At 67.9% G+C, this 87,894-nt stretch carries 78 protein-coding genes, 1 tRNA gene and 1 riboswitch (1 of these 80 only partly in view); of the genes, 44 read left to right on the forward strand and 35 right to left on the reverse strand.

All coding sequences use genetic code 11. The annotated features are described in order from the left end of the window. From groL to IEX71_RS19405, 3 genes are all read left to right on the forward strand, one after another. On the forward strand, positions 1-1,586 hold the 3' portion of the coding sequence (groL, locus tag IEX71_RS19395) for a chaperonin GroEL (RefSeq protein ID WP_188838719.1). Its footprint begins 46 nt before the window's first position; only the last 1,586 of its 1,632 coding nucleotides appear in the window; its start codon lies off the left edge, out of view; the stop codon is at positions 1,584-1,586. A 149-nt stretch (positions 1,587-1,735) separates the two neighbouring features. Beyond that, positions 1,736-3,634, forward strand: a complete 1,899-nt coding sequence (locus IEX71_RS19400) for a potassium transporter Kup (protein WP_188838720.1) — start codon at positions 1,736-1,738, stop codon at positions 3,632-3,634. Between the two features lie 111 nt (positions 3,635-3,745). Further along, positions 3,746-5,761 (forward strand): NADPH-dependent 2,4-dienoyl-CoA reductase, encoded by a 2,016-nt coding sequence (locus tag IEX71_RS19405; protein WP_188838721.1) that lies wholly within the window; start codon positions 3,746-3,748, stop codon positions 5,759-5,761. Positions 5,762-5,934: 173 nt separating this feature from the next. Here the strand turns inward: IEX71_RS19405 and IEX71_RS19410 are convergent, their stop codons facing one another. Next, positions 5,935-6,243, reverse strand: a complete 309-nt coding sequence (locus tag IEX71_RS19410) for a WXG100 family type VII secretion target (protein WP_188838722.1) — start codon at positions 6,241-6,243, stop codon at positions 5,935-5,937. A 106-nt stretch (positions 6,244-6,349) separates the two neighbouring features. Continuing rightward, positions 6,350-8,383 carry a HelD family protein gene (locus tag IEX71_RS19415; RefSeq protein ID WP_188838723.1) on the reverse strand — a complete coding sequence of 678 codons (2,034 nt, stop codon included), beginning with the start codon at positions 8,381-8,383 and terminating at the stop codon, positions 6,350-6,352. Between the two features lie 127 nt (positions 8,384-8,510). On the opposite strand from IEX71_RS19415, the gene IEX71_RS19420 reads away from it, so the two are divergent. Beyond that, the gene (locus IEX71_RS19420) at positions 8,511-8,792 is read left to right on the forward strand and encodes a DUF4242 domain-containing protein (RefSeq protein WP_188838724.1); all 282 of its coding nucleotides are present in this window, start codon (positions 8,511-8,513) and stop codon (positions 8,790-8,792) included. Here IEX71_RS19420 and IEX71_RS22760 read toward each other — a convergent pair. Then, positions 8,780-11,668 carry a helix-turn-helix transcriptional regulator gene (locus tag IEX71_RS22760; protein ID WP_188838725.1) on the reverse strand — a complete coding sequence of 963 codons (2,889 nt, stop codon included), beginning with the start codon at positions 11,666-11,668 and terminating at the stop codon, positions 8,780-8,782. The two genes, IEX71_RS19420 and IEX71_RS22760, sit on opposite strands and share 13 nt — an antisense overlap. Before the next feature lie 212 nt (positions 11,669-11,880). Here IEX71_RS22760 and IEX71_RS19430 point away from each other — a divergent pair, with 212 nt between their 5' ends. Next, positions 11,881-13,257, forward strand: a complete 1,377-nt coding sequence (locus IEX71_RS19430; protein WP_188838726.1) for an FAD-binding oxidoreductase — start codon at positions 11,881-11,883, stop codon at positions 13,255-13,257. A gap of 181 nt (positions 13,258-13,438) precedes the next feature. Here IEX71_RS19430 and IEX71_RS19435 read toward each other — a convergent pair whose 3' ends face one another. The 3 genes from IEX71_RS19435 to IEX71_RS19445 are packed head-to-tail and all read right to left on the reverse strand — an operon-like array spanning position 13,439 to position 17,313. Then, positions 13,439-14,980: a S1C family serine protease gene (locus IEX71_RS19435; RefSeq protein ID WP_229749881.1), complete on the reverse strand. Its 1,542-nt coding sequence runs from the start codon at positions 14,978-14,980 to the stop codon at positions 13,439-13,441. 51 nt (positions 14,981-15,031) lie between these two features. Further along, complete coding sequence (locus tag IEX71_RS19440) at positions 15,032-16,564, reverse strand: sensor histidine kinase (protein ID WP_188838727.1); 1,533 nt, start codon at positions 16,562-16,564, stop codon at positions 15,032-15,034. A 50-nt stretch (positions 16,565-16,614) separates the two neighbouring features. Further along, entirely contained in the window at positions 16,615-17,313 is a 699-nt protein-coding gene (locus tag IEX71_RS19445; protein WP_188838728.1) for a response regulator transcription factor, read from the reverse strand. Between the two features lie 141 nt (positions 17,314-17,454). On the opposite strand from IEX71_RS19445, the gene IEX71_RS19450 reads away from it, so the two are divergent. Beyond that, on the forward strand, positions 17,455-17,886 hold the full coding sequence (locus IEX71_RS19450) for a MarR family winged helix-turn-helix transcriptional regulator (protein WP_229749882.1): 432 nt from the start codon (positions 17,455-17,457) through the stop codon (positions 17,884-17,886). Further along, complete coding sequence (locus IEX71_RS19455) at positions 17,883-19,175, forward strand: MFS transporter (protein WP_188838729.1); 1,293 nt, start codon at positions 17,883-17,885, stop codon at positions 19,173-19,175. Before IEX71_RS19450 ends, IEX71_RS19455 begins: the two co-directional genes overlap by 4 nt. 89 nt (positions 19,176-19,264) lie before the next feature. Here IEX71_RS19455 and pepN read toward each other — a convergent pair whose 3' ends face one another. Next, positions 19,265-21,841: an aminopeptidase N gene (pepN, locus tag IEX71_RS19460; protein WP_229749883.1), complete on the reverse strand. Its 2,577-nt coding sequence runs from the start codon at positions 21,839-21,841 to the stop codon at positions 19,265-19,267. 159 nt (positions 21,842-22,000) lie between these two features. Continuing rightward, positions 22,001-23,113: a phosphoserine transaminase gene (serC, locus tag IEX71_RS19465; RefSeq protein ID WP_188838731.1), complete on the reverse strand. Its 1,113-nt coding sequence runs from the start codon at positions 23,111-23,113 to the stop codon at positions 22,001-22,003. A gap of 33 nt (positions 23,114-23,146) precedes the next feature. Between serC and pdxH the strand changes: the two genes are divergently transcribed. The 6 genes from pdxH (at position 23,147) to IEX71_RS19495 (ending at position 27,888) form a co-directional block, all read left to right on the forward strand. Next, positions 23,147-23,827 (forward strand): pyridoxamine 5'-phosphate oxidase, encoded by a 681-nt coding sequence (gene pdxH / locus IEX71_RS19470; protein ID WP_188838732.1) that lies wholly within the window; start codon positions 23,147-23,149, stop codon positions 23,825-23,827. A 652-nt stretch (positions 23,828-24,479) separates the two neighbouring features. Further along, positions 24,480-25,169 carry an iron-dependent transcriptional repressor DtxR gene (locus IEX71_RS19475; RefSeq protein WP_188838733.1) on the forward strand — a complete coding sequence of 230 codons (690 nt, stop codon included), beginning with the start codon at positions 24,480-24,482 and terminating at the stop codon, positions 25,167-25,169. A gap of 149 nt (positions 25,170-25,318) precedes the next feature. After that, a riboswitch (cyclic di-AMP (ydaO/yuaA leader) is annotated at positions 25,319-25,485 on the forward strand. Next, the gene (locus IEX71_RS19480; RefSeq protein ID WP_188838734.1) at positions 25,486-26,283 is read left to right on the forward strand and encodes a C40 family peptidase; all 798 of its coding nucleotides are present in this window, start codon (positions 25,486-25,488) and stop codon (positions 26,281-26,283) included. Positions 26,284-26,372: 89 nt separating this feature from the next. After that, entirely contained in the window at positions 26,373-26,810 is a 438-nt protein-coding gene (locus tag IEX71_RS19485) for a DUF6918 family protein (protein WP_188838735.1), read from the forward strand. Between the two features lie 63 nt (positions 26,811-26,873). Continuing rightward, on the forward strand, positions 26,874-27,617 hold the full coding sequence (locus tag IEX71_RS19490) for a dienelactone hydrolase family protein (RefSeq protein WP_188838736.1): 744 nt from the start codon (positions 26,874-26,876) through the stop codon (positions 27,615-27,617). A gap of 1 nt (position 27,618) precedes the next feature. Next, positions 27,619-27,888, forward strand: coding sequence for a DUF6295 family protein (locus tag IEX71_RS19495; protein ID WP_188838737.1), 270 nt, complete (start codon positions 27,619-27,621; stop codon positions 27,886-27,888). Between the two features lie 8 nt (positions 27,889-27,896). Here the strand turns inward: IEX71_RS19495 and IEX71_RS19500 are convergent, their stop codons facing one another. Then, on the reverse strand, positions 27,897-28,433 hold the full coding sequence (locus IEX71_RS19500; RefSeq protein ID WP_188838738.1) for a hypothetical protein: 537 nt from the start codon (positions 28,431-28,433) through the stop codon (positions 27,897-27,899). An 80-nt stretch (positions 28,434-28,513) separates the two neighbouring features. On the opposite strand from IEX71_RS19500, the gene IEX71_RS19505 reads away from it, so the two are divergent. From IEX71_RS19505 to IEX71_RS19515, 3 genes are all read left to right on the forward strand, one after another. Beyond that, positions 28,514-30,271: a DUF429 domain-containing protein gene (locus IEX71_RS19505; protein ID WP_188838739.1), complete on the forward strand. Its 1,758-nt coding sequence runs from the start codon at positions 28,514-28,516 to the stop codon at positions 30,269-30,271. A 179-nt stretch (positions 30,272-30,450) separates the two neighbouring features. Further along, on the forward strand, positions 30,451-32,520 hold the full coding sequence (locus IEX71_RS19510; protein WP_188838740.1) for an ATP-binding protein: 2,070 nt from the start codon (positions 30,451-30,453) through the stop codon (positions 32,518-32,520). Positions 32,521-32,660: 140 nt separating this feature from the next. Further along, positions 32,661-32,849, forward strand: coding sequence for a hypothetical protein (locus tag IEX71_RS19515; RefSeq protein ID WP_188838741.1), 189 nt, complete (start codon positions 32,661-32,663; stop codon positions 32,847-32,849). A gap of 32 nt (positions 32,850-32,881) precedes the next feature. Here IEX71_RS19515 and IEX71_RS19520 read toward each other — a convergent pair whose 3' ends face one another. The 4 genes from IEX71_RS19520 to IEX71_RS19535 form a co-directional block, all read right to left on the reverse strand. Then, complete coding sequence (locus IEX71_RS19520; RefSeq protein ID WP_188838742.1) at positions 32,882-33,337, reverse strand: SRPBCC family protein; 456 nt, start codon at positions 33,335-33,337, stop codon at positions 32,882-32,884. A 40-nt stretch (positions 33,338-33,377) separates the two neighbouring features. Beyond that, the gene (locus tag IEX71_RS19525) at positions 33,378-35,186 is read right to left on the reverse strand and encodes a sialidase family protein (RefSeq protein ID WP_188838743.1); all 1,809 of its coding nucleotides are present in this window, start codon (positions 35,184-35,186) and stop codon (positions 33,378-33,380) included. Between the two features lie 120 nt (positions 35,187-35,306). Further along, entirely contained in the window at positions 35,307-36,275 is a 969-nt protein-coding gene (locus tag IEX71_RS19530) for an acetylxylan esterase (RefSeq protein WP_188838744.1), read from the reverse strand. Further along, positions 36,268-37,020 carry a FadR/GntR family transcriptional regulator gene (locus IEX71_RS19535; protein ID WP_188838745.1) on the reverse strand — a complete coding sequence of 251 codons (753 nt, stop codon included), beginning with the start codon at positions 37,018-37,020 and terminating at the stop codon, positions 36,268-36,270. Before IEX71_RS19535 ends, IEX71_RS19530 begins: the two co-directional genes overlap by 8 nt. 107 nt (positions 37,021-37,127) lie before the next feature. Between IEX71_RS19535 and IEX71_RS19540 the strand changes: the two genes are divergently transcribed. The 9 genes from IEX71_RS19540 to IEX71_RS19580 all read left to right on the forward strand — a co-directional run bounded on the left by IEX71_RS19540 (position 37,128) and on the right by IEX71_RS19580 (position 47,001). Continuing rightward, positions 37,128-38,765, forward strand: coding sequence for an ABC transporter substrate-binding protein (locus IEX71_RS19540; protein WP_188838746.1), 1,638 nt, complete (start codon positions 37,128-37,130; stop codon positions 38,763-38,765). A 48-nt stretch (positions 38,766-38,813) separates the two neighbouring features. Next, positions 38,814-39,770: an ABC transporter permease gene (locus IEX71_RS19545; RefSeq protein WP_188838747.1), complete on the forward strand. Its 957-nt coding sequence runs from the start codon at positions 38,814-38,816 to the stop codon at positions 39,768-39,770. Beyond that, positions 39,770-41,779 carry a dipeptide/oligopeptide/nickel ABC transporter permease/ATP-binding protein gene (locus tag IEX71_RS19550; RefSeq protein ID WP_188838748.1) on the forward strand — a complete coding sequence of 670 codons (2,010 nt, stop codon included), beginning with the start codon at positions 39,770-39,772 and terminating at the stop codon, positions 41,777-41,779. The genes IEX71_RS19545 and IEX71_RS19550 overlap by 1 nt, the downstream gene beginning before the upstream one ends. Beyond that, positions 41,776-42,810 carry an ABC transporter ATP-binding protein gene (locus IEX71_RS19555; RefSeq protein WP_188838749.1) on the forward strand — a complete coding sequence of 345 codons (1,035 nt, stop codon included), beginning with the start codon at positions 41,776-41,778 and terminating at the stop codon, positions 42,808-42,810. The genes IEX71_RS19550 and IEX71_RS19555 overlap by 4 nt, the downstream gene beginning before the upstream one ends. A gap of 3 nt (positions 42,811-42,813) precedes the next feature. After that, complete coding sequence (locus tag IEX71_RS19560; protein WP_188838750.1) at positions 42,814-43,749, forward strand: dihydrodipicolinate synthase family protein; 936 nt, start codon at positions 42,814-42,816, stop codon at positions 43,747-43,749. A 64-nt stretch (positions 43,750-43,813) separates the two neighbouring features. Further along, positions 43,814-44,755 carry an ROK family protein gene (locus IEX71_RS19565; protein WP_188838751.1) on the forward strand — a complete coding sequence of 314 codons (942 nt, stop codon included), beginning with the start codon at positions 43,814-43,816 and terminating at the stop codon, positions 44,753-44,755. After that, entirely contained in the window at positions 44,752-45,441 is a 690-nt protein-coding gene (locus IEX71_RS19570) for an N-acetylmannosamine-6-phosphate 2-epimerase (RefSeq protein ID WP_229749884.1), read from the forward strand. The genes IEX71_RS19565 and IEX71_RS19570 overlap by 4 nt, the downstream gene beginning before the upstream one ends. Positions 45,442-45,669: 228 nt before the next feature. Beyond that, positions 45,670-46,404, forward strand: coding sequence for a hypothetical protein (locus tag IEX71_RS19575; RefSeq protein WP_188838753.1), 735 nt, complete (start codon positions 45,670-45,672; stop codon positions 46,402-46,404). Positions 46,405-46,482: 78 nt separating this feature from the next. After that, positions 46,483-47,001 (forward strand): signal peptidase I, encoded by a 519-nt coding sequence (locus IEX71_RS19580; protein ID WP_188838754.1) that lies wholly within the window; start codon positions 46,483-46,485, stop codon positions 46,999-47,001. Here IEX71_RS19580 and IEX71_RS19585 read toward each other — a convergent pair. The 7 genes from IEX71_RS19585 to mftA form a co-directional block, all read right to left on the reverse strand. After that, positions 46,988-47,060 (reverse strand) — tRNA-Arg (locus tag IEX71_RS19585). The genes IEX71_RS19580 and IEX71_RS19585 overlap by 14 nt on opposite strands. Before the next feature lie 181 nt (positions 47,061-47,241). Continuing rightward, positions 47,242-48,684, reverse strand: coding sequence for a mycofactocin biosynthesis glycosyltransferase MftF (gene mftF / locus IEX71_RS19590; RefSeq protein WP_188838755.1), 1,443 nt, complete (start codon positions 48,682-48,684; stop codon positions 47,242-47,244). Continuing rightward, positions 48,677-49,450: a mycofactocin-coupled SDR family oxidoreductase gene (locus tag IEX71_RS19595; protein WP_188838756.1), complete on the reverse strand. Its 774-nt coding sequence runs from the start codon at positions 49,448-49,450 to the stop codon at positions 48,677-48,679. The genes mftF and IEX71_RS19595 overlap by 8 nt, the downstream gene beginning before the upstream one ends. Further along, positions 49,447-50,172 (reverse strand): mycofactocin biosynthesis peptidyl-dipeptidase MftE, encoded by a 726-nt coding sequence (gene mftE / locus IEX71_RS19600; protein ID WP_188838757.1) that lies wholly within the window; start codon positions 50,170-50,172, stop codon positions 49,447-49,449. The genes IEX71_RS19595 and mftE overlap by 4 nt, the downstream gene beginning before the upstream one ends. Beyond that, complete coding sequence (gene mftC, locus IEX71_RS19605; RefSeq protein WP_188838758.1) at positions 50,169-51,371, reverse strand: mycofactocin radical SAM maturase; 1,203 nt, start codon at positions 51,369-51,371, stop codon at positions 50,169-50,171. Before mftC ends, mftE begins: the two co-directional genes overlap by 4 nt. Continuing rightward, on the reverse strand, positions 51,368-51,634 hold the full coding sequence (gene mftB, locus IEX71_RS19610; RefSeq protein WP_188838759.1) for a mycofactocin biosynthesis chaperone MftB: 267 nt from the start codon (positions 51,632-51,634) through the stop codon (positions 51,368-51,370). Before mftB ends, mftC begins: the two co-directional genes overlap by 4 nt. After that, positions 51,634-51,753 carry a mycofactocin precursor MftA gene (mftA, locus tag IEX71_RS19615; protein ID WP_229749885.1) on the reverse strand — a complete coding sequence of 40 codons (120 nt, stop codon included), beginning with the start codon at positions 51,751-51,753 and terminating at the stop codon, positions 51,634-51,636. Before mftA ends, mftB begins: the two co-directional genes overlap by 1 nt. Before the next feature lie 359 nt (positions 51,754-52,112). Between mftA and mdo the strand changes: the two genes are divergently transcribed. From mdo to mftM, 4 genes are all read left to right on the forward strand, one after another. Beyond that, entirely contained in the window at positions 52,113-53,405 is a 1,293-nt protein-coding gene (gene mdo, locus IEX71_RS19620; protein ID WP_188838760.1) for an NDMA-dependent methanol dehydrogenase, read from the forward strand. An 89-nt stretch (positions 53,406-53,494) separates the two neighbouring features. Next, positions 53,495-54,718 carry an AAA family ATPase gene (locus IEX71_RS19625; RefSeq protein WP_188838761.1) on the forward strand — a complete coding sequence of 408 codons (1,224 nt, stop codon included), beginning with the start codon at positions 53,495-53,497 and terminating at the stop codon, positions 54,716-54,718. 9 nt (positions 54,719-54,727) lie between these two features. Next, on the forward strand, positions 54,728-56,257 hold the full coding sequence (locus IEX71_RS19630; protein ID WP_188838762.1) for a VWA domain-containing protein: 1,530 nt from the start codon (positions 54,728-54,730) through the stop codon (positions 56,255-56,257). Positions 56,258-56,294: 37 nt separating this feature from the next. Beyond that, the gene (gene mftM, locus IEX71_RS19635; protein WP_188838763.1) at positions 56,295-57,197 is read left to right on the forward strand and encodes a mycofactocin oligosaccharide methyltransferase MftM; all 903 of its coding nucleotides are present in this window, start codon (positions 56,295-56,297) and stop codon (positions 57,195-57,197) included. 7 nt (positions 57,198-57,204) lie between these two features. Here mftM and IEX71_RS19640 read toward each other — a convergent pair whose 3' ends face one another. The 4 genes from IEX71_RS19640 to mftD form a co-directional block, all read right to left on the reverse strand. Next, on the reverse strand, positions 57,205-57,858 hold the full coding sequence (locus IEX71_RS19640; protein ID WP_188838764.1) for a MadR family response regulator transcription factor: 654 nt from the start codon (positions 57,856-57,858) through the stop codon (positions 57,205-57,207). Continuing rightward, entirely contained in the window at positions 57,855-59,201 is a 1,347-nt protein-coding gene (locus IEX71_RS19645; protein ID WP_188838765.1) for a MadS family sensor histidine kinase, read from the reverse strand. The genes IEX71_RS19640 and IEX71_RS19645 overlap by 4 nt, the downstream gene beginning before the upstream one ends. 55 nt (positions 59,202-59,256) lie before the next feature. After that, the gene (locus tag IEX71_RS19650; protein WP_229749886.1) at positions 59,257-60,453 is read right to left on the reverse strand and encodes an iron-containing alcohol dehydrogenase; all 1,197 of its coding nucleotides are present in this window, start codon (positions 60,451-60,453) and stop codon (positions 59,257-59,259) included. Between the two features lie 110 nt (positions 60,454-60,563). Next, positions 60,564-61,784 carry a pre-mycofactocin synthase MftD gene (gene mftD / locus IEX71_RS19655; RefSeq protein ID WP_188838767.1) on the reverse strand — a complete coding sequence of 407 codons (1,221 nt, stop codon included), beginning with the start codon at positions 61,782-61,784 and terminating at the stop codon, positions 60,564-60,566. A gap of 104 nt (positions 61,785-61,888) precedes the next feature. Between mftD and mftR the strand changes: the two genes are divergently transcribed. Together mftR and IEX71_RS19665 are read left to right on the forward strand one after the other, a co-directional pair. Continuing rightward, positions 61,889-62,482 carry a mycofactocin system transcriptional regulator MftR gene (gene mftR, locus IEX71_RS19660; protein WP_188838768.1) on the forward strand — a complete coding sequence of 198 codons (594 nt, stop codon included), beginning with the start codon at positions 61,889-61,891 and terminating at the stop codon, positions 62,480-62,482. 83 nt (positions 62,483-62,565) lie between these two features. Continuing rightward, positions 62,566-63,816, forward strand: a complete 1,251-nt coding sequence (locus IEX71_RS19665) for a GAF domain-containing protein (RefSeq protein ID WP_188838769.1) — start codon at positions 62,566-62,568, stop codon at positions 63,814-63,816. A gap of 15 nt (positions 63,817-63,831) precedes the next feature. Here IEX71_RS19665 and IEX71_RS19670 read toward each other — a convergent pair whose 3' ends face one another. Next, positions 63,832-64,473, reverse strand: coding sequence for a GPR1/FUN34/YaaH family transporter (locus tag IEX71_RS19670; protein WP_188838770.1), 642 nt, complete (start codon positions 64,471-64,473; stop codon positions 63,832-63,834). A 212-nt stretch (positions 64,474-64,685) separates the two neighbouring features. On the opposite strand from IEX71_RS19670, the gene acs reads away from it, so the two are divergent. The 4 genes from acs to IEX71_RS19690 all read left to right on the forward strand — a co-directional run bounded on the left by acs (position 64,686) and on the right by IEX71_RS19690 (position 69,894). Then, positions 64,686-66,638, forward strand: coding sequence for an acetate--CoA ligase (acs, locus tag IEX71_RS19675; RefSeq protein ID WP_188838771.1), 1,953 nt, complete (start codon positions 64,686-64,688; stop codon positions 66,636-66,638). A 4-nt stretch (positions 66,639-66,642) separates the two neighbouring features. Further along, positions 66,643-67,902, forward strand: a complete 1,260-nt coding sequence (locus IEX71_RS19680) for a sigma-54-dependent transcriptional regulator family protein (RefSeq protein WP_188838772.1) — start codon at positions 66,643-66,645, stop codon at positions 67,900-67,902. A gap of 92 nt (positions 67,903-67,994) precedes the next feature. Further along, the gene (gene adh, locus IEX71_RS19685; protein ID WP_188838773.1) at positions 67,995-69,518 is read left to right on the forward strand and encodes an aldehyde dehydrogenase; all 1,524 of its coding nucleotides are present in this window, start codon (positions 67,995-67,997) and stop codon (positions 69,516-69,518) included. A gap of 19 nt (positions 69,519-69,537) precedes the next feature. Then, positions 69,538-69,894 carry a DUF779 domain-containing protein gene (locus tag IEX71_RS19690; RefSeq protein ID WP_188838774.1) on the forward strand — a complete coding sequence of 119 codons (357 nt, stop codon included), beginning with the start codon at positions 69,538-69,540 and terminating at the stop codon, positions 69,892-69,894. Positions 69,895-69,929: 35 nt separating this feature from the next. Here the strand turns inward: IEX71_RS19690 and IEX71_RS19695 are convergent, their stop codons facing one another. After that, a complete protein-coding gene (locus IEX71_RS19695; protein ID WP_229749888.1) occupies positions 69,930-70,406 on the reverse strand; it encodes a nitroreductase/quinone reductase family protein in 477 nt (158 codons plus the stop codon). 178 nt (positions 70,407-70,584) lie between these two features. On the opposite strand from IEX71_RS19695, the gene IEX71_RS19700 reads away from it, so the two are divergent. Continuing rightward, entirely contained in the window at positions 70,585-71,064 is a 480-nt protein-coding gene (locus IEX71_RS19700; protein ID WP_188838775.1) for a YbaK/EbsC family protein, read from the forward strand. Positions 71,065-71,090: 26 nt separating this feature from the next. On the opposite strand, the gene IEX71_RS19705 is transcribed toward IEX71_RS19700, so the two are convergent. Continuing rightward, positions 71,091-71,582: a DUF2505 domain-containing protein gene (locus IEX71_RS19705; RefSeq protein WP_188838776.1), complete on the reverse strand. Its 492-nt coding sequence runs from the start codon at positions 71,580-71,582 to the stop codon at positions 71,091-71,093. A gap of 66 nt (positions 71,583-71,648) precedes the next feature. Continuing rightward, the gene (locus IEX71_RS19710) at positions 71,649-72,560 is read right to left on the reverse strand and encodes a siderophore-interacting protein (RefSeq protein WP_229749889.1); all 912 of its coding nucleotides are present in this window, start codon (positions 72,558-72,560) and stop codon (positions 71,649-71,651) included. 100 nt (positions 72,561-72,660) lie between these two features. Here IEX71_RS19710 and IEX71_RS19715 point away from each other — a divergent pair, with 100 nt between their 5' ends. Then, entirely contained in the window at positions 72,661-73,176 is a 516-nt protein-coding gene (locus tag IEX71_RS19715) for a DUF2461 domain-containing protein (protein WP_229749890.1), read from the forward strand. A gap of 124 nt (positions 73,177-73,300) precedes the next feature. On the opposite strand, the gene IEX71_RS19720 is transcribed toward IEX71_RS19715, so the two are convergent. After that, positions 73,301-74,605 (reverse strand): AI-2E family transporter, encoded by a 1,305-nt coding sequence (locus IEX71_RS19720; protein ID WP_188838777.1) that lies wholly within the window; start codon positions 74,603-74,605, stop codon positions 73,301-73,303. A gap of 226 nt (positions 74,606-74,831) precedes the next feature. On the opposite strand from IEX71_RS19720, the gene IEX71_RS19725 reads away from it, so the two are divergent. Further along, the gene (locus tag IEX71_RS19725) at positions 74,832-78,731 is read left to right on the forward strand and encodes a PDDEXK-like endonuclease domain-containing protein (protein WP_229749891.1); all 3,900 of its coding nucleotides are present in this window, start codon (positions 74,832-74,834) and stop codon (positions 78,729-78,731) included. After that, positions 78,724-79,020 carry a hypothetical protein gene (locus IEX71_RS19730; RefSeq protein ID WP_188838778.1) on the forward strand — a complete coding sequence of 99 codons (297 nt, stop codon included), beginning with the start codon at positions 78,724-78,726 and terminating at the stop codon, positions 79,018-79,020. Before IEX71_RS19725 ends, IEX71_RS19730 begins: the two co-directional genes overlap by 8 nt. Positions 79,021-79,100: 80 nt before the next feature. On the opposite strand, the gene IEX71_RS19735 is transcribed toward IEX71_RS19730, so the two are convergent. The 6 genes from IEX71_RS19735 to IEX71_RS19760 all read right to left on the reverse strand — a co-directional run bounded on the left by IEX71_RS19735 (position 79,101) and on the right by IEX71_RS19760 (position 83,884). Continuing rightward, entirely contained in the window at positions 79,101-79,469 is a 369-nt protein-coding gene (locus IEX71_RS19735) for an MscL family protein (RefSeq protein ID WP_188838779.1), read from the reverse strand. A 146-nt stretch (positions 79,470-79,615) separates the two neighbouring features. Continuing rightward, a complete protein-coding gene (locus IEX71_RS19740) occupies positions 79,616-80,299 on the reverse strand; it encodes an SAF domain-containing protein (protein WP_188838780.1) in 684 nt (227 codons plus the stop codon). Further along, positions 80,299-81,147 (reverse strand): S-methyl-5'-thioadenosine phosphorylase, encoded by an 849-nt coding sequence (locus IEX71_RS19745; protein ID WP_188838781.1) that lies wholly within the window; start codon positions 81,145-81,147, stop codon positions 80,299-80,301. Before IEX71_RS19745 ends, IEX71_RS19740 begins: the two co-directional genes overlap by 1 nt. Before the next feature lie 163 nt (positions 81,148-81,310). After that, positions 81,311-81,664, reverse strand: coding sequence for an FmdB family zinc ribbon protein (locus IEX71_RS19750; RefSeq protein ID WP_188838782.1), 354 nt, complete (start codon positions 81,662-81,664; stop codon positions 81,311-81,313). A gap of 65 nt (positions 81,665-81,729) precedes the next feature. Continuing rightward, complete coding sequence (locus IEX71_RS19755; protein WP_188838783.1) at positions 81,730-83,265, reverse strand: potassium/proton antiporter; 1,536 nt, start codon at positions 83,263-83,265, stop codon at positions 81,730-81,732. Positions 83,266-83,314: 49 nt separating this feature from the next. Beyond that, complete coding sequence (locus IEX71_RS19760) at positions 83,315-83,884, reverse strand: 5-formyltetrahydrofolate cyclo-ligase (RefSeq protein ID WP_188838784.1); 570 nt, start codon at positions 83,882-83,884, stop codon at positions 83,315-83,317. A 61-nt stretch (positions 83,885-83,945) separates the two neighbouring features. Here IEX71_RS19760 and galU point away from each other — a divergent pair, with 61 nt between their 5' ends. The 5 genes from galU to IEX71_RS19785 all read left to right on the forward strand — a co-directional run bounded on the left by galU (position 83,946) and on the right by IEX71_RS19785 (position 87,791). Further along, a complete protein-coding gene (gene galU / locus IEX71_RS19765; RefSeq protein WP_188838785.1) occupies positions 83,946-84,929 on the forward strand; it encodes a UTP--glucose-1-phosphate uridylyltransferase GalU in 984 nt (327 codons plus the stop codon). 88 nt (positions 84,930-85,017) lie between these two features. Next, positions 85,018-86,232, forward strand: a complete 1,215-nt coding sequence (locus tag IEX71_RS19770; protein ID WP_188838786.1) for a molybdopterin molybdotransferase MoeA — start codon at positions 85,018-85,020, stop codon at positions 86,230-86,232. Next, a complete protein-coding gene (gene moaC, locus IEX71_RS19775; protein ID WP_188838787.1) occupies positions 86,229-86,708 on the forward strand; it encodes a cyclic pyranopterin monophosphate synthase MoaC in 480 nt (159 codons plus the stop codon). Before IEX71_RS19770 ends, moaC begins: the two co-directional genes overlap by 4 nt. After that, a complete protein-coding gene (locus tag IEX71_RS19780) occupies positions 86,705-87,175 on the forward strand; it encodes a MogA/MoaB family molybdenum cofactor biosynthesis protein (RefSeq protein WP_188838788.1) in 471 nt (156 codons plus the stop codon). Before moaC ends, IEX71_RS19780 begins: the two co-directional genes overlap by 4 nt. Beyond that, positions 87,141-87,791 carry a GNAT family N-acetyltransferase gene (locus IEX71_RS19785; protein WP_188838789.1) on the forward strand — a complete coding sequence of 217 codons (651 nt, stop codon included), beginning with the start codon at positions 87,141-87,143 and terminating at the stop codon, positions 87,789-87,791. Before IEX71_RS19780 ends, IEX71_RS19785 begins: the two co-directional genes overlap by 35 nt. Positions 87,792-87,894: the final 103 nt, after the last annotated feature.

The raw sequence follows: 87,894 nt of genomic DNA on the forward strand, positions 1-87,894 counted from the left end.
AGCGGGGTATGAACACCCTTGCCGACGCCGTCAAGGTCACCCTCGGCCCCAAGGGCCGCAATGTCGTGCTGGAGAAGAAGTGGGGCGCCCCCACGATCACCAACGACGGTGTGAGCATCGCCAAGGAGATCGAGCTCGACGAGCCCTACGAGAAGATCGGCGCCGAGCTCGTCAAGGAAGTTGCCAAGAAGACCGACGACGTGGCCGGTGACGGCACCACCACGGCGACGGTGCTCGCTCAGGCGATGGTGAAGGAAGGCCTGCGCAACGTTGCCGCGGGCGCCAACCCGATGGCCCTCAAGCGCGGCATCGAGGCCGCCGTGGCCGCGGTGTCCGAGGAGCTGACCAAGGCGTCCAAGGAGATCGACACCAAGGAGCAGATCGCCGCGGTCGCCGGCATCTCCGCCGGTGGCGACGCATCGGTCGGCGAGCTCATCGCCGAGGCGATGGACAAGGTCGGCAAGGAAGGTGTCATCACCGTCGAGGAGAGCAACACCTTCGGCCTGGAGCTCGAGCTCACCGAGGGCATGCGCTTCGACAAGGGTTACATCTCCGGTTACTTCGTGACCGACACCGAGCGCATGGAGACCGTGCTCGAGGACCCCTACATCCTGATCGTCAACTCCAAGATCTCGTCGGTCAAGGACCTGCTCCCGCTGCTGGAGAAGGTCATGCAGTCGGGCAAGCCGCTGGTCATCATCGCCGAGGACGTCGAGGGCGAGGCCCTGTCGACCCTGGTGGTCAACAAGATCCGTGGCACCTTCAAGTCGGTCGCTCTCAAGGCTCCCGGCTTCGGTGACCGTCGCAAGGCCATGCTCGGCGACATCGCGATCCTGACCGGTGGTCAGGTCATCTCCGAAGAGGTCGGCCTCAAGCTCGACACCGCGGAGCTGGACCTGCTCGGAAAGGCGCGCAAGGTCGTCGTCACCAAGGACGAGACGACCATCGTCGAGGGCTCCGGCGACGCCGACCAGATCGCCGGTCGCGTCAACCAGATCCGCGCCGAGATCGAGAACTCCGACTCCGACTACGACCGCGAGAAGCTGCAGGAGCGCCTGGCCAAGCTGGCCGGCGGTGTTGCGGTCATCAAGGTCGGCGCGGCCACCGAGGTCGAGCTCAAGGAGCGCAAGCACCGCATCGAGGACGCCGTCCGTGCGGCCAAGGCATCGGTCGACGAGGGCATCGTCGCCGGCGGTGGCGTCGCGCTGCTGCAGGCGGCCAAGCTCGCCTTCGCCTCCCTCAAGCTCGAGGGTGACGAGGCCACCGGTGGCAACATCGTCAACGTCGCCTCCGCGGCTCCGCTGAAGCAGATTGCTGCCAACGCGGGCCTGGAGCCGGGCGTCGTCGCCGCCAAGGTGCGTTCGCTGCCCGTCGGTGAGGGCCTCAACGCCGCCACCGGTGAGTATGTCGACATGCTCGCCGCCGGCATCCCGGACCCGACCAAGGTGACCCGCTCGGCACTGCAGAACGCCGCCTCGATCGCCGCGTTGTTCCTGACGACCGAGGCTGTCATCGCCGACAAGCCGGAGAAGGCTTCCGCAGCGCCGGCGGACCCGACCGGTGGCATGGGCGACATGGGCTTTTAGCCCCACGAAGTTCTCCGCTCGTTCCTCGCTCCGATACTCCGCGGGGACCCCGAACGAGGAACACGAGTCCATGTAGGACAAGGAGAGACCGTCCACCCTGTGAATGGGGTGGGCGGTCTCTTCATGTTTCTGGTGCACAATCTCCCGTTGTGACAACGTCGGCGTCCGGGACGCATCGCGCGAGTGTGTTGAGTCTGACCTTCGGGGCGCTCGGCGTCGTCTTCGGCGACATCGGCACCAGCCCGCTCTACTCGCTGCAGACGATCTTCTCCCTGGACCACAACCGGGTCGCGACGACACACGAGGACGTGTATGGCGTGATCTCCCTGGTCTTCTGGGCGGTCACCATCGTCGTGAGCATCAAGTATGTCGTCTTCATCCTGCGTGCCGACAACGACGGCGAGGGTGGCGATCTCGCGCTCGCGGCGCTCGCCCGGCGCGCGGTGCGAGCGGGTGGCAAACGGTTCACCCTGGTGATGGTCCTGGGTGTTTTCTCGGCGTCGTTGTTCAGCGGCGACAGCGTGATCACGCCGGCCATCTCAGTGCTGTCGGCGGTCGAGGGCCTCGCGGTGCCCGCGCCAGGACTGCACGACCTCATCCTCCCGATCAGCATGACGATCATCGTCATCCTGTTCGTGGTGCAACGCTTCGGGACGTCCGTGGTCGGTAAGTTGTTCGGGCCCGTCATGGTCGTCTGGTTCGTGACGATCGGGGTGCTCGGACTGACCAAGATCATCCCGAACCCGGCGATCATCCGTGCGCTGTCACCGACCTACGCCCTCGAGTTCTGGTTCCAGCGCCCGTTCATCGCGTTCATCGCGATGGGTGCGGTCGTGCTGTCGATCACCGGTGCCGAGGCACTGTATGCCGACATGGGCCACTTCGGTCGCTCACCGATCCGGCGTGCGTGGTTCTTCCTGGTGTTCCCGTGCCTCACGCTCAACTATCTCGGCCAGGGAGCGTTGATCACCGAATCGCCTGGCGCCATACGCAATCCGTTCTTCCTCCTCGGCCCCTCGTGGGCGCAGTGGCCGATGGTGATCCTGGCGACCCTGGCCACCGTCATCGCCTCACAGGCAGTGATCTCCGGTGCCTTCTCGGTCGCACGGCAGGCCGAGCGGCTCGGCTACCTTCCGCGGCTGACCGTCCTGCACACCTCCGAGCACGAGAGCGGCCAGATCTACATCCCGTCGGTCAACTGGTCGTTGTTCGTCGGGGTGCTCGTCCTGATGGTGACGTTCCGAACGTCCCAACACCTCGCGACGGCATACGGCTTGGCGGTCACGGGCACGCTCGTGCTGAGCTCGACGCTCTTCCTGGTCTATGCGGAGTCCGCCTGGAAGTGGGCCAAGTGGCGGCTGGTCCTCGTCGGGGTGTTGTTCTATTCGATCGAGCTGACGTTCCTGGCCGCGAACCTGGCGAAGGTCATCCATGGCGGCTGGTTGCCGCTGTCGATCGCAGCAGTCGTCGCGACCACGATGTTCACCTGGCGTCGCGGTGCCTCGATCGTGTCCGGGATGCGCCGTGAGAAGGAAGGCCAGCTCACGGAATTCATCGAGTACCTGCGCGGCTGCGAGGTGACCCGGGTGCCCGGTGTCGCGGTCTTCCTGCACCCTGACAACCAGACGACGCCGCTGGCCTTCCGCGAGAACGTCGCCTTCAACCACGTCACGCACGAGAACGTCTACATCGTGTCGGCGGTGTCACGGAACGTGCCGCACGTCGCGCCGGACGAGCTGCTGAAGTTCAGCAGTCTCGGCGACCCGTATGACGGCGTGGCGCACATCCAGCTCAACTTCGGCTTCCAGGACGACCAGGACGTGCCGCAGGCACTGCGCGCGGCGCGCGAGCAGGGGATCAACCTGGATCCCGACGAGGCGTTCTACTTCCTCTCGCGCATCAGCGTCCAGCACGGGTCGTTGCCCGGGCTCAGCAAGTGGCGTAAGCGGCTCTTCCTCGGTATGGCGCACAACGCCGCCAACCCCGCGGTCTACTACCGCTTGCCCGAGGACCGGACCGTCGTCATGGGCGCTCAAGTGCATTTCTAGGCGCCGCCCCTTTCGAGACGTTCGCTCGCTCCTCACCAACTCCTCAAGGTTCGGCATCGGCTACTCGCTGGTAACATCGGCGGAACATCCGACGCGAAGGGCGGCACACCCGTGGCATTCGACCGACTGCTCGCACCCATCGAGATCGACGGGGTCCCACTGGCCAATCGGGTGGTGATGGGTTCCATGCACACCGGGTTCGAGGACCGCAGCAAGGACTTCGGTCGCTGGGCGGCATACCTCGCGGAGCGGGCCAAGGGTGGCACCGGGCTGATCGTGACCGGCGGTTTTGCGCCCAACGTCGAGGGTTGGCTGTTGCCGGCCGGATCGTTGATGGCGACCAAGCGCGCAGCGGGCAAGCACCGTGCGGTCACCGACGAGGTCCACGACGCGGGTGGCCGAATCCTGTTGCAGATCCTGCATTCCGGGCGTTACGGCTATCACCCGTTGATCAGGTCGGCGAGCAACAAGAAATCCCCGATCACCCCCTTCAAACCGCGCGCGCTGTCGACCAAGGGCGTGGAGCGCACGGTCGACTCCTTCGTGCGTGCTGCACGGCTGGCCAAGGTCGCCGGGTATGACGGCGTGGAGATCATGGGGTCCGAGGGCTACCTCATCAACCAGTTCCTCGCGGCGCCCACCAACGACCGCACCGATGCCTGGGGCGGCAGTGCCGAGAAGCGGATGCGGTTCCCCGTCGAGATCGTGCGCCGGGTGCGCGAAGCGGTCGGCGCGAATTTCATTGTCAATTACCGGATCTCGCTGGTCGACCTGGTCAAGGACGGTCAGACGTGGGACGAGGTGGTGACGCTCGCGGGCAAGCTGCAGGATGCCGGCGCCTCGATGTTCGGCACCGGGATCGGCTGGCACGAGGCTCGGGTGCCGACCATTGTCACGTCCGTGCCGCGTGCGGCGTTCGTCGACTGGACGGCGCGGCTGAAGCAGGAGGTCGGCGTCCCGGTCGTCGCGTCCAACCGGATCAACACACCCGAGGTCGCCGAGGAGATCCTCGCCGGCGGTCAGGCGGACCTCGTGTCGATGGCGCGGCCGCTGCTGGCCGACCCGGACTTCGTGCGCAAAGCCCGTGAGGACCGCGCCGACGAGATCAACACCTGCATCGCCTGCAACCAGGCGTGCCTGGACCACACCTTTGCCAACAAGAAGGCCACGTGCCTGGTCAACCCGCGCGCCGGACGCGAGACGTCGCTGGTGCTGCTGCCGGTGCCGACCAAGAGGCAGCGTCGCGTCGCGGTGGTCGGGGCAGGCCCGGCAGGCTTGGCCGCAGCGGTCTCGAGCGCCGAACGCGGGCACCACGTCACGCTTTTCGAGCGGGACCAGCAGTTGGGCGGGCAGTTCCGGCTGGCGATGCGGATCCCCGGCAAGGAGGAGTTCGCCGAGACGCTGCGCTACTACCGGCGCCGCCTCGAGGTGCTCGGAGTCGAGGTGCGTCTCGGCGTTTCGGCGACGGAGGACGAGCTGAGCGGCTTCGACGACGTCGTGGTCGCGACCGGGGTGCGACCGCGGGTGCCGCAGATCGAGGGCATCGATCACCCCACCGTCGTCATGTATGACGCACTGCTGCGCGGCGAGGTCGAAGCCGGCCGTCGCGTCGCGGTGATCGGCGCCGGCGGGATCGGGTATGACGTCAGCGAGTTCCTCCTGGAGGACCAGCACAAGAAGTTGCCGGACTGGCAGGCCCAGTGGGGCGTGACCGAGGACCCGAGCGCCCCGGGCGGACTCACCGAGAAGCGCCCCGCCGAGCCTCGCCGGGAGGTCTACCTGCTGCAGCGCAAGCCCGCGCCGCTCGGCAAGGGCCTGGGCAAGACCACCGGTTGGGTGCACCGCGCGGCCCTCAAGGACGCGCACGTGGAGTTGATCGGCGGTGCGACATACGACTGCATCGACGACGCCGGGCTGCACATCACCGTGCGGGGCAAGGATGACCAGCCGCGGCCCCGACTGCTCGAGGTCGACACGATCGTGATCTGTGCCGGTCAGGAGTCGGTGCGGGACCTGGTGCGTGACGGCGATGCTGCCCGACACGTCATCGGCGGCGCGGACGTGGCGGCCGAACTCGACGCCAAGCGTGCCATCGCGCAGGCGACGGAGCTCGCTGCGACGGTCTAGTGCGGGGCGTTCAGTAGGTGATCTTCCTCGGCCCCGCCCTCCGGGGTGGGACGAAGGCCGAGGAAGAAGCGTGCGCGGTCAGCAGGCCAGGGGAGCGTCAGGCGAACGCGTGGCCGGAGGCCGCGCAATTCAACACAGATCGCTCACCTGAGGATGAGGAACGAATCCTCAGGTCACGCATTGGTGCTGAACGCCTTGACGACGTCGGTCTCGACCTGGGCGTAGGCGGTGCCGGCGGTACCGACGGTGTTGCCGATGTCGGCGAGTGCGGTGCGGACCTTGCTCTGCGCCTTGGTCCACTCGTGGTGCAGGGCGGTGTATTGGTTGGCGCCCTGGCCCTTCCAGCTCGCCTGCAGGGCGCCGAGCTTGCCCTTCATCAGCTGCATCAGCGTGTCGATGTCCTGGCCGATCTGACCGATGTCCAGACTGTGCTGGTTGAGGTCGGCGGCGTTGACCGTGTAGCCGGCGTTCGGTGTGTGCATGTCTGCCTCCCAAGAAGTCGTCCACTCGGTGCGGACGTGATGGGACGACGTTAGGCAACCCGCCGGTCGGCCCGCAGAAGTTATCCACAGGGGCGAGCTGGGCACCTCAGGCGTGTTCGGCCAGCTCCGCAGGCAGCGGCCGGGAGTGTATGACGCGCAGCGACGACACCGCACGCGTCAGCACCACGTAGAGCCGGCGCAGACCGGTCCGCGTGTCCGGCTCGGCGTCGGCGATGTCGCTGGGCTCGAGCACGACGACGTGGTCGAACTCCAGGCCCTTGGCGACCGTCGCGGGCACCAGCTGGACTCGGTGGTCCGCCTCGTCCACGGACTCGACTCCGAGTTGACCGTGCTCTATCCCGTTCTCCCGCAATGCTTTTGCCGTTGCGGTCACATCGGCGTCCGGAACGATCAGGCCGACCGATCCCGGATCGGCCAGCGCGGAACGCACAGCTTCGATCAGTGCGGCGGAGCGCTCGTCCTCACCGACGGTGACCAGCCGCAGCTCACCGGTGTTGTCTCGCACGCTCACCGGAGCTCCCAGCCCGGGCGCCATCGACGGCAGCAGTCGTGCCGCGAAGTCGATCACCGCCGCGGGCACCCGAAAGCCGCGGTCGAGCACCTCCAGGTGATGCTCGGGCTTGCCGAGGTGCGTCATCGCGGTGCCCCAGCTGTCGGTCGCCCATGGAGTCGTGCCCTGTGCAATGTCCCCGAGCACCGTGATCGCCCCGGTCGAGCAACGCCGGCCGACCGCGCGCAGCTGCATGGGGGAGAGGTCCTGCGCTTCGTCCAGCACCACGTGTCCGAGGCTGGGCGTGCGGCTCAGCAAGTCGTGCAACTCGTCCAGCAGGGTGACGTCGGCGACCGACCACTTGGCGGTGCCCTTGCTGCGAGCCGGCTTGCCCCACAGCAGGATTCGCTGCTCGTCCGCGTCAAGGACCCCGTCGGCGGCCGCTGCGAGTCGCTCCGAGTCCGACCACAGGTCGAAGAGCACCTGTGCCGGATCGACCGCCGGCCAAACGGTCGCGGAGTACTTCTTCACCGGCCCGCTGCGAGCGACCGACTCCTGTACCCGATCGTCCGGTGAGTCGCCGGCGCGCTCCATCCGGAGCAGCACTGCGTGCGCGAGCCGGCGGGGGAGCATCTCGCGGGCGGCGTTGAAGCGGACCCCGCGCGTCATCAGTTCGTCGACGATCTCCTGCACCTCGTATGCCGGGATCCGCCACTTCCGCGCGCCGCGCGGTAGAACCAGGGGCTCGGTCGGCCTCCCGACCCGCGACCACAACGCTCGGCGGAGGACCTCCGCCATACGCGAATCGCCTTTCAGCACAGCTGCTTCCGTGCTGTCTACCGAGCGCACGCGCGCGTGCGCGACCAGGTCGGCAGCGGTCGAGTGCCCGACCCGGACCTCGCCGAGAGCCGGCAGCACCGCGCTGATGTGGTCGAGGAAGGCGCGGTTGGGGCCGACCACCAGCACGCCGGACCGGTCCAGCCGGTCGCGGTGGGTGTAGAGCAGCCAGGCGGCACGGTGCAGCCCGACGGCGGTCTTGCCGGTGCCTGGTGCGCCCTGCACGCAGACGGACACGTCCACATCGGATCGGACGATCAGGTCCTGCTCCGGCTGGATGGTGGCCACGATGTCGCGCATCGGTCCGGTGCGTGGCCGCTCGATCTCCTGTGCCAGGATGGCGCTGCTGGAATCGGATTCGTCTGCGGCGAGCAGGTTTTCGTCCTCGATCGCCGAAATCTGACCCTTGTCGATCCCGAACCGGCGACGGCGCACGACGCCCATCGGCTCGGTCCGCGACGCCCGGTAGAACGCCGTCGACACCGGCGCACGCCAGTCGAGCACGACCGGGTCGCCGGCGTCATTGCTCACATGCCGCCGACCGATATAGCGCGGCGGCGGATCGGCATGATCGATGCGCCCGAAGAAGAGCGTCGTGTGCGGGTTGTCCTGCAAGGACGCGACACGTCGCGCGAGGGTCACTGCGAGTTCGTATGCCGAGTCGCCGTCGCTGGCACGGTTCGGGTCGAGCGATTCGGCGCGTTCGCGCATCCGGGTCAGGTCGGCACGGGCAGCGGCGAGGTAAGCGCGTTCGGGTTCGAGGTCGGTGGTCACCGGACTGTGGTCGGGCATGACAAAGGGGGCGCCTCTTCCGGCGGGTCGATGGTGGGGGAAGAGCGAGTATATCCGCGGAAACTGCCGTGGTCACGGGGATTACGGGGGGTACTCTGGGAGGTCTCTTCGAGAGTGGTGGTCAACCATGCCGATCTTCATGGTGGAGCGACAGTTCGCCGAGGCGCTCGAGCTGGATCCCGATGGTGCGGAAGGGGTCAACCGAATCAACCTGGACGAAGACGTGCGCTGGTTGTATTCGTTCCTGTCCGCCGACAAGCGCAAGACGTATTGCCTCTACGAGGCCCCGTCACCCGACGCGATCCGGCGCGCGGCCACCCGTGCAGGGATCCCGGCGGACGTGATCGTCGAGATGGGACATCGACTCCTCCCGGACGCCAGTCTGGAGCCGGTCGGTCAGACGATGTGATGATCGGTGGCGTAGCGCGCTGCCTGGGTGCGGTTCGTGGTGCCCGTCTTCGTCAAGATGCTGCGCACGTGGTTCGCCGCCGTGTTGGCGCTGATGAACAGTTGTGAGCCGATCTCGCGGTTGCTGAGTCCCGCGGCCAGGAGACGGACCACGTCTAGCTCCCGCCGGGTCAGCCCGTCGTGGGTCACACGGGCCGGCATCGCTTCCAACCGGTGCAGCACCCGGAGCTGCTTGATCGGTCCGGCGAGAGTGCGGGCCTCCTCGGCCAGTTGCGCTGCCCCCGTCTGGTCGCCTCGGCGCTGGAGTGCCACGGCGTGCCGGGCGAGGGTCTCTGCGATGTGCACGTCCGATCCCATCCGCCGATCCATGCTCAGCGCCGAGGCGAACAGTCCGTCCGCGGCCACCTGATCCCCAGTGGCCTCGGCAATGCGTGCCAGATACCGGTCGGCGCTGCCGAAGGCTGCCACGAATTGACCGGCGACGATGTTCGACCCCGAGTACCGGGCCAGCAGGAGGCGCACGGTGTTCATGGCCTCGAAGTCGACGAGGTCGGCAGCGGCGTCGGCCATGAACGCCAGCTCGATCGGAAACCGTGCGTCGGCAACGGATGACTCGACATCGCGCTCGAGCAGGGTGTGCAGTGTGCGCCGCATGCCATCGGTCAGGTTGAACTCGGTGTAGAGAGCCAGCAGTCCTGGCAACCAACGCCCGGTGTGCGACTCGGAGCCGGTGACGAGGTGTCGCACCGCTTCCAGCCGGCCGGTCTCGCGGCGGATCATGAAGAGCTGGACACTGTGGGGCCCGTCCATGGCGTCGCTGTCGAATTCACCGATCCGCAGCGCGGTGTCGGCCAGACGCTGGGCTTCCTCGAAGTCTCCGCGTCGATAGGCGCGGTTCTGCAGCATGCAGGTTGCCGTGTAGTCCATGAACGGCTGTCGTCCCGATGCGGCGGCGGCCTGCGCCTGACGGGTGTATTTCTCCAGGTCTGCGGGACGGCCGGCAAGATAGCTGGCCAGCGCTCCGAAGTGAGCGGCTTCGCAGAGGGACTCCTGATCGCCCGCTTCTCTGCCGAGCGCGGACAACTCCTCGGCACGTTCCATCTGCCGTCCGGCGGCGTCGGGTCGCAGACCGTGCCAGAGCCCGGTTCGAAGGGTGTGCATGATCGTCGTCCGGTCGCCGGTGCGCCGTGCCAGACTCACGGCATGCTCACCGAGCGGCTCCGCCCGGTCGTGTTGCCCGGCGAAGGCCAGTGCGCGTGCCAGTGATCCGGTCGCCCGGACGAGACGGACATCGTCCTCGGGCAGGTCGCAGTCGGCGATTGCAGCGGACAGCAGCTCCGCGGCGCGGAAGTCGATGGACCCCGGTCGCCAGTTGGTCTCTTCGAATCCCATCGCGGCCTGCAGCCGAGTCAGCGGGTCGGGCATCCCGGTGAGCCGGTCGTAGATGTCCCTGGCGCGCGCGAATTCGCTTGCCCGCACATAGTTTTGCGCCGCGCCGAAGAGGGACTGCGCCACCTCGTCAGCACCGGTGGCAGGCAGTCCGGCGGCACGTTCGAACCAGCCGGCAGCGTCCTCGTAGGCCAGGCTGTGTGCGGCCTGGCGTGCCGCGAGACATGCATAGCGGTAGGCCTGTTCGCGGTAACCGAGCGGTTGCGCGCAGAGGTAGTGGTGGGCCAGCCTGGGGTAGAGATCCGGCGCAGTCGCGGGGCCCCGGTCGAAGGCCTGAGCGGCGTGCGCGTGCAGCACCTGCAGTTGCGCGGCGGGGAGTCGGTCGAGCATCACCTGGCGGGTCAGCGAGTGCACGAATCCGTAGCACGACGGTGGTTCGTCGCGGGCCTCGAGCAGGCCCGCCGAGACTGCGGAGTCAACAGCCTCCACACTGCGCACGTGGCCGATGACACCGGCACGAACGAGGGCTGTGACATCGAAAGATTCGCCGAGAACTGCTGCGAGCTGGACGGTTTCGAGCACTTCTGGTTGCAGGCCGGCCAACCGCACGGCGATGCTTTCGGAGATCGAGACCGGAACGCTCCGACTGTCACGCAATGCTGCGACCCCACCGCGGCGTTGCACGTCGGTCCACATCTCGCGGAGGAAGAACGGATTGCCGGCGGTACGGTCCCGCAGGATCGATGCCGGCAACCGCGCTGCCGCGGTGGAGATCCCGGCATGTTCGCTGACGAACTCGGCGATGGCCGTCGTGTCGAGGCCCTCGAGGTCGAGACGGTGCACCCCGTCGAGCCGGTGCAGGTCCGCGAGCTGCTCGCTGAGCGCAGCCGAGTGATCAGGAGCAGTGGTTCGGAAGGTGGCCACCAGCAGCAGCCGGGAATCCACGGACGCACCCGCCACATGTTTCAGCAGCGCGATCGTGGGCAAGGTGGCCCACTGCAGGTCATCGAGAACAACGGCCAAGGGTCGTTCTTCGGCAAGGCGGCGGAGCAGCATCGCCACCGCGTCGAACAGGTCTCGCCGAATGTCGCCGGACGTGTCTGTCACCGCTAGGGACCGGTGCCGGGCTGCCTGCCCGGAGATCTGACCGATGTCGTACGGCATCCCAGCGAGCAGCGGGCAGTCCTTCGTGTCGCGCTCGGGAGAGTGTTCGTCGCGGCAACACGGCGAGTGCTCGAAGAGATGGTCCAGAATCTCCACGACCGGCTGGTATGGCACGCCGGCGTCCTTGCCCGCGGCCGCGATCAGAACGGGGACGCCGTGGTCGTGCAAGGCGCCGGCGACCTCGACGGCGAGGCGGGTCTTGCCGGCTCCGGGTTCCCCGCCGACGAGCACGACCTGACCGTCGCCCTCCTCGACTCGGGACCAGATGTGTTCGAACTCCGTCAGCTCGTGACGCCGGCCGACCAGCCTGGAACGGCGCGCCACCTGGAAGCGGCGTGGTAGCGGAATCGAGGGCCACCACTCCATCCCTCATGGTATCGCCGCGGTCGCTCGGGGATGGTCAGATCTGACTATGCGCGGATCGACAGGGAGGGGCCAATTCAGGTCATGACGGCGGGTGTGCCGCAGCGCAAGGCTGGACATCGACACAGTGACACCCACGACACAGTGAAACCCACGACACAAGGAGCGCGCTCATGACCACGATCTCGGACCTCGCCACCGCCGGAGGAGTCGTGCGACGCGAAGACGTCGGCTATGACGAGGCACGACGCGTCTACAACGCCATGATTGACCGTCACCCCATGGCGATCGCCTCCTGCCGCACTGTCGGCGATGTGCGGGCGGTGCTGGCCGAGGCCCGACGGAGCGGACTGCCGGTCGCAGTGCGCGGTGGCGGCCACTCCGGACCTGGGTTCGGCGTCGTCGACGACGGGCTGGTGATCGACCTGTCGCCGATGGCGGCGGTCGAGGTCGACGCGGCCGGTCGCACCGCCCGGGTGCAGGGCGGTGCCACTGTTCGCGAGCTCGACGCGGCGACCGGTGCGCACGGGCTGGCGACACCCGCCGGCGTCGTCGGCTCAACCGGCATCGGCGGTCTGACGCTGGGCGGCGGCCACGGCTACCTCTCCCGCAAGTACGGGCTGACCATCGACAACCTGTTGTCCGCCGAGGTGGTGCTGGCCGACGGCCGGGTCGTCACGGCATCCGAGGACGAGCACCCCGACCTGTTCTGGGCGATCCGCGGTGGCGGCGGAAACTTCGGCATCGTCACGTCATTCACCTTGCGCTTGCACCCGGTCTCCGACGTCTTCTGCGGGCCGACCGCCTGGCCTGCTGCGGCCACCGCCGACGTGCTGCAGTGGTACCGGGACTTCCTGCCCGCACAGCATGAGGACCTCTACGGCTTCTTCGTGACCATGACGGTGCCGCCGGTGGCGCCGTTCCCCGAGCCGTTCCACCTGCACAAGGCGTGCGCGATCGTCTGGTGCTACACCGGCGACCCGGACGATGCCGCCGATGCGGTGGCACCGGTCCGCGAGCTGCAACCGGCCTGGGACGGGACCGGCGTCGCGCCATACCCCGCCTTGCAGGGGATGTTCGACGCACTTCTGCCCAGTGGGTTGCAGTGGTACTGGCGCGGCGACCTGTTCCGGGAGATCCCGGATGCGGCTGTCGAGGCGCACAGCCGGTTCGGCGACGAGGCGCCGACGCCGTTGTCGCAGATGCACATCTACCCGGTGGACGGGGCTGTGCATCGGGTGGGTTCGGACGAGACCGCGTGGGGGCACCGTGATGTGAACTTCTCGCAGGTGATCGTCGGGGTCGATCCCGACCCCTCCAACGCGCCCGTCATCACCAAGTGGGCCAAGGACTACCACGACGCCGTGCATCTCTACTCGGTCGGCGGCGCCTACGTGAACTTCATGATGGACGAGGGCCGGGACCGGGTCCAGGCGAGCTACGGCGCGAACTACGACCGGCTCGTCGAGATCAAGAACACCTACGACCCGGACAACACGTTCAGGATCAACCAGAACATCCGACCCACAGCCGCGAGTGGCCAGGTATGACGAAAGGGCGCCTCTTCCGGCAGTCGGTGTGGAGGAGAGCGAACACATCCGCTCATCTCCAGTCACGACCGCCTTCAGAGGCGCCCCTCGCGTGATCCGGCCCCGTCACAAGCCGGATCCACCCCGTCAGGACCACCGGGCAACGGAGGAAGGGAGAGCGCCCGGGGTCCTTCGTCGCGGTCTAGCCGGCCGAAGCTTCGCCCAGCGTGACCGTGACGTCTTGTTGCTTCTCGTCGCGTACGACGGTCAGCGTGACCTTGTCCCCCACTTTGTGTGCCCGGACGAACCCGATCAGCGCATCGGACGGGGGAGATCCGATCTGCTGGCCGTTGAACTTGGTGACCATGTCGCCCTTCTTCAGCCCGGCCTTGTCCGCCGGGGAGCCGGAGTTGACCTTGACGATCTTGGCGGCCTGCACCGTCGCGTTGCCGAGCTTGACCGTGCCGGGTTGCGTCGCGACCTGGACGCCGAGTTGCGGGTGCTTGACCTTGCCGGTGTCCATCAGCTGCGAGGTGATGTTCTTGACGACGGACACAGGGATAGCAAACCCGATCCCGATGTTCCCCGACTGGGAGGAACCTGAAGATTGCCCGAGAGTCGCGATCGAGGAGTTGATGCCGATCAGCTTCCCGGAGCCGCTCACCAGGGCGCCACCGGAGTTACCCGGGTTGATCGCGGCGCTGGTCTGGATCGCGTTGGTCGTCGAGCTGTTGTCCTGGGTCTGCTGTTGCTGCGAGCCGCCGAACGGGTTGTCATCGCCGCCGCCCTGGCTCTCCTGACGCGTGGTGATCGGTCGGTTCAGGGCGCTCACGATGCCGGTGGTCGCGGTGCCGGCCAGGCCGAGCGGGTTGCCGACCGCCATCACCGGCTGGCCGACGACGAGCTTCTTGTCGTCGCCCATGGTGACCGGCTTCAGGTCGTCGGGTGCATCCTCGAGCTTGACCACGGCCAGGTCGGTGCTGGCGTCGGTGCCGACCACCTCGGCGTCGTAGGTCTGGTTGTTGGCGAGGGTGACCGTGACCTTCGCGTTCTTGCCGGCACCGGTCACCACGTGATTGTTGGTGACGATGTTGCCGTCCTTGTCGAGGATGACGCCGGACCCTTGGTCGCCGGTGGTGCCCGAACGCACCGTGATCGCCACGACGCTGGGCGAGACCTTGCTCGCGGTGGCCGCCCAATTGACTGTCCCGGCATCGCCGAAGTCGGCGGGGTCGGCCTTCATCACGGTCGTGCTCCCGCCGCTGGCGGTCGAGGAGCCGTTGTCGTCCTTGGTCAGCGCCCAGGTGCCGCCGCTGGCCAGCGCGGCCGCGAGGATCGCCGCGATGGGCACCGCGAGCCAGCGCTTGCTGCGCTTGGGGGCGTTGTTGCCGCCGGGGTTGTACGGACCACCGGTGAACCCGCCGCCCTGCTGACCGCCGTTGTATGACGGCGCGGCGTAGGGGCCCTGCGCGGGGGCGCCGGCATACGACTGCTGTGGTGCCTGCTGCTGCGCAGGCTGTCCGGGGTTCATCGGCGCGCCATACGGCGCCTGCTGCCCGGCGTGTTGACCCTGCTGCTGCTGGGCGAACTGCGGCGGCTGCTGATTTCCGTATGCCGCCTCGGGGCGCGGGTGGGCCGGCAGGTGCGCGGTGTGATCGTCGGTCGCGTAGATGCGGCCGGTGGTGTCCGCATTCTGCGGATCGTTGCGCCGGTCGTCATCGGCAGGATGCTGCTCGAACGACATCTCTAAACCCCTCGTGGTCGGTGCGCCGCCGGTGATCGGCCTCACTGGTTCCTACTGAACGCCGTCGTTCTGTTCTGGCGCTTCGTCGAACCTGTGGACCTCCTGTGGCTGGCTCTCGGTCGGCGGTGCGGTGGTCTGGCTGGCGGTGTGCTCTGGACTCGAGGGTATTTTCGCGACGAAGGTGGCGCCACCACCGGGGGTGTCACGAACCTCGACCGTGCCCTTGTGGGCCTCGACCAGCGCGGTCACGATCGCCAGCCCGAGCCCGCTGCCGCCGTGCTCGCTGTTGCGCGACACGTCCGCGCGATAGAACCGCTCGAAGATGCGTTCGCGCTGGCTCGCCGGCACTCCTGACCCGTGGTCGATCACCTGCAGCTGTGCCACGCCGTTCGCCGCGCCGACGGCGACCTCGATGGGTGAGCCGGGCGGCGTGTAGCGGATCGCGTTGCCCATCAGGTTGGTCAGCACCTGCCGCAGTGCCGCGTCGTAGCCGAGCACCACAGTCGGCCGCACCGGTCCGTGCAGCCCGCGCAGCCGGACCTGGCGGTCGTGATCGATCGCGGTCGCGTCCTGGACCGTGTCCGCGGCCAGCACCGTCAGGTCGACCGGAGTCGGTGGGCGCTCGGTCTCCGTGTCGTCCTTGTGCCGCCGCTCGAGCCGGGTCAGGAGCAGCAGGTCGTCGACCATCACGGCCATCCGGGTCGCCTCGTCCTCGATCCGGCGCATCGCCGACTTCACGTCGTCGGGCTCGGAGACGGCGCCCTGGCGGTAGAGCTCGGCATACCCCCGCACCGTCGCGAGCGGAGTGCGCAGCTCATGCGAGGCGTCGGCGACGAACTGCCGCATGCGGTCCTCGGAGGCACGGCGTACGGCGAAGGAGTCCTCGATGCGGGCGAGCATCACGTTGAGCGACTTGCTCAGGCTGCCGACCTCGTCCTGGGCGCCCGGCGCTGGGACTCGTTGCGTCAGGTCGCCGCGGGCGATGCTGCGCGCCGTGTCCTCGATCTCGCGCAGCGGGCGCAGCGCCCGGCGTACGGCGAACCAGCCGAGTGCGGCGCACGCCAGCAGGGCCAGCAGCGCGACCGACACGATCACCAGCTCGAGGTGCACGATGACCTCGTCGGTGTGATCCATGGAGACCGCGACGGCGTAGACGTAGGTCTTGTTGTCGCTGCGCACCGTGCCGGCCACGACGTGCCAGGTGGTGTCGGCGTTCTTGGACCCGACGCTGAAGACGTGCCCGCTGCGCACCCGTGGGTCCTTGCTCGTCAGCTTCGGGATCGCCGGCAGCGGACCGTGCGCCGAGGTGTTACCCGGGTCGGTCGTCAGGCTGGTCAGCCTGCCGTCGGTGGTCCGCAGCTCGATCGCGTAGGTGTTGGTCGGGACATACGCGAAGGCGCGTTTCTCGCTGGTGTGGTTCTTGATCGTGCCGTCGACGAGATGCGCACTGGCAGCTCGCAATTCGGCGTCCTGGCGGCCGGTCATGAAGCTGCGGACCTGGGTCGTGACGGTGAGCCCGGTCGCCAGCAGCGCGACCGCGAGCAGGCCCAGCAGCAGGACCGTGAGGCGCAGACGCAGCGGCATCGCTGACAACTCGTGCCGGACACGACCCTGTAACGAGTTCCGGGAAGCGGTCACTCGCGCGGGGGGCGCAGCACGTAACCGACGCCGCGTTTGGTGTGGATCAGCGCGGGAGCGTCACCGACGTCGATCTTGCGGCGCAGGTAGGAGATGTAGCTCTCCACGATGCCCGCCTCGCCGCGGAAGTCGTAGTCCCACACGTGGTCCAGGATCTGAGCCTTCGACAACACCCGACCCTGGTTGAGCATCAGATAGCGCAACAGCTTGAACTCGGTGGGGGACACCTCGATCACCTGGCCGTTGCGGCGGACCTCGTGGGAGTCCTCGTCCAGCTCGAGGTCACCGACCTGGACAAGCGAGCGAGCATCGCTCTCGACCTGGGTCCGGCGCAGCACCGCGCGGATGCGGGCGACGACCTCCTCCAGGCTGAACGGCTTGGTGACGTAGTCGTCGCCACCGACGGTCAGACCCTTGACCTTGTCCTCGACCGCGTCGCGGGCGGTCAGGAAGACGATCGGCAACTCGATGCCGTTGGCCCGCAGCTTGCGGGTGACGGTGAATCCGTCCATGTCCGGCAGCATCACGTCGAGCACCGCGAGGTCCAGCGTGTGTTGTCCAGCAAGGGTGATCGCTTCGTTGCCGTTGGCCGCGGTGTGGACCTCGAAACCGGCGAACTTCAGGCTCGTTGCGAGCAATTCGCGAATGTTGGTTTCGTCCTCGACCACCAGCAGGCGGGCTTCCGGTGAGCTCATAGCCGACACTCTGACTCCCTCCGCTGGGAATTTCCTGAGAGTCTGATGATACGCCGCGGCGGCCCGGCTGGGCGAGCATCGGACGACCGTAGCGCCGCGTCCCATTTCGTTAGCTCGTCTAATGAGCTAAACTAACTAAACGTGACTCCCTCCGAACGCAGACGACTCGCCGTCGACCTCCGGTCGGTCTGCATGCGGATCAGCCGTCGGGTCCGTTTCTCCGGCGCCGGACGGGACACCCTGCCGCCGCACCAGGTTTCGGTGCTCGGCAAGCTCGAGAAGCACATTCGCACCCCGCGCGAACTCGCCGAGATCGAATGCGTGAGCGCACCGTCGATGACGCGCACGGTCAACGCTTTGGTCGAGCAAGGTTTCGTACGCCGCGACGCCGACCCCGACGACGGCCGGCAGGTCCATCTGCAGCTGACACCGGAAGGTCGCAAGACCCTCAGCGCCATACGCCGTTCCCGTGACGAATGGGTGCGTTCCCGCATGGACGATCTGACCGAGGAGGAGTGCGCGGTCGTGCGCGAGGCCGTCGACATCCTGGAGCGGGTGGTGTCCAACACATGAGCCGGAGCCGGACATTTGCGTCCCTGTCCGTCTACAACTACCGCGTCTACTTCGCGGGCGCGCTCGTCTCCAACGTCGGCACCTGGATGGGTCGCACCGCCCAGGACTGGCTGGTCCTGACGCAGCTGACCGACAACAGCTCGACGGCTCTCGGGATCGTCACCGCACTGCAGTTCGCCCCGGTGGTGCTCCTCGCGCCGTTCGCCGGCGCCATCACCGATCGCTTCCCCAAGCGGCGGATCCTCTTCGGCACGCAGACCGCACTCGCGGTCACCGCGGCGTTGCTGGCCGCACTCGTCCTCACCGATGTCGTCACGCTGTGGCAGGTCTACGCACTCGCGCTGCTGCAAGGCGTCGCGACGGCGTTGGACAACCCCAGTCGGCAGGCGTTCGTCTCCGAGATGGTCGAGTCGGACATGTTGAGCAACGCCGTCGGTCTCAACGCCACGTCGTTCAACGCCGCCCGGCTGATCGGCCCGGGCATCGCCGGCCTGTGCATTGGGCTGCTCGGCACCGGACAGACGCTGGTCTTCAACACGTTCTCGTTCATCGCGGTCCTGATCGCGCTGAAGGCGATGCGGCCCGCCGAACTGATGCCCTCCCCGCAGGTCCGTGGCAAGGGCAAGGTTCGCGAGGGGCTCGCCTACGTGAGGCGCCGGCCGGACCTGATGCTGATCATGTTCATGGTCTTCATGCTCGGCACCTTCGGGATGAACTTCCAGATCACCATCGCGCTGATGGCCACCGCCGTCTTCCACCAGGGCGCCGCCGAATACGGCCTGCTGGGTTCGATCATGGCGATCGGGTCGCTCGCGGGTGCGCTCATGGCGGCGCGTCGGCAGCGTCCGCGGCTGCGCATCGTGCTGGGGTCGCTGATCGGCTTCACGATCTGCTCGGCGCTCGCGGCACTGGCGCCGTCATACATCCTGTTCGCGCTGTTCCTGGTGCCGACCGGGCTGTGCGCGATCACCACGCTCAACACCGCCAACGCCACCGTGCAACTGAGCGTCACCCCGGTGATGCGCGGTCGGGTGATGGCGCTCTACATGGCGATCTTCCTCGGCGGCACCCCGGTCGGTGCACCGGTGATCGGCTGGATCGGCTCGGCGTGGGGCCCGCGATGGACCATTCTCGTGGGCAGCATCGCCACGGCGATTACGGTGGGTGCCGTCATGATCTATCTGATGCGCGGCAAAGACCTGCAACTCCGACTGGAGGGCCGTCCGATCCCACACCTCGAGGTGCGGCATCGCGACGGCGCCGACCTCGCGGGCGAGCGCGTCGCATGATGTCTCCCCGGTCCCAGCGCATCGTGGTGATCGTCGCGCTGGTCGCATTGGTCGGTGTCGCCGTGCTCGGCGCGATCCTCTGACCCGACTCAGCCCCGTTGTGCGCGTAGGCGGCGAAGCGTGTGGTCCAACTGCTCGATCACGATGCGGCGCAACGCCTGCGGTGCATCACCGCGATCGGCGAGCCACTGCTCCGTCGCGCGGACGACCGGATTGTCCGGTGGGTATTCGTCGTCGCCGACCGTGATGTTGGTGCGGGGAAAGAGCCCGGTGGCCAGCCGGCCGGCCATGACCATCGTCTGCTGCTGCCACCACTGCTCGACCTGCTCGAAGTATGGCGCCACGAAGTCCGCGGCATCGCTGTCCGGGCCGACGTCGAAACCGGCCAGCAGCGCACGCTGCTTGTCGTTGGTCAGCGCGGTGTCCGTGGTCAGCTCGCGCCATACGCGCTGCTTGGTGGCCACGCCCGGGAGCGAGGCGAGCGCGCGGTCGCGGGCGGTCGCACCGCTCATCGTCGGGTCGCTCGCGTATTCGTCGTGCAGTCGTGCCTCGTCGATCGCGCCGAGTTCGGCGAGGGCGGCCAGCAGGTCCCAGCGCAGCGACGGGGTGAGCTCCAGGCCGTCGACGCCGCCATCGAGCGTATGGCGCACCGGCTCCTCGCCGGCCGGGGTGAGCCCGGCGCTTCCGGCGAGGGCGTGCGCCCACGCGCGCTGCAGGTCCGAACCGGGCGTTGCCGAGCGCAGGCCCTCGTCGATCGCGGCGACGAGTTGGCCTGCCTCGGAAGGACGTTCGTCGGGGTGGAGGTAGCCGGTGATGGCGGTGGCTGCTTGGCGCAGGACCATGGCCAGCAACCCGGCATCGGTCTCGGTCACGGCATTGCGTCCGACCGCCACCAGGTAGTGGTCCGCGTGCAGGTGTCCGTCACGCACGGCGTTCCAGAGGGCGGACCAGATGACCGCCCGGGTCAGTGTCGGCTGCACCGAGGACAGCTCGCCCGTGAGGTTCGTCATCGACATGTCATCGAGTCGCAGCAGGGCGTAGGTCAGGTCGTCGTCGTTGGCCACGGCCACATCAACCTGGGTCCCGGCGGGTAGCTCGACCTCGACCTTCGGCGCGTCGAGCGTGACCTCCACGCGGGCGGTGCGCTCGAACGCCGTGCCGGCCAGCGCGAAGGTCGACACGACGACGCGGTGCTTGCGGTCGATCTGCTCGCCGGTGAGTTTGTCGGTGGAATCCACTGTGACGTAAAGCTTCTCGCCCTCACGAAGGACAGCGATCGTGGATGGTCCCGTGGTCTCCAGCCACGACGGCACCCAGTCCGAGAGATCGGCCTCGGAGGTCTCCTGCAGACAGGTGATGAGGTCCTCGAGGTTGGTGGAGCCGAAGGCGTGGCGCTGGAAGTACAGCTGCGCCGCGCGGAAGAACGCATCGCGACCGGCATACGCCATCAGCTGCTTCAGGACCGACGCGCCCTTGGCATAGGTGATGCCGTCGAAGTTGAGCCGCGCGGCCTCGAGGTCGGGGATGTCCGCGACTATCGGGTGCGTCGTCGGCAGCTGGTCCTGGGTGTAGGCCCACTGCTTGCGGTTGACCGCGAAGGTGACCCACGAGCCCTTGAAACCGGCCGCCTCGGTCGCGGCCAGGTAGCCCATCAGGTCGGCGAACGACTCCTTGAGCCAGGTGTCGTCCCACCAGCGCGGCGTCGCGAGGTCGCCGAACCACATGTGCGCCATCTCGTGCATGATCACCTCGGCGCGCGACTCGCGCTGCGTCTCGCTCGGTGTGCCGCGGAAGATGTAGCTGTTTTCGCTGAAGGTCACCAGACCCGGGTGTTCCATCGCGCCGATGTTGTATTCCGGCAGGAAGATCTCGTCGTATTTGCCCCAGGGGTAAGGGAATTGGAAAACCTCGTCGAAGAAGGTCAACCCCTGTTTGGTGATCGTGAAGATCTCCTCCGCGTCCAGGTGCTCGGCCATCGACTTGCGGCAGATGACACCGAGCGGGACCTCCAGAGTGCTGCCGTCGGGGCGGTCGGCTCGCCATACGTCCGACACGGAGTGGAACGGGCCGACCGCGAGCGCGGTCAGGTATGACGACAGGGGGAGCGTCGGCGCGAAGGTGACCGTGTGCCGGTCACCGTCCGCCTCGTCGCTGGCGGGCGACTGATTGGCGAAGACCGACGATCCGGCGGGCGCAGTGACTGCGAGCGTGAAGCGGGTCTTCAGGTCGGGCTGCTCGAAGCACGCGAACGCCCGCCTGGCGTCGGTGGGCTCGAAATGCGTGTAGACGTAGGTGTTTCCGTCAGCCGGGTCGGTGAAGCGGTGCAGGCCCTCGCCGGTGCGACTGTAGCGGCAGCGCGCCTCGACGGTGACCTCGTTGGCGTCGTCGGTGCGCAACTGCCCGAGCTGGACCCGCGCGCCGTCATACGAGTCGAACGGCTGGGGCGCACCGTTGACGGTGAGCGACGTGATCTCGTCGGCGACCAGGTCGAGCCACGTCGAGGTGCCCGTGCTGGTGAAGCGGACGGTCGCGCGCGAGGCGAACGTCACCGCCTCGGCATCCTCGAGATTGCTCAGGTCCAGGTCCACCCGATGGGTGTCGACAGCGAGCTGACGGCCGCGCGCAGCGCAGTCGTCACGGGTGAGATTGAGATCAGCAACAGTCACATCCGACATCGTCGCTGATGCTGAATGCCGCGCCGCGACCCGGGGGCCAACCACCGTGCCGAGAGGACAGGCGATGACCGAGAGGACAGGGAAAACAGCCCGAATCGGGCCTGTTTTCCCTGTCCTCTCGACAAATGCCTGTCCTCTCGGCGAAGTGGGTCAGAGGTGTTCGGCGACGTAGTCGATGCAGGCAGTGAGCGCGGCGACGTCCTCGGGCTCCACGGCGGGGTACATGCCGATGCGCAGCTGATTGCGACCCAGCTTGCGGTAGGGCTCGGTGTCGACGATTCCGTTGGCGCGCAACGTCTTTGCGACCGCGGCGGCGTCGACGCCCTCGAAGTCGATGGTGCCGACGACGGGTGAGCGGTTGGCCGGGTCCTCGACGAACGGCGAGGTGTATGACGTGCGCTCCGCCCACTCGTAGAGCGTCGTGCTGGAGGCGGCGCTGCGGCCGGCGGCCCAGGACAGCCCGCCGTTGTCGAGCATCCACTCGACCTGTGCCGCGGCAAGGGCCAGCGTGGTCACCGCGGGAGTGTTGTAGGTCTGATCGAGCCGCGAATTATCCACGCACACCTGCAGATCCAGCGTCGCAGGGATCCAACGTTGCGCGCTGAGCGTCTCGATCCGCTCCAGTGCCGCGGGGGACATCGCGGCGAACCACAAGCCGCCGTCGGAGGCGAAGACCTTCTGCGGCGCGAAGTAGTAGGCATCCGCCTCAGCGAGGTCGATCTGGACGGCGCCCGCTGCGGAGGTCGCGTCGACGAGCATCAGCTCTTCCCCGGACCCGGCCACCCGACGAACGGGCGTCACCACTCCGGTGGAGGTTTCGTTCTGGGTCCAGCAGTAGGCGTCGACGCCGTGGCTGGTCTGCAGTTGCACCGACGTGCCCGGCTCGACCTCGGCGACGATCGGGTCCGCGAGGAACGGAGCGTTCCGGGCGACGGTTGCGAACTTCGCACCGAACTCGCCGCACACGGCGAAAGCACCGCGATCGCGCAGCAACGCGAACGACGCTGCGTCCCAGAACGCGTTGGTGCCGCCCATGCCGACGACGATCTCGTAGCCGTCCGGCGCGCCCAGCAGCTCTGCCAAGCCCGAGCGGAGCGCCGCGACGAGGCGCTTGACCGGCGGCTGCCGGTGGGATGTGCCGAGCACGGTGCGGCCCTGCGCAAGCAGGGCCTCGAGTTGCTCGGGGCGCACTTTGCTCGGTCCGGAGCCGAAGCGGCCGTCGGACGGTTTCAACGAATCTGGGATGACGAGCTGGTCGGTCACGACACCGATTCTGCCAGCGGTAGCGTCGGAGCCATGCAGCCGATCAAGCGTTGGGACTACGCGGGCGAGGGTCTGGTCGAGCACGAGTTGCCGCCGGCGCCCTGGGAACTGGTCGATCACTGGGTGCAGGACGCCCGGGCACGACAGGACGACAAGGGCGATGTTCCGGAGCCCGACGCGATCTCGGTCGCGACGGTCGGCGGTGACGGTCAGCCGCACGTGCGGACCGTGCTGATGCGCTACCTGGCACAGGACGGTCCCGGTTTCTACACCAACTTCGGCAGCCGCAAGGGGCTGGACCTGGAGCAGAACCCACGCATCGCCGCCGCGCTGACCTGGCCGCCGATGTACCGCGCGATCCGCTTCACGGGCGTCGCGCAGCGGCTGTCGACACAGATCGTGACGGACTACTTCCGCAGCCGCCCCTACGGGTCGCGGATCGGTGCGTGGGCGTCCCACCAGTCGCAACCGGTGACGACGCGCGCGCAGCTCGAGGCGGCCGTTGCGTCATACGAGGAGAAGTGGCCGGACACCGGCAGTGTCGAAGACGTGCCGCTGCCCGACTTCTGGGGCGGGTATGTCGTCCGCTGCGACGAGGTGGAGTTCTGGGCGGGCCGCAGCAGCCGCTTGCACGACCGGCTGGTCTACGTCCGCACCGGCGACGGTGACCTGGCCGAGCCGGGTAGCTGGAGGGTGGAGCGTCGCCAGCCCTGACCGGGCAGTGGTGACAGGCGGCGTGCGAGGAGTCGAGCGAGAAGAGACATGGGACAGCCCGTGGGCTCCGGCTCGATGCCGGCAAGTGCGATGGACGAGATCGCACACCCACGGGCCGCGGTGGCTGCGTTGGAGTAGCTACCGAACGTCCGTTTCGTCGGTCCACCGGAGGTGGCCGGCGACGAATACGTCAGGCGACCTGAGGCCGCCGGCGACGAATCGACAGTTGCGCTAGCGCGCAACCACCTCACGCGTCCTTTGAGAATTCACTCTTGGACCACCTCCTTTCTCGTGTGCCTCCACGCTAGGCCGACGCGCTCGTCGATGGCAATCGTTTTATCCGGTGTGGTGCACGAGGCGGTGCGTATGTCGTGCGAGAACGGTCGCGCGGCGCGCGAAAAAGGTGCCGAACGCAAGAACGGCTGGCGCCCAGGGGAGGTGCGCCAGCCGTCCGAGCAGCACCTTGCGATGCGCTCACCCCGCTCGCCGAAGCCAGCGGTTCGGGAGGCAGTGGGTCAGGGGGGAGGAGCCCCACAGCCTCCAGTGAGAAGAACGTAGCGCGAACGGGAAGGATTCCCGAAGTTATTGACCGAAATTCTTGGCGGCCATGGGCAGCGTGGCACCTGTCACTGCTTAGTGGCAGGCTTGCCCTGTGAGCGAGCTGATCGACACCACCGAGATGTATCTCCGCACGATCTTCGACCTGGAGGAAGAAGGCATCGTGCCATTGCGCGCGCGCATTGCCGAGCGGCTGGGGCACTCGGGGCCGACCGTGTCCCAAACCGTTGCCCGGATGGAGCGCGACGGCCTGCTGACCCTGGCCGGCGACCGGCATCTGGAGTTCACCGATCACGGTCGGACGCTCGCCACGCGGGTCATGCGCAAGCACCGGTTGGCCGAGCGGCTGCTGGTCGACGTCATCGGTGTCGAGCTCGAATACGCCCATGACGAGGCGTGCCGCTGGGAGCACGTCATGAGCGAGCGGGTCGAGCGCAAGATCCTCGGCATGCTCCGCGAGCGCCACATCTCGCCATACGGCAACCCCATCCCGGGCCTGGACGAGCTCGGTGAAGAGATGACCCGGCTGCAGTTCCGCGACGGCGTGCGTCCGATGACCGAAGTGGTCACCGACGAGCCGACCAGTGTCGTGGTGCGTCGTGTCGGCGAGCCGGCACAGGCGGACCAGGAGGCACTGAGCGTGCTGACGTCCGGCGGGATCACACCCGACGCCAAGGTGGAGATCCACCTGGAGGGCGATCGGGTGCTGGCACGTGCCGAGGGCAGCGACGCAGTGTCGTTGCCCCGTGATGTCGCGATGCACGTCTTCGTCGACTCCGACTGACGACCGCACAACCGCGTGATCCCGGTCTTCTCAGAAATTTTTTTGACGAGTTCGTGACCTCGCTGTGACATACGGCCGGAGGTTGTGTACCGTTTTCCCCGGCCCGCCAATCGGCGGGTTTCCGTGAGGCAACGCCGAGTCCTGCCAGCCGATCGGATGCAACGAATCCGCCTGGCAGGAGCGGGGGACCCACTTCGGGTGGCGCAAGCCGCCCTAGGGGCGAAGTCCCGGCGCAGCACCTCGCGGTGTCGCACCGGACCGGGTATCTCCAACCCGAGCCCGACAGCTCACCTCGTAGGCGACGGAGAGGTGCTTCGTGTCCATTCTTGGTCCGCGCGGTCGACACCGCGCCCCGAGCAAGCTTTCGTCGACGTTCAACTCGACCGCACGTGTGTCGGCCACAGTGGCCGTCGCAGGTGGTCTGGTCGCCTCGATCGCCGCACCGCAGGCCGCGCAGGCCACCACGGGTGTTGCATCGATCACCGGCGCTAGTTCTGTTGATTTCGCCGCCCAGGCCGCCCGCGCGCAGGCCGTGGCGCACCCGCTGACCTCCACGAAGGCCGAGCAGCAGCTCGGTGCCGTCGAGGCACAGGGTCAGCTGGCCGCACCGGTCGCCGCAAAGCGCTACGAGGCCCCGAAGAAGCAGGTGCGTCCGCGCACCTCTTCGGTCTCGCGCAGTGCGACGCGCACCACGACGCCGGTGCGTCAGGCTCCGCAACCGCAGCCGAAGCCAGCTCCTGAGCCGGCTCCGGTCACGCAGCCGAGCCCGCCCGCCGCGACCGGTGGCATCGTCAGCATCGCCAAGCGCTACATCGGCACGCCGTACGTCTACGGTGGCTCGAGCCCGGCAGGCTTCGACTGCTCCGGTTTCACGTCCTACGTCTACGCGCAGGTCGGCAAGTCCATCCCGCACACCGCGACGGGGCAGCTCCAGGCCGCGACGCCGGTGAGCAACCCGCAGCCGGGAGACCTGATCTTCTTCGGCAACGGCAGCTCGGCCTACCACGTGGCCATCTACCTCGGCAACGGCATGATGATCGACTCCAACCACCCCGGTGGTTCGGTCGGCATCCGCGCGATCTACAGCGGAGTGTCCGGCTACGGCCGCTTCTGAGTCACACTCACTCGTCCGAACCCGTCGCGCTCACTGGGCGCGGCGGGTTCGTGCGTCCACCTCCCTTCCGGACTGAAAGCAGGACTTGTATGTCGTCGTTGTCAGAAACGCTGCTCGCCGCCGACCGTCGCCCGAACGTCGTGGCAGATCTCGCCGCGGTGATCGATGCCGAGGTCAAGGACAAGAAGGGTTTGAGCGGGGGCGCCATCAAGGCCGGGTACGCCGCCGTGCGCAAGTTCAACCCGACGGTCGCATCCGACGCGACGAATCGGATGCTGCCCGAGGTCGCGACCGCACTGCAGCCCTTCTGGGACGACTTCGACGGCGCCGGAGACTTCGGTGCCTACCTCGCCGGCCGGGGCGACGAGGCGGCGGACGCACTGCTCGCCGTGACCGACGCGCGCGCCGCGAAGACCGATCGGGAGCCGTTGAAGCGCGCCTACAAAGGACTGCGCGGCAAGGCCAAGGACAACGTCAAGCAGGCGCTGCCACGGCTGGGCAAGGTCATTCAGCAGCACGCGTCCTGATGGTGGCGCGTGGCCGCGCGTTCTGAGCAGGTGGCCTTCATAGCAGTCTGATAGACCATGAATATGTCTGATTCCCTGCATGCCACGACCGTGCATCTGACCGGTACGGACGGCGCCGACATCGAGGCCTACCTCGCGACACCCGACGGCGAGGAACGCCGCGGTGGCGTCGTCGTGATCCACCACCTGCCCGGCTATGACCGGGCGACCAAGGAGATGGTGCGTCGCTTCGCGGAGCTGGGGTATGACGCCCTCTGTCCCAACCTCTACTCCCGCCAGGCACCCGGTGCCGACCCGTCCGACGCGGCAGCAGCGGTGCGTGCGGCGGGCGGCATACCGGACGAGCAGTTGGTGGCCGATGTCGAGACCGCCGCGGCACACCTGCGCGGGCTGCCGCGGTCGAACGGCAAGGTCGGCGTGATCGGCCATTGCTCGGGCGGCCGCCACGCTGTGCTGGCCGCCTGCCACGCCGACCTGGACGCGGTCGTCGACTGTTACGGCGCGTTCGTCACCGGAACGCCCGCTGCGGACTACCCGCTCAACGTGACCAATCTGGTGCCGTTGCTCCCGCAGTTGCGCGCACCACTGCTCGGTCTTTTCGGCAAGAACGACAAGTTCCCGAGCCAGGACCACGTCGCCGAGCTGGACGAGATCCTCACTGCGGGCGGCAAGCCGCACACCTTCTTCTCGTATGACGACGCAGGACACGCCTTCTTCTCGGTCGACCGGCCGTCATACAGCGTGAAAGCCGCGAACGACGGCTGGGAACGCATCGAGACCTTCTTCGCCGACCACCTGGGAGCCTGACATGTGCACATACATCACGGTTACGACCGACGTCGAGGGCAGCGCAAAAGGCCCGGGCGGCAAGTGGTTCCGGGTGACCGACGCGGCGGCCTACTACGACCACCCGGTCCACGCGATGGCAGAGCACACGCTCAACGTCGACCTCACCGATCCGAGCGCCGGACCCGGCCAACGGATCGCGTTGGAGCTGACCGCATCCTCGGCGCAGCGACTCATCGACACCATCCAGCAGGCGCTGGACGCCGCGCCGGACGAGCTCAAAGTCGGCTGATCTGCCGGTCACCCATGTCCGACGCTCCGCTGTGGCGGCTTCGGCGGACCGATAGTCGCGGTCGTGGTGACGGTGGTCGTCTCCGTCTTCGGCGGTGGGGCGGACGCGGTCGTGGTGCTGGTCTCGGTCTTCGTTGCAGTCTTGGTCGCGGTCGTGGTTCGGGTCACCGTCCTGCCCTGACCGGCCTGCACGATCCGTTGCGTGACCGTCTTGCGGGGCAGCGTCATGGTCGAGGTGCGGGTTGCCGTGGCGCTCGCCGGGTCGGAGCGGGCGCCGGTGACGGTCTGCGTCTGCCCTTCCTGGGTGTAGGTGATGGTCTGCGGGCTGGGCGCCGCGTCGCTGCCGCCACCACCGGACAGGAGGTAGATCCCGACCGCGCAGAGTGAGGCGAGGCCGGCGCCGATGAGAGCACCCGGCAGTAGTCCCGGCGGTGTTCGCGGCGGCGGGTCGTCGTCGTAGTCGTCCGGATCGGCAAATTGGTCCATGAACTCGTCGTTCGCGGATCGTTCTTCGCCGTCACCGTTTGCCTGGGCGCTGTTCGGCATGTAACCCATGCTACGAGCACGGTGGCTGCTGATCGGTGCTTCGCACACGGCCCCGCGCGTCGATGCGGCATGCTGCACACATGCATTTCGTCGGTGTCGACCTCGCCTGGGGTACCAGGAATCCCTCCGGAGTCGCCGTGCTCGACGACGCGGGAGCGCTGTGTCACGCGAGCGCCGTACGCACCGATGACGAGATCTTCGCGGCGGTTCGCGCCGCGGCGCCGGCCGACTGTGTGGTCGGCATCGATGCCCCGCTGATCGTCAGGAACGCCAAGGGGAGCCGTCCGGCGGAACGGGCGCTGGGCCGCGACTTCGCGGCATACGAGGCGGGCGCCCATCCGACCAACACGGGCAACGCCGCGTTCACCGACGGCACGCGTGGCGGCCGGATCGCCGAGCGGTTGGACCTCGACATGGATCCCGAATCGCGTCGTCGCCGGCGAGCGGTGGAGGTCTACCCGCACCCGGCCACCGTTGCGCTGTTCCGCCTTGGGCAGAGTCTGAAATACAAGAACAAGCCGGGCCGGTCGGTCGATCAGCTGCAGGGCGAGTTGCTCACATTGATCCGGCTGCTGGAGTCGTTGGAGACCGCGAAGCCGGTCCTGCGGCTGAAGCAGAGCGAGCACTGGCAGCGGCTGGTCGAGATCGTGGCGCAGGCGACCCGCAAGGCGCAGCTGCGGCAGGCGGAGGACCCGATCGACGCGGTCATCTGTGCGTATGTCGCCCTCCTGGCGCACCGTGACCCCGACCGCCTGACCACATATGGCGATTTCGCGACGGGTTACATCGTCACGCCCACGCTCCCGGCGGATCTGCGACCGTCCCGGCAGTCGCCGAAGCAGCAGAGCCGGGCCGCGGTGGTCAGTGCCGCGCGGCGGGAGTATGCCGTGCAGTTCCCGCGGATCGAGCGAGCCGCGGATGACGCGGTCGAGCTGATCGCGGGGGTCCTCGATGACGCCGGACTCAACTACCTGACGGTGGACGGCCGGGCCAAGACGGTGGCGTCCTTCGCGGAGAAAGCGGCCCGCGAGGTCGACGGCGAGCCGCTGTACGTCGACCCGATGCGCGAGATCGGCGACACCATCGGGGTCCGCGTGATCACCTACGTGCGGCGTGACGTCGACGCGGTCGTGCAGTTGCTAGGGGCCGAGACCGAGGTGCTCGACGACCGGGACCTCGGAGTCGAGACGGCCAGCGAGGGCCGCTTCGGCTATGCGAGCAGGCACCTGCAGGTGCGGATCCACGACGAGGACCGGGCCGAGCATCCGGAGTTGGCCGACCGGCTGATCCAGGTCCAGATCCGGACGGTGCTGCAACACGCCTGGGCGGAGTTCGAGCACGACATCCGCTACAAGGGCAGCATCCCGGCGCAGCAGCGCCCCGACTTCGACCGGCGCTTCACGCTCGCGGCCGGACTGCTGGAGCTCGCCGACGATGAGTTCTCCACCATTCGCGACAAGCTGCGTTCCGGCGTCGCAGGAGCGGTGCCGAGCGGCCTGGGCGCGGACCGGATCTCGTCACGGGAGCTGGCCGCCTACCTAGCGGGGCAGTATGCCGATGCGGCCTGGTCCCGAGCGGACCACTATGCGTGGATGGCCGGACTGGTGCACGAGCTCGGCATCGAGTCACTGGCGCAGCTGGCCGAGATGTTGCGCACCGTCGACTCCGACGAGATCGACGAGCGGATGGCCTACCGCACGCCGCCGGGCGCGGTGCGCCGACTCGACGACGCGCTCCTCTACCGCTTCGGTGCGGAATATGTCGCCCTCGAAGGCAACGCGCACCGCGTCGAGCGGCTGGAGTCGCGGCTGGCGAAACTGCGCGGCGAGTCCGTCTGACTCGCAGCGCGAGAGGGCGGATTCGCCTGCCGCAGTGAGTCTTTCGAGGAATGTCGACGGTTCGTCCGGCTTCGTCGACTCGCGGGCCGGAAGCTCACGGTGAGCGTCACCGGCTGACGGACCGAGCGCCGTTCTCCGGACCGCATCCGTCGCGAGTCGACGGGTGCCATCATCGGTCAATGGCGAGCAAGATCGCAGCGATGTTCGCTGCGTCCCGGCACGCAGCCCTGGTCGGCAGGGCGCGTGAACGTGACGAGCTGCGTCGTTTCCTGCAGGACCCCGAGCAGGTGCTGCTGTATCTGCACGGCCCGGGTGGGGTCGGCAAGACGACGCTCCTGCAGTTCACCGCGGACACCGCGGCACAGAGCGGCCGCTCGACGGTGTGGGTCGACTGCGCGGTGACCGGGCCCAACGCGGAGCGATTCACCGATGCGGTTCGAGCCCGTGTCGACGAGTCGGACAGCGGTCCCGATCTCGCCGACCCCGTGCTGCTCGTGATCGACAGGTTCGAGGTGGCCGGACCGCTGGTCGGTTGGTTGTGGCGTTCCTTCATCCCGACGTTGCCGGATGGGTCGCAAGTAGTGGTCGCCGGCCGGGACCGGACTCCACACGACTGGGCGGCTGATCCGGCGTTTCGCCGACACGCACACGTGCTGCCGGTGCGGAATCTGGCACCCGATGATGCGGCGTCGCTGGCTCGGGCGTGCGGCATCGACACATCCGGCGACGTCGCCGATGTGGTGACCGCCACTTACGGACACCCGCTGGCGATCGTCATCGCCAGTGAGTTCGCCACTGGTGCGACCGGCGCTTCGAGCGACTCCGGTCGTGGCGTCCTGTGGAATCACCCGGACGTCGCAGCCCGCTTCCTCGGCCGGTTCCTCGACGATGACGCGACGGCGTTGCAACGAGCGGCGTTGCACGTGTGTGGTCATGCCCGGCGTGTCGACCGCGCGATGTTGCGGGAGGTGCTGCACGTCGACAACGTGGCGGCTGACGAGTTGCTCGCGTGGCTGCGCGCGCGTCCCTACACCGAGTCATGGCCGGACGGGCTGAGAGTGCATGACGTCGTACGCGACGCGCTGGACCGCGATCTCAGGTGGCGCGACCGCGCGGAGTTCGAGCGGCTGCACGCTGACATCCGGGCGACGGTGGTCGCCCGGATGCGGTCGGCCACCTCGGACCTCGAGCGGGACCACGCAACGATGGACCTGCTCTATCTCAGTCGTGGTGACCCGGCAGCGCGACAGGTCTACAGCCTCGACCAGGCCGGAGCGGCGTCCCGGACGATGCGGGTGGACGACGTCGACGATCGCGAGTGGGTGGTGCGAGCCTTCGAAGGCGACGCGGCCGCGGACCGAGTTCGATACTGGGTCGACCAGCAGCCGGAGGCGGTCACCGTGTTCGAGGACGCGCTCGGACGTCGTACCGGGGCGATGATCGTCGCACGAGTGGATCGGGCCGGACGCGACGTCGGCAGCCACGACCCGGTCACCGGCTGGGCGTTGGCGCAACTCGCCCAGCGCCGGCCACCGGAGCCCGGCGAGGTCGTGCTGCACAACATGGCGATCGACGCCGAGGTCCCGGGCCGACTCGGGCGGGTGGCGGATCAGACCTCGGAGGTGACGACGCGTTCCTGGCGGGTGCCCCGCTTGGGCTGGAATCTGTTCTCGACGAGCCTCGAGGACTCGTGGGCGCCGAAGTGGACGTTCATGGGCTTCGAACAGCTGGGTCACGTCGAGAGCAACGGTGTGCCGGTGGCCGTGTGGGCTCGTGACTTCGGCCGGAGCGGGTATGACGAGTGGTTCGACTGGATCGGGACGCGGGAACTCACCGGGGGAGCGGCGTCACCGCCGAGTGTGACCACATCGGTTGCGTTGTCGAGAGCCGACTTCGAGGATGCCGTGCGGCAACTCTTCAAGGACCTGGGTGATCCGGTGCGGGTGCGCAGCAACCCGTTGACTGAGTCCCATCTGGTTCCCGTCGGCGACGACGCCGTCGAGGTCCTCTCCGGCCGAGTCCGGCAGGCTCTGGATCGCCTCGCGGGTATGCCGCGGATGGATATCGCCACCCGGGCGATCGAACGCACCTACCTTCGGCCGGCCGCCTCCCACGAGAAGGCGGCGGAAGTCGTCGGCGTGCCCTTCAGCACCTACCGGCGGCACCTGGCCAAGGGTCTCGATCAGGTGGTGGAGCTGCTGTGGGACTGGGAGTTGCACGGTCCGCCGGTGTCGCCCGATCCCACGTGAACCGAGCGGGTCTCGGACGCTGTGCAGCAGCGCCGTCCGTGCAGAAGTGAGCAGGTATTGGGCCGGAAGTGACCTGGTGAGTGAGCAGCCTTCGGGATGACAGTGGGCCTATCGGAAAACGAGTCGTCAAGGAGCCCGCCATGGAAAACATCTCGACCTTCGTCTGGTCCTACTTCGCGATCGCGGGTCTCGGCATCGTCGCCCTCGCCGCAGTCCTGGTGACGTGGTCGGTGCAATACGTGATGGCCACGCGCTCCGAGGCGACGCGCACCACGATGCGCCGGCGGCCGGTGGTCGTCCACCACCGTCATTTCGCCCTGCATCACTGACGGGGCGAATCCGCCTGACGGGGATACCCCCGTCAGACGGATTCTACTGTGGCAGCGAGCTTTTCGAGGGATGCCGACAGTTTGTCCGGCGTCGTCGAACGGGCCCGCTCCACGCGCTTGGCGTCGTGCAGCTGCGACCAGTCGTAGGTGTGGGTGACGAGGGTGCGGCTCTCGTCGACCTGCTCCAACTCCCACCGCCACAGGTGACCGGCCGGCGGCTGACCTTCGTTGCTGGGGCACCACGCGATGCGGCGGCCCTCTTCGAACTCCACGACCAGGTTGTCGCGGATGGAGTCATTGGTCAGTCGGGTCCGGAAGATCTCGCCGACGCCGTGGACGCGTTGCCCGGGTGCCGCCTCGGCAAGGTTGTCGTTGCCGTCCCACGCCGGCTGCCGACTCGGGTCCGCGATCACCTCGAAGATCGTCGGTGCCGGTGCGGCCATCTCCAAGGTTGCGCTGACGACCTTGGTCTCCTCCGTTGCTGTCATGACTCCATCCTGGCAGCCGGAGCGGGGTCAGTGCTCGGTGTCAGTGCTCGGTATCAAGGGTGATCGCCTCCCCGGAGACGGTGTCGGCGGCGCCGCCTGCGGACGACTGCCCGGTGACGGTCAGCCGCGGCACGTAACCGCTTGCCGTGACGTCCGCGTCGGTGACCCTGTGCTTGCCGTACCGGCAGGTGTATGACGCGCCCGCCGCGAGCGACGAGAAGTGGCACCGGGCGAGACCGTCCTGGTTGCCGGTCACGGTCACATCGGTCAGTGTCGTGTTGCCGGTGTTGGTGATCCGGGTGGAGTAGGTCGCGACGTCGCCGACGATGCCCGCCGGGCCGCCGGCGTCGAGGTGGTCCAGGTAGGGCTCGATCCGCACGGCCGGTGTCGCGGGCGCCCGGTCGTTCGCAGCGACGTCGACGGTCACCATCGTGTCCGAGGTGCGGCCGGCGGCGGCATACCGCACGGCGAACCGGTGATCGCCCGGCGCCGCGGCGAGTGCCGTGCTGACGGGGACGTCGACGGTGGTGCTGTCATGTGCCGCGATGCCGGGCACGCGCACTTCCGGCGCGTGCCAGCCGTCGGGTGCGCTCGGCTGCAGGACTCCGGAGCCGAGCGCGTGGCCGGTCTGATTGGTGATCGTCAACGGGACGGTCTGCGTGTCGCCGGCCGTGATGGTCGTCGACGGCGCGCTGATCGGCGCACAGAGCGTTTTCATACCCTTCAACGAGAACGACGTGTAGGTCATGTGCCGGTAGCCGTCTCGTTCGTAGAAGAGACCGACCTCGTCCGAGGTCACCATCGTCAGCGTCGAGTATGCCGAGCTGTCCTTGTCGATCACCTTGGACGCGGCCCACGTCTTGCCGTCGTCGCAGGAGAGCCGGACGGTCTCGTTGCGCCGGATCGTTGGGTCGTCGTTGTTGGCGGACAGCAGCAGGTGTGAGGCCGGGTCGCTCGCAGGTGCGTCCGGGGCGACGCGGATGACGGCCCCGTTGTCGCCCGGGTCGACCAGGGTCGGGTCGGCGACCGGCCGGGAGTAGGTCTCGCCGCCGTCGTGCGAGATCGCCACCAGCCGGCGCGGTGCGGAGCGGACATTGAGCATGACCGAGCCGTCGGCCAGTTGCACCGTCTTGTTCTCGTCCATGCCGGGGCCGACCGGCTTGCCCATGTGCCAGGTCTCGCCGTGGTCGTCGCTGTAAGCGCTCGCGGCGTAGTTCTGCCCGTTGATCCGGATGCAGTACTGCTGGAGCAGTCGGCCGGCATACGGGCCGGTGGTCAGCTGGATGCCCTGGCCGGACGAGGCGAACATCCCGCCCCACGACGGGTCCTTGATCTGCGGGGTGATGCGGCGGGAATGCCACGTCACGCCGTCGTCGTCGGAATAGCTGTAGTCGGCCTGCAGCACATTCGGGTCGGTCGGGTCGGTGCCGGTGGTGGAGCCGATGAATCCCTGGTTCATGCCGGCGGCGTAGAACAGGAAGATCCGCCCGGTGTCCTTGTCGACCAGCAGGCTCGGGTCGCCGTAGCCGTGCGGTGCCGGATCCTGGCGGACGACCTGCTGCTTCTGCCAGGTCTTCCCACCGTCGGTGCTGCGCCGGATGATCATCGCGATGTTGCTGGGCAGGTCGGCCATGGTCGGGCGGGCGTCGTATGCCGCGATCAGCGTGCCCTCCGTGGTCTTGGTCAGCGCGGGGATGCGGTACTGCGGGAAGCCGTTGGTGCCACGCGTCGCCAGCGTGATCGACGGGTCACCGGGTGGCGCGGCGGCGGCTGCGCCGGGGAGTGCGGTGACGACCAGTAGGGCGCCGGCGCCGACTGCGAGGAATGCGTTGGTCAGGGGAGTACGCATGGGAGAGGTCCTTTCGACATACATCAGACGTCTGATGTCTATGGACCGTAGTGGCGCCGCGCCGTGCTGTGTGGGTTACGCGCCACCGGATCGATCCGGCGGGCGAGGTCCTTCGGTCGGTCAGCTCCAGAGGCGCTGCAACCACTCGATGGCGGCGATCTGGTCGTCCGCCTCGCCGGCCTCGTGATTGTTGTAGGGGTGGACGTCGACTTCCTTGGGCCCTGCGTAGTGGTTGTAGACGCCGAAGCCGCCGGACGGTGGGCAGATGGTGTCCATCAGTGCGATCGAGAACTTCGCGGGCGCCGTGGCGTGCGCGGCCATCGTGATGCCGTCGACGTAATCCATTGTGCGCAAAGCGCGTTCGGCCTCGGAGCGATGCGTTCCGAGGTATGCGATCAGCTCGTAGTAGGGGCGCTCGTCGGTGATGCGGACGGCGCGGCGGACATCGGCGAGGAAGGGCACGCCGACGATCGACGCCCGCACCATCTCACCCGCCAAGGCGGTGGCTGCCAGCGCGATCGCGCCGCCCTGACTGGCTCCGGAGACGGCCAACCGTTGCGGGTCGGTGCCTTCGAGGTCGAGCGCTGCCTCGATGGCGCGCACCGCATCGGTGAACACCCGCCGGTAGAAGTAGTCGTGCGGGTCGAGGATGCCCTGTGTCAGGAACCCCTCGACGTATGGCGAGTTGCTGCCGGCCGGGTCGCCGGTGCTGCCGGCGCGGCGGGCGCGTGCCCCCTGGCCGCGGGTGTCCATGACCAGGATCGCGAACCCCGCGGCCGGCCATGCGAGCCAGTCCAGGGGAGTGCCGCGCCCGTCGCCATACCCGAGGAACTGCACGACGGTGCCTCGGACGGGGCCGGTGGGCCGGATGTGCCAGGCACCCACGCGGTGTCCGCCGAAGCCGGCGAACGACACGTCCTGGGTGATGACATTCGGCAGGTATGCCGCGGCCCTTCGGGCTTCGATCGCGAGATCGTGCTCGCGCGCACCGGCGAGGGTGTCGTCCCAGAAGGACTGCCAGTCCTGCGGTTCGCGCCGTTCGGGCAGGTAGCTCTCCAGCCGCTCGAGCGGGAGATCGAATTCAGGCACCCGGGCGCTCCTCGGGCAACGGGTCCGTGTCGGCGGCAAGGGTCGCCAGAGTGCGGATCTGTTCCTTGACCGGCGCGTAGTGCTCCTCGATCGCGAGCTGCAGGCGGTCCAGGTCGTGCGCCGCCGCCGCGTCGACGATCTCTACGTGGGCGTGCGCCGTGCGCTGCCAGTTGCGGTCGCTCACGTCCAGGGTCGTGGCGACGCGAGACTGCACCTCCCAGAAGGCGCCGGTCAACTGCACGACGAGTTCGTTCCCGATGGGCTGGAGCAGCAAGAGGTGGAAGGCGCGGTCCTGTTCGACATACGGCTTGCCGCGATCGGCGAGGTCGCACATCTGTTGGGCAAGATCGGCGAGCTTCGTGCGCTCGGTGCTCCCGAGGCCGTCGATGATCATGCCGGCGAAGCCCTGCTCCATCAGCTGCCGGATCGAGACGACGTCGGACAGCACGCGGTAGTCGGTGGTGGTGCCCAGGAGCGACCGGAAGGCCAGGCTCTCGACCATCGCGCTGAGCGACAGGCTGCCGACGAAGGTGCCGTGGCCGTGGCGGACCTCGACGATGTCGAGGGCGCTGAGGGTGCGGATCGCCTCACGCACGCTCGAGCGGCTCGCGCCGATGGCATCCATCAGCTCGGGCTCGGTGGGCAGCGGATCGCCGGCACGCAGGCGACGATCCAGGATGTAGCTCTTGATCTGTTCCACGACCTGCAATTGCGCGGTTCGTGGTCGTCCATCGCGCTCGCTCATACGGCCTCCCTCAAATTCCCTGGCACGAAGTTACCGTATCCCAACATCAGACGTCTGATGTCTTGTATGGTCGCTCCCGTTCACCACTTAGCAACCTGGAGGCCGCCGTGTCCCACAAGAACTCACCGCTCGATCCTGCCGGACTCACCGGGGCATCGCGGCGGCAATTTCTGAAATACACCAGTGTTCTCGGCGCTGCAGCGGGCGTCGCTGCGACGGTCAGCGCGTGCGGGCCGTCCAGCGGAACGTCCGGCAATGGCGGTGGCGGAGGCAAGGGTGGTTCGTCGACCATCAGCGCGACCCTCGCGTTCCAGCTGTCCGGCACGCTCGACCCCGACAACCACTCCAGCGCGGTCGCGACCGCGGCGAACCAGCATGTCTTCGAGGCACTGGTCGACCTCGACCCGGCGTCCCGGGAGCCCTATCTCGCGCTCGCGAAGGCACAGCCCAAGGCGAGTTCCGATGGGTTGAAGTGGACCGTCGAGCTGCGCGACGGCGCGAAGTTCTCCGACGGCTCGGCCGTTACCGGTGAGGACGTCGCGTGGTCGTTCACGCGATCGATGGACCCGGCCGTGCTGATGTCGCAGTTCATCTCTTTCATCAAGTCCGTGAAGGCAACCGGCAAGACCTCGGTGGAGTTCACCCTCAAGGAGCCGTTCCCGCTCTTCCCCACCCGAATCTCGGTCATCAAGATCGTGCCGAAGGCCCACACCAAGACCGCGGCGCAGGCCAAGAAGTTCGGCGACCAGCCGATCGGTTCCGGTCCGTGGGTGCTGGACTCCGCCGACCCGAACAGCGGCCTGACCTTCTCGGTCAACAAGCACTACAACGGCAAGTACAAGGCCAAGGCGACCAAGATGGTCTGGCACACCACGACGCAGGACTCGACCCGCATCGCCGACCTGCAGAGCGGTCGTTCGCAGACGATCGAGGCAGTGCCCTTCGTCAACGTGAAGCAGCTGAAGAAGACCAAGAAGGTCGAAGCCAAGCAGGCCTTCAACCAGATCTTCCTGATGTTCAACTGCTCGGCAAAACCCTTCGACGACAAGCGAGTCCGGCAGGCGCTGCACTACGCGATCGACACCGACGCCATCGTCAGGACAGCGTTCCAGGGCTACGCCTCTGCGGCGCAGAGCTACCTCGACGAGGGCAACGCCGACTTCCAGAAGGCCTCGACCGTCTACAACCACGACCCGGCCAAGGCCAAGAAGTTGCTCGCCGAGGCCGGCGCCTCCAACCTCTCGATCGAGCTGGTCACCACCGACGCCGGAGCCGTCGCATCCACGGCTCCGCTGATCATCGACGCGTGGAAGAAGGTGGGTGTCACCGCGAAGTTGAACACCGCACCGTCGGCGTCGGTCTACGCACCGGCACCGGACGGCCTGATCACCAAGCCGAACTTCCGGGTGCTGCTGGCCTCCGGTGACCCGACCGTGTATGGCGCCGACGTCGACCTGCTGATGCGCTGGTTCTACTACGGCGCCACCTGGCCGGTCGACCGGTTCCACTGGCAGAAGGCCTCGGCCAAGAAGGTCGCCGACTGGCTGGACGAAGCCGCCAAGGAGTCCGACGAGGCCAAGCAGAAGGCGTTGTGGCAGAAGGCGATCGACTTCGTCGCCGACGAGGCCCCGCTCTATCCGGTGGTGCACACGAAGATGGTCACCGGCTGGGACGACAAGAAGCTGACCGACTTCGAGCCGGTCGCCACCACGGGCCTGTACTTCCTCAAGGCCAAGCCCGCCTGAGGAGCCGCTCATCAATTCTGACCAGGTCCCGACCGAGGAGGTGTTCGCATGGCTCGCGTACTCAGCCTGATCTTCCGGCGAATACTGACGTTGATCCCGCTGCTGCTCGGCATCGCACTCTTCGTCTTCGTCATCATGCGCCTGTCGCCGGTGAACTCCGCCGTCTCCGCGCTCGGCGACAGCGCGAGCAAACAGCAGATCGCGCAGTACAACCACGAACACGGCCTCGACAAGTCGCCACCGGTGCAGTTCGTCAACTTCATCGGTGATCTGCTCACCGGCGATCTCGGCACGACCCAATCGCTGAACAAGCCGGTGTCGAGCCTGGTCGAGGAGGCGTTGCCGGTCACCATCGAGCTGACCGTGCTGGGCGTGCTACTGGCGTTCGTCCTCGCGATGGTGCTCGGCATCGTCGCGGCGCTCTACCGCGACAAGTGGCCCGACCACGCGGTGCGCGTCATGTCGATGGCCGGGATCTCCATCCCGTCGTTCTGGTTGGCGCTGTTGTTGATTCAGCAGTTCGCGATCAGCCGGTCGTGGTTGCCGAACGCCGGGTACGTCAATCCGGGAGAGGACTTCGGCGGGTTCTTGAAGTCGATGGCGATGCCGGCGGTGTCGCTGGCGCTGCCCGTCGGTTGTTCACTCGCCAGGATCGTGCGGACCTCGATGGTGGAGGAGCTGGACAAGGACTACGTGCGCACTGCGTATGGCGCGGGTCTGCCGCCATACGTCGTCGTCGGGCGCAACGTCCTGCGCAACGCGCTGGTCAACCCGCTCACCGTCCTCGGCCTGCGCGTCGGCTACCTGCTCGGCGGCACGATCATCATCGAGGCGATCTTCCAATTGCCGGGCATGGGGACGCTGGTCATGCAGGCGGTGACGACGAACGACACGTCGCTGGCCCAGGGCACCATCCTGGTCATCGCCGGCTGTTTCGTCGTCATCAACCTGGTCGTCGACCTGCTCTACATGGTCGCCAACCCGAGATTGCGAGGAGGCCACTGATGGCTGGATATCGCGCGGGCCTGACCCGCAAACTGTCGGAGAGCCCCGGCACCCGATCGATGACCCTGTCGCGGCTGGGCATCCCGTCGCGCATCGCGCTGTGCTTCGTCGGATTGCTGATCCTGGTGGCGATCTTCAGCGGGTTGCTCACACCGCACGACCCGACGCAGACGGGCCTCGGCGCCGTCGGGACCGGACCGAGCGGTGACTACTGGTTCGGCCTGGACGCTTCGGGTCGGGACATCTTCTCGCGGTTGATCGCCGGCACCCGGCGATCGCTCGAGGTCGGGTTCGGCGCGGCAGCGTTCGCGTTGGTCTTCGGTTCGGTGCTCGGAGCCGTGGCCGCGACCAGCCGCAAGGTCGTCGACGAGACCGTCATGCGCCTGCTGGACGTCGTGATGGCCTTCCCAGCCATCGCGCTCGCCGCGGTGCTCGTGGTGGCCTACGGCAAGGACAAGCTGTCGGTGCTGATCCTCGCGATCGGCTTCGTCTTCACTCCGTCCATCGCCCGAGTGGTGCGAGCCAATGTGCTGTCGCAGTACGGCGAGGACTACGTCGCAGCGGAGCAGGTCATAGGCGCTCGCCGGTTCCACATCCTGCGGGGTCACGTGCTGCGCAACTGTGCGGCACCGGTCATGGTGTTCACCACGGTGATGGTCGCCGACTCGATCATCTTCGAGGCGTCGTTGTCCTTCATCGGAGGAGGCCTGCCGGGGCAAGCGGCGCAGTCGTCGTGGGGTTCGGTCATCGCCTACGGCCAGCAGATCCTGCAGGCCGGCAGCTGGTGGGCGACGTTCTTCCCAGGACTGCTCATCCTGGTGACGGTCCTGTGCCTCAACGTGTTGTCCGAGGGCATCTCGGACGCCTGGGCGGCGCCGGCGGCTCGCGGCTCCGCACCGACCGGCTCGGCCGAGATCGAGGCCGAGGAGAAGGCAGCCGGCGGCGCTCCGGCGGAGGATCTCCCGGGTCTGGCGCTCGCCGCCGAGCGGTTGCGAGCGAGCGCACGACCGCTACCCGAGGCCGAGCCGATCCTGACGGTGCGTGACCTGCGGATCGACTTCCCCGGACGTCATCGTTGGGTCGCCATCGTCGACGGTGTCGACCTCGAGGTGCGACCCGGCGAAGTGCTCGGTCTGGTCGGGGAATCCGGCAGCGGAAAGTCGTTGACCTCTCTCGCGATCATGGGCCTGCTGCCCAAGGACGCGCACGTCGCCGGCTCGATGACGTTCGACGGCAAGGAACTCGTCGGCATGAAGCCGGGTAGGCGTCGCGCGTTGATGGGTCGGAAGATCGCGATGGTCTACCAGGATGCGCTCTCGGCGCTGAACCCTGCGATGACCATCAAAGCCCAACTGCAACAGGTCATTCGGCGCGGCGGCACCAGGTCCGCCGACGAACTGATGGGCCTGGTCGGGCTGGACACGAGGCGAACGCTGGCGGCATACCCGCACGAACTGTCCGGTGGTCAGCGCCAACGTGTCGTGATCGCGATGGCGCTGGCACGGGACGCCAAGCTGATCATCGCCGACGAGCCGACGACCGCGCTGGACGTCACCGTGCAGGCGCAGGTCATCGAGTTGCTGCTGCGGCTGCGGGCCGAACACGGCTTCGCGCTGATCCTGGTCAGTCATGACCTGGCCCTGGTCAGCGAGGTCTGCGACCGCGTCGCCGTGATGTATGGCGGTCGGATCGTCGAGGCCGGCGTCGCCGCCGACGTCGTGGAGCAGCCCCAACACCATTACTCCCGTGGGCTGCTCGGATCGGTGCTCTCCTTGGAGGCGGGTGCCGAACGACTCACCCAGATCCGCGGGACCGTGCCGTCGCCGGCCGACTTCCCGGCCGGCTGTCGCTTCGCCGACCGTTGTCCCGCGGCGACCTCGGTCTGTCACGAGGACGTGCCGCAGATGATCGCCCACGGAACCAACCCGGACGTGCACCGATCCGCGTGCCATCACGCGGTCACCGGACAGAGCTCCACACCCGATCTCATGAAGGCGGCAGGGAAATGAACACTCCACTGTTGGAGGGCAAGGACCTGCACGTGGTCCACCGCATCCGCGGTGGTGGCCTGTTCGGCAGCGGTCATGTCTACGCGCTGACCGGTGCTGACGTGGCGATCGAAGCGGGCAGCACCGTCGGCATCGTCGGCGAATCCGGTTGCGGCAAATCGACACTCGCGCGCGTGCTGGTGGGCCTGCAGCGGCCGACCGAGGGCTCGCTGCTGTGGGAGGGGCACGACGTCTGGGCGATGTCCGCTCGCGAACGGCGCACTGTGCTCGGCCGCGGCGTCGGGATGATCTTCCAGGACCCCTCCGGCTCGCTGAACCGGCGGATGCCGGTGTCGGAGATCATCCGGGACCCGCTGGACGTGCACCGCTGGAAGTCTCCGAGGGAGCGTGCTGTGCGGGTGCGGGAGCTGATGGACCTCGTCGGACTGCCGGTCTCTCTCGCGGATGCGTTGCCCACGTCGCTGTCCGGCGGGCAGCGCCAGCGTGTGTCCATCGCGCGGGCACTGGCGCTGGACCCCGCGCTCGTCGTGGCCGACGAACCGACGAGCGCATTGGACGTGTCGGTCCGTGCCCAGATCCTCAATCTGCTGCTCGACCTCAAGAGCCAGCTCAACCTGGCAATGGTCTTCGTGTCACACGACATTCAGACCGTCCGGCGCGTCAGCGACCGGGTCATCAGCATGTACCTCGGCCGGATCGTCGAGCAGGCACCGGCCGCCGGACTGCCCGATGACGGTCGGCATCCCTACACACGGGCGCTCTTCTCGGCCGCGCCCAGCCTGCTGCACCCGACCGACCCGATCCCGTTGGGCGGGTCGGTGCCGTCGGCGTCCGCGCCGCCGAGCGGCTGTCCCTTCCGAACCCGCTGCTGGCGGGCGGACGACGTCTGCGCCACCGAGATGCCGGCGTATGACGAGGTTGCCGTAGACCACTCTGTCCGCTGCTATCACCCGATCGAATCCACAACCACCACAACAGAATTGCTGCGCGAGGCCACCGCCGACCGCGCAACGGCTGCGCAAGGAGCGTGAACTGTGACCACTACCTACACCGGCGTCATCCCGCCCGTCCTCACCCCACTGACCGAGGACGGCACCGTGGACCGGGACTCGCTCGAGCGACTCGTGCAGCATCTGCTCGACGGTGGCGTCGACGGCCTCTTCGCCCTCGGCAGCTCGGGGGAGACCGTCTTCCTGACCGACGAGCAGCGGGATGAGGCGCTGGAGGTCATCGTGCACACGGCGGCCGGCGCGGTGCCGGTGATGGCCGGCTGCATCGAGCCGACGACTCCGCGGGTGCTGGAGCGGCTGCGCGCGGCCGAACGCTTCGGCGCCGATGCGACCGTCGTCACGGCCCCGTTCTACGCGATCGTCGGACCGCACGAGATCGAGAGACACCTGCGGGCCGTGGCATCGGCGTCGTCGCTGCCGGTGGTCGCCTACGACATACCGGTCTGCGTCGGCCGCAAGCTGCCGCTGGACCTGCTGTTGCGGCTGGCGGGCGAGGGAGTGCTGGCCGGCGTCAAGGACTCCAGCGGGGACGACGTCGCGTTCCGGCAGTTGCGGATCGGGCTGGACGACCAGGGCGACAGCACATTCTCGTTGCTGACCGGACACGAGCTGGTCGTCGACGGGATGCTGCTCGCCGGTGCCTCCGGATCGGTGCCCGGCCTGGGCAACGTCGACCCGGCCGGTTATGTGCGGCTGCACTCGTATGCCGGCAAGCAGGACTGGGCGGCAGCGCGCGCCGAGCAGGAGCGGTTGGCGCGCCTCTTCCGCATCGTCGACGCCGCGGACCCGGCCACGGCCGCCGGCGCCACGCGGGGTGTCGGTGCCTTCAAGACCGCAGCCCACCTGCTGGGCATCATCGATTCGCCGACCGTGTCGCTGCCGATGCGAGGCTACGACGAGGCCGAAACCGGCCGTGTCCGTGAGCAATTGGAGCTTGCCGGACTCGACGTCCGGCGATGAGTGAGCGCAGCGAGCGATCGATGATCTCAGGCGTTCGCGGGTGCCGACGAAGGAGGGAACCGCGATGAGTGCCGCCGCATCACGGTGCGCCGTCGGCGTTGATATCGGGGGTACCAAGACGGTTGCCGCGCTGGTGGACGGTTCGGGAGCCGTCATCGGACGGGCAGCCGAGCCGACCCCCGGCGGCGACGGTCCGGACGCGATCCTGGCGACAGCGCTCCGACTGGTGAAGGCCGTCGCCGACGGTACCCGCCCCCTCGGGGTGGGGATCGGGTCAGCCGGCGTGATCGACCACCGGTCCGGCGTCGTGCTCTCGGCGACCAGTGTGCTGCGCGACTGGGCGGGCACGCTTGTGCGAGAGCGCATTTCGGACGCGACTGCGCTGCCGGTGCAGGTGGTCAACGACGTGCACGCGCACGCGCTCGGGGAGGCGTGGATCGGCGCCGCGGCCGGCGCCGGTTCGATGCTGATGGTCGCGGTCGGGACGGGGGTCGGTGCGTCGTTCGTGCACGGGGGAGAGGTGCTGTTCGGTGCGCACTGCGTGGCGGGGCATCTCGGGCACGTGCCGTCCGCCGCGGCGGGAAGTCGCCTCTGCGTCTGCGGACGCGTGGGGCACCTTGAAGCGGTCGCGGCAGGGCCGGCACTGACAGCGTCATACAGCGAGCTTGTCGGGCGGCCGGTGAGCACGCTGCAGGAAGTGGTGCGCGACGCGGTCGCCGGGTCGGAGGCCGCGCGCGTCGTCGTCACCGATGGCGCGAAGGCGCTCGGTGCCGCTGTCGGCGGTGCGGTGAACCTGCTCGATCCCGAGGTCGTCGTGATCGGCGGCGGGGTGGTCGGCGCGGGTCAGATGTGGTGGCGGCCGATGGAGCGCGCGTTGCGCGACGAACTGCTGCCGGCGACCGCGGATGTGCAGGTATGCGGAAGCCGGCTCGGCTCCGATGCGGCACTGGTCGGCGCGGCTCGACTCGTGCTGACCGACGACTTCAGAACGAAGGGAAAACGTTGAAACACAACGTGATCGAGTCGTTGCGCGGCAGGTTGATCGTGTCCTGTCAGGCCTACCCGGGCGAACCGATGCGTGATCCGCGGACCATGACGCAGATGGCGTTGTCCGCGGCCCGCGGTGGTGCGGCGGCGATCCGCGCCCAGGGCCTGGACGATCTGCGGCTGATCCATCGGCAGGTCGAGCTGCCGGCGATCGGTCTGTGGAAGGACGGCGATGCGCTGGTCTACATCACCCCCACTCTGGAGCACGCGCTCGCAGTGGCGGAGACCGGCGTCGAGATCGTGGCGATCGACGGCACCGCGCAGAACCGGCCCGATGGGCGGACCGTCGCCGAGACCATCGCCGAATTGCACCGGCGCACAGACGTTCTCGTGATGGCGGACTGCTCCACCCTGGAAGAAGGGCGGTCCGCAGCCGACGCGGGCGCGGATCTGGTCGGCACCACGTTGGCGGGGTATACGCCATACACGAATAAGACCGCAGGTCCCGATCTGCGACTTGTCGAGCAACTCGCTGCCGCTGTCGACGTGCCGGTCATCTGCGAGGGGCGAGTGCACACACCGGACCAGGCGCGCGGGGCGATCGAGGCGGGTGCGTTCAGCGTGGTGGTCGGCACCGCCATCACACATCCGACCACCATCACCGGGTGGTTCGCCGATGCTGTGGGCTCGGCACAACACGGTTGATCATCGAAGCCTGCAGAACGTGCGCTCGACGGTGCGGTCTGCAGAATGACCGTGGGATCGATTGCTTTTACACCCAATTCAGCATCCACAGGGCTGTCTTGCAGGAATTGGTTCGCGCAGCCAGACACCCTCGAAAGTGGTGCCGTCGGAAGCATTGGAATCTAATGTTCATTGAACCCCGGGACACAAGTCGTTGGGGTTCATTCCTTCAGTAAGCGGGGGATTTCCATGAACAGAAGCAAGAACATCCGGCTGGTCGGTTTCGTCAGCGCATTGGGCGTGTCCGCGGCCCTCGTCGCGGCGGCATCCTCGGGCACGGGCGCGTACTTCACGGACAGCGCCAGCGGCCACGTCTCCGGTACTTCCGGCAGCCTGGCACTCTCGACCGGTCCCACCGCGATCGACTTCACCGGCTTGAACCCCGGCGTCGACAAGTCGCAGAAGGTCGATTTCAGCGTCAAGTCCGGCTCGACGACCAACGCAGACATTTGGCTCGTCTTCGACGCCTCAACGGCTGGATACGGCAACTTCACCGGTGCGACGGATGCCGGTGGCACGGCATACGACGGGGTCACGGGCGGCGGGCTGGGCCAGTACGGTCACTTCAAGCTGGCAAGCCCCGCCGGCAACTTCGAGTCGTACAACCTGCAGCTGCCGACGGTCGCCGACGCCACCCAGCCCTACACATCGACGGGATCGGCCAACACCTGCACGGTGAACAAATACGGCCACGGGGGAAGCAGTACCCAACACACCGTCGGCGACGGTACCGACATCGCTGAGTGCGGCGTGCCCGCCGCAATCCTGCTCAAGGGCAACCTCGCACCCGGAGTCGCAGCCAGTGCCACCATCACGTTCGGAATCACCGGTAAGGCGCAGACACAGAACACGGTATGGGCCAACGTGGGGTACAAGATCGTCGCCACTCAGCCGGGTGTCGCGCCGACCGGACCGACCTGGTAATCGATCGGCCGTCAACGGCTTGGTGGGGCGAGAAGCCTCGTCCCATCGAGCCGCCCACTCACACGTGAGGAGTCACTCGTGCACCTTCGCCGCCACTTCGCGTGGGCGTTTGTCGCGGTGCTGCTGCTGGGGCTCGTCGGGGTCGGAGTCACCGGCTGGCGGCAGGGATACCGGGCGTACGTCATCCATACCGGATCGATGAAACCCACTCTCGTGCCTGGCGATCTGATCATCGACCGGCCCGCCTCGCCGGACCGCCTCCAGACGGGCGACATCATCACTTTCCGGCACTCCGCCGGACCCGATCTGGTGACGCACCGGATCACGAGGGTCGCCGATGCCGGGATCCATACCAAAGGTGATGCCAACCGGACGGCGGATGTGTGGACGATCGCGCCGCAGATGGTTCAGGGTGTCGAACAGACCCGCCTGCCGGGGCTGGGTTACCTCGCGGTGTATCTCAAACAGCCCACCGGGCTCGCGTCTCTGGCGACAGTACTCATCGCGCTCTTCCTGCTGTGGCGCCTGTTCTTCCCGCCGGAGGAGCCGCGGACCGTACGACGCGTGCCCAGCGGAAATACAGTGCCCCCGGCATGATTCGAACATGCGACACCCGCTTTAGGAGAGCGGTGCTCTATCCCCTGAGCTACGGGGGCAAGAACCGGAACGAACAACTGCAGCCAGCTCACCGGATCGAGTGAGTTACTGCACCGTCACGCCAGGCCCGAAGTGCCAGCGCCTGATCGACCGGATGACCGTTCGATGGTGGAAGCTCGCACTGGGAGCATGCTACCGGAGCCCTGCACCTCCGCTCGCAGGTCGGGGTGCGAGGTGCGGTCAGCCAGGTCGTTCGGGCCGTGCTTCGGCATCGCCTCGGCGAGAGCGAATCCCGCGGCGTACCAGGGGGATGAGGGCCTCCGGCGAGCGTGCGGCGAGGGCGCCCCACCAGAGGCCCAGCCCGTAGGCGAGATCGTCGAGCGTGCGGAGCGCGATGAAGCGCACCGGGTCCAGGGCGGGTCGCTTGCGTCGGTGGGCGACGAGACCGGCCAGGACCGCGGAGGCGACATACGCCCGGCGGGCTCGCTTGGAGAAGGGTACGAGCCCCAGCGTCAGCGGCACGTAGTGCCGGGTGACGATCGTCGCGGTCTGTTCGAGGCTGGAACGCATCGCGACCTTCGTCAGGGCGGTGGCAGAGCCTGCAGGATCGTCGGCGGTGGCGAAGCGCTGCCTCAGCCCGCGCCACAAGGCAGCCGTTGCGCCCGCGACCAGCAGGGGACTCCATCGTTGCTGGGCGAGGAGCGCGACTGTCACTGCCGCAGTCCACGGCGTCAGCACTGCCGGCGCGACGGCTGATCCGTGTCGTATGGCGAGTGGTGCGGCGCCCGTGCCATAGAGCAGCTTGCGTCCGAACCACTCACGGAACCGGGCCCGGTGTTCGTGTTGGACCTGCGCGTTCGGCTCGTAGCGCACTGACCATCGAGAGGCCATCCGCCATACCAGATCGACGTCCTCCGCCACCTGCATCGACTCGTCGAAACCGTTGCCCAGTGCGGACTTTCGCGCCAGCATCGCCGCACTGGGGAGGTAGGAGACCCTCGCATGCGGACGGACGAGCGCCGGCTGATCGCCGAGGTCGAGGGACGAGCAGGCCGCCTCGTAGCGGTGCAGCGCACTGCCGTCCTCGACCAGTCCGAGAATTCTCGGCGCCACCAGTCCGACCTTCGGATCGGTGAAATGTCGTCGCAGCACAGTGAGCGCCTCGACGTCGAGCACCACGTCGGAGTCGACGAACGCGACCAACTCCGTGTGCACCTGGCCGAGGCCGGTGTTGCGGGCCGCGGCCGGGCCGCGCGATTGTGTGTGCCGCACGTAGCGCGCGCCGTGTCGTTCGCACACCGCGCTCAGTTCGTCCGGGTCGAGCGAGCCGTCGTCGACGACGACGGCGCGGACACCGACGCAGTTCGCCAGCAACCGATCCACCGCAGCCGCCCGGTCACGCACCGGTATGACGAGCGTGATGTCGTCCGTGCGGAAGGGCGGCACCGAGTCGGGCCATCGCGGCTCGGCCATCCCGCGGTCCAGGAGGAGTCTTGCCAGCGTGCGGGACGTCGGGTCCTCGACACGCAAAACACCGTTGGCATCGATGCGCTCGACCGCCGCCGGGCGTAGCCGGAGGAGGCTACCGGCGTCGCCGTACAACGTGCGGCCGTCGGTGCACCGATGGGTCCATGCACCGAGCTTGACCTCGAAACCATCTGGCAATCGGTCGGATTCAGACACGACCGAGTCCTGCATCGGCCGGCAGGATCGCCCCGTGCAGCACCGGCCCGGCACCGAGCGCGAACACCACGACGTGCGCCAGTTCCTCGGGTCGGAGCGGCCGCTTTCCGTGCTGGTGCTGCACCAGATCGTGCACGTCGGTCAGCCCGTATGCCGCCGCGGTCTGCCGCAGCATCGTCGTGTCGGTGGAGCCCGGTGCGACACCACACGCGGTCACGGACGTTCCGACCAGGTCCGAGGCGAGCGCTCGGACGATCCCGGCCGTCGCGTGCTTCGCGACGACGTATGGCGCCAACCCGTAGAGGCCCTTCTCGCCGGCAACGCTGGTCAGCGCCACGAAGGTGGGCAAGGCCTCTGCCGGTCGGGACAAGAGGTGTGGCACGACCGCTCGCGCCAGGTGCCAGGTCGTGAGGGTGTTGAACGCGATCGACTTCTCCAGCGTCTCCTCGTCCGTCTCCCACAACGGTCGACCTCCGGTCACGGCCCCGGCGAACGCGACCGCCGCATCGACGTGACCATGACGCTGGATCACCGACCTGACCGCGGCGATCGTCGCTGCGCCGTCACGCAGGTCCACCGACATCGTCTCGATACCGGAAATACTTTGCAGCGCAACACGATCCGCCTCATCGGCCAACGGATAGAAATCGTCCACCGTGTCGAAGGCGTCCAACACGACGACCCGGTCGCCACGCTCGGCGAGCAACCGTGCAGTCGCCGCGCCCATGCCCCGGCCGCCACCGCCGAGGAGCACCACCCGCGTCATCGGACGGCCGTCGACGCGCGCAGGAACGAGCCGCCTTCGGCGACCGCGCCGTCCTGGATCTGGTCGGCGATGCGAGCGGCGAGTGCGCCGAGCATGCGCTCACCGTCCATCGCCGTCGCGTTGCGCGGATCGCCCAGGACACCATTGGGCGAAACTGCCTCAATCCCAGAGGATTTCATCCTCGGCCACAGTTCGGCCGCAGGAGTGGTGTTGCCGACTGCGGCTCGCTCCAGCTGAACGGACTCTGGCTCGATGGCCAACATCATCGAGGTCTCGGCGTGGCCGGCGTGTGCGTCGAAGTCCTGCTCGGCACACGTCGTCCACGCGACCGTTGGCGCCTCGAACCGCAGCAACCGGACGGCTTCGAGCAGCGCACCGACGTTGCCGCCGTGGCCGGACACCAGCACGATCCGGTCGGCCCATCGCCGGGCAGAGCGCACCAGCTCGACGAGGACGTGACGCAACGCGTCCCCGCCGATCGATATCGTCCCCGCGAAGCCTTCGTGCTCGCCGCTCGATCCGTACTCCAGGCACGGCGCCACCGTCGCCGAAACACCTTGCTCGACAAGCTGTTCCGCCACCCGGTGGCACACCTCTCGGGCAATGTGGGAGTCCGTCGACAGCGGCAGGTGTGGCCCGTGCTGCTCCACGCTGCCGAGCGGCACCAGCACCACGCAGGCCTGCGCGGCACCGGCACTCGTCGCATCACCGAGATCGGTCATCCCACCACGAAGTCCCCTGGGTTCACCGGGCTCTCGTCGCACATCGTCGTGGGCGGGCGTCGCCCGATCTTCACGGGCACGGGCGCGTTACGGACCGTGCCCTTGTGTGAGTGATCCTGCGAGGGTGCCGGTCGATCCCCGACGGTCACGAACTCGGCGTTGCCCTTGACACACTCCGGGTCCGGCCCGTCGAGTGGCATACCGGTGAAGAACTTTGCCGCCATACAACCACCGCGGCAGGAGTCGTATGCCGAGCAGGACGAGCACGCACCGCCGGTCTGCGGCTCGCGCAACGACTTGAAGAGTTCGGCTTCGCGCCATACGTGTTGGAAGCCTTCATCGCGGATCGAGCCCGCCAGGAAGTTCTCGTGTATGGCGAACGGGCAGGCATAGACGTCACCCACCGGGTCGACCAGGCAGACGACACGACCGGCACCGCACAGATTGAGGCCCGGCAGTGCGTCGCCGAAGGCGGACAGGTGGAAGAAGGAGTCGCCGGTCAACACCTTCTCGCCATTGGCGACCAGCCAGTCGTAGAGCTCACGCTGCTGGTGCGGCAACGGGTGCAGGTCCTGCCAGACATCCGCGCCACGGCCGGCCGGGCGCAGGCGGGTCAGACGAAGCTGCGCGCCGTGGTCATCGGCGATCTTCTTGAATTCGTCCAGCTGCGAGATGTTTTCGCGCGTGCAGACCACAGACAGCTTGAAGTCCTTCATGCCGGCGTCACGCAGATTGTCCATCGCGCGGATCGCCGCGTCATACGTGCCGGCGCCGCGAATCGGGTCGTTGACCTCCGGTGTCGCGCCGTCCAGCGAGACCTGCACGTCGACATAGTCGGTCGCTGCCAGGCGTTCGGCTCGCTCCTTGGTGATACGAAAACCGTTGGTGGAGAACTTGACTCCGACATGATGCTCAACTGCGTAGTCGAGCAGCTCCCAGAAGTCCGGCCGCACGGTCGGTTCGCCGCCGCCGATGTTGACATAGAAGATCTGCATCCGCTCGAACTCGTCGATCAACGCTTTGCACTCGTCGGTCGACAGCTCCCGCGGATCACGCCGGCCGGACGACGAAAGACAGTGCACGCACGCGAGATTGCAGGCGTAGGTCAGCTCCCAGGTCAAGCAGATCGGCGCATCGAGGCCGTATTCGAAGTGGTCCACCAGCCGGGTCGGTGCGCGGCGCTCAGCCACTGCGGTCATTGTGTGTTCCTCCGAACGATGAGGTGCTGGTCGGCGAGCCGCTCGAGCGCCGCTCGGAAACGAGGACGCTCGCCGTCCGAAATACCCACGGCATCAAGCGTTTCGGCGATATTCGGGTGGTTGCGCAGTTGCCGGACGACGTCAACCAGGGCGGGATCCTTCAGGAAAGACAGGCGTCGTGTCGTGAAGTCGTAGGCGAGGGCGCCGAACGTCTCGGGGCGCAGCGCCACCGAACCGTTCAGCGTCCATGCCTCCTCGAGCATCAGTAGACGCCGCACATTCCGTCGATCGACACGTCCTCGACCAAGTCGTCGGCGACAACCTGGTCCACGTTCGACTCTGCTGGATCCACGGTCTCGCGCTCGATTTCTTCGGTGGCCACGGTGGCTCCTCTCGTCGTGGGTATGACGCAACCCGGCAACGCCGGGACCGCCCGCGCCGGTTCGGGCGCTGGCTCCACGCTATGAAGTCGGCGTCGCACCCCGCACTCACCGCCCGGGCGGCGTACACCTACCCGCTCGGGTAGGCATACGCACCCCACGAAGTTCTCCCGCCCGTTCCTCGCTCCGATACTTCGCGAGGACCCCGCCTACCTGAGCGGGTAGGGCCGCTCCTCCCCGGGAGGCCAGCGAGTGCGGACCGAAAGGGCGGTGACGAGAGGTGCGTCACATTCCTAACGTCGAAAGGTGTCGGCATTCCCCCGATTGCGCACCTGCGCCAATCCCTCACCCAGGAGGACCCATGCAAGTTGATGAGTTGCTGAAGCCGTTCCCGATCAAGGAATTTCACCCGTTCCCGCGCGGGCTGCTCGGCCCGGGCGGCGCCGAGATGATCGGACCGGAAGCCCTCAAGCTCGGCTTCAAGAAGACACTGGTGATGACGACCGGGCTCCGCGGCTCCGACGTGGTGCACAACATCGTCGAGTCTATGAAGTACCACGGGCTGGAGGTTGTGCTCTTCGACAAGGTCGAGTCCAACCCCAAGGACTACAACGTCATGGACGCGGTGTCGCTCTATCAGGACACCAAGTGTGACTCGTTCGTGTCCATCGGTGGTGGCTCGTCGCACGACGCTTGTAAGGGCGCGCGCATCTCCGTCGCGCACGACGGTCGCAACATCAACGAGTTCGAGGGCTTCAACAAGAGTGAGAACCCCAAGAACCCGCCGCACATCGCCGTGTCCACCACGGCCGGCACCGGCTCCGAGACTTCCTGGGCCTACGTCATCACCGACACGACGACGGACCCGAAGAAGCCGCACAAATACGTCGCGTTCGATGACGCAGCGATCACCTCGCTGGCCATCGATGACCCGGTGATGTACTACTCGACGCCGATCGACTTCACCGCTCAGTGCGGATTCGACGTGCTGGCGCACGCTTCCGAGCCGTACACCTCACGGCTGAACTTCCCGCCGTCGTTGGGCAGCGCGTTGCAGGCGATCAAGCTGACCGCGCAGAACCTGCGCGAAGCCACCTGGAACCCACAGGATCTCCCGGGCCGCGAGGGGATGATGTACGCGCAGTACATCGCCGCTCAGGCGTTCAACTCCGGTGGGCTGGGCATCATCCACTCCATCAGCCACGCGGTGTCGGCCTTCTACGACCTGCACCACGGCCTGAACAACGCGATCGCGCTACCGCGCGTCTGGGCGTTCAACATGCCCGTCATGTACAAGCGCTTCGCGGACATCGCCGAGGCGATGGGCGTGGACACGCACGGTATGACGGACGTCCAGGCCGCCGATGCAGCGCTGGCAGCGTCGATCAGGCTGCTCCGCGACGTCGGAATCCCCGAGAAGTTCACCGACGTCACCCAGGACAGCTACGTCAAGAACCGGCTCGGGCAAGGGCCGACGAAGTACTACGAGAACAAGAAGGTCGTCAAGGGCGACAAGGCGGACGTCGACAACATCACCAATCACGTGCTCGGCGACACCTGCACGCCCGGTAACCCGAAGGAGTGCACCTTCGACACGGTTCGCCCGGTGGTCGAGCACTGCTTCAACGGTGACCTGGACGACCTGCTCGGCTGAGCGGTCCATCCCCTGCACACGCTGCCCGCACCGAGGAGAACTCGCGTGCGGGCAGCGCCCTCAATCACCCCCCGTCGAAGGAGAGCACCGTGACGACGCCTGTGAGCCAGAGCACCGAGACCCAGCCGGACGGGATCGATCCCGACTTCGCGAGCGTGGACGATGCCCGCGAGCGATTGCACGGCGTCGGCTATCTCACCGACGACCGACTCGCAACCACCGCCTACCTGCAGACCGCGCTCGGCAAGCCACTCCTGCTCGAGGGACCGGCCGGTGTCGGCAAGACCCAACTCGCCCAGAGCGTCGCGGCGGCAACAGGCCGAAAGCTGTTGCGGCTGCAGTGTTATGAAGGTCAGGACGAGACCAAGGCGCTCTACGAGTGGGACTACGGCAAGCAACTGCTCTACACGCAGATGCTGCGCGAGAAGATCGGCGAGATCATCGCCGACACGACCGACCTGAACGCCGCCGTGGACCGGATCGCGGCTCAGGACAACATCTTCTTCTCCGAGCGTTTCCTCGCGCCACGCCCGTTGCTCGAAGCGGTGCAGTCGACCGAGCCGGTGGTGCTGCTGATCGACGAGGTCGACCGTGCTGACGAAGCACTGGAGGCGGTGCTGCTGGAGTTGCTCGCCGAATTCCAGGTGTCGGTCCCGGAGATCGGCACTTTCATCGCCCAGTCGACCCCGCTGGTGTTGCTGACGTCGAACAACACGCGCGACCTGTCGGCTGCGCTCAAGCGCCGCTGCCTGCACCTCTTCCTCGACTACCCGGACGCGGAGCGCGAGCTGGAGATCATCCGCTCCAAGAACACCGGCCTCGCCGACTCGATCGCCGAGCAACTCGTCGAGGTCGTGCGCACGCTGCGGACACTCGATCTGCGGAAGTCACCGAGTATCTCCGAAACCATCGACTGGGCAAGGACACTCGCCGTTCTCGGGGTGCATGACCTGTCGCCTTCGGTGCTGGCCGACACGTTGAACGTCGTGTTGAAGTACGAACGCGACCTGGCGCTCGCAGCAAGGAACATTCCTCGCCTGCTCGACCCGAACGCGGAAGTTCCGGAGTCGCTCGGTCATGGGCACGGACACGGCCATGGACACAGCCACGGGCACGGCGACACCCACGGTCACGACGACCCGACACCGGACGCGGACGGCGTGCAGGCCCGCGAGGACAAGGACAAACCCGGCCGGCACGACGAGCGCTATTACGGGTCACCGACCGCGAAGGCCGCCGCCCCGCGCAAGGTCCCATCCGGTCAGGGTGAGCGCTCCTTCAATCGTGGAGCGGCCCGCAAGCGGCCGGTCTGAGGCGCGACCGTGGAAAGCACACTGCATCGGTTCATCCGCTTCCTGCGGCTGCACGGGATGCGGCTCAGCGTCGCCGAGGCACTCGACGCCGTGCACGCGGCGGCCCGGCCCGGGATCGCCCTGGACCGGGAGCGGCTGCGTTCCGCGCTGGCCGTCTCGCTGGTCAAGGACCGGCGTGACCTGGAGGTCTTCGACGGCGTGTTCGATCGGTTCTTCCGGCTGCAAGCGGTGGTCCGGGAGGCGACCGAGCACGGGCACGCGCACGACGACCTGAACGACGACGGCGACCTGCAGGAATTCACGCTGTCGGACGACCTGTCGGACACCCCGCAGGACGGTCACTCACACGACGCACCCAAGGACATCAAGGACTACTTCAAGCAGGAGGACCTGGCGCAGCAGTACAACCTGCATCAGGAGGCGAACAAGCTGGACATGGCCTCGATGACCGACGAGATCGTCGTGTCCAAGGACGGCAAAGTGTCAGCGGGAGAGGCGGCGCGGGTGCAGATCACCGCGAACCGGCTCCACAACCCCGGCACCCCCGGTCGGCTGACGAAGAGCGACGGGCTGAAGATCGACGCCGAGTTGTCCGTGGCCGAGGAGATGGCGTTGCTCAGCTGGCTCGGTGAGCCGGACGAGGAGGGCGACGATGAACCCGCGGTCGATCCCGATCTCGCTGCGTTGCGCGAGCGACTGGCGCCCCTGCTCGCCGCCCTGCCCGAGCAATTGCGGCAGCACCTGGAGAGCCTGCTGAACGAACAACCGGACGTCGAGTCGCGCGAGGTGGAGGCCGCCCGCGCCGACGTGATCGAGGAGTCGGAGCGCATCGCGTTCGAGGACTCACTGCGGCGGCTGCTGCACAGCCTGCGTGGCGCACCCCGGCCCCGCCGACACGTGTCGGGCAACGGTGTCATCGACAGCCGGCGCACGATGCGCACCAACATGCGCTATGACGGCATACCGTTCCGTCCGGTGCTCGTCAGCCGCCGCGAGGATCGTCCCCGGCTCGTCATACTCTGCGACGTCTCGCTGTCGGTCCGGGCGACCTCGGCGTTCGCGCTGCACCTCGTGCACAGCCTGCAGTCGATCGCCTCGCAGGTGAGGTCGTTCGTCTTCGTCGATGAATGCGTCGAGATCAGTGCGCTATTCGCCGATCACCATGTGCAACAGGCTCTTTCGCGGATCATGGCGGGCAAGGCAGACGGGGGAAAGATCGACATCGACGCTGATTCGGACTATGGCACCTCCCTGCGGCAGTTCCTCGACGAATACGGCTCGGCCATCAATCACCGCACGACGGTGATCGTCATCGGTGATGGCCGCGGCAACGGCAACGACCCCGCACTCGACACGTTCGCCGAGATCGCCCGACGGGCGCGTTCCGTGGTCTGGCTGACGCCTGAGCCGCGCTATTCGTGGGCGCTCGGGCGATGCGACCTGCCCTTGTATGCCGAGCACTGCGACAAGGTCGAAGTCGTGCGCAATCTGCATCAGCTGCGCGACTTCTCCCATGCGATGACCGAGGGGGCGTTGTGAGCGCCGCACGAAATTTCTCCCCCGCGGAGGACACGCTGTGAGTGGGGTGGACGAGATGGAGCTGGATGCCTATCTGGCGTGCCCCGGCGGGGTCTACCGGAGCGACACCGTCACCGTGCGCCGACGCCCGATTGCCGACCGCCGACGGCTCGGCATCGCCCGCACGGAGCACTTCGACGTGGGTCGCGTGGGCGTCGGCCTGTTGTTGGAGCATGATCTCGGGCCGGAAGAGGTCAGCGACGACATCTCCGGACAGTTGAGCTCGGAGCTCTTCGACGCCGGGTGGATCCGCGGCCCGCGGCTCTTCGAGGAACTGCTCGTCGGCATCGTGCTCACCTGCGCGGACGCACCCCAACAGGCATGGCTGAACTTCTACCGCAACACTATTCGGCAGATCGACGACGAGATCGGCACGCCGAGCGGACGGGGATCGATTGCGGCATACGCACCGGTCCACGCGCACGTCCAACAGGTCGTGCGCGGCTCGTCGGTGCACGAGCTCGGCACCTGCTTCGGCTTCCAGGCCCTGCGCCTCGCCCGGTCCGGACTCGACGTCACCGCCAGCGACCTGTCCGAAGGATCCGTGCACCTGCTGCGGGACATGAGCCACCTGCTCGACCTACCGGTGCACACGCTCGTCGCCGATGCGGCGCGGGTCACCACACCCGGCGACAGTTGTGACACCGTGCTCGCCATACATCTGCTGGAGCACGTGCCGGACGACACGGCGACAGAGATCATCCAGGAGGCCTGCCGGGTCGCCCGCAAGCGGGTCGTCATCGCGGTGCCGTTCGAGGACGAGCCGGCACAGCAATTCGGGCACCTGCGCAGTCTCACCCTCGACGACCTGCGCGGGTGGGCGCGCGTTGCCGCCCCGGACTGGAACTGGCAGGTCTACGAACACCACGGTGGCTGGCTCATCCTGGATAGGACTGAATAACGCGCATTCACAGCAGCTTTCGCTTGCTGGCCTCGTAGACGGCTTCTGCCCGGCTGGACACCTCGAGCTTGCGCAGGATGTTGCCGACGTGGAACTTTGCGGTGGTCTCGCCGACATACAGCCGCTTGCCGATCTCCTTGTTGGACAGTCCTCTTGCCAGATGTCGCAGGACCTCCAACTCACGCGGCGACAGGCCGGGCGTGGTCTCGGGTGCCGGCGCCTGCATGCTGCGGACCATCGCGGCGGCGCTGCGTGCGTCGAACGCCGACTCGCCCCTGCTCACGTCGTGGATGGCGCGCATCAGCGCATCGGTGTCCACGTCCTTGACGACATACCCCTTCGCGCCGGCCTGAACAGCCTGCTTCACCAGGTCCTCGTTGAGGAATGTCGTCAGCACCAGGATGGCTACCTTCGGGTGCCGATCGGCGATCTCGCGCGCCAGATCCAGACCCTCGGTGTCACTCGAGGTCGACAGCTTGAGATCGAGCAGGAGCACGTCAGGGGTCGCGCGGTCCATCAGCGCGAGGCATTCGCCACTGGACGCCGCCTCGGCGATCACCTTGATCTGGGTGTCCCGCTCGAGGATGGAGCGCAGCCCCTGCCGCACGATCGCATGATCGTCGACGAGCATGACATGGATCTGCGAGTCTGCTGCGGTCATGGCATCTCCTGCGACTGGGTGGGCACCGGCAGCGGCAGGTGAAGCACGATGCGTACGCCGCCCAGGCGTGATCGCCGGAAGGTGAGCGTGCCGCCGAGCGAGTGGATCCGGTCGTCCATGTTCGCCAGCCCACGATGCCGGCCGTCGCCGACCGCACGTTGTTCGAGCCGGAGCATGCGGCGCAACGCCTTCGGGTCGCCGCACCCGTCATCGGAGACTGAAACGGTCAAAGACGTTGGGCGGTAACGCAATCGGACGACCACTCGGGTGGCACGAGCGTGCGCTGCGATGTTGAAGAGAGCCTCGCCGACAGACCGCGCAAGATCCAGACCGGCCGCTGCCGAAATGTCCGTCACCCGGCCTTCCGCAATGACCCGGACGTCCAGCGTCGGTCGGTGGTGCGCGACAACCTGTCCGATCAGTTCCTCCAACGAGGCAGCCGCCTCGCCGATGGGCTGGTCGAGTGCGTAGATCGCGGTCCGCAGCTGCTGCACCGCCGTCTGGGTGAAGGCCTTGGCGCGCGACAGCCGCTCGACCATCTCACCCAGTTGGCGATCCTCCGCCTCCCCGCGGGCGACCTCGACCGCCATACCCGCGGACAGGACGTATTGGGTCACGCTGTCGTGGAGTTCGCGTGCGATGCGGTGGCGTTCGCCGCCGACGATCTCGCGCTGGGTGGCGACCGCCAGCTGCTTCTCAGCCTCCTGCAGTTGGGCCGTGCGCGCGGCCAGATCGCGTGCCTGGAGCTCGGCCGCCCGGTTGAGTCGCTGCGCGCGCCGGTGCAGGGTCACGCCGGCCTGGTACTGCTCGGACGTGTGCAGCGAAACGGCCGCCTGATTCGCCAGGATGCGCAGGACGGCAAGGTCCTCGGGCTCGCGCTCCTCGCCGAGCCCCGGTCGCACCGACAGCGCACCGATTTGGCGACCCTCGAGATTCATCGGCGCGCGCAGCCAGCCGTTTTGCAGGGCGCCCATCGACCGCTCGCCGGAACGGATGACGAGCAGTTCCGCGGCAACGTCTGCCGGTAGGTCGGCGGACTTGTCATGGCTCCTCCCGCCAGGCCCGATCGCCACGAACCGCGGTCGGGCGCCGCGCAGGTGCTCGTCGCTCAGTGCGAGCAAGGCCCAGCGCGCCTCCAGGTGACCGGCCGCGGCGCGGCCCACCTCCTCGAGCACGCCACGAGGCCCCTCGACCGTACGGACCACCACGCTGGATATCCGGTCCATCGCCCGGACCGTGCGTTGCATTCGGCGGCTGGATCGCACGAACGCCGGGTAGTACGAGTTCTTCCCGGTGCGAACGCCGGTCAGCCGGGAGAAGTCGTCGGTCGGGTCGGTGCTCACGGTTTCTGACCAGCGCAAACTCTGGGGCGTGCGGACGAGGAACGAGTCAGCTGGCTCACAAGGCCTCGCGGAAGATGCGGGCGATGTCGGCTGCTTCCGAATGCCTCGGATTGGTGGTGATGCAGGCGTCGTCGAGCGAGTTGCGGGACAGCAGGTCGACGTCGCTCTCAGTCATCCCGATCGCACTGAGCGACCGCGGCACACCGACCGCGTCTGCTAGTTCGCGGACCCGCTCGGCAAGTCGGTCGGCCACTTGATCGCCCGGCTCGCCGACGGCGGCTTCGATGCCGAATCGTGCTGCTATCTCGATGAATCGGTCGGGCGAGCTCTTCGCGTTGTAGCGGATCACGTGCGGCAGGAGGATGCCGTTGATGACACCGTGCGGGGCGTCGAGGAGACCGCCGACCTGGTGACTCATCGCATGTGTCGCGCCGAGGATGGCGTTGCTGAAGGCAAGGCCGGCGTTGAGACTCGCCTGCGCCATACCGACCCGGGACGCGTCGTCGGCCGGATCGTGCACGGTGTGGGTCAGGTGCTGGTTTACCAGTCCGACCGCGCTGAGGGCGTGGACGTCGGCCAGCGGATTGTGGGCGCGAGACACGAACGCTTCGATCCCGTGCGTGAGCGCGTCCAAACCCGTTGCGGCGTTGAGCCATTCGGGCATCGTCACAAGGAGTCGCGGGTCGGTGATCGAGATGTCCGGCACCAGCGCGCGGCCCATGATCGTCACCTTCACGTGCCGGGTCGTGTCCGTCACGATGCAGAACTGGCTGACGTCGGCCCCGGTGCCCGATGTCGTGGGGACCATCAGCATCGGCGGAATGCGCTCCTGCACCTGATCGACGCCGCCGTAATCGAGAATCCGGCCGCCGTTGCCGGCCAGGATCGCCACGCCTTTCGCGGCGTCCATGGCCGAGCCTCCACCGATCGCGACGACGACATCGCAGGCCTCTTCGACATACCGGGTGTATGCCGCGGCGATCTCGTGTTCCTTCGGGTTGGGCGTCACGCCGGACACCACGATCGGCGTCAGGCCGGCTTCGTGCAGATGGGTCTCGAGGGCGGACGCCCAGCCGACCTCGATGATGCCTTCGTCGGTGACAACCATCGGGCGACGTGCGCCGAGTCGTAGCGCGCAGTAGCCCGCTTCCGCGAGCGCTCCGGGACCGAAGACGATCTCGGGCGCTTGGAATTTGACCAGGCCGGCGGCGGTCCCGGACACCGGCGCGTCGGCGAAGCTAGCGGTTGTCATGCCCGGCCTCCGTCCTGCGTTGCCGACGATGGCGCCCGTGCCATCCGGAACAGTCAACTCTAGTGCGGTGCGGTGCATTGTTGCTGGACGGCCGCTGGGCGCCGGGGTCGTCACACGGAGGCAAGGGATGCAGCGACTGCACGGTCGAATCCGTCCGGGATCAGCAGGTGCTCCGGCCGCAGTTCGTCGATCGACGCGAGACCCAGGCCGAGCAACGCCGAGTCGATGCCACTGCGAAGCACGTCCAGCACGTTCTCGACACCCGCCTGACCATTGGCCGCCAAGCCCCACAGGTAGGCGCGGCCGATGAGGACCGCGTCGGCGCCGAGGGCGAGAGCCTTCACCACGTCGGAGCCCCGCCGGATGCCGCCGTCCAGCAGCACCGTGATCTGGCCACCCACCGCGTCGCTGACCGGTCGGACCGCCCGGATCGTCGCCGGAGTGCCGTCCAGGTTGTTGCCGCCGTGATTGGACACCGAGATGCCGTCGACACCGGCATCGACGGCACGGCGGGCGTCGTCGACTCGGTAGACGCCCTTGAGAATGAACGGTTTTCCGCTGAGTTGCTTCCACTGAGCAGCCATCCAGGCGACGTCCTCCCACGTCGGGGGCGGCGTCGTCATCCATTCGTAGTAGGCGCCGAAGAAGGTCGGCGCCTCGCCACCGGGAGCCTGCAGATTCGGCGTCGTGAGATCGGGGATCGTGCCGGTCCTGCCGAATTCCCAGAGCCAGTGCGGCTTGGTGGCGACCTTCGGCGCGAAGCGGACGATGGTCTTCAGATCCACCTTCTCCGGGATCTCCGGGCTGCCCCAGTCACGGCCCATCGAGAAGGACCAGTCGAGGGTGGCGATGAGGCCCTGTGCACCTGCGGCGTGGGCACGCTGCATCCGCTGGATCATCACGTCGCGCTGGCCGGTCCAGTACATCTGGAAGAAGGTCGGTGCGCCGGTCGCCGTCACTTCTTCCACCGACTTGCTCGCGAAGTTGGACAGCCCCATGACCGTGCCGCGGCTGGCCGCCGCCTTCGCCACCGCCACCTCACCCTCCGGGTGGACGGCCTGCACTCCGGTGGGGCTGATCAGGACCGGGAGCGTCACTTCTTGGCCGAGCACTGTGCGGCCCATCGAGCGCTCCGGCCGGTGACCGGCGACATGCGGCGCGAGCCCCAGCTCGGTGAAAGCCCGTTGATTGTCCTCGACGGTCTGGCCGCGCTCGGACCCGGCGATCAGGGCGCCATACACGGGAGCGGGCAGTCGTTTACGAGCGCGTTCCTGTGCCACGGCGACCGATTCGAACCAGGGGTTCTGCTTCCAGGGGTTCGCTAGTTTCATCGGTTCATCCTTCGTCGGCGTGCCATGTCGTTTATCGAATGTGATCGGGACCACAATAATGGCACTCAGGGTCAAAATGGAAGGGATGCGGTAATTTGGCAGCCATGACCACGACGTCACCGCGCCCTGGAGTTGGGCGACCCGTCGTGACTTCACATGCCGAGATCGAGCGCGTCGCCTTCCGTCTTTTTGCCGAAAAGGGTTTCGTCGGAACGACTTTGGACGACATAGCGCAGGCGGCCGGCATTGGTCGACGCACACTGCTGCGCTACTACCGATCGAAGAACGACATCCCCTGGGGACAGTTCGACGACACGCTCGACGAGTTCCGCAACACCCTGCACACGTTCGACGACCGCCCGTTGCACGAGGCCGTCCACCTCGCCGTCATCGAGTTCAACAGGTTTCCGGCCGAGGCGATGGCCGAGCACCGCGTCCGGATGCGGCTCATCCTGACGACGCCGGAGCTGCAGGCGCACTCAGTGCTGCGCTACGCCGATTGGCGGCAAGTGATCGCCGAGTATGTCGCGGAGAGAACGGGTTCCGACCCGTCCGCACTGCTGCCGCAGACGGCCAGCCAGGTGGCACTGTCGCTCTCGATGGCTGGGTATGGCGAATGGCTCTCGAACGACGACACGGAACTCTCCACCGTGCTCGAGCAGGCACTGCGGACTCTGCACGGATACCTGGAGGTCTGACTCGCGAGCCAGGAGTCGGTCCCGCCGTCTATCTGCCCGATCAGCCAGGTGTGTCGACTTCGAGTAGGCGATGTACTGGTGCCATGAGCCCACGGCCGGCGGTCAGCATGCGTGCCCGGGTGGCCGAGTCGTGGCATCGCTCCGCCGCCGCAGGAGTCGATCCGGACTCGGCCGACGTACTCATCACGCTGCCGTCGGACATGCTGCGGGAGTACCGCGAGGCGCACCCACTGGCTCGGGTCCTTCCGATTCTCGATGACCTGCTGGGCCAAACCGCGGTCGAGTGCGAGTCGTTGATGGCGGTGGCAGACGCACAGGGGCAACTGCTGTGGGTACGCGGCCACTCCGCAGTCCTGCGTCAGGCCGAGTCGATCGGCTTCGTCGAGGGCAGCAACTGGGAAGAAAGACTCGCCGGGACGAATGCGCCGGGACTGGTCCTTGCTCTCAACGAGCCGGTACACGTTGCCGGTGCCGAGCACTTCCGTCATACGGTGCGGCCGTGGAGCTGCGCGGCCGCACCTATCCACGACCCGCAGAGTGGCAGCATCCTGGGCGTGCTGGACGTCACCGGTGCCGCACGTGCGATCGGATCGCAGGCCTTGGCGATGGTGCGTGCTACCGCGCGGATGGTCGAGGCTGAGATGGCGCGAGATCTCCAGTCGCGCAACGGAATTGCGATGCCGCACGCGAGCATCGGATTCCCCCGTGCGCGGCTGGACTTCCTGGGGCGCACGGACGCTCTGCTGACGATGAGCCCAGGTGGCCACTCACGCTCTCGCACCGTGCGGCTGAGCCCACGGCACAGTGAGATCCTGTTGCTGCTGACCGGGACCCCCGCCGGTCTGTCCGGCCCGGAGCTGGGGATACAGCTTTACGAGGAGGACATGATCTCCTCCACGCTACGGGCGGAGATGACCCGACTGCGTTCCCTGCTCGGCGAGGACCTGCTGCCGTCGCGGCCCTATCGGCTGGCGGCCGAGGTCACCTCGGACTGGCTCGCCGTGCAGGCGCAGCTCGCTGCGGGTGATGTTGCCGGCGCCGTGCGCAGCTACCGCGGACCGATCCTTCCTCGATCGGTTGCTCCAGGCGTATGCCGGATACGCGACAGCGTCCAGTTCGACTTGCGCGAAGCGGTGCTGCGCAGCGGTCGACCCGAGCTCATGTCGTGGTGGACCACCTCGGGTTGGGGGACCGACGACTACGAGATGTGGCTCATGCAATCGCAAGCTCTCGACCCGCGATCGCCGTTGCTGCCGATCGTCCGAGGTCAGCTGCACCGTCTCGACATCAGCCTGGGCGCCGCTGCGGACCTGACCTGCACCCGCGGGCGCTGAAGCGCGCGGTCCGGATCACCGAAGCACGGCCCGTCCCATCGGCAGCCCCCGCCCGCCGGTCGCGGCCGACAGCGCGTTGCAGAAGAGGTACGCGCCGACCAGGACGAAGGCGAACACTGCGTATCCACCAGCCTTGGTCAGGCCGGCGCTCGATTGCGTGGTGCCGAGGAGAACCAGTGCGAGCGCCACGTCGACCAGCACGAACAGCACGGTGAATATCAGGGGCAGGCGCAGCGTGAAGAAGGTGAGCATCACGATGACGCACAGCCAGGTCGCCAGGAAGAGCTCTTGGGTTCGCACGGCATCCTGCGCAGCGACTCCGAACCAACCGTGGGTGAGGCCGAGCACGAGCGCGGCGTAGCTGAGCCAGAATCCGGCGAATGTGCCGAAGACGCTTGCGACCGCGTTCTGGGCGAGTGAGGCGGCCCAGATGGCGGCGACCACCTGGCCGATGCCCGTCGCGGTCATGATGATCGGGATCGACGCGCCGACAGAAGCTGCCGGGACGAATCCGATGAGTACGAGGCCGAGTGCGATCGAACCGGCGACGAACGTCGGTACACCGATGACCGCCGGGTCACCCACGACGGTTGCGCTGACTTGCTCACTGGCATCCGGAGTTTCGCGGACTGCCGTCCGGGTTGCTGTTTCGGTCACGGTTTTCGCTCCTGTGGCGTAGGTGTGGCGGGGAATTCTTGTCGGCGAGCGGAAAGCGCGGCTGCGACAGACGCCCGACGGTGGCCAAGAGCGTGAGGGGCGCAGGGCTGCAATGACGCTGCATGACGCTCCGCCGATGGTCGCAACGTTGTCGCAACGTGGGTCCGTTTACCGTGTGCGCTGCATCACATCGACCACCCTGGAGAAGATCAATGTCCCAGACCACCTTGTCCAACCTGCTGCACGAGACTCGGCGCTTCGATCCGCCGGCCGACCTCGCCGCCTCGGCCAACCTCAAGGCCGACGCGTATGCCGCGGCTGACGCCGACCGACTGGGTTTCTGGGCGGCGCAGGCAGAGCGGATCACCTGGGACACGCCGTTCACCGAGGTGTTGGACTGGTCCAACCCGCCGTTCGCCAAGTGGTTCGTCGGCGGCAAGCTGAACGCGGCATACAACTGTTTGGACCGGCACGTCGAAGCCGGCAACGGCGACCGGGTCGCCTACTACTTCGAGGGTGAGCCCGGCGACACTCGCACGATCACGTACTCGCAGCTGAAGGACGAGGTCTGTCAGGCCGCGAACGCGCTGATCGAGCTCGGCGTCAAGGCCGGTGACCGCATCGCGATCTACCTGCCGATGATTCCCGAGACCGTCGTGGCCATGCTGGCCTGCGCGCGGCTCGGCGCGCCGCACACCGTCGTCTTCGGCGGCTTCTCCGCGGCGGCGCTGCGCGACCGGATCATCGACTGCCAGGCGGAGATCGTCATCACCGCGGACGGTGGCAACCGCAAGGGCAAGCCGTCGGCGCTGAAACCCGCCGTCGACGAGGCCGTCAAGGAGTGCCCCGACGTCCGAAACGTGTTGGTGGTCAAGCGAACCGGCCAGGACGTCGACTGGACGGACGGCCGCGACCTGTGGTGGGACGACGTGCTCGGCAAGCAGTCGACTGAGCACACGCCGGAGGCCTTCGATGCCGAGCACCCGCTCTACGTCATGTACACCTCGGGCACGACCGGTAAGCCGAAGGGCATCCTGCACACGACCGGCGGCTACCTGGTCGGCACGTCATACACCCATTGGTCGGTCTTCGACATCAAGCCGGAGACGGACGTCTACTGGACGGCGGCCGACATCGGCTGGGTGACCGGGCACTCCTACATCGTCTACGGGCCGCTGGCCAACGGCACGACCTCGATCATGTACGAGGGCACGCCGGACACCCCGCACCCGGGCCGTTGGTGGGAGATCGTCGAGAAGTACAAGGCGACGATCCTCTACTGCGCCCCGACGGCGATCCGCACCTTCATGAAGGTTGGTGCGGAGATTCCTGCGAAGAACGACCTGACATCCCTGCGACTCATCGGGTCGGTCGGCGAACCGATCAACCCGGAGGCGTATGTCTGGTACCGCGACACGATCGGCGGTGGCAAGACCCCGGTTGTCGACACCTGGTGGCAGACGGAGACCGGCATGATCATGATCAGCCCGCTGCCCGGCGTGACCAGCGGTAAGCCGGGCTCGGCGATGAACGCGCTGCCGGGCGTGGTCGCCGATGTCGTCGATGATGCGGGGGAGTCGGTCCCCAACGGCTCCGGTGGCTACCTGGTGCTGAAGGAGCCGTGGCCGGCGATGCTGCGGACCATCTGGGGTGACGACGACCGTTACGTCGATACCTACTGGTCGCGTTTCAAGGGTGTCTACTTCGCCGGTGACGGTGCGAAGAAGGACGAGGACGGTGACCTCTGGGTGCTCGGCCGCGTCGACGACGTCATGAACGTCTCGGGTCACCGGCTCTCGACCACCGAGATCGAGTCCGCGCTGGTCTCACATCCGAAGGTCGCCGAGGCCGCGGTCGTCGGTGCTTCTGACGTCACGACCGGGCAGGCCGTGGTGGCGTTCGTCATTCTGCGTGCGAGCGCCGACGGTGGCGGCGATGTCGCGGATGACTTGCGCAGGCACGTCTCGTCGCAGATCGGTGCCATCGCCCGGCCGCGCAGCATCCTGGTCGTGTCCGAGTTGCCCAAGACGCGCTCCGGCAAGATCATGCGGCGACTGCTGCGCGACGTAGCCGAAGACCGTGAGGTCGGTGACGTGTCCACCCTGGCCGACGACTCGGTGATGGGCGCGATCACCGAGGGAATGCAGCCCGCCCGGCTACCGTAGGGCGATGGGCCTTTCGCGATCTCATCCGCCGCAGGACGACGGCCATGGCGCGGAGCAGGCACGCGAGGCCTTCCTGGAGCAACGCACCGCGGAGCGAGTGCGGCCCGAGGTCTACCAGTCCTGGTTGCGGTCGTTGTCGGACGGGCTCGATCCCGAGGCGGAGTTGCGGCAGGAGCCACTGGCCGACGACGCCCTCCGAACGCTGCGTGAGCAACACCCACTCGCCGCGTCGATGCCGCTGATCCGCTCACTGCTGACGCAGAGCGCGGCCGAGGCGGGGCTGCTGGTCGCGGTCAGTGATGCCGCCGGGCGGCTGCTGTGGGTCGAAGGTGACAACGCGCTGCGCAGCCGTGCCGAAGGCATGCTCTTCCTCCCGGGCGCGGACTGGGCCGAGCAGGCCGTCGGCACGAACGCCCCTGGTACCTCCCTCGCGATCGATCGTGCGGTCCGTATCCACCGTGCCGAGCACCTCGCCCGCCAGGTCACCTCGTGGAGTTGCTCGGCCGCACCCATCCACGATCCGGACACCGGCGCGATGCTCGGCGCGCTCGACCTAACCGGTGCCGACGACGCGGCCACCCCGCAGAGTTTCGCCCTGGTCGGCGCCACCGTCGCCGCCGTCGAGGCGCAACTGCGCATCGCGCGTCTCACCTCGGGTATGGCGAGCCACGATCTCGCCGGCGCCGCGGCCGGGCACCGGCTGACGCTGCTCGGCGGAGGCGGTGCGACGTTGTCCAGCGGGGACAGCGTCCGCAGGTTCGGGCTCCGCCACAGCGAGATCCTGTTGCTGCTGTCCGAGTCGGCGGACGGTATGACGGCCGACCAGCTGGCGGTCGCTCTGAGCGACGAGGACCGGCCGTCGGTGACGCTGCGGGCCGAGATCTCCCGGCTGCGTGCGTCGTTGCCGGCGCGACTGCTGTTGTCGCGGCCCTATCGCTTCGGTAGCGACGTCCGTAGCGACGTCGCTGAGGTCCGCGAGCACCTGGACCGCGGGAGGGTGGGCGCGGCCGTCGTCGCGTACCGCGGCCCGGTGCTGCCCGACTCGGAGGCGCCGGCCGTCATACAAATCCGGGAGCAGCTGCACACGCGGATGCGCAACTCCGTTCTGAAGCATGGTGATTCGGATCTGTTGCTGCGATTTGCCGACACGGCGTTCGGGCGCGACGACCTTCAGTTGTGGGAGGCGGCCGAAGCGCTGATGGGGCCACGATCCCCGCGCAGCGACACCGTCAGCGCACGGGTCAGCCGACTGCGGGGCCGCTGAAGGCACGCAACGTTGGCGCAACGTCGCAAAACGTAACCTGCGTCACACGCCGGGCGAAGGTCCCGGGAGAGAGTCCCAGGAGGGCACGCAGGATGACGATTTACGCGCGGCCGGGCGAGCAAGGCAGCCCTGCTTCCTACAAATCCCGTTACGAGAACTTCATCGGTGGCGAATGGGTGCCGCCGGTGTCGGGCAACTACTTCGAGAACGTGTCGCCGGTGAACGGCAAGGTGTTCACCGAGGTCGCCCGGTCAACCGCGGCCGACGTCGACAAGGCACTCGACGCGGCCTGGGCGGCCGCTCCGGCGTGGGGCAAGACCTCGGTCACCGAGCGGTCCAACATCCTGTTGCGGATCGCCGACCGGATCGAGCAGAACCTCGAGATGCTCGCGGTCGGGGAGACCTGGGACAACGGCAAGCCGGTCCGCGAGACCCTCGCCGCCGACCTACCCCTCGCGGTCGACCACTTCCGCTACTTCGCCGGCGCGATCCGTGCCCAGGAAGGTCACCTCAGCCAGATCGACGACGACACGGTCGCCTATCACTTCCACGAGCCGCTGGGCGTCGTCGGCCAGATCATTCCGTGGAACTTCCCGTTGCTGATGGCGACCTGGAAGCTGGCGCCCGCGCTGGCGGCCGGCAACTGCGTCGTGTTGAAGCCGGCCGAGCAGACGCCGGCATCGATCCTGCTGCTGATGGAGCTGATCGGCGACCTCCTGCCGCCGGGAGTCCTCAACGTTGTCAACGGTTTCGGTGTCGAAGCGGGCAAGCCGCTCGCGTCCTCGAACCGGATCCGCAAGATCGCGTTCACCGGAGAGACCACGACCGGCCGGCTGATCATGCAGTACGCCAGCGAGAACCTCATCCCGGTCACCCTCGAGCTGGGTGGCAAGAGCCCCAACATCTTCTTCGATGACGTTGCGGCGAAGGACGATTCGTTCTACGACAAGGCACTCGAGGGCTTCGCGATGTTTGCGCTCAACCAGGGTGAGGTCTGCACGTGTCCGAGCCGCGCGCTGATCCAGCAGCCCATCTTCGACTCGTTCCTGGCCGACGGCACCGAGCGCGTCAAGGCGATCAAGCAGGGGAACCCGCTGGACACCGACACCATGATCGGCGCCCAGGCGAGCAACGACCAGCTCGAGAAGATCCTGTCCTACATCGACATCGGCACCAAGGAGGGCGCGCGCGTCGTCACCGGTGGCGAAAGAGTGGACCTCGGCGGCGATCTGTCCGGCGGATATTACGTGGCACCAACGATTTTCGCCGGCAACAACAAGATGCGGATCTTCCAGGAGGAGATCTTCGGGCCGGTCCTGTCGGTCACCGAGTTCAACGACTTCGACGACGCGATGTCCATCGCCAACGACACGCTCTACGGCCTCGGCGCCGGCGTCTGGTCGCGCGACACCAACACGGCATACCGCGCGGGTCGTGGAATTCAGGCCGGGCGGGTGTGGACGAACTGCTATCACCAGTACCCCGCACATGCGGCGTTCGGTGGCTACAAGTCGTCCGGCATCGGTCGGGAGAACCACGCCATGATGCTCGACCACTACCAGCAGACGAAGAACCTGCTGGTGTCCTACAGCGCCAGCAAGCTCGGCTTCTTCTAAACCACTGCGAGGAGCAGACATGGCTGACAGCCATGTGGCCGTCACCGACGAGGCCGCGCAGATGCTGCGCCGCCTCGTCGGTGAGCACGGCCCATTGATGTTCCACCAGTCCGGCGGCTGTTGCGACGGCTCGTCCCCGATGTGCTATCCGCAGGGCGAGTACCGACTGGGCCAGCGGGACGTCCGGCTCGGCGAGTTGCCGATCGGCGATGGCTACGAGCCGGTGCCGGTCTACATATCCGGTGAGCAGTACGAGGTATGGCGCCACACCGACCTCACCATCGACCTCGTGCCCGGACGTGGGGCCGGCTTCTCGCTGGAGGGGCCGACGGGTTACCGCTTCCTCACCCGATCCGACGTATGCCGGACGCCCTGACCGTGCCCGGTCGGTGATCACCGACCGGGACGGCCTCACGCGCCGGCCGGCGAGCGCGGCGCGAGCCGGAACGCACGGGCGCCGGACTCGAAGGCGGCCTCCAGGTCGGCCGGGTCCGGCTCACCCTGTTTGCTGATGCCGACCTTGTTGAAGTTGGCGAACGCCTTGTTGTCGCGACACATCGCGCCATACGCCTCGATGACGGCGTCGTGGTCGGTGTAGGCGACGACGTCGGCTTTCCGGCGGGTGCCCATCAGCACTATGTCGATGACGTCGCCGGTGCGCAGGTTGCGACCCCAGGAGAAGGGCGTCCCGACCAAGAGATCGTGGCCCTGTCGCGTGTAGGCCACGGGCACCTCGAAATGCTTCCCGGAGCGTCGTCCGACGATCTCCAGCAGCGCCAGCCGTCGTCCGGGCAGTTTGCCCACGATCGGCACTCGCAGGAGCACGCGCATGACGCGATTGACGGCGCCCTGGAAACGCAGTGTTTGGGCGCGCGGTTGCTGGGACATGGCACCTCCCTGTCGGACCGGCGCCGGCCGATCGCCGCGCAGTGACCCGCCCGACCAGATGAAACTGTTTCGTTTCATTTATACCGCGGTATGGCGTGGTTGACCACCCACAATCCGGTCGTATGGCGCTCCCGGCATACGCTGGGCACGCGAAACTCGTTGTCCGGAAAGGAATCCCGTGTCCAATCAGCGATCCGCACGTGCCGCGACCGTCGAGCAGGCGTTCGCCGACGCCGGGTGCGCCGGCGAGGTCCGGGTGCTGCCCGAGTCCAGTCACACGGCAGCCCAGGCGGCCGCGGCGCTCGGCTGCGAGCAAGGCGCGATCGCGAGCAGCCTGGTCTTCCTCGCCGGTGGCGAGCCGGTGCTGGTGATGACCAGCGGCGCCCACCGCGTCGACACTGAGCTGCTGTCGGAGGAGCTCGGCGTGCCCGTCGTGATGGCGCGGGCCAAGCTGGTCAAGGAGGTCACCGGGCAACCGATCGGGGGTGTGTCACCGGTCGGGCATCCGGTGCCGTTGCGCACCTACGTCGACCGGAGCCTGCGGGCGTATGGCGAGCTCTGGGTGGCAGCCGGCAGTGCGAGCAGCGTCTTTCCGATCAGCTTCGACGACCTAGTGCGCATCACGAACGGCATACCGACGCAGGTCGCTGAGGACTGAACCGCCCCGGCGCCCCTGCGGCCGGATCAGCCGGCGGCGTGCCGCATGCCGACGGTCTCCTCGGCGCCGATGGCCTTGATGATCTCCGGTGCGGACATCTTCTCGACCTTGCCGCCGACCACGGGGACCTTGGCCTTGAACTCCGCGGTGACGTCGACGGCTGTCCCGTCGCCGTCGGGCGTGAGCGAAGTGGTGCCCTTCATGGTGATCGGCTTGCCCTTGAACGCGACATCGAGCGTGCCTTGGCGGCTGCCATCTGCCTGTCGAGCGCCCCACGTGATGACCTGAGTGACGTCGACCTTGTCGCCGACGATCTTCTTGACCAGGTCCGGCACATCACCGGACGTCATGACCCGCTGGACCTTCACCTCATGGCCCGACCCCTTCTCGGTGACCGTGCTCTGATGGCTCAGTGCACCGGCTTCCTCGCAGATCTCCTCCTGGTAGGCGGGGTCGATCGACAGGGCGTACACCTCGTCCGGTGTCGCGGGGAGGGTCCACTGCTTCGAGATCTTCATGAGCCGAACCTACTCGCTGGTAAGTAGTTTGTGAACAGCTCTGGACGTCTGCCGGCGGCTGAGCAGTCAGGAGCCGGCGACACCGATCCGCCAGTAGCCCATGAAGGACACCGCTCCCTTGGGCACCTCGAATTCGTTGACCAGTAGCCGGCGGAGTGCGCGCACCTGGCCGGACTCGCCGGCGATCCACGCGGACAAGCTCGGTGCGTCGCTCGGGCGCACTTCCGGGTCGGTCACCTCCCAGTAGGTGTCGACCGCGCCGTCGTCGATGACGGTCGTCCGGGCGTCGTCGGTGGCCAGCGGCCCGTATGCCGTCAGCCACCCACGGACCGCGCGGACCTGATCGTCCCCGCGGTCGGTCACGCACCACACGATGTCGACCCCATGTGGTGCCTCGATGCCGGAAGCATCCTCGGCATGCGGCACTTCGATGCAGATAAGGCCCGTGGCGTCGGCGGGCAGTCGGCCCGCGATGCCGTTGATCGCCGGCAGTGCGCTCAGGTCGCCGACGACGAGTTGGGTTGCGGTGCCTGCGTATTCGCGGCGGAACTCCAAGCCTCCGGCGTCGCCGTCGAAGTCGGCGTTCGGTCCGAAGACGATCGCTTCGTCGCCTGGCTGCGCCTCCACCGCGAAGCGCGAGCCTGGTCCGGTGGCGCCGTGGTCGACGAAGTCGACGTCGATCTCGCACCTCTCGGGCCGGACGGCGACGATCGTGTAGGTCCGGATGAAGGCGCGTTCCTCGGCGGGCTGGTCGCGCCATACCGAGAACCAGTCGTCGCCGATGGGGAAGTCGCGCAGCGGGAGGCCGCCCGGACGCGGCACCACCAGTTTGATGCGCTGGTCATAACCACGGTCGCCGAACCGGGTGAGCGACGGATCGGTGAAGGTCAAGCGGACCAGGCTCGGTGAGCGGCGCTCCCGGCGGCTCAGACGGACCGGGAACATCCGGAAGGGGGACACTTCGACGGCCACGGGCACGGTCGTCTTCCTCTCGCTCGACAGCTTGGTAAGCCTAACCTAACTCACGATCACCGCTGTGGCTCACCTCGGCGTGAACTCGCCGCCTACGATCGGCCTCGTGGCATTCACCGGCATCCCCGAAGCGGCATTCGATTTCTACGACGATCTCGAGATCGACAATTCGAAGACGTTCTGGAACCAGCACAAGCAGACGTATGACGAGGCGGTCCGTGCGCCGATGGCGGCGATCGCCGAGGAACTCGAGGACGATTTCGGCCCGGCCAAGCTCTTCCGGCCCAACCGCGACCTGCGCTTCGCGGCGGACAAGTCGCCGTACAAGACGCATCAAGGGCTGTTCGTCGCGGCCGGTACGGCCACCGGTTGGTATCTGGAGGTGTCGGCGGCCGGGGTTCGCGCGGCGGCCGGGTGCTACCACGCGGACTCGACGGCGTTGAAGGCCATCCGCGCCGGCATCGACTCGCCGGCCGGCGCCGAACTGCAGCGCCTGATCGACGGCCTCGTAGCCCGTGGCTGGAGCCTGGGCGGCGATGAACTGAAGACGGTGCCGCGCGGCTACTCGATGGACCATCCGCGCATCGGGCTGCTGCGCAAGCGATCGCTGGTGGCGACCTAGGAGTACCGCTTCGCCGAGTTCGTGCGCACCCCCGAACTGCTGGACCGGGTGCGCTCCGACTGGAACCGGGGCCGCCCGCTGGTGGACTGGATCACCGCGCGGCTGCCGGACTGAGCGCAGCGGGTCAGTCTTCTCCGCGGTGCCGCCGCGCGAGCAGGCGGCCGTGGCGTTCGCTGTTGGCGGCCGCCAGCTCGCCCTCGGCGGTGGCATGCCGCAGGTCCGCCGGTGTGGCGTCCCCGGTGCGCAGGTCTATCTGCTCGGACAGATATCGCCACAGCACGGCGACGGTGGCCGTGACGGGCACCGCGAAGAACGCACCCGGTATGCCGAACTCGGTCCCGCCGAACGCCACCGAGAGCAGCACGATCGCCGGGTGCAGGGACATCGACCTGCTCTGCAGCAGCGGTTGCAGCACGTGCCCCTCGATCTGTTGCACCGCGACAATGATGATGAGCACGATGAGCGCCTTGCTGACGCCGCCCGCGACCAGTGCGACCAGCACGGCGACGGTGCCGGCGGCGAACGCTCCGACGATCGGGATGAACCCGCCGAAGAAGGTCAGCACGATCAGCGGCATCGCCAGAGGGACCTGGAGGACGACCAGACCGATGCCGATGCAGATCGAATCGACCGCGCTGACGATCGCCTGGGTGCGAATGAAGCCCGAGAGGGTGTTCCAGGCCCGTGTCAGCGCCTCGGTGAGGTGCGCTCCGGCCCCTCGGCCGACGGAGACGCGAAGCCACGGCAGGAAACGTGGACCGTCCTTCAGGAAGAAGAAGGTGAGGATCAGGGCGAGCACCGCGTCGACCAGCACCTGGCCGGCGAGCGTGATGCCGTTCAACACCTGCGAGGCGATCTGGTTACCGCTGGACTTCAACTTGTCGGTGATGCTCGCGGTCGCCTGGTCGATCTGATCGGGCTGGATGTGCAGCGGACCGTCCTGGAGCTGGTCACGCAGCTGGTTGACGCCGGCCACCGACTGGTTGACCAGGTCGCCCCACTGGGAGGACACCGTCGGCGCCATGGCGGCGATGATGCCGCCGACCACGATCAGCGCCAGCAGCAACCCGCCCAGTGCGGCCAGCGCGGGAGGCACCTTGTGCGCGCGCATCCAGCGCACCGGCGGCCACAGCACGGTGGTGATCAGCAGGGCGATCGCGACCGGCAACAACGCCGACCAGAACATGCCCAGCAGCTTGAGGACCAGCCACGTGCCTGCGGCCACGACGATGAACCGCAAGGACCAGCTGGCGGTCCACTTCAGCGCCTGGCTGATGATGTCGGCCCGGTCGAGGCCACGGTTCGGGTTGCGGTCGGCGGCATCCCCAGCCGTCGCGGGCGCCTCGGTGCCGGCGGCGGACCGTTCGTCGGTTGCTGCCTCCTGCCGGTCGATCACCGGGGTCGGGTTACTGGGACGGCGTTTGGCCATGGTGGCGTGTCCTCCCCGGGATGGTCTGCGTGCTGAGACGTTCGCCTGAACGCCGAGCCGCTGCGCGGCTTCGGGGGTAACGGTATGTCACCACCGCCCAGGAAGTAGGCAGCCGCACGATGACGCCAGTGCACAGAATCAGAAATAATCTGATGCCGATGTCTGCGCGCACCGTACTAGGGCGTGCCTGGTCGGTCCCGAGGCGCCGGACGGTTAGCCTTGCTCGGTGAGTTCGCCCATCCCCCAAGACGATTCGACCAACCCCTGGTTGGCGACCGGCCGTGATGCCCTGGTGCGTGACGCCGTGGGGGAGTGGCAGCGTCATCTGGTGGACCTCGGCGGGCGCAACACGCTGCTGTGGTTCCGCGATCTGCCGAGCGCCACGCTCGATCTGACGCGCGCCCACCCGGCCGGTATGGCGCAGCTGCTCACCAACGGATCCGCGCCCCTGAAACTGCTGTTGCGAGAGCCGGCGGCACTGACCGAAGGGGACCGCCGAGCGCGCGTCGTCCGCTCCCGCACCCAGGCGCTGGCCCAGGAGCGTGGCATCTCCTCCTGCTACCTGGCGATCGGGATGGCGACCTGGGACCACCCCGGCGCACCACGCAGTCCGGCCGCTCCTGTGCTGTTGCGGCGGCTGGAGATCGTCGCGACCCCCAAGGACCCGCAGTCGTTGACGCTGCGGCTGCACCCGCAGATCGAGTTCAACACGGTGCTCGCGAAGTATGTCGAGGTCGCTCACGGCATACACCTGGACACCGCGGCGATCGACGACTACCTGCGCGACACCGATCGGGTGGACCCGGGCGTCGTGCTGACCCAGGTGCAGGAGGCGTGCGCCGACATACCCGGCTTCGACGTCGCGCGCCGCTATGTCGTGGGCACGTTCAGCTACACGAAACTGCCGATGGTGCGCGATCTCGGCGACCAGCTGGAGTCCCTGTCCTCGCACCCGGTGATCGCCGCGCTCGCCGGGGATGCCGATGCCCGGGAGGAGGTCAGCGCCGACGCGCCGGTCGTCGTCGACCGGGACCCGGAGACGGAGCATCTCGTGCTGGACGCGGATGCCTCGCAGCAGGACGTCGTCGAGGCGGTCCGGGCGGGGGCGCATCTGGTGGTGGAAGGCCCACCGGGCACGGGCAAGAGCCAGACGATCGCCAATCTCATCGCCGCGATCGCGGCCGACGGGCGGCGGGTGCTGTTCGTCGCCGAGAAGCGCGCGGCCATCGACGCGGTCGTCAAGCGGCTCGACCGGGTGGGGCTCGGCGACATGATGCTCGACATACACGACGGCCGGACCAACGCCCGGGAGCTGACCGCCCACCTGGTCGCCACGATGGACGACATCGTCGGTTCGGACCCGGAGTCGCGCGCGACACCTGCCGATCTCACCGCGCTGCGTGACGAGCTCGCGGCGCACCGTCGGGCGATGCACGAGCCGCGCAAGCCGTGGGGTGTCACCGTCGACGAGGCACAGAGCCAGGTGGCCGCCTTCCACGCGATGAAGCCGGCGCCACGGTCCCACGCAGGCATCGATCCGGCCGACCTGGAGGCAATCCCGGCCACCCGACGCGACGAGTTGCGCGACGAGCTGGTGCGGGTGGCCGACCTGGGCGCCTGGCGCACCGACGACGCTCCGGACCCGTGGTACGGCGCCCGGGTCGTCGGCGTACAGCAGGCCGGTCGCACCCAGGAACTGGTCGGCGGGCTGGCCGACGGCGGCCTCCAGGAGCACCGCGACATGCTTTCGGCACTCGGCGACAAGCTCGGTCTGCCCGCAGCACGCACGATGCTTGAGTCGGAGCAGCAGCTCGAGCTGATGTCCGAGGTGCATCGGACCCTGGAGACGTTCCGGCCGGAGGTCTTCTCCGCGCCACTGGAACAGCTGGTCCACGCGACCGGCTCGAGCGCCTATCGCAAGGACAACCCGAGCGATCTCGGCGTGCTGGACCGGCGACGGCTGCGCAAGCAGTCCAGGAGCCTGCTGCGCCCGGGACAGCCGCCCGCGGACCTGCACGGTGTGCTGGTGCTGGCCGCCGCCCAGCGCGAGAAATGGCGCAAGACCGCGGGCAAGGGCTCGCTGCCGTCCGCGCCGGTCGACGTCGCGAAGTATGTCGCCGCCCACGAGCGCTTGCGCGAGGACCTGGAATGGCTGGGAAAGCGGTTGGAGGGCACCCGCGAGGGTGACCGGCTGCTCGACGTCGACTACGACACCTTGCAGGACCGGTTGCGTCGCCTGGCCGATGCCAAGGACCGTTTGGCGCTGGTCCCGACGGTGATCGGCCCGCTGGACCAGTTGCGCGCGAACGGCCTCGGCGATCTGATCGACGATCTCGCCGCACGCAAGGTGCCGGCCGGTCGCGTTGCCGCTGAGTTCGAATTCGTCTGGTGGCGTGCGGTTCTCGCGCGCATCGCGGACACCGATCCGGCGTATGGCGACGCCGACGGGACACAGCTGCGCGAGCGCGTCACGGCATACGCCGAGGGCGACGCGCGGCACGTGCACTCCGGCGCGGCGGCGGTGCGCGGCGCCTGGGCCGATCAGGTGCGTCGGACGATGCGGGACCTGCCGGAGCAGGAGACGTTGCTGCGCGAGCAGCAGCGTGCCGATCGGCCGCTGCCGCTGCGCGAGTTGCTGCCGCAGGCGCCGGAACTGCTGACCGCCGTCGCACCGTGCTGGGTGATGAGCCCGCTGCTGGTGGCTTCGACCCTGCCACCGGGCGTGTGGTTCGACGTGGTGGTGTTCGACGAGGCGTCCCAGATCCCGCCCGCCGAGGCGATCTCCGCGATCTCCCGCGCCGGGCAGGTCGTGGTGTCCGGAGACCGGAAACAGTTGCCGCCGACGAGCTTCTTCCGTGGTGTCGACGAGCCCGACGAGGAGACGACACCGGTCACTGCCGAGTCGGTGCTGGACGCGCTCGCCCCGCTGCTGCCCAGCCGCGAGCTGACCTGGCACTACCGCGCGCTGGACGAACGCCTGATCGCCTTCGCCAACGCGCAGCTGTATGGCGGCAGGCTCATCACCTTCCCCGGCGTCGGCGACGACAGCGTGGTCCGGCTCGACGTCGTGACCGGGAGGCCTGCCGCCGACGACGGATCCGACGGCGTCGGCGGTGAGGTCGAGCGCGTGGTGCAGGTCGTGCTGGACCAGGCCCGACAGCGCCCGGACGAGTCGATCGGGGTCATCACGCTCGGCCAGCGGCACGCCGACCGCATCGAGGCCGCACTGCGCGATGCAGTGGCCGATGACGCGGCTCTGGCGTCGCTGGTGGACGAGTCGGTGCCCGAACCCTTCTTCGTCAAGAACCTCGAGCGCGTCCAGGGCGACGAGCGCGATGCGATCGTGCTCTCGGTGGGTCATGCCCGCGCCGCGGACGGCACTGCCCCGCACCGGTTCGGGCCGATCAGCGCCGAAGGCGGCGAGCGCCGGCTCAACGTCGCGATCACCCGCGCTCGCCGGCGGATGGTCATGGTGTCGTCGTTCTCCGGCGACGAGTTGCACCCGGGCCGGCTGCGCTCGCGTGGTGGCCTGTTGCTGCGCGACTACCTGCTGTATGCCGGGTCCGGCGGCGCCGCCCGGCGGGTGCACTCGGACACCTCGGACGCCGAACGCGGCGCGCCGCAGCCGAAGGCACCGGCCGGTGTGGTCCGTGGCCCGGACGGTCGGCGGCGGCGGGCCGCGTCCTCGGGCAGTGTGCTGGACCGGCCGATGTTGCCGCCGACACCCGAGGTCGAGGTCCCGGTGCTGGTGCAGGACCTGGCCCGCCGGTTGCGTGCCGAGGGGCTGGTGGTCCACCCCGGCTGGGGCACCTCACAGCACCGGCTCGACCTGGCGGTGGAGGATCCCCGCCGACCGGGCTCGTTGCTCGTCGCCATCGACACCGACGGAGCGGTCTACGGATCGATCGTCTCCACCCGTGACCGCGAGCGACTGCGTGCCGAGCAACTGCGCCGGCTCGGCTGGAGCTACGAGCGCGTCTGGACCCGGGACCTCTTCCGCGACCCGGCCCGTGAGGTCGCCCGGCTGGTCGGGGCAGTCCACGCCGCGTCTGCGGCCGCGAGCACGGAGCAGCGGATGGAAACGGCCCACGACAGGGCGCACAACCCGTGGTTGGCCGATGACTGATCAGCAAAGCGGGCCGAGTGCCGGGGGCGAGCAGCCGCCGCAGGACGACCAACCGCAGCCGCGCAAGCGGACCCACCGTCGGGCCACGCGCCCGGCCACCGGTGGCGACCCGACGGCCGACGTCCCGCCGCGCCCCGGCCGTGACGACACCGACGCCGGTTGGGCGCCGGACGCACCGGACAGCAACGACACTCCGCGAAAGAACAAGCGGGACAAGTCGGACGCCGACCGCGAGGAGAGTGCCCAGGACCGCTGGTGGCGGGAGCAGCGACCGCCGCATTGGGGGTGACTCGCCGGAGGTGGGCACGCGAAAGGGGCGGGACCACTGTGGTCCCGCCCCTTCGGCGTTCTTTCGGGTGAGCTGCGGGGTCAGACCTGACCCTGGCCGCGACCCTGACGCAGTTCGCCGAGGATCTCGGTCAGCACGTCGACCTCCGTCGCCGCTGCCTCCTCTTCCTTCATGTAGCGCTCGTGGAACGCCTCGTAGGGCTTGACGACGCCGAAGTAGACGACGGCGGCCAGGATGATGAAGGCGACGAGCGCGGTGATGAAGCCGCCCACGTGGACGCCGCCGGGCTGGTAGCTGCTGAAGTTTGCCGAGCCACCGACCTTACCGATGAGGTCCATGATGACCGTCGTGAACGCCGTGACCACGGTCGCGAACGCGCCGCCGATGATGAAGGCGACGGCGATCTGGACCAGATTGCCTTGCATGAGGAACTTCTTGAAGCCTGCCATGAAATGTGTCCTTGACTTGGAGGGGTGTCGTGTCGCGGGAACTGTATCGGAGATTCAAAACCTCGGAGAACGCGAAACACCGGTCACACAGGTCACAGTTGTGCTATCGCACCCGAGGCCGACCCCGATCGGCGGCGCGCTCTCGATCAGGCGCCGGCCCGGAGCGCCAGCTGTATGCCGCCACCCACTCCTCCTGCAGTTGCCGCGCTCGCGGAACCGACCGCGGCGGCCTGAGTGGGACTGACAGCGACCAGCACAGCCGGTGCATCGGCGGATGCTGAGCGCGTCGTGGGACCGGCGGCCTCGCCCTCGTCTGCACCCGGCACGGAGACAACTCGGACCGCGGTGGCCACCGTCCTGCCCTTGGCGGTGTCGATCAGGTCGACGCGGTCGCCGGGTTGCAGCACCTGCACCAGCGCCCGCTCACCCGCGGTCAGTCCCACGATCACCTTGTCCGGCGGCACCGACGGCCAGGACCGGGCGGCTCGCACCCGTGCGCCGGTGACCGGCTCGCCGGCGCGGATCGGGGCGGTGAGGATCTTGCCGGCGGCGTAGGACGAGCTGAGCAGGCCGGGGATCCGGTCAGCCGTGGACCAGCTGACCTGGCGGAGATCGGCGGAGGTCAGTCGTTGCCCGGCGGGCAGATCGTGCGTCGCGACGGTGACCGTGTGCGTCGGCGGGTCCGCCGGCCGGACCGCACCGACCACGGCCAGCATCGCGCAACCGGTGAGCAGTCCGGTCAGCACGCGGCGACCGCGCGAACGGCGCCAGCGGGCCTCGCGGCTGTCGCCCTGCCACGACTCGGGCAGTAGGCGTAGCGGGCTCTTCATCACGGCAGCGTGATCGGCAGGTCCTGGCCGTCGAGCACGCGGCGGCAGGGGCAGGTCGCCGCGTCGTCCGACTGGGGTGCCGGCAGCCGTGAGATCGTCTCGCGCAGCGCAACCTTGAGGTGCTCGATGTTGTCGGCGAAGACGCGCATGACCTCCTCGTGGGTCACCGACTCGCCACCTTCGACTCCGGCGTCGTTGTCGGTGATCAGGCAGGCGGTACCGAAGCACATCGCCAGCTCGCGGGCAATCGATGCCTCCGGCATGCCCGTCATACCGACGACCGACCAGCCGGCGGCCTGGTGCCATTGCGACTCGGCACGGGAGGAGAAGCGCGGTCCTCCGATCACGACGAGTGTGCCGCCGTCGACGGTTCGGTCGAAATGAGTGCTGGTGGAGTCCAGCAGGGCCGAACGCACTTGGGGGCAATAGGGATCGGCGAACGACACGTGCACCACCGGACCGACCTCGTCATAGACGGTGCTCGCTCGGCCGGTGGTGCGGTCGACCACCTGATCGGGCACGAGCAGGGTGCCGGGCGTGTGCTCGGCGCGCAGCGAACCCACCGCGCACGGAGCGATGACCTGGCGCACTCCGACCGATCGCAACGCCCAGAGGTTGGCGCGGTAGTTGACCAGGTGCGGCGGGTAGCGGTGGCCCTGACCGTGCCGGGCGAGGAAGGCGACGCGCCGCCCGTCGACGTCGCCCATGACGATGTCGTCGCTCGGTGCGCCGAAGGGTGTGTCGACCCGGACGCGCTCGGGTGCGTCGAAGAAGGAGTAGAAGCCGGAGCCACCGATGACGCCGATGTCCGCCGGAGGACCGTCGTAGGGATGGTCGTCTGAAGTCATGCTGCGAGATTAGTCAGCGGTGCGGACCGGTGGGCGTCGCAGGCGGGCATCGGTGGACGACAACAGCGCATGTCGGGGGTTGTGGACGGAACGGCGCTCGAGCAACAACGACCAGCAGAAAGTGCGGTATACCGCACGTCCTGCTGGTCCTTGGTGAGTACAGCTAGGCGGCGGAGCCGTCGGACGCGGACTTGGTCGACGCGCTCGAGGTGGTGCTGGTCGTGCTCGCGGAGCTGCTGGAGGAATCGCTCGACTTCGTGGGGGTCGAACTGTCGCTCGTGGTCGAGGTGTCCTTGGCGGACGACGAGGACGACGCGGAGGAGGTGGCCTTCTTCGTCGAGTCACGCGAGTCGGTCTTGTAGAAGCCCGAGCCCTTGAACACCACGCCGACCGCGCCGAACTGCTTGCGGAGAGCACCGCCGCACTCGGGACAGACGGTCAGCGAATCGTCGGAGAAGGACTGCTGCACATCGAAGGCGTGCGCACAGTCCCTGCATACATAGGCATAGGTCGGCACGCGCACAGTGTACGGCGTGTTCGGCGTGCGCTCTGACGCCACCGGCGGGAGCAGCCGGCGGCAGCTCAGTCGGAGTCGGAACGCAGCGGCGTGGCCCAGCCTGCCATCCGCCCGTCGCGGGAGACCGAGCGCACCCGCCGGATCGCCTGATCGCGCGACTTGGCGGTGGTGACCAGCAGCAGCTGGTCGTCCCGGCGGATGACCGTGCTCGGGCTCGGCACGAAACCCTTCTCGCCGCGAACTATCAGGGTGACGTTGGCTCCGGGCGGGAGCCGCAACTCCTGGATCTCCACGCCGTTGAGGCGCGAGGTGTCGCCGACGTGCAGTTGCAGCACGTCGGCGTGCAACTCCTCCAGCGGCGTTGCCTCGACGTCGAGATCGAGCACCTGTGCGGACTCGGCGACGCCCAGCTTGCGGGCGATCCACGGCATCGGCAGCGCCTGCACCAACGTGAAGATCAGCACGAGGACGAAGACCAGATCGAAGATCCAGTCGGTGTCTGGGGTGCCGACCGTGAGGGGCACGGTCGCGAGCACGACCGGCACGGCACCGCGCAAGCCGGCCCAGGACAGGAAGAGCTGGTCCTGCCAGCGGAAGCGGAACCAGCACAGGCTCGCGAAGACCGACACCGGCCGAGCGATGAGCAACAGCACCAGCCCGACGAGGATCGCCGGCACGACCTGCCCGCTCAGCCGTCCGGGCGAGGCCAGCAGCCCGAGCAGCACGAACAGCCCGATCTGGGCCAGCCAGCCGACAGCCTGGGCGAAACCGTGCACCGCGCGGTGGTGCGGAAGGTTGCTGTTGCCGAGCACGAGAGCCGCCAGGTAGACCGCGATGAACCCGCTGGTGTGGGCCAAGGTGGCGGTGGCGAAGGCGAGCACCGCCACCGACAGGATGCCGATCGAGAACAAACCCGACGAGCCCGGGGCGGTCGCCCGGCTCAGCTTGGCGAAGATCCACCCGAGCGCGAGGCCGATAATGGCGCCGCCGATCAATTCCCCGGCGGCTTCGAGGGCGACGACCCACCAGGCATGCGCGGTCCGACCCGGCGTCGCCGCGTCGGCCAATGCGACGACCAGCAGCACGACCGGCGCGTCGTTGAAACCGGACTCCGCCTCCAGCACGCCGGTTATCCGGCGGGGCAGGCCGACGCGCTTGAGCACCGAGAAGACCGCTGCGGCGTCGGTGGAGGTGACGATCGCGCCGACCATCAACGCGATGGTCCAGGACTTGTCGAGCAGCAGTACGACGAAGGCCGCCATCACCACGACGGAGACGAGTACGCCGACGGTCGCCAGCAGAGCCGCGGGGGCGATCGACGACTTGATGCTCGACCACCGAGTGGAGATACCGCCTTCGGCGAGGATCAGCGCGAGGGCGGAATAGCCGAGAACCTGTGTCAGCTCAGGATTCTCGAAATGTATGCCGAGCCCGGCCTCGCCCATCACCAGCCCGATGCCGAGGTAGAGCACGAGCGTCGGCATACCCGAACGGTTCGCGAAACGCACGGCGGCGACCGACACCAACAGGACCAGCGCCGCGATGAACAGGACGAACGCAAGGTCGTGAGTGGTGAAGCTGTTGGCTGCGGAGGTGGCCACAGGGGTCTCCTTCGCACGCTGGTCGGATGGGAGTTCGCGGGTAAGTATTTCAAACGTTGCAACGGGTCGCCGCAACGCCACCCGACGGGGTCAACACGGCGTCGACCTGGTGGTCGTGCGGTTCAGAGGGGACGGCATCCACCACCTCGTCATCGAAAAGCGCTGCGATCGTTGGCGTTCCCGTGCGCTTGCGGGTCAGCGCACGGTCGTAACTGCCGCCCCCTTGACCCAGTCGGAGGCCGCTCGCGGTAGCGACCGCCAGCGCCGGCACGACGATCAGGTCGGCCGAGCCGATCGCCTCCGGCCCGAGGTCTTCGCCGGTCGTCAGGTCCTGCCAGGACAGGTCCTTGTCCGGCAGCAACTCCGGCACGATGAGCCGGACGCCCAGAGCGACCAGCGCAGCGCGGATGCCGTGCGTCGGTGGCTCGGTCGGCAGCGCCTGGTAGATCGCGGCCAGTTGTGGCACCGGCCGGCCGTCGAGCCAGTGCGCCATACCGAGACCGAGGTCCTCGCCGTACTGCCGCCACCTCTCGTCGGTGGCCTCGGCTCGGCGGGCGCGGCGGGCGGCACGCACCACCCGGCGGGCGGAGGGCTTGTCAGGCGGCAACGGGAGTGACATACAACCGATTCTCCCCGGGATCCTGGGCGGCGCACAGTAGGCGTGGCCTAGCCTGACGAGCATGACGACACAGGGGACAGCGCGAGTGTGCAAGGCAGTCATCCCGGCGGCCGGCCTGGGCACCAGGTTCCTGCCGTCGACCAAGGCGATCCCCAAGGAGATGCTGCCGGTGGTCGACAAACCGGCGATCCAGTACGTCGTGGAGGAGGCCGAGCGCGCCGGCATCCACGACATCCTGATGGTGACCGGCCGCAACAAGGCCGCATTGGAGGACCACTTCGATCGCCACTGGGAGCTTGAGCAGGCGCTGGAGCGCAAGGGCGACCAGCTGCGGCTGCGCCGCGTGCAGAAGTCGGCCAACCTCGGCAACGTCCACTTCATCCGGCAGGGCGAGCCGCTCGGCCTGGGCCACGCGGTGTTGTGCGCGCGGACGCACGTGGGCGACAGCCCGTTCGCCGTACTCCTGGGTGACGACCTCATCGACGAGGCAGACCCGCTGCTGGAGACCATGATTCAGACGCAGCAGCAGTATGGCGGCTCGGTCATCGCATTGATGGAGGTGCCGGAGGACCAGATCCACCTCTACGGCTGCGCCGCGGTCTCGTCGCTCGACGGTGCCGACAAGAACGGTGCCGACGAGAACGTCGTGCGAGTCGACTCCCTGGTCGAGAAGCCCGCCATCGGCGAGGCACCCAGCAACCTGGCGCTCATCGGCCGCTACGTCCTGGCCCCGGAGATCTTCGACGTGCTGGAGCACACCGGCCCCGGCCGCGGCGGCGAGATCCAGTTGACCGACGCCCTGTTGGAGATGGCCCGGGATCCGCAGCAGCCCGGCGGTGGTGTGACCGGTGTGGTGTTCGCCGGCCGACGCTATGACACCGGCGACCGGCTCGATTACCTCAAGGCGATGGTGCGGCTCGGGGTGCGGCACCGCGACTTCGGCTCCGATTTTCGTGCCTGGCTGATGTCCTGGATCGACTCCGAGGAGGGGCGAGGTCGGCCCGCCGGCGGCCAATCCGGTGACGGGGAGCAGCTCGGCCACTGAATCGACCTGGAGGCTCAGAGAAGTATCGGAGGACTCGTGGGGTGAAGGAGCGGGGGAGAACTTCGTGGGGTGACATTAGGCTGCGAAGGTGCTCACTTTCGACGAATACCAGCAGCGTGTGATCGCTGCGGTGCGGTCGCTGCCGCCGCGGACCGTCGACGCAGCCGATGCGCCGGCCCTGCTGGGCCTGGTGATGGCTGAGTCCGTCCGCACTCGGCGTGCGCTGCCGGGTTTCACCAACTCCGCGATGGACGGGTATGCCGTGCGCGCCGCCGACGTGCGGCAGGCGACCGTTGACGCGCCGGTCTCGTTGCCGGTGGCCGGGGACATTCCGGCCGGGGACACCAGGACGTTGCGGCTCGAGCCCGGCACCGCCTGGCGGATCATGACCGGCGCACCGCTGCCCGATGGCGCCGACGCCGTGGTGCAGGTCGAGCTCACCGACGGCGGGTTGGATCGGGTGGCGATCCGCGAAGCGGTCGATGCCGGTCGCGCCATACGGCATCGGGGTGAGGACGTCGAGCCGGGCGACGAGGTGCTGCCGGCCGGGACGTTGCTGCGCCCCCGGCACGTGCCGGCGCTGATCTCCTCGGGTGTCGGCGAGGTCTCGATCATCCCGCGACCGCGCGTCGCGATCGTGAGCACCGGCGACGAGCTGGTGCCGCCGGGTCAGGACCCCGGTCACGGGCAGGTCGTGGACTCCAACGCGCCGATGCTCGCCGCCCTCGCAACCGAATGCGGCTTCGAGGTGACTGCCGTACGACGCGTCGGCGACACCGCGGAGGAGGTCCGTGACGTGCTGACCGAGTTGGCCGAGCACGTGGAGCTGATCGTGACCAGCGGGGGTGTGAGCGCCGGAGCGTTCGAGCCGCTCAAGCTGGCCTTCGAGGGCGGCGACAGCTTCGACTTCGTCAAGGTCGCCATGCAGCCGGGCAAACCGCAGGGGTTCGGAAAGCTCGGTTCCGCAACGGTTTTCGCCCTCCCGGGCAACCCGGTGAGCTCGTTGGTGTCGTTCCTCGTCTTCGTCGCGCCGGCGGGACGAGTCCTCGCCGGCCGTGACCCGACGGTGCACACGGTCGAGGCCGCCGTCGCCGAGACGTGGACCTCTCCGCCCGGGCGCCAGCAGTTCGCACGGGTGGTCTTCGACGACGACGGCCGGGTGGTGCGGCCGATCGGCGGTCAGGGGTCGCACGTGCTCGGCGGGCTCGCCGGCTCGCAGGCGCTCGCGGTCGTCCCTGCGGACACCACCGATGTGGCGGTCGGAGAGACGCTGCACGTCATTCCCCTGGAAGGACTCGCATGACGGACAAACTCACGCACGTCCGCGCCGACGGCACGGCCCACATGGTCGACGTGAGCGCCAAGGCAGTGACCGCACGCGTTGCTGAGGCTCGAGGGCGAGTCCTGTTGTCCGCCAAGGCGATCGAAGCGTTGCGGTCCGGCAACGTGCCCAAGGGCGACGCACTCGCGGTGGCACGGATCGCCGGCATCCAGGCGGCCAAGCGCACGCCCGACCTGGTGCCGCTCGCGCACCCCGTTGCGGTCCACGCTGCCTCAGTCGAGTTGACCGTGCAGGACGACGGTGTGGACATCACCGCCGAGGTTCGCACCGCCGACCGCACCGGCATCGAGATGGAGGCGCTGACCTGCGTCAGCGTCGCGGCGCTGGCGCTGATCGACATGGTCAAGGCGGTCGACAAGCACGCCCGGATCACCGATGTCCGAGTGACGGCGAAGTCCGGCGGTCGGTCCGGTGATTGGCGCGAGGAGAGCCTGTGAGCACCGCATGGGTCATCACCTGCTCAAATCGTGCCGCAGCAGGCACGTATGACGACCACTCCGGGCCGATCCTCGAAAAGGCGCTGCAGAAGTGGGGTTTCGACGTCACCCGGCGTGTCGTGCCGGACGGTCCGCCGGTCGGAGATGCGCTCCGCGAGGCACTCGGCAGCGGAGCCCGCGCCATACTCACCACCGGCGGCACAGGGCTGACGCCGACCGATCGGACTCCGCAGGAGACGGGACCGCTGCTGGACTTCGAGGTGCCGGGCATCGCCGAGGCGCTGCGCGCGCAGGGCGTGGCGGCCGGCATACCCACGGCGGTGTTGTCCCGCGGGCTGGCCGGTGTCGCCGGGCGGACCCTGATCGTCAACCTGCCCGGCTCGACCGGCGGCGTCCGCGACGCGCTGGAGTTGCTGGAGTCCGTGCTGCCACATGCTGTTTCGCAACTCGACGGGGGAGATCATTAGATCGCGATGGTGGCCGGCCGCCGTCGCCGGTGAATGGTGTGGCGCGCGCATCGTGCTGCGGCCACTGCGGGTGCGCGCCGACAAACGCGAGTTCCTGGCGCTGCGTGCCACGAACTCGGCCTGGACCCGGCCGTGGGACTCGACGGCACCCGGCTCCGGCGTGGTGTCGATGAACTACCCGCAGCTGATCCGTTTCCAGGACCGGGAGGCCCACGAGGGCCGGTTGCTGCCCTTCGCGATCGAGGTGGACGGCGCGCTGGCCGGACAGATGCACCTCTTCGGCATCTCGCGTGGTGCGTTGCTGTCCGCAGCCGCCGGCTACTGGATCGGCGAGCGGTACGCCGGGCGGTCGATCACGCCGTTCGCGCTGGCGCTGCTGATCGACCACGCCTTCGGCGATGCGGGCCTGCACCGGGTCGAGGTCAACATCCGCCCGGACAACCACGCGAGTCTGCGGGTGGTCGAGAAGCTCGGGTTGCGCGAGGAGGGGATGCGCAAGCGCTATCTGCACATCAACGGCTCCTGGCACGATCACCTCACCTTCGCGGTCACCACCGAGGAACTGCCGACCGAATCCATGGTCGAGCGCTTCCGGCGGCTGAACGGGGACCGCTGACCCGGGCGTGCATAGGTCTCCCCAGGGTCGGGTGGAGTGCGGGTATGGCGTCCTCGGGCGTGCATAGGTCTCCCCAGGGTCGGGTGGGGTGCGGGTATGGCGT

The organism is Flexivirga endophytica (assembly GCF_014640635.1).
Taxonomy (GTDB): domain Bacteria; phylum Actinomycetota; class Actinomycetes; order Actinomycetales; family Dermatophilaceae; genus Flexivirga; species Flexivirga endophytica.

Excerpts from the sequence above, each read along its gene's own strand:
- IEX71_RS19740 (WP_188838780.1), bottom strand. The coding sequence starts at position 80,299 with ATGAAGAGCCCGCTACGCCTACTGCCCGAGTCGTGGCAGGGCGACAGC.
- IEX71_RS19665 (WP_188838769.1), top strand. The coding sequence starts at position 62,566 with ATGAGCCCACGGCCGGCGGTCAGCATGCGTGCCCGGGTGGCCGAGTCG.
- mftC (WP_188838758.1), bottom strand. The coding sequence starts at position 51,371 with ATGACCGCAGTGGCTGAGCGCCGCGCACCGACCCGGCTGGTGGACCAC.
- IEX71_RS19495 (WP_188838737.1), top strand. The coding sequence starts at position 27,619 with ATGTGCACATACATCACGGTTACGACCGACGTCGAGGGCAGCGCAAAA.
- IEX71_RS19435 (WP_229749881.1), bottom strand. The coding sequence starts at position 14,980 with ATGTCGTTCGAGCAGCATCCTGCCGATGACGACCGGCGCAACGATCCG.
- IEX71_RS19485 (WP_188838735.1), top strand. The coding sequence starts at position 26,373 with ATGTCGTCGTTGTCAGAAACGCTGCTCGCCGCCGACCGTCGCCCGAAC.
- IEX71_RS19505 (WP_188838739.1), top strand. The coding sequence starts at position 28,514 with ATGCATTTCGTCGGTGTCGACCTCGCCTGGGGTACCAGGAATCCCTCC.
- IEX71_RS19565 (WP_188838751.1), top strand. The coding sequence starts at position 43,814 with ATGAGTGCCGCCGCATCACGGTGCGCCGTCGGCGTTGATATCGGGGGT.
- IEX71_RS19690 (WP_188838774.1), top strand. The coding sequence starts at position 69,538 with ATGGCTGACAGCCATGTGGCCGTCACCGACGAGGCCGCGCAGATGCTG.
- adh (WP_188838773.1), top strand. The coding sequence starts at position 67,995 with ATGACGATTTACGCGCGGCCGGGCGAGCAAGGCAGCCCTGCTTCCTAC.
- IEX71_RS19745 (WP_188838781.1), bottom strand. The coding sequence starts at position 81,147 with ATGACTTCAGACGACCATCCCTACGACGGTCCTCCGGCGGACATCGGC.
- IEX71_RS19440 (WP_188838727.1), bottom strand. The coding sequence starts at position 16,564 with ATGCCGCTGCGTCTGCGCCTCACGGTCCTGCTGCTGGGCCTGCTCGCG.
- IEX71_RS19650 (WP_229749886.1), bottom strand. The coding sequence starts at position 60,453 with ATGACAACCGCTAGCTTCGCCGACGCGCCGGTGTCCGGGACCGCCGCC.
- mftB (WP_188838759.1), bottom strand. The coding sequence starts at position 51,634 with ATGCTCGAGGAGGCATGGACGCTGAACGGTTCGGTGGCGCTGCGCCCC.
- galU (WP_188838785.1), top strand. The coding sequence starts at position 83,946 with ATGACGACACAGGGGACAGCGCGAGTGTGCAAGGCAGTCATCCCGGCG.
- IEX71_RS19455 (WP_188838729.1), top strand. The coding sequence starts at position 17,883 with ATGAGCCGGAGCCGGACATTTGCGTCCCTGTCCGTCTACAACTACCGC.
- IEX71_RS19575 (WP_188838753.1), top strand. The coding sequence starts at position 45,670 with ATGAACAGAAGCAAGAACATCCGGCTGGTCGGTTTCGTCAGCGCATTG.
- IEX71_RS19515 (WP_188838741.1), top strand. The coding sequence starts at position 32,661 with ATGGAAAACATCTCGACCTTCGTCTGGTCCTACTTCGCGATCGCGGGT.
- IEX71_RS19545 (WP_188838747.1), top strand. The coding sequence starts at position 38,814 with ATGGCTCGCGTACTCAGCCTGATCTTCCGGCGAATACTGACGTTGATC.
- mftR (WP_188838768.1), top strand. The coding sequence starts at position 61,889 with ATGACCACGACGTCACCGCGCCCTGGAGTTGGGCGACCCGTCGTGACT.
- IEX71_RS19525 (WP_188838743.1), bottom strand. The coding sequence starts at position 35,186 with ATGCGTACTCCCCTGACCAACGCATTCCTCGCAGTCGGCGCCGGCGCC.
- IEX71_RS19445 (WP_188838728.1), bottom strand. The coding sequence starts at position 17,313 with ATGAGCTCACCGGAAGCCCGCCTGCTGGTGGTCGAGGACGAAACCAAC.
- mdo (WP_188838760.1), top strand. The coding sequence starts at position 52,113 with ATGCAAGTTGATGAGTTGCTGAAGCCGTTCCCGATCAAGGAATTTCAC.
- IEX71_RS19735 (WP_188838779.1), bottom strand. The coding sequence starts at position 79,469 with ATGGCAGGCTTCAAGAAGTTCCTCATGCAAGGCAATCTGGTCCAGATC.
- IEX71_RS19730 (WP_188838778.1), top strand. The coding sequence starts at position 78,724 with ATGACTGATCAGCAAAGCGGGCCGAGTGCCGGGGGCGAGCAGCCGCCG.
- IEX71_RS19520 (WP_188838742.1), bottom strand. The coding sequence starts at position 33,337 with ATGACAGCAACGGAGGAGACCAAGGTCGTCAGCGCAACCTTGGAGATG.
- moaC (WP_188838787.1), top strand. The coding sequence starts at position 86,229 with ATGACGGACAAACTCACGCACGTCCGCGCCGACGGCACGGCCCACATG.
- IEX71_RS19640 (WP_188838764.1), bottom strand. The coding sequence starts at position 57,858 with ATGACCGCAGCAGACTCGCAGATCCATGTCATGCTCGTCGACGATCAT.
- IEX71_RS19555 (WP_188838749.1), top strand. The coding sequence starts at position 41,776 with ATGAACACTCCACTGTTGGAGGGCAAGGACCTGCACGTGGTCCACCGC.
- IEX71_RS19550 (WP_188838748.1), top strand. The coding sequence starts at position 39,770 with ATGGCTGGATATCGCGCGGGCCTGACCCGCAAACTGTCGGAGAGCCCC.
- IEX71_RS19490 (WP_188838736.1), top strand. The coding sequence starts at position 26,874 with ATGTCTGATTCCCTGCATGCCACGACCGTGCATCTGACCGGTACGGAC.
- IEX71_RS19720 (WP_188838777.1), bottom strand. The coding sequence starts at position 74,605 with ATGGCCAAACGCCGTCCCAGTAACCCGACCCCGGTGATCGACCGGCAG.
- mftE (WP_188838757.1), bottom strand. The coding sequence starts at position 50,172 with ATGACCGATCTCGGTGATGCGACGAGTGCCGGTGCCGCGCAGGCCTGC.
- IEX71_RS19705 (WP_188838776.1), bottom strand. The coding sequence starts at position 71,582 with ATGAAGATCTCGAAGCAGTGGACCCTCCCCGCGACACCGGACGAGGTG.
- IEX71_RS19680 (WP_188838772.1), top strand. The coding sequence starts at position 66,643 with ATGGGCCTTTCGCGATCTCATCCGCCGCAGGACGACGGCCATGGCGCG.
- IEX71_RS19695 (WP_229749888.1), bottom strand. The coding sequence starts at position 70,406 with ATGTCCCAGCAACCGCGCGCCCAAACACTGCGTTTCCAGGGCGCCGTC.
- IEX71_RS19510 (WP_188838740.1), top strand. The coding sequence starts at position 30,451 with ATGGCGAGCAAGATCGCAGCGATGTTCGCTGCGTCCCGGCACGCAGCC.
- IEX71_RS19535 (WP_188838745.1), bottom strand. The coding sequence starts at position 37,020 with ATGAGCGAGCGCGATGGACGACCACGAACCGCGCAATTGCAGGTCGTG.
- acs (WP_188838771.1), top strand. The coding sequence starts at position 64,686 with ATGTCCCAGACCACCTTGTCCAACCTGCTGCACGAGACTCGGCGCTTC.
- IEX71_RS19595 (WP_188838756.1), bottom strand. The coding sequence starts at position 49,450 with ATGACGCGGGTGGTGCTCCTCGGCGGTGGCGGCCGGGGCATGGGCGCG.
- mftD (WP_188838767.1), bottom strand. The coding sequence starts at position 61,784 with ATGAAACTAGCGAACCCCTGGAAGCAGAACCCCTGGTTCGAATCGGTC.
- IEX71_RS19760 (WP_188838784.1), bottom strand. The coding sequence starts at position 83,884 with ATGTCACTCCCGTTGCCGCCTGACAAGCCCTCCGCCCGCCGGGTGGTG.
- IEX71_RS19785 (WP_188838789.1), top strand. The coding sequence starts at position 87,141 with ATGCTGTTTCGCAACTCGACGGGGGAGATCATTAGATCGCGATGGTGG.
- IEX71_RS19420 (WP_188838724.1), top strand. The coding sequence starts at position 8,511 with ATGCCGATCTTCATGGTGGAGCGACAGTTCGCCGAGGCGCTCGAGCTG.
- IEX71_RS19430 (WP_188838726.1), top strand. The coding sequence starts at position 11,881 with ATGACCACGATCTCGGACCTCGCCACCGCCGGAGGAGTCGTGCGACGC.
- IEX71_RS19500 (WP_188838738.1), bottom strand. The coding sequence starts at position 28,433 with ATGCCGAACAGCGCCCAGGCAAACGGTGACGGCGAAGAACGATCCGCG.
- IEX71_RS19415 (WP_188838723.1), bottom strand. The coding sequence starts at position 8,383 with ATGCCCGACCACAGTCCGGTGACCACCGACCTCGAACCCGAACGCGCT.
- pdxH (WP_188838732.1), top strand. The coding sequence starts at position 23,147 with ATGCAGCCGATCAAGCGTTGGGACTACGCGGGCGAGGGTCTGGTCGAG.
- IEX71_RS19410 (WP_188838722.1), bottom strand. The coding sequence starts at position 6,243 with ATGCACACACCGAACGCCGGCTACACGGTCAACGCCGCCGACCTCAAC.